Here is a 115343-nt window from a genome sequence, read left to right on the forward strand (position 1 = left end):
AAGGCCTGTTGGAGCGCACCATGATCTATGCCACCGACATCAACCCGCACTCGCTGGAAAAGGCCGAGCAGGGCATCTTCGCCCTCGACAACCTGCGCACCTACACACAGAACTACCAGCTCTCCGGCGGCAAGCGGGCGTTTTCCGACTATTACTCAGCGGCCTATGACCGCGTGCTGTTCGACAAGTCGTTGCGCGCCAACGTGACCTTCGCCGACCACAGCCTGGCCACCGACAGCGTGTTCGCCGAAACCCATCTGGTGTCGTGCCGCAACGTGCTTATCTATTTCAACCGCGACCTGCAGGACCGTGCCCTCGGTCTGTTCCACGAATCCCTCTGTCATCGCGGCTTTCTCGGCCTGGGCAGCAAGGAAAGCCTGGATTTCTCCGCCTACGCTCGGCACTTCGAAGCCGTGTCGCGCCCCGAGCGGATTTTTCGCAAGCGATGAGCAGCCAGCGGATCAACCTCCGCGGCCAGGTTCGTGCGCCGCTGCAGGCGCTGCTGATCGGTGCTTCTGCCGGCGGCGTGGAAGCCTTGCTCAGCCTGCTCGAAGACCTGCCGCCGGACTACCGGCTGCCGGTGGTGTGCCTGCTGCATCAGCCGGATCGCAACGACAGCCTGCTGGCAGACCTGCTCGCCCGGCGCCTACGGCTGCCGGTCAAGGAAGCCGAGGACAAGGAATACCTGCGCCGCGGCATGGTTTACGTGGCGCCCGCGGGTTACCACCTGTCCATCGAAACCGAGCGCAGCTTTTCCCTCAGTCGTGAGGAGCCGCGGCATTTCTCCCGGCCCTCGATCGACATCCTCTTCGAGTCTGCGGCCGATGCCTACGGCGAGCACCTGGCTGCTGCGCTGCTGACTGGCGCCAACGAGGATGGCGCTGCCGGCCTGCTGGTTGTTCAGCAGGCCGGTGGTCTGACACTGGTACAGGACCCGGCCGACGCGCTGGTGCCCACCATGCCGAATGCCGCGCTGGCGCTGCTCAAACCGGATTTTCTCCTCCCTATCAATGCCATGCGCCTGCTGCTGGCCGAACTGGATACCCTGCCATGCTGAGGAAGATTGAAGCCAAGGTGCTGATCGTCGACGACCTGCCGGAAAACCTGCTGGCACTGCGTTCGCTGATCCAGAGCGAGGATCGCACCGTGTTCCAGGCCAGCAGTGCCGATGAGGCCTTGTCGCTACTGCTCGAAAACGAATTCGCCCTGGCCATTCTCGACGTGAAGATGCCGGGCATGAACGGCTTCGAGTTGGCTGAGCTGATGCGTGGCACGGAGAAGACCAAGTACATTCCGATCATCTTCGTCAGCGCGGTCGGGCGCGACATGGACTATGCTTTTCGGGGTTACGAGAGCGGCGCGGTGGACTTCCTGCACAAGCCGCTGTCGCCCTTCGAGGTACGCAGCAAGGTGGCGATGTTCGTCGACCTCTACCGCCACCGTAAGGCGCTGAGCATGCAGCTGGAGGTGGTCGAGGCCGCGCGCCGCGAGCAGGAAGCGTTGCTTGCCGAGTTGCGTGAGACACAGGCCGAGCTGCAGAAGGCGGTGGAGATGCGCGACGTGTTCATGTCCATCGCCTCGCACGAGCTGCGTACGCCGCTCAACGGTCTGATCCTCGATGTGCAACTGCGCCGGCTGCGCCTGGAACAGGGGCGCATGGACGCCTTCACCGCCGACAAGCTACGGGAGATGGTCGCCCGCGACGAGCGGCAGATCCGCAGCCTGAGCCGCCTGATCGACGACATGCTGGATGTTTCGCGCATCCGTACCGGCAAGCTTTCCGTGCGCCCGGAACCGGGTGACCTCGGTGTGTTGGCCGGCAGCGTGGTAGAGAGCCTGGCTGCGCAGTACACCAATACCGGTACGCCTATCGACCTGCACGTGGAGGGGCCGGCCCCGGTGATGATGGACGAGTTCCGCATCGAGCAGGTTCTCGCCAACCTGCTGACTAACGCCTTGCGCTACGGTAGCGGCAAGCCGGTATCGGTACGGGTCGCGGCAGCGGGTGAGCAGGTTCGTGCCGAAGTACGCGATCAGGGCCTGGGTATCTCGGAAGAGGATCAGGCGCGCGTATTCGAGCAGTTCGAGCGGGTATCCGGTACCAGCGTCGCCCAAGGGCTTGGACTTGGCTTGTTCATCAGCGAGCAGATCGTCCAGGCCCACGGTGGCCGTATCGAGCTCAGCAGTCGCCTCGGCGAGGGCTCCTGCTTCAGTGTCGTGCTGCCGCGTCGTAGCTGATCGTGCAAATTGCACGTGTCGTAATTCATGCATCTTGCAAAGTGCATGAGGCAGGCAATTTTGAAAGTTAATAAGTCATTGATTTATAAGGATATTATTGGTGATTTGATGTTGGCATGAGCGCTGCAAAATCAGTCGTGTAAGCCACCGACTGACCTGCTGATGGAGAAGCGTCATGAACATCGTCCGAGTGAGCCTGTTTTGCGTCGCTGCATTGCTGGTCAACGGGGCTTACGCCAAAGATTTCAGTGGTTCGACTGGAGCCATTGCAAAAACGGCCGAGTTCACCCTCTCCAACTCGCCGGTGTGGGAATCTCGTGTCGCTGCGCAGCAGGACGGCTCAGCCGAACTGCCCGCCCAGCCCACCCGCGCTGTCGGGGCCATCGGTGACGATGCGCAGTGGCTGCGCATTTCTGACGATGGCGAGACCGGTACCGCCAACCGTGAACCCCGTCCTGCTAACAGCACCCCTCGCTGGGTGTTCTGACCGACAAGGAGTCCCGCCATGTCCAGAAGTGCCTTACTGTTGTTGATCATGACCCTGTCGAGCCTGGCCGCGCTGTGGCTGAGCCCAACTCTGCACGAGGGTGTCGCCCTGCTGCTCAAGGGTAGTAGCGTCGTCTTCGGTGCGGGCTTTCTGGTCGCGCTGATGGCCGGACGCCGCATCAAGTTCGACCCGGTGCTGCGCTGAAGCTGAACCGCACTGAGAAAACCAAAAACGCCGCGAAGACCGCGGCGTTTTTTATTGTGAGCGAATTGCCCGGTGTCTGCTCACCAGCCTCAGATCGGTAGGCTGAAATAGAAGTTGGCGCCTTCGCCCGGGCGGGAGTGAACGCCGATCTGGCCGCCGTGCAACTGCACGATCTCCCGCGCCAGCGCCAAGCCGAGACCAACGCCACCCTTGCGTCTGCCAACCTGAACGAAGGGCTCGAAGATACGAGCCTGCTGCTCGAAGGGGATGCCTTCGCCGCCATCCTGTACGCTGACGATCACCTGCTCGCCTTGGCGGCGTACCTGTAGCCGCACCTCATCACCCGGGTTGCTGTAGCGCAGGGCATTGTCGATCAGGTTGTCGATCAGTCGCTCCAGTTGTGCAGCATCGAGGCTCAGGCGCGGCAGCGGTTCGTGAACCTCGCAGACCAGTGTCACTTCACGCTCGGAGGTCTTCTCGACAAAGCGCTGCGGCGTCTGCCGGATCATCTCGGCCAGGTCGCAGGGACGGCGCTGCAGGGTCTGCATGCCGTTCTGGTAGCGCGAGAAATTCAGCAGATCGTCGATCAACTGCACCAGGCGATGCATTTCCTCGTCGACGGTGCGCATCAGCTCCTGCTCACGGCCACTCGGCGGCAGCGAGAGGCGCTCGCGTAGCAAGCTGAAGGCCATGTGCATGCCGGTGATCGGCGTGCGCAGCTCGTGCGAGGCACGCAGGATGAATTCGCTGCGCACACGTTCGAAGGCGCGTTGCTTGGTGACGTCGCGTAGCACCATCACGGCCCCTACGCTGCCACCTTCGCTCACCTGCACCGGTGTCAGCGCCCAGGCCAGCAGGCGGGTTTCACCAGCGCGCTCGATCTGCAGGTCGGCTGGCGGCTCGTGCAGCAGCTCGCCTGCCAACACCTGGCGCAGCGCCTCGTCGACGGCGTGGTCCGGCAGCAGCGGCCCGATCGGTTGACCGAGGATATCGGCCTGCCAGGACAGCTGGCGCAGCGCCACGGGGTTGGCGTGCTCGATACGGCCCTGCTCGTCGAGGATGACCAGGCCATCGTCGATGCTGTCGAGCACGGCTTTCAGGCGGCCTTCGCTGCTGAGCAACTGGTTGAGGTTGCTCGAATGGTACTCGCGCAGTGCCTCGGTCATCAGGCCGAAGCGACGGCTCAGCACTGCCAGTTCCACCACGGGCGAGACCGGCAGCACCACATCGTATTTGCCCTGGCCGATCTGGTCGGCGGCGCGCACCAGCATGTCGATGGGCGCGCCGAAACGGCGGGCGATGCCATGGGCGGTGAGCACTCCGATCGCCAGCACTGCCAGGCCCGTCAGCACCAGCAGCCCGGCGATCAATCGCGAACGTTCGGCGGCTTTGCGCTCAGCGGCGATCACCCAGGCGACGACCTGGTCCTGCTGTTCCAGCAGATGGTTGCGCAGGTGCTGGAAGGCGTCGGTGAAAGGTTTGTAGTTGGCCAGGTTGTGCGGCGTCTGACCTGCCGGGGTGCCCTCGCTCGCCATTCTTTCCATCTCGTCATAAAGCGCTGATGCCTGTTCCAGTGCACTTGCGTACTCCTGGCCAAGGTTGGCCTGAAAGCCCTCGTCGAAGGCGGCGCGGAATGACTGGCGGATGGCTTCCAGGCGTTGTGCGTCGGGCTGTTGGTCGATCAGCACCATCAGCTCGTCGCCCAGGTGCTGACGCAGCTTCTGACCGATTCGCACGGCATCGAAGCCGCGCTGGATCAGGTCGCTCTGGCTGTGTGACATCTGCGTGACGCTGAACAGGCCGAGCAGCAGGCCCAGCAGGGCCACGGTGATCAGCGCCGAAATGCTGAGAAACAGGCGCGTGCGAAGCTTCATCGACAGCTTCATGGTGGTCCCATGGTTAGAGGTTGTACTGCTTGCGTTTGCGATAGAGGGTCGAGGTATCGATACCCAGTGTCTTGGCCGCCATGTCGAGGGTGCTGCTGCTGGCCAATACCGCAGCGATGTGGGCCTTCTCCAGCTCCTCGAGGCTCATCGGTGCGCCGACCCGCACGGTGCTGGTTGGTGCTTCGTTGCTGCCACCGAGGCCGAGGTGGGCAATCTCCACGGTCTCGCTCTGGCAGATGATGCTGGCACGCTCGATGACGTTGCGCAGTTCGCGGATATTGCCTGGCCAGCGATAGGCCTGCAGAGCCGCTGCCGCTTCGGGGCTGAAGGCGCAGGCCGGACGGCCGTAGTCGCTGACGAAACGGGCGAGAAAGCGTTCGGCCAGGGACATCACGTCTTCGTGGCGTTCGCGCAGTGGCGGCAGCTTGAGGGTGATGACGTTGAGGCGGTAGAGCAGGTCTTCGCGGAAACGCCCCTCACGGACCATTTCGTCGAGATCCAGGTTGGTGGCGGCGACGATGCGTACATCGGCGCGGCGCGTGACCGGGTCGCCGACGCGCTCGTATTCCTTGTCCTGGATGAAGCGCAGCAGCTTGGGTTGCAGCGTCAGCGGGAAGTCGCCGATCTCGTCGAGGAACAGGGTACCGCCATCGGCCTGGCTGACGCGGCCCTGGGTGCTTTCGCTGGCGCCGGTGAAGGAGCCACGGGCATGGCCGAACAATTCGCTCTCCATCAGCTCGGCAGTCAGCGACGGGCAGTTGATGGTCACGCAGGTGCGCTTGGCGCGGCGGCTCCAGCCGTGAATGGCGCGGGCCAGCTCGCCCTTGCCGGTGCCGGACTCACCGAGGATGAGGATATTGGCGTCGGTGGCCGCAACCTGGCGCGCGGTTTCCAGGATCGACATCATCGCCGGGCTGTGTGAATCGAGCCCGTCCTTGACCTTGCGCACCTCGCCCTCCAGCGCTTCCAGGCGCGCGGCCAGGGTGCGCACTTCCAGCTGCTTGGCGGCCGCCAGGCGCAGTTGATCGGGAGTGCAGGGTTTGACCAGATAATCGGCGGCGCCGGCCTGGATGGCGTCGACCGCTGTGTCCACGGCCGAGTGGGCAGTGACGATCACCACGCGCATCCACGGCGCCTGGATGCGCATCTGCGCCAGCAGGTCGAGACCGTTGTCCTCGCCCAGGCGCAGGTCGAGGAAGCACAGGTCAAACACCTGTCGATGCAACAGCGCTTCGGCTTGCGCCGCGCTGCTGGCCCCGGCGACGTCATAGCCTTCATCTTCAAGGCAGTAGCGGAAGGTACGCAGGATTGCCGCTTCGTCATCCACCAGCAGAATGCGCCCGCTGGTTTGCTCTGCAACTGCCATGTATGTGCTCCGTCTTGCTGGTCGATGCAGCTTAGTCAGGTAAAAACCGTGCAAGTTGCACGGCCTGAATGCGCAGATACTGCACCCTGCATGCAGGCAGGGTGCCTTTACTGTGTTTAAGTTATTGTTTTACATGGTATTTATGTTCTTTCATGGCTGGCATGGGGCTTGCCATATTCCTCGTATCGTCTCACGAACAGGAGTGAACTCATGCCCCCGTTCAAACCCTTGATGCTGGCCGCCAGCACTGCTTTGCTGCTCGGCCTGACTCCATTGGCCAGCCAGGCTGCCGAGGGCGCGCTGGCTTCGCAGCTCGAAGCTGCGCGCCAGGAAGGCTCGATCTGGACTGCCTTCGCGCTCAACCGCCATCTCAACCCGTTCAAGCTCAAGATCGACGTGGAGGATGGCGTGGCCACCCTCGGTGGCAAGGTCGAGAACGACGTGCAGAAGGAGCTGGCCGAGCAGGTGGCGCTGAGCATAGAGGGCATCGACTCGGTGAACAATCGCATCGAAGTCGGCAGCGATGCCGTCGAGGGCAACCCGCCGGGGATGGTGCAGCGTCTCGAGGACGCCAGCCTCGCCGCCACGGTCAAGTCCAAGCTGCTGTGGAACAGCAACACCCGTGGCCTGGACATTCAGGTCAAGAGCGAGACCGGCAACATCACCCTGAGTGGTCACGCACAGACGCCCGCGGCCAAGGAGTTGGCGGGGCAACTGGCAGCCAATACCGATGGTGTGCGCGAGGTGTTCAACCACCTCAGCATCAGCACTGCCGACAGCAGTAGCAGCGAAGTGCAAACCACCCTCGACGAAGCGCGCGAGAACATCAGCGACAGCTGGATCACCAGTAAGGTCAAGGCCAGCTTTCTCTACAGCCGTAACCTGGACGCCATGAACATTTCGGTGAACACCGACGACGGTCTCGTCAGCCTGCGCGGCAGTGTGCTGAGCAGCGCCGAGAAGCGCCTGGCGGTCGAGATCGCCCGCAACATTCGCGGCGTGCGTGGCGTCGATGCAGATGCCCTGCGTATCAACAGTTGAACCCCTTCACCCCTCCGGCCACTGTCGTGGCCGATATCTGCAAGTCCCATAGCCAAGGAGAGAATCCATGAGCAGCAAGACCGCACAACTCAATGAACTGATCGAGATTACCCGCGACGGCAAGCGCTTCTACGAGCATGCCCACGATGAGGTCAAGGATATCCGCCTGCAGGCGCTGTTCCGTGACATGGTGCGTGCCAAGACTCAGGTGATCGATGCGCTGAGCGTCAAGGTCGCCGCCAACCAGAGCGAGCCGGCGTCTGGCGGCACCATGCTGGGCAAGCTGCGCCAGTTCTACGCCGACACCCGCGCGACCCTGGCCAAGGATGAAGATGCCACCTATGTGGCACAGCTGGAGGAAGCAGAGGACCGTATTCTGCATGCCTTCGAAGATGCGCTGGAAAGCGCGGACAATGATGTCCGTGCCCTGTTGGCCGTGGAGATGCCTAAGGTGCGGGCTTGCCACGACCGTATGCGGGCGCTGAAGCAGAATATGCAGTAATCACTGCGACGCTGTTACGAGCCCCTGCACGCACTGCGTGTGGGGGCTTTTTTTGTTGGGCAGATCGGATTGGTAAGTTTGTGCGCGTATCGCTTACTGGCTTAGCACTATCCGTTACCGCGTGCGCTGAGCGTTTGGGTTGCGCCCCTTACGGGCGCCACACCTTTCTTGCTTGCCCAAGAAAGGTGTGCCAAAGAAGGGCACCCCGACATCCGGGTTTCGCTGCGCGAAACTTCCCTCGCTCCGGTGCCGCTCCGGGGGCCGGCTTACATGGGCCATCCCTGGCCCATTAAGCCTCTCGCCGCATCCATGCGGCTCGCTCCCCTACGCAACACCTCCACTCGGCCTCCTGAAGGGGACCGGGTCGCGAGCTTGCGAAATCTTTGGAAGATCAAAGTCGGTAGCGTTTGGCTTTTGCTCTTGAAGCGCGATCTCACAGACGACGCCCAAGTCCCCTTCAGGAGGCTGAGTGAAATCGCCGCGTAAGGGGTTGAGCGACATGGATGTCGCGAGAGCCACGATGGGCCAGGGATGGCCCTTCGTGGCGGGCCCCTGGAGTGGTGATGTAGCGAGGGAACCCAGGCGCAGCCGGGGCCGGATGGTGGGGTGCCCTTCTCTTTGGTTACTTTCTCTTAGGCAAGCAAGAGAAAGTGACTCGCCCGTAAGGGGCGAAACCTAAACGTTCAGACGACGCGCTAACGGATAGTGCCAGCACCGAAAGCACACACTTATTTGCCAGTCCGGTATCACTCACACTTCCCCAAACCATCCGAAGTACTTTCTCTCTGCCGCAACCGAAACTCGTCGACGTTCATTTAACTGTCACATTCGTTTCATAGAGTGTTCACGTGGCCTGCAGATACTTGGGCCCGTTCCATCCAACACTATCCTGCTAGGAGCAAGGCATGAAACTGAAGCGTTTGATGGCGGCCCTGACTTTCGCCGCCGCTGGCGTAAGCGCCGTATCTGCTGTAGCCGCCGTCGACCCGGCTCTGCCGACCTATGAAAAGACTTCCGGTGTATCGGGCAACCTGTCCAGCGTCGGTTCCGACTCGCTGGCCAACCTGATGACCCTGTGGGCAGAAGAGTTCAAGAAGAACTACCCCAACGTCAACATCCAGATCCAGGCCGCTGGTTCCTCCACTGCGCCACCTGCGCTGACCGAAGGTACCGCCAACATGGGGCCGATGAGCCGTCCGATGAAGGACAGCGAGATCCAGGCCTTCGAAGAGAAGTACGGCTACAAGCCGACCGCCGTTCCGGTTGCCATCGACGCCCTGGCCGTGTTCGTACACAAGGATAACCCGATCAAGTCGCTGTCGATCGAGCAGGTCGATGCGATTTTCTCCAGCACCCGTCTGTGCGGTGGCGACAAGGACATCAAGACCTGGGGTGACCTCGGTCTGACCGGCGAGTGGGCTGGCAAGCCGCTGCAACTGTTCGGTCGTAACTCGGTATCCGGCACCTACGGCTACTTCAAGGAAGAAGCCCTGTGCAAAGGCGACTTCAAGTCCAACGTCAACGAGCAGCCGGGTTCGGCTTCGGTTGTCCAGTCGATCTCCAGCACCCTGAACGCCATCGGTTACTCGGGCATCGGCTACAAGACCTCCAGCGTCCGCGCCGTGCCGCTGTCGAAGAAGGGCGGTGAAGCCTTCGAGGCGTCGGAAGAGAACGCTCTGGCTGGCAAGTTCCCGCTGGCTCGCTTCTTCTACGTCTACGTCAACAAGGCGCCGAACCAGCCGCTGAGCCCGCTGGATGCCGAGTTCATCAAGCTGGTGCTGTCCAAGCAGGGCCAGGAAGTCGTGATGAAGGATGGTTACATCCCGCTGCCGTCCAAGGTCGCCGATAAAGCGATGAAGGACCTGGGTCTGTAAGGCTTCCAGCCTGATGGCCTGGCTCTAGCTAGCGAGGCCATTCGACGAACCCGCCACCCCATGGGTGGCGGGCTTTGTCATGTCAGTAGACTGTAATCTTTCTGTCATACAAGCCCGCTAAATTGACAAGCCTGGGCAGCCGTATGCGCTGCAATCAAGCCCGCGCAGAGACTTCTCGCATGAATGACTTGGCAAACGAATCCATGAACCGTTCGCAGAACCCTCTAGGGATCGACTTCAACACGCCCGCCCTGCAACGCAAGCGCCGTCTGCGCGCGTTGAAGGACCGCATGGCGCGTTGGTACGTCTCCATCGGTGGTCTGGCGGTGCTCGGTGCCATCACCCTTATCTTCTTCTACCTCGCCCATGTCGTGCTGCCCATGTTCCAGGGCGCCGAGCTCGAGTCGCGCAAGGCTCAGCAACCGGCCTGGCTGGCCGAGGCCCAGGCGCCATTGCTTCTCGCCGTGGAAGAGCAGAACCAGGTCGCCATGCGCCTGGATACTTCCGGCGCCGTGCAGTTCTTCGAGCTCAAGAGTGGCGAAGCCCTGCAGCGCCTGCAATTGCCACTGCCGCAAGGCGTCAGCGTCGCCTCCGTCGGTCAGGATCAGCCGGGTACGCGCCGCGTGGTCCTGGGCCTGTCCAACGGCCAGGCGCTGATCATTCAGCACAGTTACAAGATCACCTACCCGGATAACGTACGGGCCATCGCGCCGCAGATCGAATACCCCTACGGTGAAGCACCGATCGAGGTCGATCCGCAGGGGCGTCCGCTCGAGCACATCGCCGTCAATCTCAACAGCGGCACGCTGATGCTGGCTGGCTCCACGGGCAACGAGCTGCACCTGATCAGCCTCGCTCGCGAAGAGAACCTGTTCACCGGCGAGGTGAGTGTCAGCGAGGAGCGCATCAACCTGCCGCAGATCGGCGAGCCGATCAGTCAGCTGATTCTCGACCCGCGGCAGATGTGGCTGTATGTGTTCAACGGCGATTCCAGTGCCGACGTTTTCGATCTGCGCAAACGTGGCCTCAATGGCCGCTACGAACTGCTCAAGGGCGGTTCCAATCGCGTGACCAGCGCCACCAGTCTGCTCGGTGGCATCTCGATCATGATCGGCGACGCTAAGGGTGGCATCCAGCAGTGGTTCATGGTGCGCGACCAGGATGGCAAGTCCACCTTCCAGTCGATCCGCAGCTTCCAGCTCGGCGACAGCGCAATCACCCAGATCCTTCCCGAAGAGCGCCGCAAAGGCTTCATGGCCCTGGATGCCGACGGGCGCCTGGGCATCTTCCACAGCACCGCGCACCGCACCCTGCTCAAGGAGCAGGTCGCCAAAGGCAGCGCCATCGCCGCCCTGTCGCCGCGTGCCAGTCGTGTGCTGGTCGAGTCGGACGGCAAGCTGCAGCGCTTCGTGGTGGATAACCCGCACCCGGAAATTTCCTGGAGCTCGCTGTGGGGCAAGGTCTGGTACGAAAGCTACCCGGAGCCTGACTACGTCTGGCAGTCCACTTCCGCCAACACCGACTTCGAAGCCAAGCTGAGCCTGTCGCCGCTGGCCTTCGGTACCCTCAAGGCGGCGTTCTACGCCATGCTCCTGGCTGCGCCGCTGGCCGTGGCTGCAGCGATCTACACCGCCTACTTCATGGCGCCGCGCATGCGCACCAAGGTCAAGCCGGTGATCGAGCTGATGGAGGCGCTGCCGACGGTGATTCTCGGCTTCTTTGCCGGTCTGTTCCTCGCGCCGTTTCTGGAGAACCACTTACCCGGCATCTTCAGCCTGTTGTTGCTGACGCCGGTAGGCATTCTGCTGTTCGGTTTCCTCTGGACCAAGCTGCCTGAGTCCATCCGCCATCGCGTTCCCGAGGGCTGGGAAGCGGCGCTGCTGATTCCGGTAGTGATTGCCGTGGGCTGGTTCTCCATCGGCATCAGTGGTCATCTGGAAAACTGGCTGTTCGGCGGCAACATGCGCCTGTGGCTGTCCAACGACCTGGGCATTCCCTTCGACCAGCGCAACGCCCTGGTGGTGGGCCTGGCGATGGGCTTCGCGGTGATCCCGAACATCTACTCCATCGCCGAAGACGCCGTGTTCAGTGTGCCCAAGAGCCTGACTTTCGGCTCCCTGGCCCTCGGTGCGACGCCCTGGCAGACCCTGACCCGCGTGGTGATTCTCACCGCCAGCCCGGGCATCTTCTCGGCGCTGATGATCGGCATGGGCCGCGCGGTGGGCGAGACCATGATCGTACTGATGGCCACCGGCAACACGCCGATCATGGACATGAATATCTTCGAAGGCATGCGCACCCTGGCGGCCAACGTCGCGGTGGAAATGCCCGAGTCTGAGGTTGGCGGCACTCACTACCGTGTGTTGTTCCTGGCCGCCATGGTGCTGCTGTTGTTCACCTTCGTCATGAACACCCTGGCCGAGCTGATTCGTCAGCGTCTGCGCACCAAGTATTCGTCGCTCTAAGGTTTTGGAAGGTATATGTCCGTGAAACAGAACAACCTGAAATCCTGGTACAAGAGCGGCGCTCCGGGCGTGTGGATGAGCGGTGGCGCGGTTGCCATCGCCATCATCATGACCCTTGGTCTGCTGGCGGTGATCGCCTCTCGTGGCCTGGGCCACTTCTGGCCGGCCGACATCCTCGAAGCCGACTACCAGGTGCCTGGTCAGGAAGCACGGGTGATGCTGGGTGAGGTGGTGCAGGTCGAGGAAGTGCCGCGTGCGCGTCTCGCGGCCGCAGGCCTGCCGGTCGCCGAAGAGGGCGGCGAATTCATGACCCGCGAGCTGATGAAAGTGGGTAACCGCGAGCTGTTCGGCGCCGACTTCACTTGGGTGGTCGGCGAGTGGCTGAGCAACCCGCGCAAGCCAGCGGGTATTACGGTGCTGGAGCGTCGCGAATGGGGCAACTTCTACGGCAACCTGGTCAACGTCAAGGAAAGTGGCCAGGTGGTCGCTGAGGGCGATGCGGCCTGGGCTGCATTGCAGGAGCGCCTGGATCGCGTCGACGACCTGCACGCACAGCTGGTGCGTCTGGAGAAGAAGGACATCGGCCGTATCAACCATGGCCTGGAGCGCATTCGTCTGGAAGGCCGCAAGCTGCAGTTGCAGGACAAGCTGGACGCTGCTGCCCAGGCTGACATGGATGCCCGTCGCGATGCACTGAATGCCGAGTACAAGGTGCTCGAAGAGCGCATGGTGGCGCTGACCCAGCAGATCAATCGCGACAGCGTGACCCTGACAGCCAGCGATGGACGCCAGACCGAAATCGAACTGGGCAAAATCGTCCGCGCCTTCCGCCCGAACGCCATGGGCACGGTCGACAAGCTCGGTTTCTATGCCATGAAGCTGTGGGAATTCGTCAGCGCCGAGCCGCGTGAGGCCAATACTGAAGGCGGGATCTTCCCGGCCATCTTCGGCACCGTGCTGATGGTCATGCTGATGGCGGTGATCGTCACCCCGTTCGGCGTGATCGCTGCGGTGTACCTGCGTGAATACGCGCACCAGGGCGCACTGACCCGGGTGATCCGCATCGCGGTGAACAACCTGGCTGGTGTACCTTCGATCGTCTACGGCGTGTTCGGCCTGGGCTTCTTTGTCTACGTGCTGGGTGGTTCGATCGACCAGCTGTTCTTCCCCGAGTCCGCCCCGGCGCCGACCTTCGGCACCCCGGGCCTGATGTGGGCCTCGCTGACCCTGGCGATCCTCACCCTGCCGGTGGTCATCGTCGCCACCGAGGAGGGCCTGGCGCGGATTCCCCGTGCGGTGCGTGAAGGCTCGCTGGCGCTTGGCGCGACCAAGGCCGAGACGCTGTGGAAGGTGGTCATCCCGATGGCCAGCCCGGCGATGATGACCGGCCTGATCCTGGCCGTGGCACGTGCCGCTGGTGAGGTGGCGCCGCTGATGCTGGTGGGTGTGGTGAAACTGGCACCGACCCTGCCGCTCAACGGTAACTACCCTTACCTGCACCTGGATCAGAAGATCATGCACCTGGGCTTCCACATCTACGACGTCGGCTTCCAGAGCCCCAACGTCGAGGCCGCGCGTCCGCTGGTTTACGCCACTGCGCTGCTGCTAGTGATCGTTATCGCCCTGCTCAACCTGACTGCGGTCTATATCCGTAACCACCTGCGCGAGAAGTACAAGGCGCTGGATCACTAACGCAGCTACGAGTCGCGCACCGCCGGTGCGCAGCTTGCAGCTTGTAGCTACGAACGGAGTGAGTTTATGCAACACGAAACCCATACCCACGGTATCGATCTGGCCGCCCTCGGCCGTGACAAGCAGAGCCTGAGCCTGGCCAACGAGACCACGGCCATCGAAGTGCCGGGGCTGAACCTGTACTACGGCCAGAAGCAGGCGCTGTTCGACGTCAAGATGGATATCCCCAAGCAGCGCGTGACCGCCTTCATCGGCCCGTCCGGCTGCGGCAAGTCGACCCTGCTGCGTACTTTCAACCGCATGAATGACCTGGTCGACGGTTGCCGCGTGGAAGGTGAGATCAACATCGACGGGCGCAACATCTACCGCAAGGGCGAGGACGTGGCCGAGCTGCGTCGCCGCGTCGGCATGGTGTTCCAGAAGCCCAACCCCTTTCCCAAGAGCATCTACGAGAACGTGGTGTATGGCCTGCGTATCCAGGGCATCAACAGCAAGCGTGTGCTCGATGAGGCGGTGGAGTGGGCACTGAAGAGCGCGGCGCTGTGGGATGAGGTCAAGGACCGTCTGCACGACTCGGCCCTCGGCCTGTCCGGCGGTCAGCAACAGCGTCTGGTCATCGCTCGGACCGTGGCCGTGCAGCCGGAAGTGCTGCTGCTCGACGAACCCTGCTCGGCGCTCGACCCGATCTCCACGCTGAAGGTCGAAGAGCTGATCTACGAGCTCAAGAGCAAGTACACCATCGTCATCGTGACCCACAACATGCAGCAGGCGGCGCGTGTCTCCGACTACACCGCGTTCATGTACATGGGCAAGCTGATCGAGTTCGGTGATACCGACACCCTGTTCACCAACCCGGCCAAGAAGCAGACAGAAGACTACATCACCGGTCGCTATGGTTGATTTGACCCCGTAGGGTGCGCTGTGCGCACCGGTTGCAGCTGCCCTGTGGTGCGCACGGCGCACCCTACCCGGACTTTCGCGGAGCGAAACATGATCAACAAAGACAACCTTACCCAGCACATCTCCCAGCAGTTCAACGCCGAGCTGGAAGAGGTGCGCAGCCACCTGCTGGCCATGGGCGGCCTGGTGGAAAAGCAGGTCAACGACGCCGTCACCGCACTGATCGAGGCCGACTCCGGCCTGGCCCAGCAGGTGCGCGAGATCGACGACCAGATCAACCAGATGGAGCGCAACATTGACGAAGAATGCGTGCGCATTCTCGCCCGTCGCCAGCCGGCGGCCTCCGACCTGCGTCTGATCATCAGCATCTCCAAGTCGGTGATCGACCTCGAGCGCATCGGCGACGAGTCGACCAAGATCGCCAAGCGCGCCATCCAGCTGTGTGAGGAGGGCGAGTCGCCGCGTGGTTATGTCGAGGTTCGTCATATCGGTGATCAGGTGCGCAAGATGGTGCAGGAGGCACTGGACGCCTTCGCTCGCTTCGATGCCGACCTGGCCCTGTCGGTGGCGCAGTACGACAAGACCGTCGACCGCGAGTACAAGACCGCGCTGCGCGAACTGGTCACTTTCATGATGGAAGATCCGCGTTCGATCTCCCGCGTGCTCAACGTGATCTGGGCGCTGCGCTCGCTTGAGCGCATCGGCGATCATGCACGCAACATCGCCGAACTGGTGATCTATCTGGTGCGTGGCGCCGATGTGCGCCACATCGGCCTGACCCGTATGCGTGAAGAGGTCGAGGGCAAGTCCAGGGACTGACGCCTGCTGCGTGCTGACGGCCCGGGAAATCCCGGGCCGTTTCGTTTGCGCGATTTGTTGCACGTCCGACGTTTTCCGTTGGCCTTAGGCCATTGGCCATGACTATGCTTACTGCCATTCGTACAGGAGTGGCCGATGAGCAAAGTCAGTGTGCTGGTGGTGGATGACGCGACCTTTATCCGTGATCTGGTCAAGAAAGGGCTGCGCGATAATTTCCCCGGCGTACAGATCGAGGAAGCGATCAACGGCCGCAAGGCCCAGCAGATGTTGAGCCGTCAGGTGGTCGACCTGATCCTCTGTGACTGGGAAATGCCGGAGATGTCCGGCCTCGAGCTGCTGACCTGGTGCCGCGAGCAGGACAACCTGAAAACCACGCCCTTCATCATGGTCACCAGCCGCGGTGACAAGGAGAACGTGGTGCAGGCGATCCAGGCCGGTGTTTCCGACTACATCGGCAAGCCCTTCTCCAACGAACAGCTGGTGACCAAGGTGAAGAAGGCGCTGAGCCGCGCCGGCAAGCTGCAGGCTCTGGCCGCCAGCGCGCCGCCGAAGATGCTCAGCAGCGGCGGCTTTGCCAATGATTCGCTGGCCGCGCTCACCGGTGGCAAGGCTGAGGTGGTCAAACCCAGTGCTCCGGTGCCGGCTGCGGGCCAGGCTGAGCCGAGCGCAGCACCAGCGCCGGCAGCCCCGAGCAAGTCGCCAGCCGGTCGTGGCCAGGGTCAGCTGCGTTTGCCGGCGGGTAGCATGGCTTGTGTGATCAAGGCGCTGAGCCTCAAGGAGGCACTGCTAGTGGTCAAACGCACCGAACAACTGCCGCAGGTGCTGGAGAGTGCAGTGCTCGACCTAGAGCAGGGCGAAGCAGCGGAAACCGCTCGGCTCAATGGCTACCTGCACGCGGTGGTGGCATTCGAACCCAAGCCCGACAGCGAATGGCTGCAACTGACTTTCCGATTCGTCGACCGTGACCCGCAAAAACTCGATTACCTGTCGCGGCTGATCGCCCGCGGCACTGCGCAGAAGCATTTCAGCCCCGGCGCATAGCTGCATGCAATCCGCTGCGCTGTGCCGACCAATGGCGGTGAGCCGTTTCACAGCCTGACGGTCGGTGTATCGCGCGCTCCGTGCTGCGCTGCTAGTCTTGCTAACCCGGATATCAAAAAGCCATAAGATCCGACTCGTTATGCTAGGGCGTCTAATTATTCTCTGCAGTCTGCTGGTCTGTTGCAGCCAGGCCGCTGCGCTGACCATCTATAAGTACGTCGACAAGAACGGCGTAGTCACCTATAGCGATCAGGCTGCGCCTGGCGCGCAGGTGTTCGTGTTCAACGATCGCATGGTCGAGCGCCTGGACAATCAGGTGAAACTGGAAACCAAGAAGCACGAAGCCGGTGAAACCCTGCTGATTCGCAATGACCTGTATGCCCCGGTGGAAATCGAACTGAAGCTGGAGCAGGTACAGAACGCCATCGGCGCGCCGGACAAACCCATTCGCTGGGTGTTGCCAGCGCGCAGCAATATCCGCCTCGCCACCCTCACCGCGCAGGATGCATCGAAACCGCTGCGCTACACACCCAGGTTGCGCTACGCCCTCGGTGACCCGCGTCTGCAGCCGAGCATCCATCGCTATCCGCTGCCCTGGCGTGGCGGTCCGTTCCGTCAGACCCAGGGCGCCAACGGCACCTACAGCCACTTCACTGCCAAGGGTCGCTATGCAGTGGATATCGCCATGCCTGAAGGCACGCCCATCGTCGCTGCACGCGCTGGCATGGTGGTGAAGACCGAGAACCAGCAGAGCGGCCGTGGCAACAACCCGGCCGGCAACTTCGTGCGCATTCTGCATGACGACGGCACCATGGGTGTTTACCTGCACCTGATGAAGGGTTCGGTCGGTGTGCGTGAAGGCCAGCGGGTAGAAACCGGCAGCCTGTTGGCGCGCTCCGGCAACACCGGCAACAGCACCGGCCCGCACCTGCACTTCGTGGTGCAGCGCAATGTGGGGCTGGCGGTCGAGTCCATTCCCTTCAACTTCCGTCAGCCGGTCAACAGCCTGCCGAATTTCGCCGTCGGCGGCGAATAGTCTGGCGGCAGAATATCAAGCAAAAAACGGCGACCCGAGGGTCGCCGTTTTGTGAAACCAGGCGTGATCAGCCGATCTCGATCATCTCGAAATCCATCTTGCCGACGCCGCAGTCAGGGCATAGCCAGTCTTCCGGCACGTCTTCCCAGCGGGTGCCGGGAGCGATGCCGTCATCCGGCCAGCCCTGGCTCTCGTCGTAAATCAGTCCACAGACCACGCATTGCCACTTTTTCATAAAATCCTCAGACCAATCTCACGGTGTTGCGCGACGCAAGCTACCGCAATTGCACTGACGCGCCAAGCGGGCTGACGGCAATCGCCGCCAGCCAGGGACCAACCAAAGTCGGGCCGCGCAGTGCACGGCCCGTCATCACTCAGCGAGCGGCCATCAGCGGGTCGGTCAGCGCCATGCCATACATCGTCACCAGCGCGATCACGCCGGCTGCAGCGAGGTAGTAGAGCGTCGGCAGGATGGTCTTGCGCAGGGTGATGCCTTCGCGCCCGAGCAGACCGACGGTCGCCGAAGCCGCCACCACGTTGTGAATGGCGATCATGTTGCCCGCCGCCGCACCGACCGACTGCACAGCGACCATCATCGCCCCGGACACGCCGATCAGCTCGGCAGCGTTGAGCTGGAACTGCGACAGCATCAGGTTGGACACGGTGTTGGAACCGGCGATGAAGGCGCCCAGTGCGCCCACGGCCGGGGCGAAGAACGGATACACGCCACCAACGCTGTCGGCCACCAGTTGCGCCATGGCCACCGGCATCGACACCAGGTCGCTGCCATTGACCCCGGAGTTGATCAGGATACGCACCATGGGGATGGTGAAGATCAGCACGAAGCCCGCACCGAGCAGGGTCTTGCTCGACTCGCCCACCGCCGCCTTCAGTTCGGAGAAGCGCATGCGATGGAGGAAGAAGGTGATCAGCACCACCATGCACAGGATGCCACCCGGCAGGTACAGCGGTTCGATGGTGCCGGACACGCCGGTCTCACCGAGGATGTCCTTCCAGCCGAAGGTAAAGCTCATCAGTGCCGCTTTCACCTCGGGGAAGGTGCGCGAGATCACCAGGAACACCGCCAGCAGCAGGTAGGGCGCCCACGCCATGGGCACCGAAATCGGCGTCTTGCCGGCCACCTCTTCCAGTTTCATTTCGATTTTGCCCATCCAGTCGGACGGCCAGTCTTTCGGGTCAGCGAAGTCCCAGGTTTCCTTCGGCAGCAGGAAGCCGGCCTTGGCGGCCGGTACCACGATGGCCAGGCCGACCAGGGCGCCGATCATCGAGGGGAATTCCGGGCCGAGGAACACGCCGGCTGCCATGTACGGCAGGGAGAAGGCGAAGGCGGTGAAGATGGCGAACGGCGCGACGGCCAGGCCTTCCTTCCAGCTCTGATTCTTGCCGAAGAAGCGCGTCATGATCATCACCATGATCAGCGGCATCAGCAGGCCGATCAGGCCGTGGGTGATGGCCACCCGCGAATAGATCAGGTGGAAGAAGGCTTCCCAGCTACTACCCGTGGCAACCAGTTGCTCGGTGATGCCGGTTCTGTCCAGGCCCGAACCGACACCCACCAGGATTGGCGTACCCACTGCGCCGAAAGATACCGGCGTCGATTGCACCATCATGCCCAGCACCACCGCGGCCAGCGCCGGGAAGCCCAGGGCGACCAGCAACGGCGCGGCCACGGCAGCCGGGGTGCCGAAACCGGAGGCGCCCTCGATGAAGCAGCCGAACAGCCAGGCTACGATCAGCGCCTGCACGCGGCGATCCGGACTGATGTTGGAGAAGCCCCGGCGAATAGCCGCGATGCCGCCGGAGTGCTTGAGGGTGTTCAGCAGCAGGATCGCGCCGAAGATGATCCACAGGATCGCGGCCGTGAGTATCAGCCCCTGCAGGCTGGAGGCGATGACCCGGTTGAGGGACATGTCCCAGGCCAGCAGGCCGATCAGGGCGGTGAGGACGAATACCAGCGGCATCGCGTACTTGGCCGGCCAGCGAAAGCCGATCAGCAGTACACCCGCCAGCACCAGTGGCACGAAGGCCAGGATGGAGAGCAATGTTTGACTCATGGGTTGGTTCCTTCTTTTTCTTGTGAACCACAGTTTTCCGGGGATACCCGGCGCCACGCATCTGGAAGGGCCGGGCACCACGGCACCGGCCTTTCCGCGAGCCGCGACGGCAGGGATCACCCATCGTCGCGCTCATGCTCGAAAGCCCCGACGGTCAGAAACCGTCAGGGCTTGCTACTGCTCCGTGGAGGCGTCAAGAGCCATCCACGGTTGTTAACCCCCTTGTGTAGGAGCCCCGCCCCGGGGCGAAGCTTTTCTCCAGCTTCGCGGCGGGGCGCCGCTCCTACATGATAGGTGAGATGTTCAGACCTCCTCTTTGAAGCGCAAACGCCAAGCATGCAGCAGCGGCTCGGTGTAACCGGACGGCTGCTCGCGGCCCTTGAACACCAGGTCACTGGCGGCGCGGAAGGCGTGGGATTGTTCGAAGTTCGGCGCCATCTGGCGGTAGGCCGGGTCGCCGGCATTCTGCCCGTCGACTACCTGTGCCATGCGCTGCAGCGTCTCGCGCACCTGGGCCTCGTTGACCACGCCGTGGTGCAGCCAGTTGGCGATGTGCTGGGCGGAGATACGCAGGGTGGCGCGGTCTTCCATCAGGCCGACGTTGTGGATCTCCGGCACCTTGGAGCAGCCGACGCCCTGCTCGACCCAGCGCACCACGTAACCGAGGATGCCCTGGCAGTTGTTGTCCAGCTCCTGCTGGATATCGCTGGCGCTCCATGGGCGGTCGGCACTGACCGGCACGCTGAGCAGATCGTTCAGCAGGCTGTCGCGCTGGCTGGCCAGGTCGATCAGTTCCAGCTCGCTCTGCACCGCCTGCACGTCGATCTGGTGATAGTGCAGGGCATGCAGCACGGCGGCGGTTGGCGACGGTACCCAGGCGGTATTGGCGCCGGCTTTCGGGTGGCCGATCTTCTGCTCGAGCATGGCTGCCATCAGGTCCGGCATGGCCCACATGCCCTTGCCGATCTGCGCCTTGCCGCGCAGCCCGCAAGCCAGGCCGACCAGCACGTTGTTGCGCTCGTAGGCCTGGATCCAGGCGCTGGATTTCATGTCGCCCTTGCGTAGCATCGCGCCAGCTTCCATGGCGGTATGCATCTCGTCGCCAGTGCGATCGAGGAAGCCGGTGTTGATGAAGGCCACGCGCGCGCTGGCTGCCTCGATGCAGGCCTTGAGGTTGACGCTGGTACGCCGTTCCTCGTCCATGATGCCCATCTTCAGGGCGTTCGCGGGCATGCCCAGCAGCTGTTCGACGCGACCGAACAGCTCGTTGGCGAAGGCCACTTCGAACGGCCCGTGCATCTTCGGTTTGACGATATACACGCTACCGGTGCGCGAGTTGCCGCGACGCTTGAGGTCATGCAGGGCGATCAGGCTGGTCACCACGGCATCGAGGATGCCCTCGGGAATTTCCAAGCCTTCACCGTCGAGGATCGCCGGGTTGCTCATAAGGTGGCCGACGTTGCGGATGAACAGCAATGAACGACCATGCAGGGTCAGTTCACTGCCATCGGCGGCGGTATAGACACGATCCGTATTGAGCCGGCGGGTGATGCGCTTGCCGCCCTTTTCCAGTTCCTCGGCCAGGTCACCCTTCATCAGGCCCAGCCAGTTGCGGTAGACCACCACCTTGTCGGCGGCGTCGACGGCAGCCACGGAGTCCTCGCAGTCCATGATGGTCGACAGCGCCGCTTCCATCAGCACGTCTTTCACGCCCGCGGCGTCGGTGCTGCCGATGGGGCTGCTGGCGTCGATCTGGATCTCGAAGTGCAGGCCGTTGTTCTTCAGCAGCACGGCGCTCGGCGTGGCTGCGTCACCCTGGAAGCCGATGAACTTCTCCGGCTGCGCCAGGGAGGTCTGTGCACCGCCGCTCAGGGTCACCTGTAGCTGGCCGGCGACCACGGCATAGGCACTGGCATCGGCGTGCGAGCCCTTGGCCAGCGGCGCAGCCTGGTCGAGGAAGGCGCGGGCGAAGGCGATCACCTTGGCGCCGCGTACTTCGTTATAGCCGGGGCCTTTGCTGGCGCCGCCTTCTTCGCTGATCGCGTCGGTGCCATACAGGGCGTCGTACAGCGAGCCCCAGCGGGCGTTGGCGGCGTTCAGTGCGTAACGTGCATTCATCACCGGCACCACCAACTGCGGGCCGGCCTGGGTGGCGATCTCGCTGTCGACGTTGGCAGTGGTCGCCTTGACCTGCTCCGGCTGCGGCAGCAGATAGCCGATGGAGCCGAGGAAGGCGCGGTAGGCGTTCATGTCAGTGATCGGCCCGGGGTTGGCACGGTGCCAGTTATCCAGCTCGGTCTGCAGACGGTCACGCTCGGCCAGCAGCGCGCGGTTACGCGGGGCCAGGTCGTGTACCAGCGCGTCGAAACCGCTCCAGAAGGCCGCAGCCTCGACACCGCTACCGGGCAGCACTTCGCTTTCGATGAATTGCTTGAGCTCGGCGGCTACCTGCAGGCGCTGACATTGCACGCGTTCGGTCATCTTTCTGTTCTCCTGTTTGCATCCGCCCATGGTGGTGCGGGTCAATCAATGTTTTGTAGGGCCCCGCCCCGGGGCGAAGCTCTTAATGTTTTGTTCGCCGCGAGGCGCGGCTCCTACAGGTATCGCACCGTACGGCCCTCATCCGTCACTGCGTGCCACCTTCTCCCGGAGGGAGAAGGGCATCAGTTGGCGGCTGCGCCGCATGTTTAAAGGGCCGCAATACCCGCTTTGGCCACCTGCGCATCCTGTTCGGCCTTGACCCCGGATACACCGACGGCACCGACCACCTGGCCGTCCACCAGCACCGGCACGCCACCCTCCAATGAAGTAATCAGCGGTGCGCTGAGGAAGGCACTGCGGCCGCCGTTGACCATGTCTTCGTAGCCCTTGGTTTCGCGGCGGCCGATGGCGGCGCTGCGCGCCTTCTCGGTGGCGATGTAGGCGCCGATCGGCGCGCAGCCGTCGAGGCGCTCCAAGGCCAGCGGATGACCGCCGTCATCGACTACGGCAATGGCCACAGCCCAGCCCTGTTGCTGCGCTTCGCTGCGGGCTGCCTGGAGGATCTGGCTGACTTCGCTTTGGCTGAGTACGGCTTTATGTTGCATGGCATACCTCGTGTTCTTGGTTTTCTCCCCTCTCTCATTCATGGGAGAGGGGCCGGGGGAGAGGGTTCAGGCTTCTACGCCATCGCTTCCTCGACGATTTCGATCCAGTGCCGCACCGGCGTACGCCCGGCGCCGTCCAGGTGGGTCTGGCAGCCGATATTGGCGGTGACGATGGCGTCCGGTTTGCCGCTTTCCAACGCGTTCAACTTGTTGTCGCGAAGCTGCCGCGACAGCTCGGGCTGGGTCAGCGAATAGGTGCCGGCCGAGCCGCAGCAGAGGTGGCCGTCCGGCACCGCTGTCAGCCCGAAACCGAGGCGCGTCAGCACGCCTTCCACCGCGCCGCCTAGCTTCTGCGCATGCTGCAGGGTGCAAGGGCAATGGAAGGCCAGGCGTTGTTCGGCACGTACCTGCAACTGTTCCAGCGCCTCGCCCTGCAGCACCTCGACCAGATCCTTGGCCAGGGCGCTGACCCGCGCTGCCTTGCTTGCATAAGCGGGGTCACCTGCGAGCAGGTGGCCATAGTCCTTGACGAAGGCACCACAGCCGCTGGCGGTCTGCACGATGGCTTCGGTGCCGGCTTCGATGGCTGGCCACCAGGCGTCGATGTTCTGCCGGGCGCGCTGCAACCCGGCTTCTTGAGCGTTGAGGTGATAGTCGACGGCGCCGCAGCAGCCGGCTTCGTGGATCGGCGTGACGCTGATGCCGAGGCGATCGAGCACGCGTGCGGTGGCGGCATTGGTGTTGGGCGACAGCCCCGGTTGCACACAGCCTTCGAGCATCAGCACGCGGCGTGCATGTTGCTCGGTCGGGCGTGGCTTGGCCGGGCGAATCTCGCGCGGCAGCTTGGCCTTGAGTGTGGCCGGCAGCAGCGGGCGCAGGGCCAGACCGGCCTGGGTCAGCGTCTTGAACAGCGCTGGTCGCGGTACCACGGCGCGCAGGCCCTGGCGCAACAGGCGTTCGTTCAGCGGTCGCGGCACAGCCTGTTCGACCACCTCACGGCCGATATCCAGCAGGTTGTGATACTGCACGCCGGACGGGCAGGTGGTTTCGCAGTTGCGGCAGGTCAGGCAGCGATCCAGATGCTGTTGGGTCTTGGCCGTGACTTCATTGCCTTCGAGCATCTGCTTGATCAGGTAGATGCGCCCGCGTGGGCCGTCCAGCTCGTCGCCGAGCAGCTGGTAGGTCGGGCAGGTGGCGTTGCAGAAGCCGCAGTGCACGCAGGAGCGCAGGATGCGTTCGGCTTCTTCGGCGCGCGGTAGGCGTTTGGCCTGTTCACTCAAATTGGTCTGCACGTCTTATACCTCGGCGTACATGCGGCCAGGGTTGAAAATACCCTGGGGGTCGAGCTGGTTCTTCAACTGGCGCTGGTAGCGCAGCAGCGGTGCAGCCAGCGGCTGGAAAGGTTGCGCCTGGCCGGCGGCGAAGCAGGTGGCGTGGCCGCCGAGCTTGGCCGTCACACGCTGGATCAGCTCGCCGTCGGCGTCGGTCTTCAGCCATCGCTGCGCGCCGCCCCAATCGATCATCTGGCGACCGGGCAGGTCGAGCAGACCGCTGTTGGCCGGCAGCGACAGGCGCCATAGCGTGCCGCTGGCGCTGAAGAACGGCAGGCGCTGTTCGCGTAGCTCATGCCAGTAAGCGTTGTCGATCTCTTCGCCACCCAGGCGCTGGCGCGCGGCCAGCACCGAGCCCTCGCCACCTTCCAGGCGCAGGTGCAGCGCAGCACCGTCGTGGCTGGCGGCGCTGATCGGCAGCGGCTGCTGGCCCCATTCGGCGAGCTTGTTGAGGGCCTGCAGGGCTTCCACTTCCAGACGCAGGCTGAGCACCTGGCGCGGCTTGGGCAGGACCTTGAGCGAAACTTCGGCGAGCAGGCCGAGGCAGCCGAAGCTGCCGGCCATCAGGCGCGACAGGTCGTAGCCGGCGACGTTTTTCATCACCTCGCCGCCAAAGCGCAACAGCTTGCCCTGACCGGTGATCACACGGGTGCCAAGCACCTGATCGCGCACCGAACCGGCCCAGGGCCGACGCGGGCCGGACAGCCCGGCGGCAACCATGCCGCCGAGGGTGGCGCCATCGCCCAGGTGCGGCGGTTCGCATGGCAGCATCTGGTTGTTGGCCTCAAGCGCCGCCTCGATCTCGGTGAGCGGCGTACCGGCGCGGGCGGTGAGCACCAGCTCGGTGGGGTCGTAACTGACGATACCGCGATGCTGGCGGGTATCCAGTACTTCGCCAGTGGTGGCGCGGCCCAGATGCGCCTTGCTGCCGCTGCCCTGAATGCGCAGCGGGATGGCGCTGTTCAGCGCGTGGTTGACCTGTTCCAGCAGCGCGGCGCTGGCATCGAAATCATGCGCCATCAGAAACGCTCCAGTTCCGGGAAGGGCAGTTGGCCGTGATGCACATGCATGGCGCCGAACTCGGCGCAGCGGTGCAGGGTGGGGATGTTCTTACCCGGATTGAGCAGGCCGCTGGGGTCGAACGCCGCCTTCACCGCGTGGAACAGGGTGATCTCGTCGCTGTTGAACTGCGCGCACATCTGGTTGATCTTCTCGCGGCCAACGCCGTGCTCGCCGGTGATGCTGCCGCCGACCTTGACGCACAGTTCGAGGATCTTGCCGCCGATGGCCTCGGCGCGCTCCAGCTCGCCCGGCACGTTGGCATCGAACAGGATCAAGGGGTGCATGTTGCCGTCGCCGGCGTGGAACACGTTGGCCACGCGCAGGCCGTACTCCTCGGACAGCTCAGCGATGCCACGCAGCACGCCCGGCAGCTCGCGGCGCGGGATGGTGCCGTCCATGCAGTAGTAATCCGGCGAGATGCGCCCGACTGCGGGGAAGGCGTTCTTGCGCCCTGCCCAGAATTTCACCCGCTCGGCCTCGTCGCGAGCGAGGCGTACTTCGGTGGCGCCGGCTTTCTCCAGCACCTCACGAACGCGCTCGCAGTCGTCGGCGACGTCGGCCTCCACGCCGTCGAGCTCGCAGAGCAGGATGGCTTCGGCCTCCACCGGGTAGCCGGCGTGGATGAAATCTTCGGCGGCGCGAATGGCCAGGTTATCCATCATCTCCAGGCCGCCGGGGATGATGCCGGCGGCGATGATGTCACCGACCGCGCGGCCGGCCTTTTCCACTGAGTCGAAAGCCGCCAGCAGCACCTTGGCCACCTGCGGCTTGGGCAGCAGCTTGACCGTCACCTCGGTGACGATGCCGAGCATGCCTTCGGAGCCGGTGAACAGCGCCAGCAGGTCGAAACCCGGCGCGTCCAGGGCGTCGCTGCCGAGGGTCATGAACTCGCCTTCGACGGTGAGGATGTCGACCTTGAGCAGGTTGTGCACGGTCAGGCCGTACTTCAGGCAATGCACACCGCCAGCGTTCTCGGCGACGTTGCCGCCGATGGAGCAGGCGATCTGCGAAGACGGATCAGGGGCGTAATACAGGTCGAACGGCGCAGCGGCCTGGGAGATCGCCAGGTTGCGCACGCCGGGCTGCACCCGGGCGAAGCGCCCTTCGCGGTTGATCTCGAGAATCTGGTTGAAGCGCGCCATCACCAGCAGGATGCCCTTTTCCAGCGGCAGCGCGCCGCCGGACAGGCCGGTGCCGGCGCCGCGTGCTACCACCGGTACGCCACGGGCGTGGCAGAGCTTGAGCAACTGCTGCACCTGCTCGATGTGCTCGGGCAGTACTACCAGCATGGGCGTGGTGCGATAGGCGGAAAGCCCGTCGCACTCATAGGGTTTGAGGTCTTCCTGGGTGTGCAGGATGTCGAGATCGGGCAGGCTCTGGCGCAACTCGGCCAGTAGGGCGGTCTTGTCGACCGCGGGTAGCGCGCCGTCGACGCGCTCGTCGTACAGAATGCTCATGGCAGGCTCAATCTTGGACGTTGTTGTTATTGGCGGTCATGCTGCGACCTTGGCTGCATGTTTAGGCTGCCTGCTTTTTTACGTCCATTCTCTTTGCCGCTGGTAGGACCAGTTTCTTTCGTCACGCTTTCGCCATGGATTGGCCTAAGGTCTCATACACTGTGGCTTGCCTGCCGGAAGGTGCGCGATCTAAGGTGGCCCTTAAAAATTGGTACGACCAGTGCTGTGGAGGTGGCGAATGGACGGGCAACAGGGTGTCGCACGGCGGCAGGTAAGCGATGTGGTGGCCGAACGCATCGAGCGGCTGATCGTCGACGGCGTGCTCAAGGTAGGGCAGCCACTGCCGTCCGAACGACGCCTGTGCGAGAAGCTGGGCATCTCCCGCTCGGCCTTGCGTGAAGGGCTCAAGGTATTGCGTGGTCGCGGCATCATCGACACCGCGCAGGGGCGTGATTCACGGGTGGCCAAGCTCAGCGGCGAGCGCGATGCCAGCCCGCTGATGCACCTGTTCAACTCGCAACCACGCACCCTGTATGACCTGCTGGAGGTGCGCGGCCTGCTCGAAGGCGAGTCGGCGCGTTTGGCGGCGCTGCGTGGCACCGAGGCGGACTTCGTCCTGCTGACCCGGCGTTACGAAGAGATGCTGGCGGCCCATGCGCAGGAAAATCCGGTCGACCCGCGTGAGCATGCGCGCCTCGACCATGCCTTCCACCTGGCCATCTGCGAGGCCTCGCACAACCCGGTGCTGGTGCACACCCTGCAGTCGCTCACCGACCTGATGCTCAGCACCGTGTTCGCCTCGGTGAACAACCTCTATCACCGCCCGGCGCAGAAACGACAGATCGACCGCCAGCATTCGCGCCTGTACCACGCGGTGATCGAACGCCTGCCGGAGCAGGCCCAGCGCGCCGCGCGCGATCACATCAACAGCATTCGCGACAACCTGCAGGAGATCGAGCAGGAAGAGCAGCGCCTGGTACGCGCGACCATGCGTTTGGAGGGCTGGGCATGAGTTCCGCCCGTCTGCCTTTTCCCTCAACGTTTTTAGATGTGGCAGCGACCAGTCGTCTGCTTCATGACTGGTCGCACAGAATGATGGCGTTTTAACAGCTATCATCGCGCCCTTTCCGCAGCATCCGGGCCGTGCGCTCGTCGAAACTGCCCCCCCGCATTCCAATAAAAACCCCGCATTCAAGGGTTCACCCATCACTGCCGGCGCTCGTCTGCGGTGCATTGCCTCGTCCTCGAATTGGAGTACCGACGTGTTGAAGAAGTACCTGTCTGTCATTCTGCTCGCCTGCACCGCGCTGGTGAGCATGCCCAGCCTGGCGCAGTTGAGCGATTCCGAAGCCATGAACATGGCCGGTCTGCAGCGCTCGCTGACCCAGCGCATGGCCAAGAACTACCTGATGCTCGGTGCCGACGTGCGTGTAGATGTGGCCCAGCGTCAGCTCAAGGAAACCATCGAACGTTTCGATTCCAGCCAGAAGGCCCTGGCCGGTTACGCACCCACTGCCGAGATCAAGGCCGCGCTGGCCAAGGTCGACGCCACCTGGGCTGTTCATCGCCAGCAGGTCGACGCCAAGCCGGATCACGCCAAGGCCGCGGAAATGCTCGCCACCAGCGAGGAGCTGCTGCAGCAGACGCAGCACGTCAGTGACCTGATGGGTCAGCACCTGGGGGCCATGGGCGCCTCCGTGCATCACACCGGCTGGGCGCGCGTGCAAACCCAGCGCATCGCCATGCTTTACATGGCCAAATCATGGCATGTGCAGGCGCCGGACCTGGATGCCAAGCTGGATACGGCCGTGAGCGACTTCGAAACCATCCTCAAGGAGCTGGAAGCCCGCGGTACGCCGAACGAGGAAATCGCCAACGCCCAGCGCCGTGCCCGTGCCCACTGGGGCTTCACCCTCAAGGGCATCGACCTGCATGCCAGTCAGGACTTCGTGCCGACCGTGATCACCGTCAGTACCGACTCGCTGTTCCGCCAGCTCAACGAGCTGACCCGCCTCTACGCCGGCCTGCAAGCCAAAGAGGCCTGATAGCCATTCGCCAGGTCGTCACCTTACTGACCCGCTTTTGCGCTATAACCAAGCGAAAGTCGGGCAGAGGTGACGGGCATGAGCGAAGCAACTGATCAGGCGGTCTACAAGACTTTGCTGGAGTCCACCCGGGCGATTCCCTGGAAGATCGACTGGAAGAGCATGACCTTTGCCTATATCGGCCCGCAGATCGAAAGTCTGCTGGGCTGGTCGCAGGCCAGCTGGGTCAGCGCCGAGGACTGGGCGACGCGCATGCATCCGGATGATCGCGAGAAAGTGGTGGAATTCTGCATCTCGCAATCGCAGAACGGCGTCGATCACGAAGCCGACTACCGCGCACTGACCGCCGCCGGTGATTACGTGTGGATTCGCGACGTGGTGCACGTGGTGCGCGACGACAACGGCGAGGTGGACTCGCTGATCGGCTTCATGTTCGACATCAGCGAGCGCAAGAAGACCGAGGAACAGCTGCTGACCCTGCAGAAGCAGCTGGAGGAGTACTCCTACAAGGACGGCCTTACCGGCGTGGCCAACCGGCGCATGTTCGACAGCGTGCTGGCCACCGAATGGGCCAATGCCCAGCGCACTCAGCAGCCGCTGTCGCTGATCCTGCTGGATATCGATCACTTCAAGCAGTTCAACGACCATTACGGGCATATCCAGGGCGACGACTGCCTGAAAAGCGTCGGCCAGGCGCTGAGCCGCGCGGCCAGCCGGCCACGGGATTTTGTCGGCCGCTTCGGTGGCGAGGAGTTCGTGCTGGTGCTGCCGGAGACCGATGAAGCCGCCGCCCGCCATATCGCCGAGCGCTGCCGCCAGCAGGTACGCCAGCAGCGCATTGCCCACGAACGCTCGTCGGTGTCGTCGCTGCTCACCATCAGCCTCGGCGTGGGCACCATCGTGCCGGGCGCCCATGATCGACCGCTGGATTTCCTCAATAGCGTCGACAAGTTGCTCTACCAGGCCAAGCAACGCGGTCGTGACCGCTTGGAAGTGGCCAAGGCGCCCGCTCGTTCGACGTTGGATGGTGCCGCTGACGCCCGCGCTTGAGCAATCGTTAACCTGAGCGTAACGATAGCGCTGGCTGCTTGATTGATGACCCTAGGGTCACGCTCCTAATGTGCCTCCACGACAGCGGAACTCGTGGAGTCTTCAATGACAACAACAATATCCCCACCGCCGCAGTGGTCGCGTCGTCGCGCTGAAAAAGCTCGGCGACTCGATCAGGTGCGCAACCTCGCCGATGGCGTGGTCCTGCCCAGCGACAAGATCGTCGCGGCCCTCGAAGCTTTGATCGCCCCCGGCGATCGCGTGGTGCTCGAAGGCAACAACCAGAAGCAGGCGGACTTCCTCTCCCGCTCGCTGGCCAAGGCCGACCCCGGGCGCCTGCACGACCTGCACATGATCATGCCCAGTGTCAGCCGCGCCGAGCATCTCGATCTGTTCGAGCGCGGCATCGCCCGCAAGCTCGACTTCTCCTTCGCCGGGCCGCAGAGCCTGCGCATCGGCCAACTGCTCGAAGACGGGCAGATGGAAGTCGGCGCCATCCACACCTACATCGAACTGTATTCGCGCCTGCTGGTGGACCTGATCCCCAACGTCGCGCTGGTCGCCGGCTTCCAGGCCGACCGCCACGGCAACATCTACAACGGCCCGAGCACCGAGGACACTCCGGCGCTGGTCGAACCCACCGCCTTCTCCGACGGCATCGTGATCTTCCAGGTCAACGAGATCGTCGACGAGCTGCCGCGCGTGGACATCCCCGCTTCTTGGGTCGACTTCGTGGTGGTGGCCGACAAGCCCTTCTATATCGAGCCGCTGTTCACCCGCGATCCGCGCCACATCACGTCCGTGCACGTGCTGATGGCGATGATGGCGATTCGCGGTATCTACGAAAAACACAACGTGCAGTCGCTCAATCATGGCATTGGCTTCAACACCGCCGCCATCGAGCTGATCCTGCCGACCTACGGCGAGTCGCTGGGGCTGAAGGGCAAGATCTGCCGCAACTGGACGCTCAACCCGCACCCGACGCTGATCCCGGCCATCGAAACTGGCTGGGTGGAAAGCGTGCACTGCTTCGGCACCGAGCTGGGCATGGAAGGCTATATCGCCCAGCGCCCGGATGTGTTCTTCACCGGCCGCGACGGCTCTATGCGCTCCAACCGCATGATGTGCCAGCTGGCCGGGCAGTACGCGGTCGACCTGTTTATCGGCGCCACCCTGCAAGTGGACGGCGATGGCCATTCCTCCACCGTCACCCGTGGCCGCCTGGCCGGTTTCGGCGGTGCGCCGAATATGGGTCATGACCCGCGCGGTCGGCGTCATTCGACGCCCGCCTGGCTGGACATGCGCCCAGGCGACAGCGAAGCGCCGCTGCTCGAGCGCGGCAAGAAGCTGGTGGTACAGATGGTCGAGACCTTCCAGGAGGGCGGCAAACCCACCTTCGTCGAGCAGCTCGATGCGGTAGAGATGGCGAAGAAGGTCGGCATGCCGCTGGCGCCGATCATGATCTATGGCGACGACGTCACCCACCTGCTCACTGAGGAAGGCATCGCCTACCTGTACAAGGCGCGCACTGTGGAAGAGCGCCAGGCGATGATCGCCGCGGTCGCCGGCGTCACCTCCATCGGCCTGCGTCATGACCCGAAAGACACCGCGCGCATGCGCCGTGAAGGGCTGATCGCCCTGCCCGAAGACCTCGGCATTCGCCGCACCGATGCCAGCCGCGAACTGCTCGCAGCCAAGAGCATCGCCGAACTGGTCGAGTGGTCGGGCGGCCTGTACAACCCGCCCGCCAAATTCAGGAGCTGGTGATGAATGCACTGACTGCAATTCAGCCACAGCTTTCTTTAGGCGATTGGCTGGCGGACCTAGCGGTGGATGCGCTGATCGACGAGGCCGACCTGTCGCCCAAGCCTGGCCTGGTCGACCGACGCGGCAGTGGCGCGCACACCGATCTGCACCTGGGTCTGATGCACGCCTCGGCGCTGGCCCTGTGGCCAAGCTTCAAGGCCATGGCCGAGGCCGCGCAACAACGCGGTGCCATCGACCAGGCACTGCGTGAGGACGTTGGCCGCATCGGTCGCGAAGGTGAGGTGGAGATGCTGCGCGTCACTGGTGGCGTCAACACCCATCGCGGCGCGATCTGGGCGTTGGGTCTGCTCAGTGCCGCTGCCGCACTCGAACCCTGCGAGTTGGCACCAGAACAGGTCGCGGTGCGCGCCGCACGCCTTGCCCTGCTCAATGACCGCGCCGCGCCCGTCACTGGCGACAGCCATGGCGCGCAGGTTTGCCGTCTGTACGGCGTGCATGGTGCCCGCGAGGAAGCGCAGCTGGGCTTCCCTGCGGTGATCCAGCAGGCGCTGCCGCAATTGGCGCAAAGCCGCGCCGCCGGGGCTGGGGAGCAGAACGCTCGCCTGGATGCGCTGCTGGCGATCATGACCCAGCTGGCTGACACCTGCGTGCTGTATCGCGCCGGCATGGCCGGGCTGACGTGCATGCAAAGCGGCGCCCGCGCAGTGCTCGCCGCCGGTGGTTGCGCCAGCCTCGATGGTCGCCGTCTGCTGCGTGACCTCGAACGCGACATGCTGCGCCTACGTGCCTCGCCTGGCGGCGCTGCCGATCTGCTTGCCGCCACCCTGTTCCTCGACCGCCTGCAGCATGGCCTGCCGGCGCAGCTTGGGAGTCTGTGAAATGGAAACCCTGTCTTTTCAATTCCCCGCCGGGCAACCGGCCAAGGGCCGCGCGCTGGTGGGCTGCGTTGGCTCCGGCGACCTGGAAGTGCTGCTCGAACCCGGCCAGGCCGGCACCCTGGCCATCCAAGTGGTGACCTCGGTGAACGGCAGCGCACCGCGCTGGCAGCTCTTGTTCGAACGCATGTTCCGCGAGCAGCAGCTGCCCGCGCTGAACATCGCCATTCATGATTTTGGCGCCACGCCCGGCGTGGTGCGCCTACGCCTGGAGCAAGGCCTGGAGGAACTGAACCATGGCTGAGCAAAACATTGCGCGCCTGCTGGCGCAGCGCAGCTTCACTGAACTCGGTGCCCGCGGGCGAGCTCGCGCACTGCTCGATGCCGGCAGCTTCCGCGAGCTGCTCGATCCGTTCGCCCGGCTGATGTCGCCCTGGCTGCCCAAGCAGGGCATCGTGCCGCAGGCCGATGACGGCGTGGTGGTGGCCAAGGGCCTGATCGACGGCCAGCCTGCGGTGGTGATCGCCATCGAGGGTGCCTTCCAGGGTGGCAGCCTCGGCGAAGTGGGTGGCGCGAATATCGCCGGTGCCTTGGAGCTGGCGGCTGAAGACAATAAGGCCGGTACGCCGACCCGCGCCGTGCTGCTGCTGGAGACCGGTGGCGTGCGCCTGCAGGAAGCCAACCTGGGCCTGGCGGCAATCGCCGAGATCCAGGCTGCCATCGTCGAGCTGCGTCAGTATCAGCCGGTGATCGGCCTGGTCGCCGGCCCGGTCGGCTGCTTCGGCGGCATGTCCATCGCTGCCGGACTATGCAGCTACCTGCTGGTCACCCGCGAGGCGCGCCTGGGGCTCAACGGCCCGCAAGTGATCGAACAGGAAGCCGGGCTGGATGAATACGACTCGCGCGACCGTCCCTTCGTCTGGAGCCTGACCGGCGGCGAGCAGCGTCACGCCAGCGGTCTGGTGGATGGCTATGTAGCCGATGATGTCGACGCCATTCGCAGCGAGCTGCATGGGCTGTTCGCCAAGGGCAAACCGACGCAGGAGCGCAGCCGTCGTCACGCCTGGTTCCTTGAACGCCTGCGCGCTGTCGACACCGCCGTCCAGGCCGATGCCGCTGCCGTACGCAGCGCCTACCAGGGAGCATGAACATGACAACTGCACAGGAACAACGCGGCCTGCACTGGTTCCAGGCCCTGGCCGGCGCCGCCCAGCAGCAACCAGGTTTGCCTGCCTCGCTGCGGGTGGCCGATGGCGAATTGGCTGGCCAGGCAGTGCGCTATCTGGCGGTGATCGCCGATGCCAACAATCCATTCCCCCGCGCCCGCAACGGCGAAGTCGGCCTGCTCGAAGGCTGGGGTTTGGCACAGGCGGTCGATGAGGCCATCGAGGCTGACCGCGATAACCCGCACAAGCGCGCACTGATCGCCATCGTCGACGTGCCGAGCCAGGCTTATGGTCGCCGCGAGGAAGCCTATGGCATTCATCAGGCGCTGGCCGGCGCGGTGGACGCCTATGCCCGAGCTCGCCTGGCCGGGCATGCGGTGATCGGTCTGCTGGTCGGCAAGGCCATGTCCGGCGCCTTCCTCGCCCACGGCTACCAGGCCAACCGCCTGATCGCCCTGCGCGACGCTGGGGTGATGGTGCACGCCATGGGCAAGGCGGCGGCCGCGCGCATCACCCTGCGCAGCGTCGACGAACTGGAGGCCCTGGCCGCCAGCGTGCCGCCGATGGCCTATGACCTGGATAGCTACGCCTCGCTCGGCCTGCTGTCTGAGGTGCTCGACGTGGAGCAGGTGACGCAGCCATCGGCTGCCGACCTGGCCCGCGTGCAGGACGCCCTGAACCGTGCCCTGAGCGATATCGCCGCCAGCCCGCGTGACCTGCGCAACCGCCTGGGCGCCACCAACCGCGCGGCTTCCAGTCAGGTGCGTGAGGCCTTGCGCGCGCAGTGGTGAGCAGGTCGCGCACGGCCACCGTAGGGTGCGCCGTGCGCACCATTAATCGAAACGGTGCGCATGGCGCACCCTACAGAGAACGCATCAATGCACCCCACACCCCGTCCACATGATCTGCTTTGGGGCCTGCGCCCCGAGCACCTGCCACAGGAGGCGCCGGCCTGGGCTCGTGCCGCCCTGGGCGGGCATGTGCCGGTGGTGGTGCGCCGTGCGCCGGCTGACGCCGGCTGGGTCGCGGTCGGTATCCGTGGCATGGCGCGTGAACAGCGGCATGCCGCCTGGATGCGCGTGAGCGAGATACGTCGTCTGGTCAGCCCGCAGGCGGTGGCGCGGGCGGGCCGCTGGCGTAGCCACGCTCAGCCGCAGTGGCCGGCGTTGCGCGCGTTGAGCCAGCTGGCGCCGCATCTCGATGCCCTTTGCCTGGCCTGGGGCGTGACCGGTAGCCTGGGCTTCGAGTTGGCCAGCGGCATCACTGCCGTGCATCCAGACAGCGATCTCGATCTGTCGCTGCGTGCGCCGCACCACCTGCAGCGCGAATGGGCACGCACGCTTTGCCGCCTGCTGGACGAGGCCCCCGGGCGTATCGACCTGCAGCTGGAAACCCCATACGGCGCTGTGGCGCTACGTGAATGGGCCGGCGAGGCGCCGCGCGTGTTGCTGAAAACCCAGGACGGCCCGCTGCTGGTACGTGATCCGTGGCAGTTACAGCAGGTGGCGGCGTGAGCACGCTCTGGGCCTTCCCCGGCCAGGGCGCGCAGCAGCCCGGCATGCTCCAGGCATTGCCCGCCTTGCCGGTGGTGCAGGCTTCTATCGAGCAGGCCAGCGCTGCGCTGGGCGAGGACGTACGCCTGCTGGATTCGGCCGAAGCCTTGCACAGCACGCGTGCCGTGCAGCTCTGCCTGTTGATTGCCGGTGTCGCCACCGCGCGCCTGCTCGGCGAGCGTGGGCATCGTCCGGACTATGTCGCCGGGCTGTCCATCGGCGCCTATGCCGCCGCTGTGGTGGCCGGCGCGCTGGATTTCGCCGATGCCCTACGCCTGGTCGCCCTGCGTGGCGAACTGATGCAGCGCGCCTACCCCAGTGGCTACGGCATGACCGCCATTCTCGGCCTCGACCAGGGCAGCATCGAACGCCTGCTGGCCGAAGCCGAAGGCCCGGTGTACCTGGGCAATATCAACGCCGAAACCCAACTGGTGATCGCCGGCAGCGATGCCGCCATGGCCGCAGTGGCCGAGCGTGCTCGCGCCCTCGGCGCCGGTATGGCCAAACGCCTGGCCATGAGCGTGCCGTCGCACTGCGAACTGCTCGATGCAACGGCTCGGGAGTTGGCCTCGGCATTCGCCAAGGTCGAGCTGCGTACACCGCAGGTGCGCGACCTGAGCAGCAGCTCGGCGCGCCTGATCCGTGATCCCGAAACCTTGCGCGACGACCTGGCTTACAACATGAGCCGCGTCGTCGACTGGCAGGCCACGCTCGTCACCGCCTATGAACGCGGCGTGCGCCTGCACCTGGAACTGCCACCCGGCGGCGTGCTGACCGGGCTCGCCCGGCGTGTCTTCGACGCCGGCCAGGCAATCGCCTTCGAGGGCGCACGTCTGGATACACTCGACGCCATGTTGCGTCAGGAGGTAAGCCGCGACCGCTGAGCCGTAGCGTTTACCGAAGCACAAAAAACAACAACTTCGATACGAAGCGAGGACAACAACAATGATCATCTACGGTGTCGCCTTCCTGGCGTTCTGCACCCTGGCAGGCATCTTCATCGGTGAACTGCTAGGCAAACTCATCGGCGTGCCCGCCAACGTTGGCGGTGTCGGTATCGCCATGATCCTGCTGATCTTCCTGGGCAGTTACCTGAAAAACCGCGGTCTGTTCACCGGCAAGTCGGAACAGGGCGTGGAGTTCTGGAGCGCCATCTACATTCCCATCGTGGTCGCCATGGCCGCTCAGCAGAACGTCTACGGTGCCCTCAAAGGCGGCCCGATGGCGATTCTCGCTGGCACAGCCGCTGTTGCTATCGGTTTTGCGCTGGTCCCCGCACTGAGCCGCATCGGGCAAAAGCAGCCTGAAACCGACGCTGCCCCCTCCCTGAACAAAGCGCCACGGTGACTGCCATGTACGAATCTTTGATGAAGGTCATTACCGGCTACGGCCTGCTCAGCGGCTTCGCCATCATCGGCATCACCATGTGGGTGTCGTACTGGATTTCCGACAAATTCACCAAGGGCCGCCTGCATGGTTCGGCTATCGCCATCCTGCTCGGCCTGCTGCTGTCCTATATCGGCGGTGCCTACACCGGCGGCCAGAAAGGCCTGGTGGATATTCCGCTGTTCGCCGGTATCGGTCTGCTCGGTGGTGCGATGCTGCGTGACTTCGCCATCGTCGCCACCGGTTTCGGCGTCAGTGTCGAGGAACTCAAGCGTGCCGGTTTCGCCGGGGTGCTGGCGCTGTTCGTCGGCGTCTTCGCCTCCTTCGTCGCGGGTGTCGGGGTGGCCATGGCCTTTGGTTACACCGATGTGGTCAGCCTGACCACCATCGGCACCGGCGCGGTGACTTACATCGTTGGCCCGGTCACCGGCGCGGCCATCGGCGCCAGCTCCGACGTGATGGCCCTGTCGATTGCCGCCGGCCTGATCAAGGCGATTCTGGTGATGGTGGCGACGCCCTTCATCGCGCCCTATATCGGCCTGAACAACCCGCGCAGCGCGGTGATCTTCGGCGGCCTGATGGGCACCTCCAGTGGTGTGGCCGGTGGCCTGGCAGCAACCGATCCAAAATTGGTGCCATACGGTTGCCTGACAGCGGCGTTCTACACCGCACTGGGCTGCCTGCTCGGCCCATCGCTGCTCTACTTTCTGATGCGAGGCCTTCTAGGCTGACCTTTGCCCGCCGCCATGGCGGGCTTTTTATTCGGGCTGAATGTGCTGCCCTGTGGGAGGCGCTTCAGTGGCGACGCTTGCGCCTACGACTGCCTGCTATACATCCGGCACTCGGCGAGCAGCGCCAGCAGGTTCGGGTCGCGTTCCTTGGCCTTGAGAAAGACCACGCCGATATGCTGTTGCAGGTGGTACTTGGCCTGCAGCGGGATCAGCTTCACCCGGTTCTCGTAAACCGCAGCCACGCGCCCCGGCAGCGACGCCGGAGCTGACCATGCTGAGCAGGGTGAAGATGTCCTTCACCTGCATCGCCACCTTGGGCTCGAAGCCGGCCTGCTGGAACACCCGCTCGCCATCGCGGAAGGTGGCGTAGCCCTGGGTCAGCGTGATGAAGGTCGAGTCGCGCAGATCGGCCAGGTCCACCTCGGCGTGATCGGCGAAGGGCGAGTCGTTCGGTGCGGCGAGGAAAATGTCGTCGGAGAACAGCGCCAGCTGCTCGCAATCCGGATCGCTGACGCTGTCGTCGAGGGCGATCAGGATGGCGTCAAGCTCCATGTTCTTCAGCTTGTACAGCAGGTCGACGTTGGAGCCGAGCACCAGGTCTAAGTTCAGCTCGCTGCGCCGCAGCTTCAGGCCCATGATCAGTTGCGGCACGGTTTTCACCGTCAGCGAGTAAAGCGCACCGAGCTTGAAGCGCTCGGCGCCGAAGCCCGCCGCCTCGCGGGTAAGGCGCACCATCTCCTGGGCGTCCTGGATCAGCTTCTGGGCTTTCTCTTCCAGCACATAGGCACTCTCCAGCGGAATCAGGTTGCGCCCCTCGTGCTTGAACAGCGGGCAGCTCAGCGCGCTTTCCAGCGAATGGATGGCGCGGTGCACACTGACGTTGCTGGTCTGCAGCTCGCTGGCGGCACGCGCGAGGTTGCCGCTGCGCATGAAGGCGAGAAAGACCTCCAGCTTCTTCAGGGTCAGTTCTTCATCGATCAGCATGGGCCTGTCCTTTTCCAGCGATAGGCGATTGCGCCGCATATCGAGGAATGAGCGGTGCCGTGGGCCTGCGACTTTGGTGGTGTGTGAGCCGGCTTGGTCAGTAGGAACGCCGGCTGACCATGGCGCCTGGACTGTGCTTTAGTGCAAGCGATTTCGACTCTCTTCACCCGTCCAAGGAACCTGCTCATGCAACTGATCTACGCTGCTGCCTCACCCTTCGCGCGCAAGGTTCGCGTGCTGGCTGCGGAAACCGGCCTGCTGGAACGAATCGAACTGCTTGATACCGCCGTGCTGCCAACCACGCTCAACGAACGGGTCAACGCCCTCAACCCGTTGGGCAAGATTCCGGTGCTGCTCACTGATGACGGCGAGGCGTTGTACGACAGTCGGGTGATCTGCGAATACCTCGACACTCTGCATCAGGGTGCGAAGTTGCTGCCGAGCGGTGCATCGCGCTGGCAGGTGCTGCGCCTGGCCGCCCTGGCCGACGGTCTGATGGACGCGGCCTTGCTGGCGCGCTACGAGCGTGGCGTGCGCCCAGCCGAGCTGCAATGGCCGGCCTGGCTCGACGGCCAGTTGGGTAAGGTGCAGCGTGCGCTAGTGGAACAGGAGCGCCAGGTCGACCTACTGCAGGGGCCGCTCGACCTGGCACAGATTGGCGCTGCCTGCGCCCTGGGCTACTTGGACTTCCGTTTCGCCGATCTCGACTGGCGCGCCGCTTATCCTGGCCTGGCGGCATTCCAGCAAGTCTTTTCCCAGCGTCCCTCGATGCAAAGCAGTGCGCCGGTGTAGGCGTTTTGGTAATGCCGTGGCCATATATTGTCGCATTACGCTGTAATAAAAATTGAATGGTCGTTTTTTTGGCGTATTTCCAGTTGGAGTAATGCCATTAAGCTGTTATTTTGGCGATGATGTTGCGCTTCAATTCGCCATTTATTTGGCTTTTATTTGTAATATAACCGCTAGTCTGGATTTTTTATCGGAAAAATTGACATTTTTCTGGGCGGGCTGATTCAATGCCGATGCAGATAAGTGTAACGATTAAGTTCAAGGTCCTGAACCTGATTAGAATGTAATCATTTGACCGGGGGGGACGCCTCGCCAGATTTTTCTACTAGGGCGTAGGCGCATGAAGCGCTTTTTCCAGTTCAGTGGGTTGATCAGTTGAAATTCTCAAAGGGAATAGCCGGGCTTTTCAGCCTGGCTGTTGCGTTTTTCGCTAGTACAGCACTTGCCCAGCCCTCCAGCGTGGCTTTCTGGTACGCCGACGAGCCGCCGCTGCCAGAGCTTTCGCAGTTCGAGTGGGTGGTCGTCGAGCCCGGGCATGTTTCCCCTTCCGATCTCACCTACCTCAAGGCCCAGGGTAGTACCGTTTTCGCTTACCTGTCGGTCGGTGAGTACGATGGCGACCTCACTGCCGCTGGTTTGCAGGGCGCTGCCAGCACCATCAGAAACATCGCCTGGAACAGCCAGGTCATGGATCTCGATGCATCCGCCTGGGGCGACTATCTCCTTGGCCGAGCCAGTGCTCTGAAAGAGCAAGGTTACGACGGCGTTTTTCTCGATACGCTGGACAGCTTCCATCTCCAACCCAAAGCTTTTCAGGAGCCGCAGCGCCTGGCGCTGAAAAGTCTTCTGCAGCAGATGCATCGCCGCGAGCCCGAACTCAAGCTGTTCTTCAATCGCGGCTTCGATGTTCTGCCTGAGCTGCCGGGCGTGGCTTCTGCCGTAGCCGTAGAGTCCCTTTATGCAGGGTGGGACGCTGCAGGTGGCGGTTATCGCCAGGTGCCGCAAAGTGATCGCGACTGGTTGCTGCCACACCTCGATGACGCGCGGTCAAAAGGCATCCCGGTCGTGGCGATCGAATACCTGCCCCCAGAGCAGCGCAAGGAGTCACGCGAACTTGCTGCTCGCCTGGTTCATGAGGGTTTCATTCCTTACGTCACATCGCCTGAATTGAATGCATTGGGGATGAGTTCCATCGAGGTCCAGCCCCGTCGTATCGGTCTGGTCTATGATCCTCGGGAAGGCGAGGTCGAGGATAACCCTGGCCATATCTATCTTGGTGGGTTGCTCGAGTACCTGGGCTATCGCGTCGACTACTGGCCTGCCGACGCCTCGCTGCCGCAGCGTTCGCTCAAGGGGGTGCATGCTGGCGTCGTGGTCTGGATGACCAGTGGCGCCCCGGAGAAGCGCGACATCTTCGAGGATTGGCTGAACAAACGGCTCGATGAGCAGGTACCGCTGGCTTTCTTTTCCGGTCTGCCGCTGGACAATGACAGCCTGCTCAGTCGTCTTGGTATTCGCACCCTGTCGCAGCCAATTGCCGATGACGCCGTATTGGAATCGCATGATGCGGCGCTGGTCGGTGGGTTCGAGGCGCCCATGCGCTTGCGTACCCGGGAGCTGCCCGCGTTGACGGTTACCAATCCTGACGTGACCCAGGCCGCTGTGGCCCTGCGTAGTGGTGAGAGGCGCTTTGTACCTGTCGCTACGGGCAGTTGGGGCGGATACGTGCTGACTCCCTATGTATTCGAGGAAGGGCTGGATCACCGTCGCTGGATCGTCGACCCCTTCGCTTTCCTCCAGCGCGCCTTTGCCTTGCCTTCCATCCCCAGACCCGACACGACGACGGAAAACGGTCGACGTATCGCCACCGTTCACCTCGATGGTGATGGTTTCGTTTCGCGCGCTGAAGTAACCGGTACGCCTTACTCCGGTACCCAGGTACTGGATGATTTCATTACCCCCTATCCGTTGCTGACTTCGGTGTCGGTGATCGAAGGCGAGGTCGGCCCCAAGGGCATGTATCCGCACCTGGCTCGTGAGCTGGAGCCGATCGCCCGCAAGATCTTTGCCGATCCCAAGGTCGAGGTCGCCAGCCATACCTTCAGTCACCCGTTCTTCTGGCAGCCGGAGAAGTCATCGCAACGTGAAGACTTCGAGGCGCAGTACGGCTACATGATGGCCATTCCGGGCTACAAGACGCTGGACATGCAGCGCGAGGTCGTGGGCGCGCGTGACTACATCAACCAGCGCCTGACCACGCCTGAGAAGCCGGTGAAGATGATCTTCTGGTCGGGTGATGCCATGCCCAGTGCCGAGACGCTCAAGCTGGCGTATGACAGCGGTCTGCCCAACGTCAATGGCGGCAATACGGTTCTGACCAATGCCTACCCTTCGCTGACCGGCCTCTATCCTTTGATTCGTCCGACCTACGGAGGCCTGCACTTCTACGCGCCGGTAATCAACGAGAACGTCTACACGAATCTATGGACAGGTCCCTACTACGGTTTCCGTGGTGTACAGGAAACCTTCGCGTTGACCGACAGCCCGCGTCGCCTGCGAGGCTTTCACCTGTATTACCACTTCTACTCGGGGACCAAGGAGGCCTCCATTCGGGTGATGAAGCAGACCTATCAGGCCATGGTCGACAGCCAGCCGCTATCGCTGTGGATGAGCGATTACATCAAGCGGGTAGAGGGCCTCTACCGAGCGAGCCTGGCCAAACGTAGCGATGGCGCGTGGTTGGTCAGGGGGCTCATGGGGATGCGCACGCTGCGTCTCGACCCGGCTCTGGGCTGGCCAGACCTGTCGCGCTCCGAGGGCGTTGCGGGCGTGCGAGATCTGCCGCAGGGGCGGTACGTGCACCTCAGTGGATCTGAGGCCGTGCTGGCGCTGCGCGAAACGCGTGATCCGCGTCCGTCTCTGGAGGAGGCCAACATCCCGCTGACTGCCTGGCGTTACAACGATGATAGAAACGTCACGTTTTCCTTCGAGGGAGAGTTTCCGCTGACGTTCAGCGTTCGCTCGGACAGGGCGTGTCAGGTTCAGGTGGGGAGCAGTCGCTTTCAGGCGAAGGCTGACAAGGGTATCTGGCACTTCGAGTTGCCAATGAAGCGGGTGAGAGATGGAAAGCTTATCTGCAACTAATAAACGTGAGCGCCAGACGCGCCTGCTCAACCCATGGATGATCGTGCTTGTCGCGCTCTTCGTGATTGCGCTGCTGGCCCTGTCCTACAAGAGCGAGGATGTATTCCTTCCGGCCGCCGATTCGGCGCCTGATGCTGTGGCCATCAGCTATACCGAGCTGCTGATCAAGGCACACCCCGAGGATGACCAACTGCGGCTGAGGCTGATCGATCAGTTGATTCAGGTCGGTGACTTCAAGCGTGCCCGCGAGTACCTCGAACAGCTGCAAGGCCGCCTTTCGGCCATTACCCCATTCTATGTGGTGATGCTGGATATCCTCAGGGCTCAGGCCGATCCGGACGGTATCAGCGACGCGCGGCGTGCGCAGCTGATCGATGAACTGCGGGCGCTGAACATCGCTGACCTGGATAACTCCATGCTGGAGCGCACTGCGCGTTATGCGCTGGAGATCGGTGGTCTGGATGTGGCCGTGAAATCCTACAAGGCGCTTGCCGAGCGTGATGCCGAGCGACGCACCCACTGGCTGGGCGAGGCTGCCCTGTGGAGCCTGGCGAACAATGACCAAAGTGGAGCTGCGCAACTCTACTTGCAACTAGCTGCTGCAGAGCCGGATGCGCAAAAGCGAGTCGAACACTTGCGTGAGGCATTCAACGCTTTGCGTGCTGCAGACCACTCTGCGCAGGCCGCGGAACTGCTGGCTGAGCATCTTGGTGAGCTGGATGCAGAGCAGGAATCGCTAGATTGGCTTGCCGAAGGTGTGGACGCAGCACAGGCGGCGCAGCGCTTCGATCTTGCCGAGACCTTCGTTCAGCACTGGTTGAACCTGAAGTCCGATGATCATCGGGCACTCAATGCCGATTTCCGCCTCAGTCTGGCATCCGGTGCCATCGAGCGTGCCTGGCAGCTCGGGCCGCAACTGCTGGCGCAGGCTCCCGATGACTTCGAGTTGATGGCTGAACTGGCACGCCTGGCTGAGTGGACCGGGCATACCCAGCAGGCATTGAATTACTGGGTACAGATGCTGGCTCATCAGGAAGACCCGGTCATGCGTGAGCGTGTCTGGCGCTACGCATTGCAGTTGTTCGATTTTGATCAGGTGGTCAGTACGCTCTCGGCCATCGACCGTCAGCGGCAGATGACGGATCAGGAAGTGGACACGCTGGTATACAGCCATGAGGTCCGCGGCACTCCTGAAGACGCAGAGTCCTGGCTGCGGGCTTATCTGCAGCGCTACCCCAATCATCTGTTTGCCCGCAAGCGCCTGCGCATGCTGCTGGAGAACACCCAGCAGCTCGACAAGGAGGCTGAGCTCTGGGCCAGCATGGCTGAGCACACGAGCCTGAGCACCGAAGATCGTATCCGCTGGGCCAAGGTGCATTGGAACCTCTTTCAGGCGGATCAGGCCTGGGCGGTACTGACCGCGGTGGATGCGGGCAAGGTGGATGATCCCGAATACTGGCAACTGCGCGCTGACCTTGCCTGGAAGCTCGAGCGCGATGCCGATGTTCGCGCGGCATATGAGCGGCTGGTCAGCCTCGACGTGCCGTTGGGCCGGGATGATGAAGATCGACTGATAAGGATCTACTGGGACAAAGAGCCGCGCCGTGCCCTGCAGGTCCTTGTTGAAAGTTGGCGGCGCACCGGCAGGGTGGCGCGGCTGACAGTGGCATTGCAACTGGCCGAGATCTTGCGTGACTGGGATACGCTCAGAGCACTTCTGGCTGAAGCGGAGCAGTCGCCGGCGGGCCGTAGCAGTTCGCAGTACTGGCTCGCCCGTGCTGCGCTCGCCGCCCAGGATGGGCAGTACGAACAGGCCAAAGCGTTCTACAAGCAGGCTCTGGCCCAGTTCCCGGAAGACAACCTGGTACGTCAGCGCATGCTCTGGTTCTACATCGACAATGCTCAGCGCGATGTCCTTGCAGCGCTGCTGCCGCAATGGCGCTCACGGGCTGTGGCTGACAGTCGTCTGTGGTTGCCCTATGCGACCGGCCATATGATGCTCAACAACACTCGCGAGGCCTTGCTCTGGTTCCGTCAGCACCTCAAGTCCAATCCATCTGATCGTTTGGCGCTGGCTGCTTACGCCGATGCTGCCGAGGCTGCTGGTTATGCCGACCTGGCCTGGCGCCTGCGTCGCCAATTGCTCAAGGATATGGACCGTTCGCGCATCATCGCTACACCCGAAGGTTATGCCATGTATCTGCGCCTGCTCGCCGGTAGCCAGGGCTCGCTGGTTTCGCTAGCGCAGGCCAGGCAGTTGTGGAACGGCGAGCAGGCGACGTTGCAACTCTGGTTCGAACATTTCCTCGAGCGGCTGGACGCGGGCAACCAGGCGGCGCTCAAGGACGACTGGCTGGCGTGGGGTGCTGCGCGTGGCCTTGAGCCAGGTAACTACGATCAGATTCAGCAGGCGCTACGCAGCGATAACCGTGAGCAGATGCAGCGTCTTCTGCAGCGCGGCGGCCTGGACGTGGCACATCAGGTCGAGGTTCTCGCTCGCCTTGGGCATGACGGCGAGGCATTGGCCACCGCGCTCAGCGCCCAGGGCGACGAGCAACCGGTATCCATTCGCCAGCAACTGCTCTATCAGACCACCGGCATGCTGGAGCGCTCACCGCAGGGTATTCAGCTGGGGTGGCAGAAGATGGACTTCGGCGACTTGGATATCTCCGGACCTCGCTTGCGCGTCGCGCGCAATCTGGGCGACGACTGGTATGCCGATCTGCAGCTCGACCAGGTGCGCTATGACAGCGCCAATCTGGACAGCGCGGTGATGGGTAATGAGCGCAATCTCAAGTTGGATACCCGTCGAGAGCTTTCCGATGGCGATCTGAGTCTGTACCTCGACAGTAGTCTGCGCGATGACGATGACCGCCATGGCCTGGGGCTTGAGCGGACCTGGCGTCTGAGTTCGCGAGATGAGCTGGGCATCGCCGTGGATTGGCACCGGCAGGCCGATGACACCGGGCTATTGCGCGCCCTGGGTATGCGTGACGGCCTGGGCCTGAGAGGTCAGCACGGCTTTCCGCGCATGACCAGCTGAGCTGGTCGATCACGCACAGCCGCTACAGTTCGAGAAGCGGCGATGCGCTCGGCACTGGCAATGGCGTATCCGTCGAGTGGGGGCACATGCTGTTCTTCGACGATCCTTCCTGGCTGCTGCGTACCGGCCTCGATTACCAGAAGAACAGTGTCGAGAGCGAGGTTCCCAGTGAGCTTCTGAGCGCCAACGGAGGCGCCTACATACCCTTCGATACCACGCCGGGGGCGACGATCCTGGGCGAGGAGCTCATGCAGGATCGTTACGGCCAGGTGTACGTCGCCAGCACCTGGCGCCGAGGCTTCCCCGGCGCACTGAATAGAACCCGTCCACAGTTCACCTGGATGGTCGACACCATTGCCGGCTGGCAGTGGACGGAAAAGCAGTTCAACTACGGCATCAACCTGGGGGTTGGCGTCGAGTTGTTCGGTGATGACGAGTTGGCTGTGACCCTCGGCTATCAATCCGCTCCCCGTGGTGGAGAGGGTGATGCCGGCGGGTCCATGGGTATTACCTACAGCACCCGTTTTGGGCGCTAAGCAAGGATTCTCAAAGGAGGAATGACGATGCAAATCATCCGTTGCCTGACCCTGGTGGTCATTGCAGCACTCGCGACCGGGTGCTCGAGCTTCACCCGCGAAAGTGGTCAGACGCTGCCGCGCAACGCTGCCTGGGGCGTCGCGCCACTGGTCAACTACGCCCAGACTCCGCAGGCCGGTGAGCGCGCAGAGCAGATCCTGATCAGCATCCTGGCCGAAGAGGGCGTGCGTCCGCTGATGTATCCTCAGGCGCCGCGTCAGGACCTGTTGCTGCAGGACGACCGTGAGCGCCAGATCAAGGCGCTCGACTGGGCGCGCCAACAGCGTCTGGCTTACGTGATCACCGGTAGCGTCGAGGAGTGGCAGTACAAGAATGGCCTCGATGGCGAACCCGCCGTGGGCGTCAGCCTGCAGGTGCTGGAGCCGGCGACCGGCCGCGTGGTTTGGAGCTCGAGCGGCGCCCGTGCGGGTTGGTCGCGCGAGAGTCTGGCGGGGGCGGCGCAGAAGGTGCTGCGTGAGCTGGTCGGTAACCTCGACTTCGAGTAATGACGATGCAGTCTGCTCACAAGGATTTCATTCTTGCGCCGAGGGCCAGTGGTCGTGTTTCCTGGTGGGAAACCTGTCTGCTGAGCCTCCTCGCCCTAGGTTTCGGCTACTGGCTATCGCCGGACGATCCCCTGCTCGTGGTGGCGTCGTTCCCCTGGATGATTCTCGTACCGATACTGCTCGGCGTTCGTTACGGATTCCTGCAAGGGCTATTCAGTGCGGTGTTGTTCATCGCAGCGCTTTTCGTATTTCGGCTGGTTGGTCGCGAAATCTATGTGGATATCCCGGCCTCCTTCATCGTGGGGATGCTGCTGTGCAGCATGTTGGTAGGCGAGTTCCGTGATATCTGGGAGCGCCGTCTCGAGCGCCTCAGCTTGGCCAACGAGTACCGCCAGCTGCGGCTCGACGAGTTCACTCGCTCTCATCACATCCTACGCATTTCCCATGATCGTCTGGAGCAGCGTGTAGCGGGCAACGACCAGAGTCTGCGCAGCTCCCTGCTTAGCCTGCGCGAACAACTGCGGGCCTTGCCGGGTGATCGTGACGCGCTCAAGACCCTGGCCGACACGGTCATCTCGCTGCTTGCACAATACGGTTCGCTGCGGGTTGCAGGGCTCTATCGGGTCATGGACAACGAGCAGGTCGAGCTGCAGCCCTTGCCACGCTTGGCGAGATGGGGGCGCTGAACAGCAACGATGTGCTCCTGCGCCAGTGTCTGCATCGTGGAGAGCTGGTCAGTGTCCGTTCCGAGGTACTGGAGCGTGGCGAGGGTGGCCGTCATTCCGCGTTGCAGGCCTGTGTGCCGCTGATCGACACCGAAGACCGCATCCTGGCCGTTCTGGCGATTCAGCAGATGCCGTTCTTCATGTTCCACGAGCGCAGCTTCAGCCTGCTGGCGATTCTGGCCGGACATATCGCCGATCTGCTGATGAGCGATCCCCAAGCGTTGCAACTGCCGGACGCCGACGCCCAGCACTACTCGCAACTGCTCAAGCGCTCGCTCAGCGACGCACGGGACCACGATCTGCCGGCCAGCCTGTTTGCATTCGAGCTCTCCGAGGAAAACGGCGAAGAGATTCAGCGTCTCCTGGAGGGCAGCCAGCGCGGCCTCGACGTACAGCTTAAGGCGATCAACGGACGCGGCCGTCGCCTAGTGCTGGTGCTGCTGCCGCTGACCTCGGGTGAGGGTTCGCTGGGTTATCTGGTGCGTTTGCGGCAGCTGTTCGCCGAGCGTTTTGGCCAGGGCCGAGAGCTGGAGTCCTTGGGTGTACAGACGCATCAGTTCCTGTTCGAGGGTGGTGACGAGCGTGATGCGTTGAGACATTTCCTCTTCAATGAGTGCGCATTGAATGATCAGCAAGTGGCTGTTTAGCGGCGCCGCGCTGCTTGAGATCGGGAGTTGGGCCAGTGCGGTCAGCGATCTTCCCGTGCATCAGGCCGCGTTGCTCTACGCTTCCGCGCATGGCCTGGGCAGCGCCATGCTGGCTGCCGGCATCTGGCTGTTGCTGCCGCGTCGCTATCGCTACCCTTTTCCCTGGAGCCCGCTGTTCATTTTCAGCGTCTCGTTCTTCATCCCCCTGATCGGCATGATCGGTGTGGCGCTGGCACTTTTTCCCGCGCTCTACCTGCCGCGCAAGCGCAAGGTGCAGCCCTGGGAGGCCACCGCAGTTCCCAACCTGCCTTTCAAGCCTCGCGAGCGCAAGCAGGAGTTGATGTTCAGCGATGGTGGCCTGCAGGACGTGCTGCGTCATGCACGTGACCCCGATCAGCGCTTGACGGCGATCTTCGCGACACGCCGCATGCGCAGCAAGGAAGCCATTCCGATTCTGAAACTGGCGCTGCGTGATCCGTCCGATGACGTGCGTCTGCTCGCCTACTCGATGCTCGATCAACGTGAAAGCCGAATCAATCAGCGTATCGAGCACGCTTTGGCAGACATGGAAAACGTCAGCACAGACCGCAAGTTCGCCCTGCATGCGCAGCTGGCGCGTTGGTACTGGGAGCTTGCCTATGTCGGGCTGGTCCAGGGCAGTGTTCTTGATCATGTGCTGCAGCAGGCCTGGGGGCACGTTACGTCTGCTCTGGTGGGCAACGCGAGTGGTGAGCTGCACCTGCTTGCCGGGCGTATCGCCATGGAGCAGGGCAATCTAGATGAGGCAATGGCGCAGTTTGATCTATCTGCCCATACGGGTATGGATGCGGTGCAGTTGGCACCGTATCGGGCCGAAATCGCGTTTCTGCGTCAGCGCTATGAAGAAATTCCGCAAATGCTGGCGACGATGCCGGCCGAGCTGTTGCAACGTCCCCCCTTCGCGGCATTGGCTAGATACTGGTTATGAGTGAGAAATCCGTTGTGTCCGACGTGCAGAGCGTCGACGTCTGCCTGTTGCTCGAAGGAACCTGGCCCTACGTGCGCGGGGGCGTGTCGAGCTGGATCAACCAGCTGATCCTGGGGCTGCCTGAACTGACCTTCTCGGTGTTGTTCATCGGTGGTCAGAAGGAGGCCTACGGCAAGCGCCACTACGCCATCCCCGATAACGTGGTGCACATTCAGGAGCACTTTCTCGAAGACGCCTGGAGTGCAATTCCCACCACCAGTACCCGTTCGAGTGCCGAGCTGGCCGAGCTGATGGTCGACGTGCATCGCTTTCTGCACAGTCCGGACGAGCCCAGCGAGGCGAAGGGTAACGCCTTCGTGGATACCCTGGCAGCGGGCCGCATTGGACGTGAAGCCTTTTTGCAGAGTCGAGCCAGCTGGGATGCCATCGTCGACGGCTATACCCAGCACTGCGCCGATCCGTCATTCGTCAATTACTTCTGGACACTGCGCTCCATGCAGGCGCCGCTGTTCATGCTGGCGGAAGTCTCCAGAACGCTGCCGCGCGCGCGCATGTTGCACTCCATCTCCACGGGGTATGCCGGCCTTCTGGGCAGCGTTCTGCGGCGTCGGTGGGACTGTTATTACCTGCTCAGCGAGCACGGCATCTACACCAAGGAACGCAAGATCGATCTGGCTCAAGCGGCCTGGATCGCCGAAAGCCCCGACGAGCGCCTGAGCACCGGCCTCGATGCGGAGGTTAGCTATATCCGCAGGTTGTGGATCCGCTTCTTCGAGCGTATTGGGCTGATCACCTACCGATCTGCACACTCCATCATCGCGCTGTACGAAGGTAACAGGCGGCGTCAGGTTCTCGATGGCGCTCCCGAGGAGCGTACTCGGGTGATCCCCAATGGCATCGACCTGGCCAGTTGGGATCAGGCGCTGCTCAGTCGGCCCGAGGGCGTGCCGCCGGTGGCGGGGCTGGTCGGGCGTGTGGTACCGATCAAGGACGTCAAAACCTTCATCCGCGCGATTCGTGGCGTGGTCAGCGTCATGCCCGAAGCCGAAGGCTGGATCGTCGGGCCGGAGGAAGAGGATCCGGATTACGCCGCCGAGTGCCACAGCCTGGTAACCAGTCTGGGGCTGCAGGACAAGGTGCGTTTTCTTGGCTTCCGCCAGGTGCGCGAAGTCGTGCCGCAACTGGGCGTCATGGTCCTGACCTCGATCAGTGAGGCGCAGCCGCTGGTGGTGCTCGAAGCCTGGGCCGCCGGAACGCCGGTGGTGACCAGTGATGTCGGCTCGTGCCGCGAGCTGGTCGAAGGCTCCACACCGGAGGATCGCCAGCTCGGCACAGCGGGGGAGGTGGTGGCCATCGCCGACCCTCAGGCCACCTCGCGCGCCATTCTCTCGCTGTTGCGCAACCCGGAGCGCTGGAAGGCTGCCCAGGCCGTTGGCCTTGAGCGTGTGCGGCGTTACTACACCGAAGAACTGATGCTCGCGCGTTATCGTGAGCTGTATCGCGAAGGCACGGAGAGCGCGTAATGGCGGGTATTGGCTTTGAACTGAGAAAGATCCTGTCCAAGGACTCCTACACCTCGACGATGCGCGCCTACCTGTATGCCGGCCTGATCAGCTCCGGCCCTTGGGTGTTGTCGATCATCAGCGTGATGCTCATCGGCGTACTGAGCCTGGGGGCGGTGCTGCCGGAAACGCTGATCGGTCAATTCCTGGTTACGGTGACCTACCTGATGGCCTCGTCGCTGATCCTCACCGGCGGGCTGCAGCTGTTCTTTACCCGCTTCGTCTCCGACCGGCTGTTCGAGAAACGCCTGGACCTGATCCTGCCCAACCTGGTGGGCATACTGCTGCTGGTGACGATCGTTTCGGGGCTGCTGGCGATCTGTGTGCTGGGCCTGCTGTTCGATCAGTCGTTTTCCTATCGCCTGCTGGTGATGGCCAACTTCGTGGTGCTGTGCAACCTGTGGCTGGTGATCATCTTCCTGTCCGGGATGAAGGCTTACAACCGCATTATCGGGGTGATGTTCCTCGGCTACTCGCTAATGGTCGCCTCGGCCTATCTGCTGCGATTTCTCAATATCGACGGCCTGTTGCTGGGCCTGCTGATCGGTCACTCCAGCCTGCTGTTCATCTTTCTCTTCGATATCCTTCGCGAGTACCCGGCCGAGCGCCTGGTCGCGTTCGATTTCCTCAGGCGTCGCCAGGTGTTCGGCAGCCTGCTGCTGACGGGGCTGTGCTACAACCTGGGCATCTGGATCGACAAGTTCATCTTCTGGTTCAACCCTTCGACTTCCGAAGCCGTGATCGGCCCGTTGCGGGCATCGATCCTTTATGACCTACCGATCTTCCTTGCCTACCTGTCGATCATCCCCGGCATGGCGGTGTTCCTGGTACGCATCGAAACCGACTTCGCCGAGTGGTACGAGCGGGTCTATGACGCGATTCGCGGCGGGGAAACCCTGCAGCACATCGGCTGGCTCAAGGAGCAGATGATTCTGGCGATTCGCCAGGGTCTGATGGAAATCTGCAAGGTCCAGGGGCTGACTCTGGTTCTGCTGTTTCTGCTCGCGCCGCAGTTGTTGTCCTGGCTGGGTATCTCGCACTACTACCTGCCGCTGTTCTACATCGACGTAATCGGCGTGAGCATTCAGGTGGTGTTCATGGCCTTGCTCAACGTTTTCTTCTATCTGGACAAGCGTGCCATCGTCCTCGAACTCTGCGTTCTCTTCGTCCTGGCAAACGGTGCGCTGACCCTGTTCAGCCAGATGCTTGGCCCGACATTCTTCGGCTATGGCTTCACCCTGTCGCTGCTGCTGTGCGTGCTCCTGGGGTTGTATCGTCTCAATGAGGCGCTGGACGATCTCGAGTTCGAAACTTTCATGCTTAGCCGCTGACGGCGGCTGGGTATGGCTTTGCGCCTGAGCCGGCGGCGCAAGCCCCCGTTTGATCATGGCGCAGTGCGTACTGCTACTCCTGGTGGTCCGCCGGCCATACACGCCCGTGGCGACTGGCGCAGTAGTCAATTGACTGAGTGATCCCTATTCATACCTGATCTGCAGACTGAGCAGATTCAAGCACAGAGCCAGCGCCTTGCTGGCCAGCTCCGTCGTCTGCTGCGCCTGCCGCTCTTCTACGTGATGAACGCGATCACCTGTTCTAACGGCCCGTCGCAAATTCCGAGAAAGATTTTCAACTTAAGCCCGGCTTATGCGTTCGTATGGGAGGACAAATGGATAAGTTGTCACTTATCATACGTCCTACAACTGCGCAGGCGGTTGTGGATCCCGGCACCGCAGCCGGGCCTCATTCATTGTCCCGATGGCGCCTTGCCCGCCATTCACTGACAGGAGAACGCCATGCTGAGTCTGACTGGCCACAATTACATCGGCGGTGAGCGCCGCGCCGCCGGCACCGTCGTGCACAAGAGCCTCGACGCCAGCAGCGGTGAAGCGCTGCCGTACACTTTCATCCAGGCCACGCCGGAAGAAGTCGACGCTGCTGCCCAGGCTGCCGCCGCCGCTTACCCGATTTACCGCAACCTGTCGGCCGAGCGCCGCGCCGAGTTCCTCGACGCCATCGCTGACGAACTCGATGCCCTCGGTGATGAGTTTGTCGCCCTGGTCACTCGCGAAACCGCGCTGCCTGCCGGCCGCATCCAGGGCGAACGTGGTCGTACAAGTGGCCAGATGCGCCTGTTCGCCAAGGTGCTGCGCCGCGGTGACTTCTACGGCGCGCGTATCGACCGCGCCCTGCCAGATCGCCAGCCGCTGCCGCGCCCGGATCTGCGTCAGTACCAGATCGGTGTTGGCCCGGTTGCCGTGTTCGGCGCCAGCAACTTCCCGCTGGCCTTCTCCACCGCTGGTGGCGATACCGCCTCTGCTCTGGCTGCCGGTTGCCCGGTGGTGTTCAAGGCGCACAGCGGGCACATGGCCACCGCTGAGTGCGTGGCTGATGCGATCATCCGCGCCGCCGAGAAAACCGGCATGCCGAAAGGCGTGTTCAACATGATCTTCGGTTCCGGTGTCGGCGAAGCGCTGGTCAAGCACCCGGCCATCCAGGCCGTCGGCTTCACCGGTTCGCTGAAAGGCGGCCGTGCCCTGTGCGACCTGGCCGCTGCCCGTCCGCAGCCGATCCCGGTGTTCGCCGAGATGTCCAGCGTCAACCCGGTGGTCATCCTGCCGGGCGCCCTGCAGGCCCGTGGCGCCACCATCGCCAAGGATCTGGCTGCCTCCGTGGTGCTGGGTTGCGGTCAGTTCTGCACCAACCCGGGCCTGGTCATCGGTATCCGTGATGCCGAGTTCAATGACTTCGTCGCTGGCCTGGCCGATGCCATTGCCGCTCAACCGGCGCAGACCATGCTCAACGCCGGCACCCTGCGCAGCTACGTGGGTGGCTTGGCCCAGCTCAACGCCCATGCCAAGGTCACTCACCTGGCCGGTAACGAGCAGTCCGGCAACCAGGCGCAGCCGCAGCTGTTCAAGGCTGACGTGAGCATGCTGCTCGAAGGCGATCACCTGCTGCAGGAAGAAGTCTTCGGCCCGACCACCATCGTTGTCGAAGTGGCCGATCGTGACGAGCTGACCCGCGCGCTGCAAAGCATGCACGGCCAGCTGACCGCGACCCTGATTGCCGAGCGTGACGACCTGCTGGCCTTCCGCGACCTGCTGCCGCTGTTGGAAGTCAAAGCTGGCCGCGTGCTGCTCAACGGCTACCCGACCGGCGTCGAAGTGTCCGACACCATGGTTCACGGCGGCCCGTACCCGGCGACCTCCGATGCCCGTGGCACCTCGGTCGGCACCCTGGCGATCAACCGCTTCCTGCGCCCGGTCTGCTACCAGAACTACCCGGACGAGGTACTGCCGGAGGCGCTGCAGAACGCCAACCCGCTGGGTATCCAGCGTCTGGTTGACGGCGTGCACACCCGTGATGCCCTGAGCTGATCCGAACGCTGCAACGAACAATGCCGCACCCTTGAGGGTGCGGCATTGTTGTTGTGCGCCCAGCATGGGCGCACAACGAAAAAGGCCCCAGGTTTTCACCTGGGGCCTTTCATGATCTGGCGCACTCGGCGGGATTCGAACCCACGACCCCTCCTTCGGAGGGCGGTACTCTATCCAGCTGAGCTACTGGTGCGTATGTGTTGCGGCGGTCTATTTGACCAGGGTTCTACCCCATTTCCACGGACGGCTTGAAAAGGGCTGAAAACTTCAGATCTTGCCGGGCGACTCTACGACGCATACGTGGGTTATGAAACCGCTCGATGTAATCGAATAAATCCGCCCGGGCCTCATCGCGAGTCCGATACGACTGGTGAGCAACACGCTCCCGTTTGAGCTGACCGAAGAAGCCCTCACAGGCGGCGTTGTCGCCGCAATGACCGACGGCACTCATGCTGCAGATCAGCGTGTTGCGATTCAAAAAGCGCTGATAGTCCGCACTGGTGAATTGGCTACCGCGATCCGAATGCAGGATCACTGACCAGTCACCTTGGCGCTGCCAGATCGCCATCTCCACCGCTCGAATCACCATCAGCCGATCTTGGCGGTGGTGCATCGACCAACCGATCACCAGCTTGCTGTACAAGTCGAGCACCACGCATAGGAAGAGTTTGCCTTCCAGTGTGGCTATTTCCGTGATGTCCGTGACCCACTTGCGCTCCGGCTCCTGCGCAGTGAAATCGCGCTCCAGCAGATTTTTCACACCTGCTGGACGGCCGCTGGCGGCTCTTCCAAACCCACGCCTCTTCCGGCGTGGCCAGCCTTGAATTCGCTCAGCCGCTATCAGGCGAGCAACGCGGTTCAGGCTCACAGTTTCGCCCTCGTCGAGCAGATCCTCGTGCATACGTGGCGCTCCGATCACACCACGACTGTCCTCGTGAATCTCTCGAATGCGCTTCACCAAGCGCGCATTCTCTCGAGCGCGGGGGCTTGGATCACGATCCTGCCAGGCGTAATAGCCACTGGCAGAAACCTTAAGGCAACGGCACATCAGGCGTACCGGGTACTCGTTGCGGCAGCGCTGGATCACCGTGTACCGCTCGATGACTCCCTGGCAAAGTACGCTGCCGCGTCTCTTAAAAAATCACGTTCCTTGGTCACTCGGGCCAGCTCGCGCTTGAGGCGGGCAAGCTCCTCATCCCGCGGACTTCCCGTTCCTGGGAAGGCTTTCTCCATACCCGGTTGTGCTTCCCGAACCCAGCGGTTTAGCAAGCTCGGGGCCACTCCAATCTCTTGGGCAATTTGGCGGCAACTGGTCTCTGAACGACGAGCCAGTTCAACGGCTTCCCGCTTGAATTCGGGACTGTATTTCTTGCGTTTCATGAACACTCCTTCTGCTCAATATGAGCTTACTCGAAAGTGTCCGTGTTAACGGGGTAGAACCCCGTGGAATACGATAATCTGGAAATAAAGACGATCTAAGATCGCCCTGGCTCAGGCTTCAAACACCGAGATCTTTCTGAAGCAGAGCGCGGCTCAGCTGAGATCTGATCATGCCAAATATTTGGTTCATCGCATTTTCCCGGGGAAGGCGGCCTTGATTTTCAGGAAGAAGTAATCGACGTCCCTGAAGCCATAGGCCATGCGCTTGATCACCTTGATCCGGTTGTTTACCCCCTCCAGCAGGCTGGTGTGCATGTGGAATCGCGCACTGGCGAGGATGCCCCGAGCATAACGCTGGAGGTTGCGGGCAAAGCGTTGTAGCGGCGCCAGGTCGCTTTCCTGAGCATGCCTAAGCCAAGTTCGCCAGCGCCTCCAGCCCTCCCGTACGCTGGGCGCGTACCAGACCTCCTTCAGTGCATCCTTGAGTACATAGACCGTAGCCAGTGGCTGGTTGGCCGCCAGCAATTCCTGCAGCCGAACAGCATGATCCTCCTTCAGGTTGTCTCGATTGCGCAGCAGCAGCCAACGGCTTTGCTTGACTACTTGGCGAGCGGGCTTGTCATGACGCAAGGCATTGGCCTGGTCTACCCGGATACGGTCGATTACATCGCGCCCGTAGCGGGCGACCACGTGGAACAGGTCGTACACGACTTCCGCCTGTGGACAGTGCTGCTTTACTTCCAAGTCGAAGACCGTGTTCATGTCCATCGCTACAGCCTCGATCTGTTGGCAGTGTTTGCCGAGCTGCTCGAAGAAGGGGCGTATGGCTTTCGGCTGTTGCCCAGGCCAACCCACAGAACACGGGTACGCTCGGCATCCATGATCACCGTCGCGTAACGATGGCCTTTGTGCAGGGCAAACTCGTCCATCACCAGGCGGCGCACATCGCCTGGCTCGAAGGTGCCAAATGCGGCCTGGAGACGCCGCTTGTCCAGCGTCTTGATGGTGTGCCAGTGCAGCCCGGTGAGCTGGCTGACATGGCTGATGGTTAGCAGCTGCAGCAGGCTTTCGATCCAGGTGCACAGCCGGCGGGTCATCCGTGAGGCCGGGGCCAGCCAGGAAATGTGCTCGGTCACTCGCCCACACGTCAGGCAATCCACTCGGCGTACAGGGAGTCGCAACTGGACGCGCTGATCGAACAGATCCCGGTCACGAACGAGGCGAATGCGTCGGTCATGGATCAGAGGGCAGGGCTGCTGACAGCGTCCACAGCATGGAAGCTCGGCTGCTCGGGGCTCAAGAGTCAGCGTGAGGGTTTTTTCGGCGGAATGGCTGCAGGCTACGACGTCGTAGCCTGGCCAGAAGGCAGCAAGATCAATAGGATGCACGGCGACAGCAGGGACAGGTGAAGGGTGTGTTTGGCGACTGCCAATTTACCTGCTTCCCTGTCTGTCAATCCGCTCTTCCCCACGATCCCGCGAAGAACCAAATATTTCGGTCTCGCGCTCGAAGGCAAGCTCACAAGCGAGGAGCTTTTCCTCGCCGCCACTCTTTATCGCTGACCAACGAGAACACTCTCGCTGAATCTACGCCTGTCCTGTCCCTTCGAGAGCGAAGTAAAGCGCGTACAAGAGATATGCATGCAGTGCAGGCAGCGCGTTATTGATTCTGTTGGCTCTTTCTTGGTTGGTCATTATTGTTCCCCCGCAACCCAAGAGTGCGCAGGCTACCAAATTTAGCGATGCTTTTCTGGTGGAAGACTCTGCCCTCGCGGGGGCCAATGCCGTGCAACATGAGTCGAGATTAATACCGCAGCTAGCTCACTTGTCCTTGGCTTTTATCTCGGCGGAGACTTTTCCAAACGACTCCCAATGGCCAACCAGCTCATCCACGCGATCAGGAATGCGCGGTGACTTACTGAGCACTAGGCAGCGGGTCGTGCCCACATACTCCTCAAGGAGGTAGAGCGTATCTCCGACGTCGACGCCCATCTCTTGCAGAACGTCGTCGGGTAGGCGAATAGCACCGTCGCCGTCCCAGTCCTCAATCACTACATGATTCCGCATCTCGACCTCAGGCAGCGGCTGAATGAAGCGTCCGCAGGGGGAGGCAACGGCGAGCCGATGCCAACGAAGTCCCGTGGCGCAGGTCGACAGAATAGCAAAAAGCTCTCGGGCTCAGAGCGTTGTAACGACGCCCCCCTCACCTCAGCCGCAGCTTCTGACATTTGAACTCGCTCCGAGCCTGCCAGGCACCATCGCCCTTAATGGGCAGGAAATCCCGCAATACCACCGGGGAAATTCACTATCCCCATGCCGCACCCAGCTAATCCACCAGCAGCTCACTGATAGGTCATCGAGACTTCGCTCTATAGCCACCGTGGTTGCACTGGATTGCCGCTGCATGCCAATGTCAGTCCCGCAAAAACCACTGAGCTGCCACATACGCTCACAGGGATCTCTTCGCCGAACTAGCCAAATACACCCTCGTGACGACAGAACCCTCCACCGAATCGCCAATATCTAGCATGCGCCCCCGGAATAAATCGTTAAACCTCGACTGGCCTGGCCTTTCACTCACTCTATTCAAATGACACCGCCCCTGCGGACCATTAAACGGAGCCCAAACCGTTCAAGGCCCAGGTTGTTCAGGAGTGCCTGCAACCTGGTGCGACCGTCTCCAGCGTGGCCATACGCCATGGCATCAACGCCAACGTCATTCGCAAGTGGCTACCGCTTTATCGGGATCAACTGCCAGCGGCGTTGCCGGCGTTCGTTCCTGCGAGGGTTACGCCCAAACGACCAGCTGAAGCAGCGGTGATTATCGAGCTACCGCTGGGCGCGCAATCGGTCACGGTGAAATGGCCAGCCTCCGATCCTGAAGGTTGCGCCCGCTTTGTCCGTGGGCTCGCCCAGTGATCCGCGTGGATAGTATCTGGCTCGCCACCGAACCCATGGATATGCGTGCGGGTACTGAAACCGCGTTGGCCCGCGTGGTGGCTGTATTCGGTGCGGCGAAGCCGCACTGCGCCTATCTCTTCGCCAATCGCCGCGCCAACCGCATGAAAGTGCTGGTGCATGACGGCGTGGGTATCTGGCTCGCCGCACGGCGCTTGCACCAGGGCAAGTTTCATTGGCCAGGCATCCGGCACGGCTCGGAAGTCGAACTCGACACCGAGCAACTTCAGGCTTTGGTGCTGGGTCTACCCCCCCATACCCCCCCCTGCGCAGCAACGCAGCGCGCCTAGGCGCTGGCTTGTGCGTCAATAAGTACCGACGCAGCACTGACGCACTGACGCACTGACGCAGGAATATGACTGGGTGGCTAGCGCTGGAGCTGAACTCGACAGATCCCTGATCGTGCCTGCGCTATAGACCAGCCCCGGCCAGCCTGTACCGAGCAGGTGCCGAGGCATGGGATCCGTTTCGCGGCAGAGTGGCAATTTACGTCGAGTACGGTTGAGGCAGATTGAGTTTTGACCGGAGAATCGAGGGGGCTCGGGGAGCTGGTCAAATTGCCGGAAATGTAACCCCGGTGTAACCCCGGGGTATAAACAAAAAGGCTATGTCTGAGTTAACTGTTGCATATCCCTATACCCCAACGCCTCTTTCAAGCAAATCAATGGGTTGAGCTGTGTTTTGTAGCGCTCAAGCAGGCGGCGCCAGCCCAGATAGTTCGTTAGGTACTTGGTGGCCACACCATGAAAAGGAATCATCCAGCTCTTGAGTCGGCTGTCGTAGGCATTCACGTTCTGGATGTGGAAAGCACCATCAACCCGTCGATTCTGGCTCGGGTTAATCGGTCGGTGAGTGATGCCTTCAACCTTGGCGAAATGGGCGTAGACACCTGCGCTGTCAGTACAGAGAATCGCATCCGCGTCTATCAGCGGGCGTAGCCGCTCCCCTATGTGCTGTGCATCCAGCTTTTCCAACTTGAAGTCTGCCTGCTGACCACTGCGATCTCTTACCACCAGCACAGGAATTTGCTCGGCAGACAGTCCGCGTCGTTTGGCGCTGCCATCGCGCCGACGAGGCGGTCGAGGCAGTTCGCGTTGCCCCTTGAAGGACTCCAGTGGGCTGGCGTCGCCTGCTTGAGCGCTACAAAACACAGCTCAACCCATTGATTTTCCATCGAAAGGTTAAAACCACCGGCTTTCAGCCGGTGAGCTTTAGCGCCACCATGCGGGGCTGGAGGGCAAGCGCATGGATTACAGATACGGCAGTCATACGGTCTACCAGATCGAGTATCACTTTGTTTGGGTGACTAAGTACCGATACAAGGTGCTCAGCGGTGAGGTTGCTGAGCGAGTGCGAGAGCTGGTGAGACAGACGTGCGAAGCATTTGAAATTCTGATTGTGAAAGGTGTGGTGAGCAAGGATCACGTGCATATTCTGGTGAGCAGTCCGCCGAATTTGGCGCCGAGTGAGATCATGAGGCGGATCAAGGGGCGTACGGCGAGCAAGCTTTTCGAGGAGTTTCCCCATCTGAAAAAGCGCTATTGGGGGCAGCATTTTTGGGCTCGCGGGTACTTTTGCGCGACGGTTGGGTAGATGACGGAAGAGATGATCAAGCAGTATCTGGAGCATCATTTTGAGCCGAGCCCGAACGATAATTTCAGGATGGAGCCTGACTGATCCGACGCGTCGTTCAGTCGACGCGTATCCGGACTTTCAGTCCGTAAGTCACTAACCCACCGACTTCAGTCGGTGGTTGTTGAGTTGCTTGAAAGAGGCGTTGGGGTATAGGGATATGCAACAGTTAACTCAGACATAGCCTTGTTTAACCGATCGGAGCAATCAGAACGGCCAATCGCTGCCGGCCTCGTTGGCCGCGGTGCGCAACGCCGCCAGCACATCCTCCGGCAGCTCCAGCCCCTGCTCGAAGGCCTTGGCCCGGCGCGCGATACCGGCATGACCCGGCATACGCACCGGGCTCTGCGCCACGCGCGGGCGGCTTTCCAGACAGGCCGCGACGAAGTGATCCATCTCTGCTTTCAGCTCATCGACGCCACCGAAGAACGCTGGGTCGAAGGTCAGCACGGTCACCGCAGCGCCCCATTGCTTGACCCCGTCCTTGCGCCCGAAACCGCCCAAACCGGCAGTCAGCGCCTCGACCATGGTGCCAAGGGCGAAGCCCTTGTGGCCGAACTCCAGGCTGCCCAGTGGCAAGATCGCGCCCGGCGGCGTGCTGAAGTAGGCCGCTGTGTCGCGGGTCGGCTGGCCATCCTGGCCGATCAGCGCGGCATGTTCCAGCTTGCCGCCGGCCTGGTGGGTCTTGTTCAACAGGCCATTGGTGATGGTCGACATGCTGACGTCGATGAGGATCGGCTTCTCGCCGGTGGGAATGCCGATGCCCAAGGGGTTGGGCGTGTACACCGGGTCGAGGCCGCCATGCGGTGCCACCGAGGCCACGGCCGGGTCGGAAGTGAGTACCAGCGGAATCAGGTTCTGCTCGGTGTAGCGCTGCAGGTAGGCCGCCAGGCAGGCGATATGGTGCGAGCGACGGATGGTCGCCACACCGATACCGAAGGTGCGGGCGGCTTGGGCGGTGAAGTCCAGTGCTTGCTCGACGCAGTAGGGGCCGAGCAGGTAGTCAGCGTCGTAGAGCCGCGCTGCCGGCGTCTGGCGCATGATCTGCAGGCTGTCGGCGTTACCTTTGGCCTGGCCGCTGCGCAAATCCTTGAGGTAGCCCTGGGCCAGTTTCACACCGTGGGTGTGATGACCGAGCAGGTCACCTTCGACCAGTACACGGCTGACCACGCTGGCGACCTCGGGGCTTACGTCAGCGCCGAGAAAGAGTTGCTGGATGAAATGTTCCAGTTGTTCAGGGGCGATGCGGCTCATTCGATAGCTTCCTTGGACGAGGGCAGGGCGCGTGGGTAGCGCATGCGCCAGTACTTGGCGAGCAACGGGAACAGGGCCACCAGCAGTACGAGCGAGGCCAGGCCGATGCTGATCGGGCGCTCGACGAAGGCCAGCAGATTGCCGTTGGCCTTGATCATCGAGGTCATGAAATTGCTTTCCAGAATATTGCCCAGCACCAGACCCAGGATCGCCGGGGCGATGGGGAAGTCGGCGCTGGCGATCAGGTAGGCGACCACGCCGCAGATCAACATGATCCACACGTCGGTGATGCTGTTGTTGATGGCAAAGGCGCCGACGATGCAGAAGCACAGGATGATCGGCATCAGCACACGGGTTGGCGTGATGGCAAAGACGTGGGCGCTGCGAATCGCCAGGTAGCCGATGGGGATCAGGATCAGGTTGGCGACGAAGAATGCGGTGAACAGACCGTAGGCCATGGCGCTGTTGTCCATGAAGATGGTCGGGCCGGGGTTCATGCCCTTCATGTACAGCACGCCGATCACGATGGCGGTGATCGAGTCGCCTGGAATGCCGAACACCAGAGCAGGCACCCAGGCACCCGCTACCGCAGCGTTGTTCGCCGAGCCGGCGTCGACCAGACCCTCGATATGACCTTTGCCATAGGCTTCGGGTGTCTTCGAGCGTTTCTTGCTGACGGCGTAGCAGATCCAGGCGGCGATGTCCGCGCCGGCACCCGGCAGTGCGCCGATGAAGGCGCCCAGGCTGCTGCCGCGGATCACGTTCTTCCAGTAGCGCTTGAGGTGCATCGGCACCAGGCCGAAGACGCTGCCGCTCTGGGGGGCGATGTCCTGGGCCGAGCCGTTGTCATTGGCCTTGTCCCTCGGTTGAGCGTAGAGCTTCATGACCTCGTACATGGCGAAGAAGCCGATCATCACCGGAATGAAGTTGATCCCGGCCATCAGGTCCGGCACGTCGAAGGTGAAGCGCGGCGCACCGGTGACCAGGTCCAGGCCGACGGTGGCCAGCAGCAATCCGACCAGCAGTGACAGGAATCCCTTGATCGCCGAACCGGTGGAGATGAACACCGCGCTGCCGAGGCCAAGCACGGCCAGCCAGAAGTATTCGAAGGAGCTGAAATTCAGCGCGAACTCGGCCAGCGAAGGCGCAATCATCACCAGCACCAGGGTGCCGGTCAGACCGCCGATCACCGAGCAGGTGACGTTTACCCCCAATGCTTCGCGGGCACGACCCATACGCCCGAGCGCGGCCGAGTCGGCGACGTAGGCCGCTGATGCCGGTGTGCCGGGGATGTTCAGGTAGGTGCCGGGGATGTCGCCGGCGAAGATCGCCATGGCCGCAGTGGTGATGATCGCGGCGATGGCGGCAGTGGGCTCCATGGCGAAGGTGATGGGCACCAGCAACGCAACGGCCATGGTGGCCGAAAGGCCTGGAATGGCGCCGACGAAAACGCCGAACAGCGCTGCAATGATGATCACAAACAGCGTCTGGAAATTGAAAACGAGCAAGATGCCGTCGAGTAGTTCGTTCATGCGTGTTTCCTCAGAAACCCAGAGGGCCGACGGGCAAAGGGACCTTGAGCAGGTGGCCGAAGGACAGGCTGATCACCGCCGTGGCCAGCGCAGCGATGACGATGGCGGGCAGTACGCGAACACCGCGTTGCACAAGCAGCACCAGCATGATCAGCAGCATCATCGTGGCCGCGCCCAGCACGTCGCTGAGGTAGATGTAGGCCACCACCAGGATGCCCGGCAGAATCACCGCGAAGCTGGGCAGGGGCAGGCGGGGTGTGCTTTGGTCCGGCCCACTGGCGCGCAGCTGGCGCAGGGCGCTGATGCTTAGCAGCAGACCGCCTACGGTCATGCCGATGGCAATCAGGGAAGGAAACAGGTCGGCCCCGTACTGCATGCCCGGTACGGCGGGGAACTCACGCGCGAGCAGCCATACGGTGATGCCAAGGGCGATGAAAATGATGCCGAACAGAAGGTCTTTCATGGTGCGTTCTCGAACTGCTGGAACAAAAGCATGCGACGCCCCGACGGGGCGTCGCATCGGATGAAGTCACTTCTTCATGCCGATCTTTTCGATGATGCCGCCCATGTACGCGTTGTTGTCGACCAGGAATTTCTTGAAGTCCTCGCCCTTGTGCCATTCGACGCCGAAACCCTGGCGCTTCATGAAGTCCTGGTAGAACTCGCTGTTGTAGGCCTTCTCCAGGGCGTCCTCGAGCTTGGCCACCACGGCCGGGTCCATGCCTTTGGGGCCGGCGACACCGCGCCACTCACCCAGCGAGTAGTCGCTGCCGATGCTCTCCTTGATCGTCGGGATATCTGGGAAGGCCGGGTTGCGCTCGGGGGAGAGAATCGCCAGGCCCTTGGCCTTGCCGGCTTCGATCATCGAGCGGGCTTCGGGTACTGAGGACGGGACGAGTTCGATGCTGCCAGCGGCCAGTTCGACCATGGCCGGAGCCGCGCCCTGGCTGGGAATCCAGGTGACCTTGTTGGGCTCGATGCCGCGATCCATCAGCAGGCCGGCGAAGGCCACATGCCAGATGCCGCCCAGGCCGGTACCGGAAGCCTTGAAGGTACCCTTCGGCTTGTCGGCGATGTCCTTCAGGAGCTCTTCGACGTTGCTGTACGGCGCATCGGCGCTGACCTGTACGCCCGGGTAGTCGTAGTTGGTCATGGCCAGGGGCGTGAAGTCCTCGTGGGTGATCTTGGTCAGCCCCTGCCAGTGCATCATGTTCAGCTCACCGGTCACGAATCCCAGGGTGTAGCCGTCGGGTTTGGCGCTGGCCATTACCGTGTGGCCCACCACGCTGCCACCGCCGGGACGGTTGACCACGTTGATGGTGACGCCCAACTCCTTCTCCAGCGCCGTGGCGATACCGCGTGCGGCAGAGTCGCTGCCGCCACCGGCGGCCCACGGCACGATCAGCTGGATGGGTTTGTTCGGGTATTCGGCCATGGCTGCCACTGGGGCGCCTAGAAGGGAAAAGCCGAGGGCGAGGCTGAGCGGGCGAAGCAGAGTGCTTAGCTTGATCATGAAAGGTCACCTATTGAAGTTATTTTGAGTGAGGTGCAGCTAGGTTCCGCTTGAACGAGTCGGCCAGGCAGATGGCACGGCGTGGAATCAAAGCCAGGCCGAAACTAGGCAACTCTGGTGGAGGTGTCTAATGAGGCTTTCTCATCGAATCATAACTAGGGGTTATTCGCTGATGATTCGTCGCGAATGGCTGCCCGCAATGCCTCTATGAAGTCGCGGACTGCGGAGGATATGGGCTCGTCCTTGCGCAGCAGCACACCGTAGGCCAGTGGCGGCGGCGCCAGGTTTGTCTGTACCTGTTTCAGGCTGCCGTCGAGCAGGTTCTGTCGCACCACGGCTTCTGGCAGCAGGGCCAGGGTGTCGCTGTTGCACAGCAGTTTCAGCGTGGTTTGCACGGAGGTGGTTTCGATGCTGTTCGCTGGCGGGTTGACCCCGGCGTCGCTGAACGACTGCTCCAGCGATTGACGCAGCGGGGTGTTGAGTGGGTAGAGCACCCAGGGCCATTCGGTCAGTTGCGCCGGGCTGACGCGTTGCCGCGCGCAGAGCGGGTGTTCGGGGCGGGCGATGAGCAGGAAGGGTTCTTCGGCCAGCGCGGTGAAATCGAAGCGCTGGCGCTGCGGATGATCGGTGAAGCGCCCGACCACCAGGTCCAGCTGCTTGTGCTCCAGCAACTTGAGCAGATGGTCACTGGTGTCCTCCAGCAGTTCGATGGTCAGCAGCGGGCGCCTGCCTTTCAGGCGCAACAGGGTTTCAGGCAGGGCGTGGGCAGTGGCGGCGAAGATGGCGCCCACCTTGAGGTAGCCATGGCCGCCCTGGCGCAGGCTTTCCAGGCGATAGCTGAAGGTCTGGCAATCATTCAGGGCGCGCTGTGCATAGGCGATCACTTCCGCGCCCAGCTCGGTTGCCGGCAGTTCGCGGTTGAGACGTTCGAACAGGGTGAAGCCGAACTGGTTCTCGATGTCGCGCAGCATCTTGCTCACCGCAGGCTGGCTCAGCCCCAGCTGCTGGGCGCTGCTGTGCATGTTGCCGGTGCGGGCCAGGCTGTCGATCAAGGCCAGGTGGCGATAGCGCAGCCAGTTGTGAAGCGTCGGGAGATTGCCGGTTTGGCTCATGACGGATGTGCTCAGAAAGACTCGATAACCGGATCATATCGCGTACTGACTAATAGTCATTGGTGGTTATCGCGATTGGGGGGATAAGGTCGGCCGGCCTGACTGCACCACTGGGTGCCCCTGCAGGCATCCCCTTCGCATAACAAGACGGACACTGCCATGTCACATGCTCTCAGCCTTTCGACCAGTAACACTTTGCCATCCGACGGCCTGCGCGGAACCCTCGTCGGCCGGGCCTGGCTGCCCGGAGAGCACGCGGGGCCTGCGCCTATCCTGCTGCGTGAAGATGGCGTCTACGATCTTTCCACTCTCGCGCCGACCCTCAGCGGGCTGTTCGAGCGCGAGCAGTTGTTGGCCAGTCTGGCGAGCGTTGGCGGCAGCCCGTTGTGCAGCGTCGAGGCATTGCTGTGCAACAGCGGTGCTGATTTCAATCCACAGCTGCCCAGCCTGCTGGCGCCGGCCGATCTGCAAGTGCTCAAGGCTGCCGGCGTCACCTTCGCGTCCAGCATGGTCGAGCGTGTGATTGAGGAGCGCGCCGGTGGTGACGCCAGCCTGGCCGAAGGTGTGCGAGCCAAGGTCAGGCAGGTACTGGGCGACGATTTCGCCAGCATCAAGCCGGGCTCGGAGAAGGCCCAGCAGGTCAAGGCGCTATTGCAGGAACAGGGCCTGTGGTCGCAGTACCTGGAAGTCGGCATCGGCCCGGATGCCGAGATTTTCACCAAGGCACCGGTACTGGCTGCCGTTGGCAGCGGGGCGGAGATCGGCATTCATCCCGGCTCGGTGTGGAACAATCCGGAGCCGGAGGTCGTGCTGGCCGTCAACAGCCGGGGCGAGGTGCTGGGTGCAACCCTGGGCAACGACGTCAACCTGCGGGATTTCGAAGGCCGCAGTGCCCTGTTGCTGAGCAAGGCCAAGGACAACAATGCCTCATGCGCCATCGGCCCGTTCATCCGCCTGTTCGACGATACCTTCAGCCTCGATGATGTGCGCAACACGGTGGTTCGCCTGCGCGTCGAGGGCACTGACGGCTATGTGCTAGAAGGCACCAGCTCCATGGACAAGATCAGCCGCGATCCGCTGGATCTGGTCGGCCAGGCGCTCAACCGCAATCACCAGTATCCGGATGGCTTCCTGTTGTTTCTCGGCACCCTGTTCGCGCCGACCGAGGATCGTGATGCGCCGGGTGGCGGCTTCACCCACAAGCTCGCCGATCGGGTGATCATCAGCAGTGAGCAACTGGGCGCCCTGCACAACAGCGTCAACCACAGCGACAAGGCGCCGGTCTGGCAATTCGGTCTCAACGCGCTGATCAACAACCTGGCGGCACGCGGCCTGGTCTGATGCTCAGGTGTTGCCCTGCGCCGGTGTGAGCTGCTCGATGAACAGGCGGCTGATCGAAGACAGGCTGACACCGCGCCGGGTGATCAGCTGATACGGCTCGCTGCGGCTCTTCAGTTGCAGCGGCAGGATGCAGGTCATGCCGAAACCGGTGCAGAAGCGCGCCACGTCTGTCGACAGCAGGGCGACCAGTTCCGGGTTCTTCTGCAGCAGCGACAGGGTGGTGAAGGCCGAGGTGGTTTCCAGCAGGTGCAACGGGAAGCGTAGCCCCGCCTGCTGGAATTCCCGCTCCAGTGAAAGGCGCATCGGCATGTTGGCCGAGTAGACCACCCAGCGGCTGTCAGCCAGCTCGGCCAGTTCCAGTTGCGCGCGGCCGGCCAGCGGATGATCACGGTTGGCGACCACGGCCAGGGTTTCGTCACGCACGTCGACGCAGTCGTATTGCTCCGGCTGGCGGCTGATGCTGGTACGACAGATCGCCAAATCCAGACGACCCTGGTCGAGCAGGCTGAGCAGGCGCGCACTGGTGTCTTCGACGATTTCCACTGAAAGATCCGGGTGCTCCTCCAGCAGCCGGGTCAGCGCATCCGTCATGAACGGCACTGCGCCCATGATCACGCCGACCGACAGCCGTCCGCCGTGGCCCTGGAGAATACCCAGCATTTCCTCGCGCAGATGGGTCAGGTCGGTCTGGATCAGCTTGGCATAGCGAATTGCGCAATGCCCCAGCTCGTTGGCCTCCAGGCCGCGGTTGGTGCGTACGAAAAGCGGCGCGCCCAGCGTGGTCTCTATTTCCTGCAGCGCCTTGGTTGCCCCGGGTTGGCTGATCGAGACCAGTTCCGCGGCTTTGATCAACGAGCCCTGCTCGCCAAGGGCGATCAGTAGACGCAGTTGGCGGAAGCGCAGGCGGGAAAAAATGGAGGACACCGATGGCAGCATATATAGCTTTCCCTTATAGCAGTATCAGCGCCTCTCATTAGTCAGGGGCGCCTCTATCTCATAGTTTGTCAGGGTGGCAAGGCTATCCGTGAGAGTGTCCGAGTGATCTTACTCGACGTTTTCCGCTGCCTGCTAATACAAAAAACAAAGCAGAGGCTTCCCATGGCACTTATTAACTACCTCACCCAAGTCCAGTTCGGCTACGACGCCCTCGGCCAGTTGGCTGCCGAGTGTCAGCGCATTGGTATCACTCGGCCCTTTATCGTCACCGATACCGGGGTGCGTGCTGCAGGTATCGTCGACAAGGTGCTGGCGCAACTGGCCGAGCCTGCCGTTGCCGAGGTATTCGACCAGACGCCGCCGAACCCGAATGAAGGTGTGGTGCGTGCTGCGGCTGCGCGTTATCGCGATGGCGGCTTCGACGGCATCATCGCGGTCGGTGGCGGTTCTTCCATCGACCTGGCCAAGGGTGTTGCCGTATGCGGCACCCATGAAGGCCCGCTGAAGCAGTTCGCCGTCATCGAAGGTGGGCTGACCCGCATCACCGCCGCCACCGCGCCGGTAATCGCCATCCCCACCACCGCCGGCACCGGCAGCGAAGTCGGTCGTGGCGCCATCCTGATTCTCGATGATGGGCGCAAGGTCGGTGTCATCTCGCCCTACCTGATCCCGCGTTCGGCGATCTGCGATCCCGAACTGACCCTCGGCTTGCCGGCGCAACTGACCGCTGCCACGGGCATGGATGCCATCGCCCACTGCCTGGAAACCTTCATGGCGCCGGCGTTCAACCCACCCGCCGACGGCATCGCCCTGGATGGTTTGTGGCGCGCCTGGCGGCACATCGAGCGTGCAACCCGTACCCCCGGAGATCGCGAGGCGCGGCTGAACATGATGAGCGCCTCGATGCAGGGCGCCCTGGCCTTCCAGAAGGGCCTGGGTTGCGTGCACAGCCTCAGCCACTCCCTCGGTGGCATCAACCCGAGGCTGCACCATGGCACCCTCAACGCGGTATTCCTGCCGGCGGTGATCGCCTTCAACGCGCAGTCCGATTCGGTACGCGACGAGCAGAAGCTGCAGCGCATCGCGCAGGCCATGGGCTTGGGTAGCACCGAGGAAATCATTCCGGCAATCCGCGAGATGAATCGTCGCCTCGGCATGCCGGCGGGTCTGGCAGAGATGGGCGTGGATGAGTCGATGTTCCCGGCGATCATCGAAGGGGCGCTGGCCGACCATAGCCACAAGACCAACCCGCGTCTGGCGAGTGCTGAGGACTACGCCGAGTTGCTGCGCCAGTCCATGTGAGGGGCGGTCTATGCGCCTTCGTAGAGGGCGTCCTGCTCGCTGCGCAGGTGTTCCAGCAGCAGACTCGCCAGTGGTGACAGGCTGCTGCCGCGGCGATGGATGATCGAGCATGGCTCGTTGCGCGACTGCAGTTCCAGCGGCAGTCGACGCAGCAGGCCGAAGCCTTCGCTGGAGCAGGCGATGGAGTAGGGCATCACCGCCACCAGCTGTGGGTCCTCCTGCAGCAGGCTGAGCATGGTGAAGGTCGACGAGGTTTCCAGCGGGTAGCGGGGAAACTCCAGGCCGGCCTCGCCGAATTCGCGCTCCAGCACCGTGCGCATCGGCGTGCCGGTGGGGTAGACCACCCAGCTGCAGTCGCGCAGATCGGCCAGGCTCAGCGCGGGGTTGCCCTGTTGCCGATGCTGCGGGGCGGCCACCAGCGTCAGGCGCTCGGCGTGCAGGCTCAGACACTCGTAGGCGTCCGGATGCTGGCTGCCACTGGTGCGGGCGATGGCCAGATCCAGGCGGCCTTCATCGAGCAGCTTGAGCAGTCGCGGGCTGATCTCCTCGACGATCTGCACGGAAATATCCGGCTGCGCCTGGCGCAGCCGGGTGAGGGCGCGCAGGACCAGCGGCACCGAGCCGGCGATGGTGCCCACTGCCAGGTGACCACCATGGCCCTGGAGGATGCCCTGCATCTCGTCGTGCAGGTGTGCCAGGTCGTTGTGGATAAGGCGCGCGTAGCGGATCACGCAGCGGCCCATGTCATTGGCCTGCAGGCCCTGGGCCGTGCGTATGAACAGGGGCGTGCCGAAGGTGGTTTCGATCTCGTGCAGCGCCTTGGTCGCACCCGGCTGGCTGATGGCGATGCGCTCGGCGGCACGGTGCAGGGTGCCCAGCTCGTCGAGGGCGATCAGCAGACGCAACTGGCGAATACGCAGGCGTGAAACGATGTAGTTCAGTGGCTGCAACATAGGGGGATGACGAAAAGTTATCACCTAATCAGAAGCTTTCATTAGGCAGCACTGCGGGCAATTTTTAAAGTGCTGGCCAAGCAACGCCGCAGGGTCGGCGCAAGAACAACCGGACAAGAACAACAGGAGCACAGCGATGCGGTTGATTCAGTTTGAGAACGAACAGGGCCAGCGCCAGGTCGGCGTCGTCGGTGACTCACGCATCAGCGTGGTCAAGGGCGTCAGCAGCACTCGTGAGCTGGCGCTGCAGGCGATCCGTAACGGTCACGGCCTGATCGCCGAGATCGAGCGTTTGGGCGTCGAACAGGGCCCGGTCTACGCCGAGTTGATCGAGCAGAAGCGTCTGCTGGCTCCGCTGGATCACAGCGATCCGGCTCACTGCCTGATCTCCGGTACCGGTCTGACCCATCTGGGTAGCGCCTCCACGCGCGACAAGATGCACCAGCAGGTGGAAGCGCAGCAGGCCGAAGGCAAGCTCACCGACACCATGCAGATGTTCCAGTGGGGCATGGCCGGCGGTCGCCCGGCTGCAGGCAGCGAAGGCGCACAGCCGGAGTGGTTCTACAAGGGGGACGGCAGCATCGTGGTTCGCCCCGGTGAGGACTTCCCGGTGCCGGACTTCGCCGAAGACTTCGGTGAGGAGCCCGAGCTGACAGGCCTCTACGTGATTGGCGACGATGGCCAGCCCTATCGCATCGGCTTCGCGCTGGGCAACGAGTTCTCCGATCACGTGGTCGAGCGCAAGAACTACCTGTACCTGGCTCACTCGAAGCTGCGCTTCTGCTCCTTCGGCCCGGAAATGCTGATCGGCGAGCTGCCGCGTCACCTGTCCGGTATCAGCCGCATCCGTCGTGGCGACCAGGTGCTGTGGGAGAAGGAGTTCCTCTCCGGCGAGGACAACATGTGCCACAGCCTGGAGAACCTCGAGTACCACCACTTCAAGTATCGCCAGTTCCTGCGTCCGGGTGACGTGCACGTGCACTTCTTCGGCACTGCGACCCTGTCGTTCGCCGACGGCATCAAGGCGCAACCTGGGGATACCTTCGAAGTCAGCCTGGATGCGCTGGGCGAGCCGCTGCGCAACGGGATCAGCGTGCATGCGCCAGCGGTGAAGGTCGGCGGTGTACGTCAGCTGTAAGGATCTGCCAGGCCCGGCAGCACTGCTGTCGGGTCGAAATTCCGCTCGGCGGATTCGGATTGCGCCCTCACAAGGGGACGAATGCCGAAGTTATCACTTATCATACGTCTGACAACTGTATAGCCAGTTGCCAATCCCTGGCCCAAAAAGCCGGGGCCTCATTCATTTTCATTGTCCCTGGCGGCGACCCCGTCGCCCCACCTGACAGGAGAACGCCATGCTGAGTCTGACTGGCCACAATTACATTGGCGGTGAGCGCCGCGCTGCCGGCACCGTCGTGCACAAGAGCCTCGACGCCAGCAGCGGTGAAGCGCTGCCCTACACCTTCATCCAGGCCACAGCCGAAGAAGTCGACGCTGCTGCCCAGGCTGCCGCCGCCGCTTACCCGATTTACCGCAACCTCTCGGCCGAGCGCCGCGCCGAGTTCCTCGACGCCATCGCTGACGAACTCGATGCCCTCGGTGATGAATTCGTCGCTCTGGTCACCCGCGAAACCGCACTGCCGGCGGCCCGTATCCAGGGCGAACGTGGTCGTACAAGTGGCCAGATGCGTCTGTTCGCCAAGGTGCTGCGTCGTGGTGACTTCTACGGTGCGCGCATCGACCGCGCCCTGCCGGATCGCCAGCCGCTACCGCGTCCGGATCTGCGTCAGTACCAGATCGGTGTTGGCCCGGTTGCCGTGTTCGGTGCCAGCAACTTCCCGCTGGCCTTCTCCACCGCGGGTGGCGATACCGCCTCTGCGCTGGCTGCCGGTTGCCCGGTGGTGTTCAAGGCGCACAGCGGCCACATGGCCACCGCTGAGTGCGTGGCCGACGCAGTGATTCGCGCCGCCGAGAAAACCGGCATGCCCAAGGGCGTGTTCAACATGATCTTCGGTGGCGGCGTCGGCGAGATCCTGGTCAAGCACCCGGCCATCCAGGCTGTCGGCTTCACCGGTTCGCTGAAAGGCGGCCGCGCCCTGTGTGATATGGCCGCTGCCCGTCCACAGCCGATTCCGGTATTCGCCGAGATGTCCAGCGTCAACCCGGTGATCGTCCTGCCGGGCGCCCTGAAAGCGCGTGGTGCCACTGTCGCCAAGGAGCTGGCGGGCTCCGTGGTACTGGGCTGCGGTCAGTTCTGCACCAATCCTGGCCTGATCATCGGCATTCGCAGCGCCGAGTTCAGCGAGTTCGTCGCCGGCCTGGCCGATGCCATCGGCGCACAACCGGCACAGACCATGCTCAACGCCGGCACCCTGCGCAGCTACGCCAACGGTGTGGCGCAGCTCAAAGGCCATGCAAAAGTCAGCCACCTGGCGGGCAACGAGCAGGCCGGCAACCAGGCGCAACCGCAACTGTTCAAGGCTGACGTGAGCATGCTGCTCGAAGGCGACCATCTGCTGCAGGAAGAAGTCTTCGGTCCGACCAGCATCGTCGTCGAAGTGGCCGACAGCGCCGAGCTGACCCGTGCCCTGCAGAGCATGCACGGCCAGCTGACCGCGACCCTGATCGCCGAGCGTGCAGACCTGAGCGCCTTCCGCGACTTGCTGCCGCTGCTGGAAGTCAAAGCCGGTCGTGTGCTGCTCAATGGCTACCCGACTGGCGTTGAAGTCTGCGACGCCATGGTGCATGGCGGCCCGTACCCGGCGACTTCCGACGCTCGCGGCACTTCGGTCGGTACCCTGGCGATCCACCGCTTCCTGCGTCCGGTCTGCTACCAGAACTACCCGGACGAGGTACTGCCGGAGGCGCTGCAGAACGCCAACCCGCTGGGTATCCAGCGTCTGGTTGACGGTGTGCACACCCGTGATGCCCTGAGCTGAGTCTTTCAGCTCGACCCCATGATGCTGCGCCCGTCCCGGCGCAGCGTTATCCCTCGCGGTGCTTTGGCACCGCTTTTTTTAACCTGTCGAAGAGAACAACAAGATATGACACCTACTTTCTGCCGTACCCCACTGTTTGCCGCCTGTAGCCTGGTCAGCGCCATCGCTGCTCTACCTTTTGGCAATGTCCACGCCGCCGGCTTCGTCGAAGATGCCAAGGTCACCCTCGGCCTGCGCAACTACTACTTCAACCGCAATTACCTCAACGGCACCGACCCGCGAATTCAGGGCGAACTCCAGGGCCAGGCCGAAGGCTGGACGCAGAGCTTCATCCTCGATGCCCGCTCCGGCTACACCCAAGGCACCGTCGGCTTCGGCCTCGACGTGCTGGGCCTGTACAGCATCAAGCTGGACGGCAACCGTGGCGCCGCCAATACCCAGCTGATGCCGATCCACGATGACGGCCAGGCGGCTGATCAGTTCGGCCGTACTGCTGTGGCCGCCAAAGCCAAGCTCTCCAAGACCGAACTGAAGGTCGGCGAGTGGTTCGCCGTGCTGCCGATGCTGCGTGCCGACGACGGCCGCTCGCTGCCGCAAACCTTCCAGGGCGCACAGCTGACGTCCAACGAGATCGATGGCCTGACCCTGTACGGCGGCCAGTTCTGGAAGAACAGCCAGCGTAACGATGCCAGCCGCGAAGAGATGGCGTTCAACTCGGGCACTCCCTTTGGTCTCGTCGAGGGCGATGACTTCAACTTCGCCGGTGGTGAGTACCGTTTCAACGGCAACAACACCATGGTCGGCGCCTGGCATGCCCGCCTGGAAAACGTCTATCAGCAGAGCTACGTGCAACTGACCCACAGCCAGCAGGTTGGTGACTGGGTACTCGGTGCCAACCTGGGTTACGTCACCGGCAAGGAAGAAGGCTCGGCCAAGGCCGGCAACCTGGACAACAAGGTCTATCAGGGGGCGTTCACTGCCAAGACCGGCAACAACACCTTCATGGTTGCTTACCAGAAGCTCAGCGGTGATACCAAGTTCATGCGTGTCGACGGCACCAGCGGCGGCACTCTGGTCAACGACGGTTTCACCAACAGCTATGACAACCCGGAAGAGCGCTCCTGGCAGGTTCGCCATGACTACAACTTCGCCGGCCTCGGCATCCCCGGTCTGACCCTGATGAACCGTTACGTCAGCGGCGATAACATCAAGACCGCCAACCGTGACAACGCCGAAGAGTGGGGCCGCGAATCCGAGCTGGCCTACACCATCCAGGAAGGCACGCTGAAGAACCTGAGCATCCGCTGGCGCAACTCCGACGTGCGCCGCGACGTGGGCCAGGATCTGCACGAGAACCGTCTGATCATCAACTACCCGCTGTCGATCCTGTAAGACGAGCGCAGGGCGAGCAACCGCTCGCCCTGCGCTCACTCCCTCGTTCAACGCGCTGCCTGCGTCTTCTCCACCGCCTGAATGATCACCTTGGCTACATCGCTTGGGCGCGACTGCTGCGGTACGTGGCTGGCTGCGATCTCGGTGGTCTGCGCGCCGATCTTCTTGGTGAAGTCGCGTTGCATCTGCGGCACGATCATGCGGTCATCGCTGGCGACGAGGTACCAGGACGGCTTCTGCTTCCAGGCCGCGACGCTGGTGCGCTCATCGAACGCTGCCGCGCGTATCGGGCCTTGCGTGGTGGTCATCACCGCCGTCTGCGCGGCTGGCAGGTCCTGGGCGAAGTCGGCGGCCATGCCCTGCGGTGTCAGGTAGAGGAAGCCATTCTTGTCCGCAGCGATCTGGCTCGAACCCGGCGCGGTGGGGTAACCAGGCGCTGACCAAGCTCTTCCTGGAGACCCGTCCGGAAACCACGCCGAAACTGATTGGCGATGTGGTCGAGCAGATCGACAAAATCGTGAAAGTCACTCGTTTTGAAGGCTGGCAGAACTCCAACAGCGGCCCGCGTGAAATCCAGAAGGCTCTGATGCTGACCCTGGCGCAGTTTGGTTTGAGCAAGGACAAAAGTCTGTTTGAAAAGGCTTATGCCTATATTGAAGGTCATTACTGACCCAGCATGTAGCCAGCTGCAAGCTTACGCAGATAAACGAAAAGGCTCTGTCTGAGTTAGCTGTTGCATATCCCTATACCCCAACGCCTCTTTCAAGCAAATCAATGGGTTGAGCTGTGTTTTGTAGCGCTCAAGCAGGCGGCGCCAGCCCAGATAGTTCTTTAGGTACTTGGTGGCTACACCATGAAAAGGAATCATCCAGCTCTTGAGTCGGCTGTCGTAGGCATTCACGTTCTGGATGTGGAAAGCACCATCAACCCGTCGATTCTGGCTCGGGTTAATCGGTCGGTGAGTGATGCCTTCAACCTTGGCGAAATGGGCGTAGACACCTGCGCTGTCAGTACAGAGAATCGCATCCGCGTCTATCAGCGGGCGTAGCCGCTCCCCTATGTGCTGTGCATCCAGCTTTTCCAACTTGAAGTCTGCCTGCTGACCACTGCGATCTCTTACCACCAGCACAGGGATTTGCTCGGCAGACAGTCCGCGTCGTTTGGCGCTGCCACCGCGCCGACGAGGCGGTCGAGGCAGTTCGCGTTGCCCCTTGAAGGACTCCAGGAAGAAGGTTTCATCTGCTTCAACAATGCCTGACGCGTGCTGGGCCTGGTGATCGGCAATCCGCGAAAGAAACCTATGTCGCCACAGGAAAGCTGTGTTTTTGCTGACGCCACAATGAACGGCGGCCTTGCGCACGCTCAGGCTCTGGGTCAGTGCGTCCGCATAGTCTTGCCAGAGATGGCGCTTTCTCAGTCGCGCCATTGGGGGGCCTGTCAGGGCATTGCTGGTTTTACCGCAAACCTTGCAGCGGTATCGCGGCAAGTCACCACTGGAAGCCCAGGGGCGCAGTTCCCGCGATTGACAATGCGGGCAATGACTTGGGGCCTTGATTGCGTCCTGCGAGTGCCTGGCAGCTGGCAAGAGCTTGGATCTCAACTGGTCGCGTTGCTCTGGGTTGAGGCTGGAGAGCTGTGCCATCCACCGCGAAAACTGAACCGCTTTCATGATAGATCCCTCATGCTGGGAAAGATCACGATTCAGTTTAGACCACTGCAACAGCTAACTCAGACAGAGCCTAAAAAATAGCCGGGAGCCATTTTCAACGTGGCGTGCGAAGCCCCCGAAAGGGTGGCTACCAAGGATGGCAGGTCATAAAAAGCTGCCTCGCACCTGAAGATTCGTGGGTGGGTGCGAGGCAGTTGGAAAACTAGCGACGAATGGCTTCGGCCAAGCCGCGCCATACGGGATCGTGGATCAGATCGGGTGTCAGTTCCTCCAGGCTGCGGCAGCCCAGCAGCCCCAGGGAACGGTCCATCTCGCTACGCAGGATCTCGATCGCGTGACTGGCCCCCGGGCCTTTGCCCGCGGCCAGGCCATACAGACCCGCACGCCCCAGGAACACCCCATCGGCGCCCAACAGGCGGGCCTTGAGAATGTCCGTGCCGCGGCGGAAGCCACCATCTAGGAATACGCTGACACGCCCCTTGAGCTGCCGCGCGATGAGCGGCAGCACCTCCATGGCCGACACTGCGCCATCGAGCTGGCGACCGCCATGATTGGACAGCACCACGCCATCGACGCCGTACTTGAGTGCATGGGGCGCATCGTCCGGATGCATCAGGCCCTTGATGATGAGTTTTCCGGGCCACAGGTCGCGCAACCAGGCGATGTCCTGCCAGCTCAGGGTGGCGTCCAGCTCCTGGCCGATGGCACTGGCCGCGCCTTTCACCGAGTCTTGTCCTGGCTTCAACAGATTGCCCAGGTTCTTGAAGCGCGGCACGCCATGAGGTACCAGCACATCCCAGACCCAGCCAGGATGGGCCGCGACGTCCAAGGTATTGCGCAGGTCGAGCTTCAGCGGCCGGCGGTAGTTGCGCCGATCCCATTCACGATTGCCAAGAATCGCACTGTCGGTGGTGACCACTATGGCCTCCAATTCCAGTGCCTTGCAGCGGGTCACCAGATCGGCAACGTGCTGGCGGGTGCGGTACAGGTAAATTTGCATCCAGGCACGCACCCCGTCGATGGCAGCGATCTCTTCGATGGCGACGGTGGAAGCATTGCTCAGCACGAAGGGAATACCGGCACGGGTGGCCGCCTGGGCCAGGTGCCAATCACCACGATCGGTCAGCAGGCCGTTGAAACCAGTCGGGCCGATCAAACAAGGCATGCTCGATGGACGATCGAAGAAATGACACCCCAGATCGCGCTGGCCAACATCGACCAGTGTGCGCGGCTGCAGGGTGATGCCCTCGAATACGCTGCGGTTACGCCTGAGCGTCACCTCATCGTCGGCGCCGCCCTCGACATACTCGAAGGAAAAGTTCGGCAACCGGCGACGAGCCATCTCGCGCAACTCGTCAATATTCTGCGCACGGCGAAAATCGCGCCCTGGGTACAGGCGTCGTTGCATATTCAAACCTCATCTCGTTCAGGTACGGGGCGACAGGCGCCGCCCAATGTTTAACGCTGCCAGGCCACCACGTTCTGGCGCTGCTCACCCAGGCCACTGATGCTCAGGCGCATGCGGTCGCCGGGCTTGAGGAACTGCGGCGGCTGCATGCCCGCGCCGACGCCCGGAGGCGTGCCGGTGCAGATCACGTCACCCGGGTTGAGCGTCATGAACTGGCTGATGTAGCTGACGATCTCGTCGATGGAGAAGATCATCGTGCGAGTGTTGCCCTGCTGACGCAGCTCGCCGTTGACGCTCAGGCGCAGGTCCAGGTTGCGCAGGTCGGTGATTTCATCCGCTGTCACCAACCAGGGACCGATGGGAGCGAAGGTGTCGCAGCCTTTCCCCTTGTCCCAGGTGCCGCCCCTTTCGAGCTGATAGGCACGCTCGGACACGTCGTTGACGATGCAGTAGCCGGCGACATGCTCCAGCGCCTGCTCGCGCTCGACGTACTGCGCCTTGCGCCCGATGACGATGCCCAGCTCCACTTCCCAGTCGGTCTTTTCCGAGCCACGCGGAATAATCACGGCGTCGTTGGGACCACAGATGGCGCTGGTAGCCTTCATGAACAGCACCGGCTCACTGGGCACCGGCAGGTTGGATTCCTTGGCGTGGTCGGCGTAGTTCAGCCCGACGCAGATCAGCTTGCCGATGTTGGCGATGGGCGTACCGATGCGCACGCCATCCTCGACTCGCGGCAAGCTGAGTGGGTCGAGTGCGCGCAGTTCGTCGAGCGCCTTGCGCTCCAGTGTCCGCGGGTTGATGTCGAGCACGTGCTGGCTCAGGTCACGCAGGCTGCCATCGGCCGCGACCAGAGCCGGTTTTTCCTGGCCCGACGGGCCGTAACGCAGCAGTTTCATACCTTGTCCTCCTGACGGGCGCTGACCCGTACACCATTGATTTCGCCCAGCACGTCGAACAGGCGCGGCACGTACTTGTCGCCGTGGCCGAGCACCTTGGCCAGCATGAAGGTCTGGTACACCGCGTCGGAAACGATGCCGGTGGTCGGCGTCAGCTTGGTCAGCTCGGTGTAATAGCGCATGTCCTTCTCGCAGTTGGCCAGGGCGAACTGCTGCCCGGAGTCATCGCCGTGCAGGACGTAGGGGATGATCCGCTCGAAGGTGCGGCTGTAGCCGCCGCTCATGCTGCAGATCTCGGCGAATGCGGCCAGGTCGATGCCATTCTTCGCCGCCGTGCAGAACGCCTCGGCGAGGATGGTGGCGTTGCCCTGAGAGATGAAGTTGTGGATCACCTTGGCCTTGTGGCCCGAGCCCAGCGGGCCGAGGTGATGGATGGTCTCGGAGAAGCACTCGAGCACCGGACGCACTTTGTCGAGCACCTCGGCATCGCCTCCGGCGAGCACGTTGAGGCGCCCGGCCTGGGCATCCTTGGGCGTGCGATTGACCGGCGCGTCGAGGTAGTGACCGCCCTGTGCGGCGACCTGCGCCGCCACCTCCGCGGTGCGATTCGGGTCGCCCGTGCTGCAGTCGACCACGATCTGCCCCGGACGCAGACCGGCCAGCACGCCCTGCTCGCCAGCCAGGGTGCGACTGACTTCGGCCGTGCCCGGCAGGCACAGCAGCACCACGTCGACGGCGCGGGTCAGCTCGGCGGCATTGGCGAACTCGCGGGCGCCCTTGCTGACCAGATCCTCGACCGGCTGACGGTTGCGGTGCGCCGTGACTCCGAGGCTGAAGCCCTTGTTCTGGATGTTGCTGGCCATGGCATGGCCCATCAACCCGAGGCCGATGAACCCAACATTGATAGCGGTCATGAGACCCCACCTTGCATGTAGCGCCTGTGCCCGGCACCAGCCGTGCCGAGCACAGGCGTAAAGGGTTACTGGGCGTTGCGGACCTTGGCGATCTCGGCATTCATTTCCGCCATCAGCTCTGGGCCATATTCGGCCACCAGCTTCTCGACGGTCGGACGCACCACTTCACGCATGCGCTCGATTTCTGCCGGGGCGACTTCGTTGATCTGCATACCATGCTTGGCCAGTGCTTCAAGGGAGCTCACCGCCATGTCGCGGGATACCTTGCGCTCGTAAGCCTGGGCTTCCAGGGACGCGCTGCGAACCAGCTCACGCTCGGTTTCGTTGAGCTTGTCCCAGGTACGCTTGCTGAAGATTACGACCAGCGGGTCGTAGAAGTGGCCGGTCAGCGACAGGTACTTCTGCACTTCATAGAACTTCGAGGCCTCGATGGCCGCCAGCGGGTTTTCCTGGCCGTCGACGGTGCGGGTTTCCATCGCCGTGTACAGCTCGGTGTACGACAGCGGCACCACGTTGGCGCCCAAGGCCCTGAACGACTCGATGGCGGAGGGAATCTGCATCAGGCGCAGCTTCAGGCCCTTGATGTCTTCCACTGTCTGCACCGGACGCCTGCTGTTGGTGACATGGCGGAAACCGTGATCCCAGTAGCCCAGGCCGATCAGGCCATGCGGCTCCAGCTTGGTCAGCAGGCTCTGCCCGACCGAGCTGTCGAGTACCGCGTCGACTTCGGCAGAGTTCTTGAAGAGGAACGGCATACCGTAAAGACCGAAGCTCTTCTCAATGCCCGTGAGCAGGCCGGGGGTCACCATGGTCATGTCGACGGTGCCGCCCTGCACAGAGGAAATCACCTGCGCATCGCCACCCAGGGTACCGCTGGCGAACACCATCACCTTCATCTTGCCGTCGCTCTTCTCCTTGAGGATCTCGGCGAACTTGTTCGCCCCCAGCCCGTGCGGGTGATCCTTGGCCATGACGAAGGCGACCTTGAAGTTGTGGCGGTTGATTTCCTCGGCGTGTACGGCAGCGCTCAACAGCATGGCAGACGAGCACAGCAGTGCGGTCAGGGCTTTGGGAATGAATTTCATGACTACGTCCTCTTGTTTTTATGACGGCTTGATAGGCAGAAAGATGGGCAGAAGCCCGCCTGCACCGGTCGCCAGAGGCGGCCCGGTGCAGGGTGATAGGTCATCAGTACAACCACTGCGCCGGTACCAGCAGTAGCTGCGGGAAGAGCAGTAGCAGGCCAATGATCAGCAGCTCGGCCAGCAGGAACGGCAGCACACCGCGCGCCGTGGCCAGGAAGTCGATCTTGGAAACCCCGGCGACCACGTTGAGCACCAGACCGACCGGTGGCGTGATCAGGCCAATCGCACAGGTCATGACGAAGATCACGCCGAAGTAAATCGGGTCGATGCCCGCTTCCACCGCCACCGGCATCATCACCGGCGCCAGGATCAGGATGATCGGCGACATATCCATGGCCATGCCGATCAGCACGATGATCGCCACGATCAGCAGCATCAGCAGGCGCGGGCTGTCCATCAGCGGTTCCAGCGCCGCGACCACCGAGCTTGGCAGGTCGGCGACGGTGATCATCCAGGCCGCGACCATCGCCGAGGCCACCAGGAACATCACCATCGCAGTGGTCAGCACCGACGACAGCAGAACCTGATACATGCTCTTCCAGGTCAACTCACGGTAGATCACCAGCGACACGAACAGCGCATACACCGCCGCGACCACCCCGGCCTCGGTCGGGGTGAAGATGCCGGCACGCAGACCGACCAGAATGATCACCGGCAACAGCAGCGCCCAGACGCCTTCATAGAACGCCTTGAGCACTTCCTTGAACGGCGCACGCGGGCGGGTGATCAGCGTCTCGCGGTTGGAAACCAGGTACCAGGCAACGCACAGCGACAGGCCCATCATCAGACCCGGAGCGATGCCGGCGAGGAACAGCTTGGTGATCGACACGTTGGCGGCAACGCCGAACAGAATCAGGCCAATCGACGGCGGCAGCACCGGCGCGATGATCCCGGAGGCGGCGACCAGGCCAGCCGAAGTGGCGCGGTCATGGCCGACCTTGACCATCATCGGTACCAGTAGCGCAGCAAGCGCGGCGGCATCGGCAGCGGCCGAGCCGGACAGGCTGGCCAACACACAGGCGGCCAGGATGGTCACGTAACCCAGGCCACCCTTGATGTGGCCAACCAGGGCAACGGCCATGGTAACGATCCGCTTGGACAAACCACCGGCATTCATCAGCTCGCCGGCCAGCATGAAGAACGGCACCGCCATCAGCGGAAAGCTGTCAGCACCATTGATCAGTCCTTGTGCCACGATCTGCGCGTCGAACAGATCGAGGTGATACATCATGGCCAGCGCGCAGAGGATCAGCGCATAGGAAATCGGTACGCCAATCGCCATGGCGCCCAGCAGGGAAAACACGAAAATCGCGATGATGATCATCACACCACTCCGTTCTTATTATGTGGCGCGCCCACCCGTGGCAGGCGCAGGCCAGCGGGCGTACTACTGATGGATCTCGGCGGAAATGTCCGGGCGATGGATTTCGCCGCCGACGGCCAACCGTGCGATCTCGTAGAGATGAATGAGGCAGGCCGACAGGCCGAAGAACACGCCCGTGGCATAGAACATCCCCATCGACCAGCCGGTGACGGGTGACGGCATGTTCCAGTTGATCTCGACCTGCTGCCAGCTGCCCCAGAAGAACAGCCCCGAGCACGCCAGCATGAGCAACTGCGAGAGGATCAGGCAGCCACGCTCGCCCCAGCTCGGCAAGGCACGCAAGGCAAGGTCGACGCCCATGTGGCCACGCTCGCGCAGCAGAATCACCGCGCCGATGAAGGTCAGCCAGACGAAGGCCCAGCGTGAAACCTCTTCGGACACCAGGATGCTTTCGTTGAAGGCATAACGCAGCACGACGTTGCCGAACACCAGCACCACCATGGTCACCAGGCAGATGATGCCCAGCACCTTGAGCAGGGTGAAGTAACCCTCGATGAGTTTATGCATGGCGCGCGCCCCAGAGGTAGGCGGCAGGGGCGGATGAACAGGGAAGCGGCTGGGCGCCGACGCGCCCCGAGCGATGGGAACGATCCATCAGGTAGGCCTCACATTGTTGTTTTTGTGTGCTGTCGAGCAGCTGTGTGACGCTGACACTAACACCAGAAATTATTGCGTGCAATGTTCATTTTTGTCAGTATCGTCAGCAGTCGATCACAACAACAATGAGAACGAGCCATGCAACTCATCACCAATAGCCCGACCGTGGTTATCCTCAGCGACATCGATTCCGTGGCCGTCGCACGCCGCGCCCTGGCTCGCGGCAGTCGTGTCGAGAGCCTTGGCCTAGAGGCCCAGGACGACATCCCCGCCGGGCACAAGATTGCCCGCCGCGCCATCGCCGCCGGCGAGGCCGTGCTCAAGTACGGCCAGGTCATCGGCACCGCCAGCCAGGACATTGCCGCCGGCGCCCACGTGCACACACACAACGTGTCGATGCCGCAAAGCCACGCCAGCAGTGAACTGCCACCGACCATCGAACGCACGCCAGTGCTGCCGCCGGAACAACGCCGCCGCTTCATGGGCTATCGCCGCCCGGACGGCCGCGTCGGCACGCGCAACTACATCGGCATTCTGTCGACAGTGAACTGCTCAGCGACCGTGTCACGCGCGGTGGCCGCGCACTTCAACGGCTCGGAGCTGCTCAAGCGCTACAACATCGATGGCGTGGTGGCGCTGACCCACGGCAGCGGCTGCGCGATCAACACCGAGTCGGAAGGCTTCAAGTTCCTCGAGCGCAGCATCTGGGGTTACGCCTGCAACCCCAACATCGCCGGCGCGCTGGTGATCGGCCTGGGCTGCGAGACCAACCAGATTTCCTCGCTGATGAAGCGCTACAACATCAGCGAAGGGCCGAACTTCCGCGTCTTCAACATCCAGAACGCTGGCGGCACCCGTGCCAGCATCCAGCGCGCCATCGAGCAGGTGACCGATATGCTCGAGGCCATCGGCCGCCTGGAACGCACCTCGGAAAGCGTCGAGCACATCATGGTCGGCATGCAGTGCGGCGGCTCGGACGGCTACTCCGGCATCACCGCCAACCCGGCGCTGGGCTACGCCGCCGACCTGCTAGCCCAGCACGGTGGTACCGCGATTCTCAGCGAAACGCCGGAAATCTACGGCGCCGAGCACCTGTTGATCGCCCGAGCGATCAGTCATGAAGTCGGCCAGAAACTGCTCGACCGCCTGAGCTGGTGGGAGGAGTACACGCGCATCAACGGCGCCGAGCTGAACAACAACCCCTCGCCCGGCAACAAGGCCGGCGGCCTCACCACCATCCTGGAAAAATCCCTGGGCGCTGCGGCCAAGGGCGGTACCAGCTCGCTCAACGGCGTGTATGAGTGGGGTGAACCGATCACCGAGCGCGGCTTCGTGTTCATGGACAGCCCCGGCTACGATCCGGTGTCGGTGACCGGCCAGGTGGCCTCCGGCGCCAACATGATCTGCTTCACCACCGGGCGCGGTTCGGTGTCCGGCTTCAAGCCCGCACCGTGCATCAAGCTGGCGACCAACACCGAGATGTATCGCAAGCTGGAAGAGGACATGGACATCAACTGCGGCGGTATCGTCGACGGCGAACTGAGCATCGCCGAAGCCGGGCAGAAGATCTTCGACATCATCATCGAGATCGCCTCGGGCGAGCCGTCCAAGAGCGAGCTGTACAACTACGGTGACAACGAGTTCGTGCCGTGGCAGGTGGGTGCGATCACCTGACCGCCCCTCAGTCCTGCAACTCCAGGTAGGGCACGGCCGCGATGCGGTTGTGCTCGCGGAAGTACGCCACGCGTTGCTTGACCTTGCGCTCGGCGGTAACCAGGTGCTCCTCCATGCTCCGCGCCGCCAGGTCGGCCCGCCCGGCGTGCAGATTCTCGAAGATGCTTAGGTGCTCACGGAAGAAGGGTTCTTCATCGGGGAAGTAGCTCTTGTCCAGCAGGATGTGCTTACCCGACAGCAGCAACGAGTGGGTACGCCGCAGGATCTGCAACATCTGCCGGTTGGGGCAGCAGCCGAGCGTTTCGATGTGCAGGTCGCTTTCCAGATCGTCGAACTGGCGACTGTCCATGTCTGGGTAGAGCGCCATGGCCTGGTGCAGACGCTCGATGTACCCCTCGATCCGCTCGGGCTTGATGAACTCCGCTGCGCGCACCAGCACATAGGGCTCCAGGCGCCGACGCACTTCGTACAGTTCAGCCAAACGCGCCTCGTCCCACTGCCCGAGCTGCCAACGGGAGCGCTCGTCGCGCTCGACCAACCCCATCAGCGAAAAGCGCGTGAGCACCTGGCTGGAGACCGTGCGGCTAATGGCGTAATGGCGGGACAGTTCGAGCTCGTTGATGCGATAGGTACCGAACAGCGACTGGTGCAGCAAGTCACGTTCGATCTGATCGTAGACGGACTTCCAGGTTTCCGTCTTGCGCGGAGCCTGAGCGCGATCATCCGTCAGTTTGAAATCGCTCGCCTCCAGCTTGCGCCGCAGCACCTTGCCAGGCTGCGCCCCGACCAGATAACCACGGCCGTCGAACTTGCAGACCAGACCTGCCTGATGCAGGTTGAGCAGCGCCTGGCGCACGGGTGACCGACTGACGCCGAAAAGCTCCGCCAAGGGTCCCTCCAGCAACAAGGTGCCGGCTTTCAGTCGCTTGCTCTTGATGCTCGTCGCGATGATTTCGAATAGCTGATCGTTGAGGTGCTTTTTCATCATTATTGTTTTCGAATTGGTCACCTTGTCGGTGTTACGGGCACTCGTCTTGCAGCTCCACGGGTATGCGCGCAGTCTAATTATCACTTTGCACGCAATGTACCTTAACACCGCCCTCCCATGGCCGGAAAAGACCACTGGAGTGTAATGGCTTGTCCCGGTCGTGAGCGAAACCTCATAGCAGAAAGGATCACGAGGTAAGCAAAAAATCAGGAAGTCGCTCCGCCATCACCATGCATCAATCGGTACTGATTGGGCAAATACCGAACCAGCGTACGCAGGCCTTGTGGAAACTGCTCTGATCGCGAAAGCCCAGTTGCGCCGAAATGTACTTGAGGCTGCGCGTGGTATTGCGCAGAAAGCTCGCAGCCTGTCGTTGACGTGCCTGGTCGAGCAGCAAGGTGAAGTTCGCCTCGTCACGCACCAGACCATGCTGCAGGCTGCGCCGACTCATGCCGAGCTGGTCGGCCACGTTGCTCAGGCCGGGGCTGATGCACTGGCTCAACCCCTTCATCAAAGATTCGTACATGGCAATCACCGTGGCGCTTTGGTCAGGGACGTACCTGAACAGGATCTACCGCACAGCCTGACCGAGCTGCTAGATCTGCTGCGAATGCAGATGCAACTGCGCCTGCCCCAGATACTGGTGAATTTCGCTTGCCGCCAAGCGTTCGTCTCCCAATCGATACGCCCGTCAAGCTGGGGCGACATATTCGGTCATATCGATCTGGAAGACCCCGCCGGGGCCTATGGGGATAACCAACGCTCGGATACCGCCACTGATAGCCCCGATGTACCCGAATGGCTGCTGGATCTCTGTCAACGGATCCGGGCAGGCCAGCCGGTTGAAACACCACTGCAGGCCGAGACCCACGCAGAGCTTGCCGATCTCGTCCAAGGCTGGACCGCATTCATGCTTAATGGAGCATCAGCATACGGCCACGACATCGGGCACACAGGCCGAGCACATGCCCAAGAGCCATCGCGAGCACGCCGAGTGGACGCCACAACGGCTGATCCGCTGGGCTGAGCAGACCGGGCCGAACACGGCCGGCGTGATCAGCCACATCCTCGAACGGCGCATCCACCCGACTCACGGCTACCGGGCCTGCCTGGGCATCCTGCGCCTGGGCAAGACCCATGGCGAAGTGCGCTTGGAGCTGGCCTGCCGACGCGCCCTCAGCCTCGGCGCGTGCAGCTACAAGAGCCTCGAATCGATCCTGCGCCAGGGGCTGGAAAACCTGCCGCTGGCCCTGCAGCACCTGCCCCTGCTGCCGGACGACCACGCCAACCTGCGCGGCCCCGGCTACTACCACTGACCCCAAGGAATCCCACCATGCTGCCCCATCCGACCTTGGACAAACTCCAGACCCTGCGCCTGACCGGCATGCTCAAGGCACTCGCCGAGCAACTGAAAACCCCCGACATCGACAGCCTGAGCTTCGAAGAACGCCTCGGCCTGTTGGTCGACCGCGAACTGACCGAACGCGACGACAAGCGCCTCAGCAGCCGCCTGCGTCAGGCCCGGCTCAAGCACAGCGCCTGCCTCGAAGACATCGACTACCGCAGCCCGCGCGGGCTGGACAAAGCGCTGATCCTGCAACTGGGTAGCTGCCAGTGGCTGCGCGACGGGCTCAACCTGATTATCAACGGGCCCACCGGCGTGGGTAAAACCTGGCTGGCCTGCGCCCTGGCACACCAGGCCTGCCGGGACGGCTACAGCGTGCGCTACCTGCGTCTGCCGCGCCTGTTGGAAGAGTTGGGCTTGGCCCATGGCGACGGGCGCTTCGCCAAGCTGATGAGCAGCTACGCCAAGACCGACCTGCTGATCCTCGACGACTGGGGCCTGGCCCCGTTCACCGTTGAACAGCGCCGCGACATGCTGGAGCTACTGGACGACCGCTACGGCCAGCGCTCGACCATCGCGACCAGCCAAATGCCAGTGGACAACTGGCACGAACTGATCGGTGATCCGACTCTGGCCGACGCCATCCTCGACCGCCTGGTGCACAACGCCTACCGGATCAATCTGAAGGGGGAATCGATGCGCCGGAAGGCGAAGACATTGACGGCGCCGAGCGCCTCAGACTAACAATGCAACCCCTGCGTCGCTGCGCTCCGAATGCCTGTCCGAATGGCCGTGGAACAGGTGTCCGGATCAGCGTGGGCTGAGTGTCCGAATGGCGTGGAATCCGCACCCAGCACGCGTCAGGCATTGTTGAAACAGATGAAACCTTCTTCCTGGAGTCCTTCAAGGGGCAACGCGAACTGCCTCGACCGCCTCGTCGGCGCGGTGGCAGCGCCAAACGACGCGGACTGTCTGCCGAGCAAATTCCTGTGCTGGTGGTAAGAGATCGCAGTGGTCAGCAGGCAGACTTCAAGTTGGAAAAGCTGGATGCACAGCACATAGGGGAGCGGCTACGCCCGCTGATAGACGCGGATGCGATTCTCTGTACTGACAGCGCAGGTGTCTACGCCCATTTCGCCAAGGTTGAAGGCATCACTCACCGACCGATTAACCCGAGCCAGAATCGACGGGTTGATGGTGCTTTCCACATCCAGAACGTGAATGCCTAACCATGAGCATTGGTTTCTTTGTGGGTCAGAGCGCTAGTTGTATTCATTGGAAAGCTCCTTGTTGTTGTCATGTGCTTACTGCACAAAAATCAGGCGCTCAGCAGCTTCCTCGCGATCATTTCCCCGATGGGGATGGCGGAGGTAGCGGCAGGCGAAGGGGCATTGCAGACATGTAGCATTCGGGCGGTTTGCAGAAATAGGAAGTCGTGAACGAGCGTGCCATCGCGCATCACTGCTTGGGCGCGGATGCCTGCTTCACAAGGTTGCAAGTCTTCAATGGTCAGCGACGGACAGTACTTCCGGCATTGCTCCAGGTAGCCTTTTTTGAAGATAGAGTTCCTCATCTCTTTCAGGCCGGATCCCAAGTTGGCTCTGATCGTTCTCCAAAAGCCGGGGAAGCCTGCGAACGTAGTGACGTCGCGAATGTTCACGGAATATTTTTCGTACCCCTCTCTGGAAAAACCCAGAACAGCATTAGGGCCAACGGTGACGCCGCCGTCAGCCATCCGCGTAAGGTGAATACCTAGAAAAGGAAGATCAGGGTCTGGCACGGGGTAGATCAGGTGATTGACAATGTCATTCTTGCTTGCTGGCAGGCGATAGTACTCACCGCGAAACGGTACGATCTGGTGGTCGATTTTCAGTCCTGCGAGTAATGCAAGTCGGTCAGACTGCAAGCCCGCGCATACGATTAGCTTCGATGCTGTCCAGCTACTGCGTTCGGAGCTGACATTGACGTGAAGGGGTGTCTCTTGGATCGACATGATCGTATGACCCAAGTGGATTTCTCCTCCCGCAGCAGTGATGGCATTGGCCATGCCTCTGCAAACTTGGCGATAGTCGACTATGCCCGTACTCGGGACAAATAGACCGCCCAGACCAACGATGTTCGGCTCGCGTTCCCGCAGTTGGCGTGCGTTAAGTCGCTCAACCTCCAGCTGGTTCAGACGTGACCGTTCCTCAAGCGCGTCCAGGCGAGCCAGCTCAACGGCATCTGTGGCGACGAGAAGTTTTCCGCATGTCTCGTAATGTATGTCGTGCGCTTCGCAAAACTCTTTGGTCGCTTGCGCACCGAGTTTGCAAAGCATTGATTTGAGACTGCCTGGGGCGTAATAAACACCGGCGTGTATTACCCCGCTGTTATGCCCTGTCTGATGCCGTGCAAGCTCATTTTCTTTTTCAACCAGTACCAGTGATGACGCCGGCCGAGCTTTTAGCAATTCCAGCGCGGTTGCCAAACCAACGATGCCGCCCCCGATCACGCAATAGTCGTATGTCACATCTACATCCATTATCAGGTTGTCAGACAAATAAAATTATAAATCAGGTTGTCAGACCTACGTACCCACAGCTTGGCGCGCCTGCGCTTGGCTTATCCCAGCTTGATCCCGAACCGCAAGGCAGCAGACTCTAAATGCGCGCGCGCGCAATCTGCAGCGGCCTGGGAGTCCCCCGCCTCAATCGCTTGATACATCATTGTGTGTTCATTGCTGGCAGGGCGCGCGCCACCCGGAAGCCGCGCGGAGTTTTGCCATGCTATAAGCCTACCCTGAGCAAGCTGCCCGCCTAAGAAATCATGGAAAGCCATGAAATAATCGTTTTTACAAGCGGCGACTATGGCTTGGTGAAAGTCGACATCAGCCGCAGACGACTTGGTAAAGTCGTTAGGGTGCTCTTGCATCACCTCAAGCGCGTTGCGCATCTTCAATAGATCACCCGCGTTCCGACGAGCCGCGGCAACGCTTGCTGCCTGAATTTCGATCCACAATCGCATTTCGAACAATTGGGCCAGGTCAGTTGCCCCCCTTGATGTGCCAGGCAAGCGAAACACAGTACCGGTCGGGGTTCTCGAGATGAAAGAGCCGTTCCCTCGCTGGCTCACAAGAATGCCGTCCGCCTTTAACTGGGAAACTGCCTCTCGCACAACCGATCGACTAACATTCAGCTGTTCAGAAAGCTGATGCTCAGTGGGGAGTCTTGAGTCTGCTGACAAGCGGCCCGAGCTAATTTCGGCGCGGATAGCAGCCACTACGCGATCTACAAGGGAATCTGGGCGGACAAGTTGGATCATAGAATCATCGTCTGATTGTCAGACAAATATGATTGCATTGTGAACCAGAAACCGCAAGTGCCATTCGCCTTTCTGCATTTCTCCCGCCATACCGTTTCTCTAATAGATTTCAGCTCGTGAGCGGACCACCAGTGATGACCTGCCATGAACTAGTCTCGCGCAAGTCCATTCGGAGGTCGCGGTAGGGATGGCAGTTACCTGCCACCCCCCGCACAGATCCGTACGTGCGGAACTACCGCATACGGCTCCTGCCTCAGGTTCGTGACGCGAAGCGTTCCTCCGGATAGGGATGTGCAGTTCTGGGCTTCGGTATGTAGATGTCTGCGAGACGACCAAAGCGTGACCACTGGAGTCGGTTACGCTGGCTGCGCCGCTTGAGAGCTTGCCGCCATAGGCGGCAGACAGCTGCCCGAAAACCGTCAAGGCGGAGCAGGTTGCCCGGCACCGCGTGGCAGCGGAGCCATACCGCGCAGCAGGCGCATCACGCGGGCCGATAGGTTGTCGTACAGCGCGTAGTTCGAGCTGCACACCTCCAGCCCGTTCTCCAGGACGTGATGGCGCACCTGGAAGAATGGTTCGCCCATCTTGATGCCCAGCGCTTTGGCTTCATTGCTGCGGCTCACCACACAGCCATCGTTGTTGCTGAGCACCACGACCGGCAGGCCGTGTAGCTCGGGCCGAAAGAGGCGTTCGCAGCTGACATAGAAGTTATTGCAATCGACCAGGGCGTACATGGCCACCTCAGCGCCGGCGCAGCGCATGCAGGTTATGGGTCACTAGGCGGTGCAGAGATAGATCTATTGCGCGCGCGCATCGCGGATTGGGTTCGGGAGTTTGATAAACGGCGCCTGAAAGCCGAGCAATACCAACGCTTGGCCAAGGGGCTTGGACTCGCGGATGAGTTATCGGCCGCTGCGCTCGAAGAAAATCAGCAGCAGATCGCGGCACGCCTGGAAATACTGGCCCAGCAAACTACAGGCGCGCGCCAGAAAGCGTTCGACGCAGGTCTCGTCCAGCAAGAGCTCAATGGCTGCCTGCAGAGCTTACAGCAGGAGCGTGCTGAGGTTGAGAGGCGGCCAGGCTCGAACCTGCCCGGGAATTTTCATGCTTTTCGAAGCGATCTGGCACAGGCGCTTGGTGTCGATGAGTCGGCCCTGCCTTTCGTTGCCGAGCTGGTGCAGGTCAAGCCCGAGGAGCTGGCCTGGCGGGGTGCCATCGAACGGGCAATCGGTAGCCACCGGCTGCGTATCCTAGTGCCGCAGAGTTCATCCCAGGCCGCACTGCGTTGGGTGAACCAACGGCACAACCGCTTGCATGTGCGCTTGTTGGAGGTCAAGGAGCCGTCGTCGCGCCCTGTGTTCTTCGACGATGGTTTTACCCGCAAACTGACCTTCAAGGAGCATCCGTACCGAGAAGCTGTGAAGGCTCTACTGGCGGATAATGACCGCCACTGCGTCGAAAGCCCGGAGCAATTGCGTCATACCCCTTACGCCATGACAGCTCAGGGGCTGATGTCGGGCAAAGAACGCTTCTTCGACAAGCAGGATCAGAAGCGCCTGGATGAAGACTGGCTGACCGGCTTCGACAACCGCGATCGTCTGGCCTTCCTGACTGAGCAGATTCGCGAGGTCAATGAACAGCTCGTGCCCGCCAAACTGGCCCTGGATGCTGCCCAGGGCGATGTCGGTCAGTTGGAGAGTCAAGCTTCGCTGCTGCAACGCGTCGAAGAACTGCAGTTCGAGGAGATTGATCGGCCGGGCGCCGAGCGCCAGCTGGCGTCACTGCGTGCTCAGATGGACACCTTGACGCGCCCCGATTCTGACCTTGCCATGATCAAGGCCGAGCTGGATGAAGCTGAGGACCTGCAGGAGTCGCTGGATCAACAGCTGCAACAACGGATCAAGCAGTGCGTTCAGTTGAAAACTCAGTTTGATCAGGCCGCATCCGCTACCCGTAGGGCCTATCACGGTGCCGAGAAGGGGCTGAGCGACACGCAGCGTGAACTGGCGCAAATGCATTTCCCGACCCTGACGGCAGATGACCTCGACGATATTGTCGAGCTGGAACGCAAGCATACGCGTGAGCTTCAAGGGCAGCTCAAAACGCTCAGCGAGAAACTGGGCGACCAGAAAACAGAGCTTGCCAAACGTATGTCCGACGCCCTGAAGGTAGACACCGGGGCGCTTGCCGAGGTCGGGCGAGAACTGGTGGATGTACCCAGGTATCTGGAGCGTCTCCGTGTGCTGACCGAGGAAGCCCTGCCTGAGAAACTCAAGCGCTTCCTGGAATACCTCAATCGCTCCTCGGATGACGGCGTCACCCAGCTGCTCAGCTATATCGACCATGAGGTCTCGATGATCGAGGAGCGCCTGGATGACCTGAACAGTACGATGCAGCGTGTCGACTTTCAGCCCGGACGCTATCTGCGCCTGGTGGCGAAAAAGGTCATCCATGAAAGCCTGCGCACCTTGCAACAGGCTCAGCGCCAACTGAACTCGGCGCGCTTCATCGATGATGAAGGCGAGAGCCATTACAAGGCATTGCAGGCGCTCGTTGGCCTGCTCAAGGATGCCTGCGAACACAGCAGGAATCAGGGCGCCAAGGCGCTTCTGGATCCACGCTTCCGCCTGGAGTTCGCGGTATCGGTGATCGATCGGGAAGGCAATAATCTCATCGAAACCCGGACAGGTTCTCAGGGCGGCAGCGGTGGAGAGAAGGAAATCATCGCCTCCTATGTACTGACCGCTTCCCTGAGCTATGCGCTCTGTCCCGATGGCAGCAGCCGGCCGTTGTTCGGCACCATCGTGCTCGACGAGGCGTTCTCGCGCAGCTCCCATGCGGTTGCCGGTCGTATCATCGCGGCGCTGAGGGAATTCGGCCTGCACGCTGTTTTCATCACGCCCAACAAAGAAATGCGCCTGCTGCGCCACCATACGCGTTCGGCCGTCGTCGTTCACCGGCGCGGCGTGGAATCCAGTTTGGTTTCTCTGAGCTGGGAAGCTTTGGATGAGCATCATCAACAGCGCATCAAGGCCATGCATGAAGTCGCCCACTGACATCGGTCGCAGCTTGGCCAGGCAATGGCATCGCTCCAGTGTTCGGTTGGAGCGCTTGCTCAATCCCGGCAGCTGGCCGCAATGCTTCAACATCGGTAAGCCTTCGGCACGAGTCTTCGCTGAAAACATCCATGCGGTGCTCCAGCATGTGGAGAACTGGCGGAGCGTGAAAGTGGGGAAGGTCGACTGGGAGTCAGTCAGCTATCGAGCTGGGCTGGCCCCAATTTCCTTGCCGATGCGCTGGCACTTGCGTAGTCCCTCCGAATGGATTGCCGCGGCCAATGATCCAACGGTCAGCCGGGAGTACGCTCAACTCGAATATCTGGTCGAGCAGGTAGACAGTGCCTTTCATGCGCTGCTCGTGGCTCAACGCAGCCTGTGGTTGACGAAGCCGTCTGAAGAAGTCGTCGCCACGGCGCAACTCGCCACCCGCTTGTCGCCAGGCTGTGCCCGAGGCCGTCCACTGCGCCTGCTTGCCGAGCACGGCGTAGACACCAAATTTTTCGAGCGTAACGCCAGCTTGCTGACCCGGCTCCTCGACGAGCGTTTCGAAGGCGCGGCGTCCGAGCAAGGCCTGACGACTTTTCTGGATGCCTTTGAAGAAAGCAGCCACTGGGTTCTGGTCGTTCCCCTTCAGCCTGAGCTGTTGCCCTTCAAGCGGCTCAGACTCACCACTGCGGAACTGGCCGAAACCCCACTTCCCGGTTCGCGATTGCTCGTGGTGGAAAATGAGCAATGCATTCACTTGCTGCCTGAGAAATTACCGGACACCCTGGCTGTGCTGGGCTCAGGACTCGATTTGCAGTGGTTGGCGTCTGCGCAACTGACCGGGAAACAGATCGCATACTGGGGCGACATGGATACCTGGGGCCTGCTGATGCTTGGGCGAGCGAGGCTCCATCAACCAGCAGTCGAAGCACTATTGATGGAGCAAGAGCTGTTTGAACAGCACTCACCGGTGAGCGCAGTCGTCGAGCCGACCAAAGCTCAGGAGTCGGCCCCACCTGGTTTGCTGGCTGACGAAGCGGACTTCTATCGGTATCTGCTGGTGCAAGAACGAGGACGTCTTGAGCAGGAGTACCTGCCAAAGAAACAAGTTGAGCGCGCTATCGAGCAGTGGGCTCGAAAGATCCCTGTATAGAGCGGCTGGCGGTGGGCTCAATAGCCCTGTAATCCTGAGACCGCCTACCCTTAAACCACAGTCTTCAGATATGCCTTCTCTGACATTTCCAACGTTGATCGCTTTAGGCGGCCGGTTTTCAGCGTTAGTCTGCAACGAGTCTTTCCACCTCGTAGACGATCTCAGCTGCGGTGCAGCCCAGGGGGTTAGCTAGCTTGATCAGGGTGGTGATCGTTGGCTGGTTGATGCCCCGTTCCATCAGGCTGACGTAGTTACGCTGCAATTCCGCCTCATGGGCCAATTGCTCCTGGGTGAATCCTGCTTCGACACGCCGTCTGCGCAGGACCTTTCCGAACGCCAATCCGACTTCCACAGATGACTCCCCAAAAGGGAGGACTATCTGGGCGGCGTCATCTCTGGTCTTCACAGTATATTGTGAATTTGGTAAAACGTGACCTCATGGCATGGCGTCGCCCCAGCGAATTGCAGGGCTGCCTTCCTACATGCCGTCTTCGTCATCGGCTGTAATTCAGTGCAAACGATTAATTGCCGATAAGTAAGCAGTTAAATAGAAGGATGTTAAAAGTATATGAGGACTATTGGCATAGCTGCTTTCGTGTCATTTGCACTGCTTTTGCAGTCAGGAGCCTTCGCTGGCGAAACTGGAGTCCAGCAACTTGTTAAAAGATGCGAGGCTGCTTCCAAGGCGCACGGATCCTCACCTGCACTCTGTTCGTGCACGTTGGAAAGAATGCAGGAGTATGGGTTCTCTGATTCGGAGATCGTTAATTTTTCTCGGCGAGACTTCAAGCCAAAGGATCTACATGAAACTGAACGCCATATGGACTACAGTATTAAGATTCGATTAATAGCAGGGCAGTGCGGCTGATTAGCTTTTTCACGGTCGTCAGTCTAGTCGTACGTCATTTATTATGCGATTTACCGTAAAGGATTTTATGCGGAACTTCTCTAGGTTCATTTCATTAGCTCTTGCTAGCTCCATTCTTGCTGGTTGCGGCAGCGAGGATTTCACAGGTGCATATCGTTATAAAATACCTGGTGGCGAGAGGGCAATGGTTCTCAACGTTCACGGTGATGAGGCCGAGATATTTGGAGAGGATGTGAGAGACGGTCGCATCAAGCCGCTGGTCAAAATGAAAGTTTCAGTAAAAGATAAAAAGCTTCTCCTTGACGATGTTAATAGTTCCGAGCGCTTGGCCCTCACGCGAAATGTAGATGAACAAAGTGTCGATTGTCTCAACTGCAAGGTGCTTGGCATCAATGACGCAGCGGTTTGGAAATATGACCCTCAAGGGCCCTATGACGTAGAGCGGATGCTGAAAGACCAAGCACTTAAGGATGAAGAAGCATTAAATGCCGAACTGCTCAAGATGCAGGAGCAAATTTATGAGCAGGCCAAGCGAGACGAAGAAGCAACCAAACTAGGTCCATATGAAGGGGATTGGGTTTATCAAAGGACATCGAAACAAGATCCCCTGATCATCATGACTATCTGGCGCAAGAGCCATATTAAACGCTGGTCGTTTCGATTTGAATCCATGGACCGTATCGGGCAAGAAGTACCAGGGTTTGAGGTCTCAGATGTTGGATTGAAGGTGAAAGTCGGCTCCGAGACTCTCCTATACAGCCTCAGCCCAGATAAGCAGATACTGACCTGCACGAACTGCAATAGATCTGAGCGCTGGGTCAAAGCTGACCCCAAGAAAGACCTCAGCGATCGCCATTACGCTAGACAGATGGCTGGCAATCCATAGTCCCTCCTGGGGCTCCCCTGTACGTTGGTGACCCGTAGTGGCGATGAACATTGTGGGTGCTCATCGCTGTCCCCTCCACTACGAGCAGCGGAGCAAGGACGCGTCATTCAGCCATGCTCACGCTATTCCCAAGTGGCCAGGCCAGATTTTACGGCAGTAGGACGGCTGCGTCGGAAATCCATAAATTTTTCATCCTCATTTCCCAATCTGGGAGCTGACGAAATTTGCGGCATCTGCGTTAGCGCAGCGGAACATCGAGTTACCGTGTCTCTTAAGTAATCGGGAGCGCACGCTGATGAGATGGTTTTTCGTGGTGATGCTTTGCGGTGGTGCTGGCCTCTTGCTAAGCGCCCAATATCAAATTCCGCAATGGTTTCTTTGGCTCCTGCTGGCGCTGGGAACCACGATGTGGGGCCTGGCCAAGTGGATGGAACAACAGGAGGCCGAGACGGAGCGCGATCATGATCGCAGGTGCTGATCAGGATTGGGCCGTATGGGACTCCCAATGGCCGCAGCGCTGAACTACGCGCTGTATGGTGGACGATGGTGAGCCAGCTATCCGGGACTTTGAGTTCATGACCAGGAGATAACGAGATTGACTCTTCCTTATGAAAGAACACGCGCCATCGTCAAAACAGAGGAGTTCCTGCGTGAGCTCTCCCATCATTCGGGGCTACCGCAGGATATCCGCAGCTATGCGAAAAGCCTGCTCAGGCACTATCCATCTGCCGACCAGATTTTCTCGCTGGGGCGCCTTGAGGAATGTCTGGTAAACGAAGCGCTTGAAGATGAATACCGACGGCGGGTGATCGCCTTCCACCAGCCGCTGCTCTGCTCGTCGCTGGAGTCGACTCGCTAGCGATGTCCCTCCCAGATTTTGAACTGCCGGTGTCTCACCTCGTCGCGCAGAGGCTGAAGCATCTGCGCAAGGGGAGGCTTTTCAGCATCAGGTGTCTTGCAGAGCTTGGTTCGAGCTCGGCCATCTCCAAGGCAGTCGCCCAACTGGTTCGTCGCGGTGAGCTTGAGCGTGTGTACCGTGGCATCTACATGCGGCCGAAATACAGCCAATACACCGGCCGGGTTCGTCGTCCTGGGCCTTTGGACTTGGTGAATCTGATTGCCAGGCAGAACCGTTGGAAACTGCAGATCCATGGCGCTGATGCCGTGAGACGTTTCGGGCTGAGTACACAGATGCCGGTCATCCCGATCTATTACACGAGCGGCTCCAGTCGATCTCTATTTGTGGGGAAAGCCGAGATCAGGCTCGTGCATGCCGCCCCAATGCTGATGCAGCATGCAGGGACCAGGGTGGGGGTGGCCATCAGCGCACTGTTTTATCTCGGCAAAGGTGGTACTACTCCGGAACATGTTGCTGTAATCAAAAAAGCTCTCAGCCCCGAAGACCTGAGCAAATTAGTGGCCTGCAGAATGCCGAAATGGATGCGCGCAGCGCTGGAGACAACATGAGCCGGTAAGAAGCAGCCAGACACTCCGTTTGGCTGCCTATCCCTCTATCAGTGTCGGACCTGCATCTATTGCTGGCTGCCCTTCTCCATATTTATCCGCGCCCTGCGTATAAAGCTCACCGACACATTGAACCGACGCGCAAGCTCTGCATCAGAAACGCGCCTGAACTCCGATGCAATTTCGGGGGTTATTTCTGGCAGCGGTCGTTTGTAAGACTTTATTCCAAGCTCCTTGCGCTTTTTCTTGACCGGGAAATTGCTGACGCCGAGCCGGTCAGCAACCTCTGTGTCCGGCATTCTTCCTAGCAGTGCTATTGCCTCGCTGGTCCAAATGTCCTCGAGAGGCTTGAAGCGCTCTCGAATTGTCTTTGGCTCTGGGATCTTAAGCTCTGCTCTGGCTTGTTCGATACGTTTGATGGAAACACCGAATCCTTTCGCAAGTCGATGATTGGTTTCCATCGCCAGTCGCGTAACCAGCGCCGCGGGAAGCTCGGCCCTTCCGGGGAAGAACTTTGGAATGTCGCTGGAATGGCGGAAGCGCCGAACAGTGCTGGCGCCGATACCAAAACGCCTGGCCACTTCACGATCGCTCATTTCCCCTGCGTATGATTTCCAGTCACTCATTGTGCTCGCTCCTAATCCGAGGCTGGTCTCGCTCGATTTGCATACGGCCTTGTATTAAGAGTGCCCCTTGAAATACCCCTGATTACCAGATCGCATTGACATAGCTTTCGGTTCCAAGTCCTGCCAAGGAAACAGCGCTAATAATGAAATTGCTTGCGGGACGGCGGAGGACATTCCGCGCATGCGCGGAATTTCTCAAGGGTGGACGGGGGTAGAGAGGGCTCAGGAAATAGGCCACCAAGCCGTCCGTTTCAGTTGGTGTGTGGTCAGCCGAAGGGCATTGATGCTCAGGGATGGTGTGCAACGAGTTGCTCTACCTCGTCGATGATTTCTGCTGCCGTGTAGCCCAAGGGTTTAGCCAGCTTGAGCAAGGTGGTGATGGTTGGTTGGCTGGTTGATGCCCCGTTTGGTCAAGAAACCCGTCCTGGCTGAATTCGTCGCTCAGGCTTCCATCGCGCCAGGGTGGTTTCCCGGTCAGAACATGAGAATTTTCCGCGCATGCGCGGAATCAGTAGATGCGGCTATTGGCATAGAGTGGGTATTTCACGCCATCCGGCCGAACCCAAACTCACGTGTCCATCAATTCACCCCTCAAACAGGGTACTAACGCCTCGCATTGTCTAGTAGTTCCCACACTAGCGAGAGGCGTCATGCTGACGATCAAATTAGGCGACATCCACGGAATTCATCCCGATTTTTCTCGTGTCGAGTGCGAGCTGGATCTGGCCCCGATAGGCCTTCCTGATCCAGCTCTGATACCCAAGGCGTTGGCCACTCGGATCAATGAGGTTTACCCATTGGTGATCTGTGGCCCAGATGCACTGTGTATCGGCCAGACGACGCTATATCGATGGCTCAAGGCGCACACGGATCCCGAAACACCAGTGCGCTGTATTGAGTGGCCGAAGGGGCGAATCAAGCAGTTTGCCTACCAACTCGTGCTGATTGAGCGCTTGGTTGCACCTGCCCTGGCTCAGATTACGCGGCAACAGGTACGAGATTTATACGCCAACATCGGATCTGCAAAGGAGCAGTGGCCTCACGAATATCGAAGTCACGCCCACCTAGCTCGGCTGGTCGGGGTAAAACCGCTCAAGGGCTCTGAGGGTGAGAAATGAGCAAGCGCGAAATCCTGTTGAGGCTCGCCTCTGAACAGGGACAGTCTCCCTGGATCGTCAGTGAAATTCTCAATTTGCTAGGTTCTCACCCCGAACTAATTGACCTGCCACGTGCGATTGATCAGCTCGTACGAGTGCTCCGCACATGCAGTGTTGGTGTGCCGATTGGTCTAGAAAACTCTGATGACATCGTTTTACATGAGGCCTGCGAATGGCTTATCTCCCTATCCCGCCAACCCAACATCCGAGTGCTTTTGGGCGAGCAGTTTTGGCTGGGGAACAACAGGTCGGCAAGGAATCCTGTCCACCAGCGCGGTGTAAAAATTTTTGGATTTCCCTATGCCTCTTTTCTGCACATATTCAGAGACTACGAAAATGCTCAGGACTACGAGCGACTGCTCGCGCAGTTGCTCATTGCATCTCATAAAACAGGCACCGATCGCCTGATCAGTCAGCGCTACGAGGTTTACAAAGTGCTCGGCAACTTATGCGAACAGCGAAACTTCTTCATCCCACCTGAGTTAAAGGTCTGGGACACCACCGAGAAGTTTGTGGTGAGCTGTAGAGGATTTTTGCCTGGAAAGTCGAGATCAGAGAATGCCGAGAGTTTTGCTGCAATCGCCCGATTTGTCCGTTACTGCAACGGCGAGTCGCCACGTGTGGGTGGCGGCGGAGGCGGACATAGAGGCCAGCGTAAGGAGCAGAGTCGACCAGAACTGATCAACTTCATAACAGAGGATCCCCGGGGATTTGTGCTGGGTGATCCCGATGATCCTGACCAGCTACCTGGTCACTACGACATCCTAGTGGGGCATACAGACACCGTTGATAGTGATCTGGCACCCGGTGAGATCAGCCCATCAACTGAGATTTGGGTGCTCGATGATGATGGTTGCGAGCGTCCGTATGTTGCTGATCTCCTAGGCCAACAAAATGTTGAGGCGCATATAGTACGAAGCAGACAGTTCCTGCCATTTTCGTACAACCAGCTCACCTTGGTGGAGTTGCGGAATTTGTTGTTTGGCGCCAGCGACCTATTCCACTCGTGTCTGCAAGAACTGTCCTGCACAAAAGACCCAGCTCGGATCCAGCTCCGAATGGAGGCGATTGTTGCTCTGCATATCAGCCTGTGGCTGGGGCAGTCGATGACGCAGGTCGTCCAGTTATCCGTCGTTGATGATGAAACAGATGACGCCGATGGTCTGGCATTGATCCTAGGGGATTCGGCGCTGTTCAGTATGGTCGTCAGGCGCCCAGACCTGGCTGGCGACGATCGTTGGCAGGCCTCTTCTGGTGTCCGACTATCGTTGCTGCGAATTCTATTGCCCGATCTCGCTGGTAGTGCCCAGTTGGTAAAGCAGCTGCTCAAGGCATTTCCTCACTCTGCCAACCAGGTATTCACTTATCAAACTGAGCAGCTGGACGCCGAGATCAAAGCACTCCTGCTGGAATTGGGTGAAGACGACCGACGCTATACGCGAACCAAACTGCGCAGTTATTTGTTTCACCAAATAGTCACTGACACTCAGGACGTAGCAGCGGCATCCATGCTGTCAGGCGTTGAAATCCCCTCGGCGCAAACCCCGCGCTATTATCTGCAGCTCGATGCCAACCACCTCCGCAACATTTATACGACCTCACTGGTGCGAGTGCTGACGCAGGTTTATGCATGTGCTGGTCTGGCGTATGAACCTGCCGGCCTCAATCCTGATCAAGAGGGCGGGCTGGGAGCAACTCACTGCCTGCTGCCCGAAACCATTGCGTACAATGTAAGTGCAATGGCCGCGGTTTTGCGGAAGAAAGCGAAGGGGCGTCTCAGCGATATGCTCGCTTGGCACAACTGTTACACCCTATGGTCAGTGCAGATGTTTTCGCTGATTACAGCCTGTAGGGCGATCCGCAACCCTCTGATGCTCATCGACGAGTTTGATTCTGTGTTGGGTATGGGCGCGCTGTCAGACAAGGATGCCGATGATCGTCATATGAGTCGGCTGATTTGCATGCCTCCGATGTTGAGGCGGCAAATAACAAATTACATCGAGCACTGCGCATCTATCAGTAGGCAATTGATCGGCTATCTGTCACGGGATGATGATCGCGATAGATGGTCACGAGGTTTTTTCCTGTGGATTAGTCCGACTGGAATACGTCGTGCTGAAATTGCCCCGGACACAATTGTTCAACAGATGGTGCAGGTAGCCGGTTATACCGGCCATCGAGTCAATAGTTACCGGAAGTTCCTACGTACGGAGCTCACTGAGCGGGGCTGCCCTCCCGAGGCTCTGACTGCGCTCATGGGGCACTGGCTAAGGGGCGAAGAGCCGCAAGACGCCTATTCGTCGTTCTGCCCAGCGGCATATGCCAATGTTCTCGATGAATGGATTACCCCGCTACTGCGGGAACTTGGCTGGTCAGCCCTGAGCAGCCAGTGGGTGACCGAATGAACCTGCCCCGCCTAAACGATCAGCAGAGCAGTGTCATATGGTCGGCTCGGCTTCATGAGCCGGAATGGATGCCTGAGATGCGGGCACTTCTGAAATCGAAGGCTGCGGAGTCAGGCACAGCGTTCGGAAGATGGCTACTGAGTGAAAGTGGCATATCCGGGATTTCGAAGGCGCACGTACGTGAATTTGAGGCGTGGCTCGGCACGAATCACACGCTGCGTAACGTATTGCGTAGCATCACCCAACGAATCAGAGATCAAATTCCAGGGTTCCCGTTAGCGCGAATTGCTATTGCCATCAAGCGGGCAGCGAACCCAATCAATCCGGACGTCTACACCGCCGAGAGAATTCAACGCAGCGGCCAACTGGTCCAAGCTCTGCAACAGGGCCTGAAAATGGATCTAGACGCGCTGAGTAGAGAAGAGCGTATCGGTCTACTGCTGCTGAGCGCAGCCTACAGCGGCGGATTGCTGGATGTGGCTCAGCTGAATGCCATGCTCGGTTTATCTCTGGACAGCATTGAGTGGGTGGCGGGAATTCCTGAAATACGTCTGCCTCTATCGATTCGAGGCAATGCCGTCGCTGAGTTTCGACAGTGGTTCCCTGATCCGGCAACGCTGGCGCTGTTGATACGCTGCGCGGATGATGTTCATAAAAGCATCGACAAACTTAAGCGTAGAAATGGGCACATACGCTGCGTGGGCTCATTTCTGAGGAGGACTGGATTTTCTGCACAGGATCAGCCACAGAGCCTGACTGAATTGCTGGATCTTTTACGGATGCAAATGCAATTACGTCTGCCACAAATGCTGGTGAACTTTGCCTGCCGACAAGAGTTTGTTGCTCAGTCCCTGCGCCCGTCATGCTGGGGCAACATCTTCGACCAAGTAGAGCTAGTGGATCCGCCGGGCACATATGACTATGAATCCGTTTCGGATAAGCCTGAGGATAGCCCTGACCCGCCCGCATGGTTGCTAGAAATACGCGCCCGGGTTAGCGATGATCTGCCAATCGAAGCTCCATTGCTGGCAGAGTCCCTGGGCGAGCTTCCCCGGCTAATACAGAGCTGGGTTGCCTACATGCTGCGTGGGGCGTCAGCATACGGCCATGGTGACGGTCTCGGACGCAAAACCATAGATCGATACACACGCGCTCTTGGCGCAGCACTGGCGTCGCAGTTAGATGGCATAAGTATTTTTGAGCTCGAAATTGACGCGCTGGAAATCGTGTATGAATCCTCACTGGATACTCAGGCCACAGATAGCAAACGGCGCACCCTGGCCAAAGCCATCCACGAATTTCACACGTTCCTGCAGCGCCGATACAGTTACCCGCCTATCAGCCCTTACTCACTGCTAGGCATCGGTAAAGGCGTGACCCGCGTTGACGCCCGGATTATCAGCGAGGATCAGTACCAATTGGTTCTGCAGGCGCTTGGCACCTGCGGGCTGGAGCTGCGTACACCACGCCTAGTCACAGCAGCGAGGCTGGTATTGATACTTGGGTTTCGGTTGGGATTACGGCGTAACGAGGCTTTAAAGCTGCGCCTATGCGATTTTCACTTACCCGAATATTCGACAAAGGAAGCAGCACGTATTCAGGCACGCCAGCCGAACATGCGTAGGCTCTCGAGTGATGAACAAGCCGAGCTAGAACTGCCCGTCGATCTGCTTATTCGCCCCCACGCACAGCGCGGGTTGAAAACACAGAATGCCGTTCGACGCTTGGCGCTGCGCGAGCTGCTGGAGCCGGATGAGCTAAAGATGCTGATCGACTGGTATCGGGAGCGGCAATCCGAGGAGCAACAAAGTCCAACTTCGGAATTCCTTTTCTGCATCCCGCAGCTAAAAACTCAGTGGATCAGCGAAAGCTGCCTGTTCCCGGCCTTGCATAACTGCATGCGGGCAGTCACTGGCTCAGAGTTCATGCACTACCATCACCTGCGCCATTCCTGTGCCACGTGGCTTCTGCTCAAGCTCATGGGAGCAAATAATGAGCTTTCACCAGAGCTGATTTTTCGAAACCTACCCCTAACCACGCGCTGGCTCAGGGATGACCTCAGGTTGCGTAAAGCATTGTTGCCTCTGGAGGGACCTACCCGGAAAATCGTCCATATCGTCAGTGCCATCCTTGGTCATGGCAGCCCAAAAACTACGCTGCTGCACTACATCCATAGCCTGCCGCAGGTCATGGCCATGATGTGGCAATGGAATCCCCAGAACTGGATATTCAACGCCGCAAATGTCGCCCAGATAGGCGGCGTCAGCCAGCCCACCAAAAAAGCTGAGCCCGTTGACAGCATTTCGGTTGAGTGCGGCGTGCTACTCGACATCATCGGTCGTATAGCCCCACTGAAAGAGCTCAAGCGTACTCGGAAGAAGGCGTGTCCAGGCCAGGCTCAACAGGTGGAGCAGAACTGGGCGATCGGACGAATTCAGGCAATCGAGTCGATGCTCGCCTATGCCTCATATGCCGAACAGACAGGTCGAGAGGTCAATCTCGACTGGGTCGAGTTTTCTGCTGAGGAGCGCGAAATGATGCTGGAGCGGGCACGCTATATCCGCGGCATGCATCAGCGTCCTGGAACAAACGACCCAAGGCCGAAACATAGGCTGCAACCAGCACTTCATACAGACGCCCCATCATGTCTGTCGCTGCTGCCCTCGCCTCCGAGACATGGCGGACGGGAGGCCGTGACCGAATACGCACAGCGCATGTATGAGCTGCTCGAAGGCCCTGACAGTGAACGCGCCCAACGCGTGATTGATGATTTTGTTGAGCGCTGCTGGAAGACGGAAACCACGCTGCGATTCCAGCGCGACCGTGACGAGGAACATGCTCAGGACTATCTGTGGTTTCTCAGTGTTATAGGTGTTCCGGCTCGGTCTATAGAGCTGATCGTCTACGACACCAACAAGCCGAAGACAACCAAGTCTTACTGGCGTCAACAACTCGGAAACACTCGCCGCCCGTTCATTCAGCACGCGCCTGAGAACAACGATGTAGCGAATCTACATTTGGGTATAAGGGCGAAGCTTGAGTTAAAGGATCAGGCTAAGGAGAACCATCACTCCGGCGCGGCCTTGCGCTACCTGATGTTGATGGCTTCCATTGACTGGCATTTCCGCGCCTGACCCAGTCCGGAGGGCTTTCAGCCCTCCGGATCATCCTGCAGTTCCAGCAAATCGCCCACCTGGCAGTTCAGGTACTGGCAGATTATTTCCAGATCCTTGAGCTCCACCCTCTGTGCGGTCTCGTGATAGAGCCGTGTAAGGGTTCCGCGGTTGATCCCCGTGTCCCTGACCACTTCACTGATCTTCAGTTTCCGCTCGCCCAGTAAGCGAGACAAATGGCACTTGACCATCTAAACCCCCAAAAATGATCTACAGAAGATCATTTTGTCCTTGCAACGCTCAAAATGAGCGTTATATTGATCTGTAGGAGGTCATTATGAGCACTCACAAGCTCATAAGAATCCACTGTCGATCAATTTAGCAGAGAGGGCATATCCATGTCTCACACATACCTGACTACCGAAGAGCTGGCCACGCGCATGAAGTACGACGCGCGCACCATCCGTAATCGCTTGAAAGATTCAGTCCTGCTCGAAGGGATTCACTACTTCCGTCCCTTTGGCGGCCGCAAGATCCTTTTCATCTGGGAAGCCGTCGAAGAAGACATGCAAAAATTCTCGCGGGCTTCTGGGCTGGTTCCGATGGCTGGCGGAGGTATCTGCCATGGGTAAGGTTCGCGCCCGCGCTGACAACGAGAAGTTGTTCTTCGACTTCACTTATCTGGACAAACGCTGCCGTGAGCAGACCACGCTGCCTGATACGCCTGCTAACCGGAAAAAACTGGAGAAGATCCTTGAGCGCATAGAGGCGGAAATCACCCTCGGCTGCTTCGACTACGCCACTTACTTCCCTCAAAGCAGCAAAGTGCAAGAGATCAATCGGCTGCAGGCTGGCTGTGCATTGCTGAAAACACCACTGTTCAGGGATTTTGCCGAACTGTGGTTTGAGGAGATGAGGGTCGAGTGGCGTGATACGCACGCCAAAACCGTACGCCTTACTCTCGATAAGCATTTGCTGCCTGAGTTCGGCAAAAAAGAGGTCAGCGCCATCACCAAAGCAGAACTTCTGTCATTCCGCTCGGCACTCGGCAAAGTCCCCGGGCAGAAAGGTCAGAGTCTGACAGCGACGCGAATCAACCACATCATGACGCCATTGCGCATGATCCTTAGTGAGGCAGCTGACCGCTTCGAGTTTACCTCGCCATATCTCAACATCAAATCACTGAAAGTCCCCAAGACAGACGTGGAACCCTTCACCTTGGATGAGGTGCTGCAGATCCTCAGCACAGTGCGTGAGGACTTCCGCAACTACTACACCGTGCGCTTTTTCACAGGCATGCGCACAGCCGAAGTTGATGGTCTGCAATGGAAGTATGTCGACTTTCAGCGGCGGCAGATTCTGATCCGTGAAACCTGGGTGGGCGGCAAGCTCGATTACACCAAGAACGACGGCTCACAGCGTGAAATCGACATGTCCGAGCCGGTCTACCAGGCGCTCCTCGGCCAGCGGGAGAAAACCGGCAGCGGACAGTTCGTCTTCTGCACCCGCGAAGGTACGCCGCACGCATACCGCAACATCAACGACCGGGTTTGGTACCCCCTGCTGCGGCACCTGGGGTTGCGGCGGCGGCGTCCCTACCAAACCCGTCATACAGCCGCGACCCTCTGGCTGGCGGCTGGTGAAAACCCGGAGTGGATCGCCAGGCAGATGGGACACACCACCACCGAGATGCTGTTCCGTGTCTATTCGCGCTATGTCCCCAACCTTACCCGGCGTGATGGCAGCGCCTTCGACAACCTGATTAAAGCCAATCTCAAGGCCTGAGGAGTTCCACCATGAAACTGATCAAACGTGACAACGTGACTCCTCGGCATCCATCAATGGAGGCTCGCGAGCATAAGTACCTCAAGCATCTGGCTTCAGCCATGAGTCACTACCTCGAGAACCCCCATGGCACTGAGCTTGTTTGCATCCTGGGCTCTGGCTACGAGAAGGATAACCGGCATGCCCTCGAAACCTGGGTCGCCTACCACCGCAACGAAGTTTTCGAAAAACGCCTGGAGGGGCGTAGCCCGCTGGATTACCTGATCGAGAAGCTTGAGAGCCTGTTGGGTAACTGAGTTCGAAGGGGCCGAAAGGCCCCTTTGCTGTATTTGCTGCCAAACAAACAGCGATTGCACCGCCAGTGCGGCTGCATTGGTTAAGATGCGATCCTTAGCTTGCACTGGGGGCGCTACAGCCACCCTGGCAGCGCTGCCAGCCAGCGCGTTGATTTGGGAGTATTTGCAGTTGAACCACGCGGTCCACAACAAACTGGTTTCGTTTATCTGGTCGATTGCCGACGACTGCCTGCGCGACGTGTATGTGCGCGGCAAATACCGCGACGTCATCCTGCCCATGGTGGTGCTGCGCCGCCTGGATGCCCTGCTGGAGCCGAGCAAGGCCAAGGTGATGGACGAGCTGACCTTTCAGCAACGCGAAATGAGCCAGACCGAACTGGACGACAACGCCCTGCGCGCGGCCGCCGGCTATGTGTTCTATAACACCAGCAAGTGGACGCTCAGCCAGCTGCAAAAGACGGCCACCAATAACCAGCAAATCCTCCTAAGCAACGTCGAGGAATACCTCGACGGCTTTAGCGATAACGTCAAAGACATCATCCGCCGCTTCAACCTCAAGGCGCAGATGCGCCATATGGCCAGCAAGGACGTGCTGCTCGACGTGTTGGAAAAGTTCACCTCGCCCACCATCAACCTCACCCCACACGACAGCGAAGACCCGCAAGGCAACCGCCTGCCGGCCCTGAGCAACCTGGGCATGGGTTATGTATTCGAAGAGCTGATCCGCAAGTTCAACGAGGAGAACAACGAGGAAGCCGGTGAGCACTTCACCCCGCGCGAAGTGATCGAACTGATGACCCACCTGGTCTTCGACCCGATCAAAGACCGCTTGCCCCCGGTCATGACCATCTATGACCCGGCCTGCGGCAGCGGCGGCATGCTCACCGAGTCGCAAAACTTTATTGAAGAGAAATACCCGGACCCGACCACCCAGCGCGATATCCACCTGTACGGCAAGGAAATCAACGACGAGACCTATGCCATCTGCAAGTCGGACATGATGATCAAGGGCAACAACCCCGCCCACATCCGCCCCGGCTCCACCCTCTCGGTAGACGAATTTGCCGGCAGCCGCTTCGACTTTATGCTGTCCAACCCGCCCTACGGTAAAAGCTGGGCCAGCGAGCAGAAGTTCATCAAAGACGGCGGCGATGTGATCGACCCGCGCTTCAAGGTCAGCCTCGCGGACTACTGGGGCAACCTGGAGATGCAGGACGCCACCCCGCGCTCCAGCGACGGCCAGCTGCTGTTCCTGATGGAAATGGTCAGCAAGATGAAGGCCCCTGGGGAAAGCGGCCTCGGCTCGCGCATTGCCTCGGTGCACAACGGCTCCAGCCTGTTTACCGGTGACGCCGGCGGCGGCGAGAGCAATATCCGCCGCCACCTGATCGAGAACGACCTGCTCGACGCCATCATCCAGCTGCCCAACAACCTGTTCTACAACACCGGTATCACCACCTATATCTGGCTGCTCTCCAGCAACAAGCCGGCGCAGCGCCGCGGCAAGGTGCAACTGATCGACGCCAGCCTGCTGTACCGCAAGCTGCGCAAAAACCTTGGCAACAAGAACTGCGAATTCGCCCCCGAGCATATCGAGCTGATCACCCAGACCTACCTCGACCTCGCCAGCATCGACCGCCCGGCCGGTGGCGACGGCATCGCCGCCCAGGTGTTCGATAACCGCGACTTCGGCTACCACAAGGTCAGCATCGAACGGCCGGACCGGCGCAAGGCGCAGTTCAGCGCCGAGCGCATCGAAACCCTGCGCTTCGACAAGGCCCTGCGCGAACCCATGCAGTGGGTCTACCAGCAGTGGGGCGAGGCGGTGTATCAGGATGCAACCCTAGCCCAGCACGAGAAGGCCATTCTCGCCTGGTGCGAAGAGCAGGGCCTGGAGCTCAACGCCAAGCAGCGTAAAAAGCTGCTGAGCCTGGAAACCTGGGCCAAGCAGTCGCTGCTGGTCACCGTGGCCAACTACCTGATGCAGGCCATTGGCCAAGAGGAATACGACGACTTCAATCTGTTCAGCAAGATGGTCGATAAGGTGCTTAAGCAACTGGGCAAGGAGGCCGGCATCAAGCTCGGTGCCAGCGAGCGCAATCAGGTGCTCAACGCCGTAAGTTGGTACGACGAAAACGCCGCCAAGGTCATCCGCAAGGTGGAGAAATTCGACCGCGCCGAGTTGGCTGCCCTGCTTGAGAGGCTGGCTTGCAGCGTGGCCGACCTGCCCGACTTTGGTTACTACCCCAACGGTAAGGCTGGCGAATTTATTACCTACGAATCCAACAGCGACCTGCGCGACAGCGAAAGCATCCCGCTGGCCGATGCCATCCACCGCTTCTTCAAGGCCGAAGTGCAGCCCCATGTGGCAGAAGCCTGGATCAATCTGGAGTCGGTGAAGATCGGCTACGAGATCAGCTTTAACAAATACTTCTATAAGCACCAGCCGCTGCGCAGTATGGACGAGGTAGCGCGGGAGATTGTGGCGCTGGAACAGCAGGCGGAGGGGTTGATTGCGGAGATTTTGGGTGTTTCCCTTAATGAATTGCTAGGAGCTGAACATGCCTGATCAGTCTCCACTACCGTTGAAGCAGCAAAAGTCCCCATCAACGGGATGGGAGTGGTTTGGAGCAGTCCCTAAAAACTGGATCCAGCTCCCCTTGTGCGCAATAGCTAGAATCAAATCCATTGCCAATCAGAAAGATGAGGACTTGCTATCTGTCTATCTTGAGTTGGGTGTTGTTAAGTTTGATGACATCGATGAAAAGCGCACAAATGCAACAAGCGCAGATTTATCAAGCTATCAACTTGTAGAAGTTGGCGATTTTGTTCTGAATAACCAGCAGGCTTGGCGAGGTTCTGTTGGCGTCTCGAAATTCAGAGGAATCGTCAGTCCTGCATATTTAGTATTTGAACTAGATAAAAGGTTAGATTTTCGATTTGCCAACTATCTGTTCAGAGATTGCTCGATGGTTAGCCAGTATTTAATCAGCTCCAAGGGAGTTGGCACCATTCAGCGCAATCTCTACTGGGCGCACCTCAAACGCGCAGTCGTCTATCTGCCCCCTGTCTCTGAGCAAGTCGCGATAGCTGATTTTCTCGATGGCAGAACAATGCAAATTGACCTGGCAGTCCAGATTAAGGAGCGCCAGATAGAACTGCTTAAAGAGCGCAAGCAGATTCTGATCCAGCAGGCTGTAACCCGCGGCCTTGATCCTGATGCACCTATGCGGGATTCCGGTATCGAATGGATTGGCGAAATTCCGGCGCATTGGGAAACAGTTAGGCTTAAGTATCTTTTCAAAGAAATCAATGAGCGAACCAAAACGGGTGAAGAAACTTTACTGTCCTTGAGAATGGAGCTTGGGCTTGTGCCCCATGACGACGTATCGGATAAGGCAATTTCCAATGAGAGCCTAGTAGATTACAAACTGGTTCGTCCTGGTCAGATGGTTATGAATCGTATGAGGGCGGCAATCGGGATATTTGGTGTTTCCTCTCGATTCGGTTTGGTGAGCCCTGACTACGCTGTTTTTGATATTAAAGAGCGCGCCAATTCATCCTTTTTTCTCAGGCTGTTTAAGCTTCCTTTGCTAGGTACTCAGTTTCGCCTTGGTTCAAAAGGATTAGGCACTGGCTCTTCAGGGTTTATGCGGCTCTACACTGAAAACTTTGGAGATATAAAGGTTGCTGTTCCTCCTTTGGGTGAGCAGTTAGAAATCCTGAAATTCATAGACTCGACTTCGGAGCGACTCGATAACACCTGCGCAGTGTTTGAACAACAAATCACCAAACTTAAAGAATACAAAGCCACCCTGATCAATAGCGCCGTCACCGGCAAGATCAAGGTGCCAGGCGTGGTGGAGCCTGCCGAGATTCAGGAACGGGAGTTCGCCTGATGAGCGTGGAGCGCGACCTGAGTTATCTGCAATCGCTGCTGCGGGAGCTGTGCGCGCTGCCGCAGGAAACCGAGTGGGTGGAGTTCAAGCAGAGCAACGATGACGCGCCGCTGATTGGCGAATATATCTCGGCGCTGGCCAATGCCGCCGCCCTGCTCGGCAAGCAGTATGGCTACCTGGTCTGGGGTATCGACAATGCCAGCCATGCGGTGACCGGCACGGCCTTCAAGCCCTCGACCACCCGTTACAAACAGCAGGAGCTGGAAAGCTGGTTGCTGCAGAAAACCGCACCGAAGATTCACTTTCGCTTTTTCGAGTTTGCCGCCGCTGACGGCCAGCCGGTGGTGATTCTGGAAGTCCAGGCGGCCAGCCATACCCCGGTGCAGTTCGATGGCGTGGAATATATCCGCGTCGGTTCCTACAAGAAGAAGCTGCGCGAGTTTCCGGAAAAGGAGCGGGCGCTCTGGCGCGTGTTCGACCGCGTGCCCTTCGAACAGCAACTGGCCGCGCAGAACCTCGGTGTCGATCAGGTACTCAAGTTGCTCGACTACCCGGCCTACTTCGACCTGACTCACCAGCCCCTGCCGGAAGGGCGCGAGGCGATTCTCGCCGCGCTGGCGGCAGACCGTATGATCCAGCGCAGCGACAGCGGGCAATGGCATATCAGCAACCTGGGCGCGATTCTGTTCGCCAAGCGCCTGCAGGACTTCCCCGCCCTGGGGCGCAAGGCCGTGCGCCTGATCCATTACAAGGGCAACGGCAAGCTGGAAACCCTGCGCGAACTCACCGGCAACAAGGGTTATGCCCTGGGCTTCGAGGGGCTGATCGACACCCTGAAAACCCTGCTGCCGGCCAACGAGGAGATCGGCAAGGCCTTCCGCCAGGACGTGCCGATGTACCCGGAACTGGCCCTGCGTGAGCTGGTAGCCAACGCCATCATCCACCAGGACTTCAACCTGAGCGGCACCGGGCCGATGATCGAGCTGTTCGAGCGGCGCATGGAGATCACTAACCCCGGCGTGCCGCTGGTCGACCCGCAGCGTTTTCTCGACAGCCCGCCGCGCAGCCGCAACGAGGTGCTGGCTTCTTTTATGCGTCGTATCGGCATCTGCGAAGAGCGCGGCAGCGGCATCGACAAGGTGATCGCCCAGACCGAGCTGTATCAGCTGCCGGCACCGATCTTCGAGCAGACCGACGAGCACACCCGCGTGGTGCTGTTCGCCCACAAGGACTACCGGGACATGGAGCAGGAAGACCGCGTGCGCGCCTGCTACCAGCATTGCTGTCTGAAATACGTAAACCGCGAGCCGATGAACAACACCTCGCTGCGCGAGCGTTTCCAGATTGAGGAAGGTAATAGCGCCATGGCCAGCCGAATCATCAAGCAGACCATCGAGGCCGGGCTGATCCGTCTCTACGACCCCAATGCCAATCGCAAGACCTATCGCTATGTACCGAGTTGGGCCTGATCTCATTTGACGGTCATTTGACTGGCCCGCCCTTAGCCGCGGGTCAATCAGGGTAAAGGCCCCGTTTCAGGCGCTTGCCGGCGCGCCGCTCATTTGCCGGCCATTTGACTGAGACGGCCAGTGGCGTCGGGTAAGCTGCTAAAAACCCGTAGATTCAAGGTGTTGGAATTAATGCTCATTTGACTGAACAACGCATGCTAGACGAATAAGCCGAGCCGTTAGACATTCAGCAGCGTGTTAGCCCGCTCGGCTCATGGCGATGATGTCAGGCAAATCAATAGGTTAGTGGTGATTCAGGTGGGTGACGACGAATGTCTAGCCCCCCTTTGGCTGGATAGCTTTAGACATTTCTAGACATTCGTACTGCGCGCCGGGCTCGCCTGGCAGCGACACGAAGGGTCAGGCATAAGGAAGCCGGCATGGTAAGCAAGACCAACGAACAGGCGCTGGAAGCGAGTATCGAGAAATACCTGACCGGCACCTGCCTGGAGGAGTTGGCGGCGATTCGCGACAGCGCCGCGCAGGTGTCTGCAGGCCCCAACCACGGCTATCAACTAGGTCGCGCCTCGGATTTCAATGCCCGCTATGCCGTGGATAGCCGTTGCTTGTGGCAGTTTCTTGAGGCCAGCCAGGGCGATGAGCTGGAGCGCCTCAAGCAGCGCTATGACGATTGGGATTTGCGCATCCTCGAACGCTTCGACCGGCTGGCGAAGAAGTACGGCGTGCTGCACCTGCTTAAGCGCGGCCTGGCAATCGACGATGTGCACCTCAACCTGATGTACCCCGCGCCGCTGGCCAGCAGTTCGGCGCGGGTCAAACAGCAGTTTGCGGCGAATATCTTTAGCAGCACCCGTCAGGTGCGTTACTCCCTGAGTAACCCGCTGGAAGAGATCGACCTGGTGCTGTTTATCAATGGCTTGCCCTTCGCCACGCTAGAGCTGAAGAACCCCTGGACCGGCCAGAACGCCCGCTATCACGGACAAAAGCAGTACAAGCAGGACCGCGACACAGGCCAGCCGCTGCTGCAATTTGGTCGCTGCCTGGTGCATATGACGGTGGACACCGACGAGGTCTACATGACCACCAAGTTGGCCGGTGCCGCGACCTTCTTCCTGCCCTTCAACAAGGGCCATAACCATGGGGCCGGCAACCCGCCCAACCCGGCCGGGCACAAGAGCGCCTACCTGTGGCAGGAGGTTTTCAGCCGCGAAAGTGTGGCCAACATCATCCAGCATTTTGTGCGCCTGGATGGCAGCAGCAAAACGCCACTGGCCAAGCGCACGCTGTTCTTCCCGCGTTATCACCAGCTGGATGTGGTGCGCCGTCTGGTGGCCCATGCCAGCCAGCACGGCGTGGGGCAGCGCTACCTGATCCAGCACTCGGCCGGCTCGGGCAAGTCCAACTCCATCACCTGGGCGGCCTATCAGCTGATCGAAACCTACCCGGCTTCACTGACGGTTGCTGGCGCGCGTGGTCTGGATGTACCGCTGTTCGACTCGGTGATTGTGGTGACCGACCGCCGCCTGCTGGACAAGCAGTTGCGCGAGAACCTGCGCGAGTTCTCCGAGGTGAAAAACATCATCGCCCCGGCGTTGAAGTCCTCCGACCTCCAGCAGGCGCTGGAGCAGGGCAAAAAGATCATCATCACCACCATCCAGAAATTCCCGGTGATCGTCGATGGCATCGACGACATGGCCGGTAAACGCTTTGCCGTGATCATCGACGAGGCGCACAGCTCGCAGGATGGCAGCAGCCACGGCACGATGAACAAGGTGATGGGTGGTGACGAGCAGGACGATACGCAGGAGAAGATCCTCAGCGCGATCAAGAACAGCAAGATGCGCGGCAATGCCTCGTACTTCGCCTTCACTGCCACGCCGAAGAACAGCACGTTGGAAAAGTTCGGTGAGCAGCAGGCCGATGGCCGCTTCGCGCCCTTCCACCTGTACTCGATGAAACAGGCCATTGAGGAGGGCTTTATCCTCGATGTGCTGGCCAACTACACCACTTACCGCAGCTACTACGAGATTCAGAAGTCCATCGAGGACAACCCGCTGTTCGACACGTTGAAGGCGCAGAAGAAACTGCGCGCCTATGTCGAACGCGACCAGCAGACCATTGATGTCAAAGCTGAGGTGATGCTGGAGCATTTTATCGAGCAGGTGGTGACGCCGAAAAAGCTCAAGGGCCAAGCCAAGGGCATGGTCATCACCCAGAACATCGAAGCCGCCATCCGTTATCACAAGGCCATCAGCCGTTTGCTGGCGGCGCGCGGCAACCCGTTCAAGGTGCTGATCGCCTTCTCCGGGGAGAAACTGGTTGATGGCATCGAGTACACCGAAGCGGGCATCAACGGCTTTGCCGAAGCGGATACGCGGGACAAGTTCGACACCGATGAGTACCGCCTGTTGGTGGTGGCCAACAAGTACCTGACTGGCTTCGATCAGCCCAAGCTGTGTGCCATGTACGTGGACAAGAAGCTGCAGTACGTACTCGCCGTGCAGGCGCTGTCGCGCCTCAATCGCGCCGCGCCGAAGTGGGGCAAGAAGACCGAAGACCTATTCGTTCTGGACTTCTTCAATCAGGTGGAGGACATCAAAGCCTCCTTCGACCCGTTCTACACGGCCACCAGCCTGTCCGGCGCAACGGACATCAATGTGCTGCACGAACTCAAGGACCAACTCGACGAGGTCGGCGTCTATGAATGGCCGGAAGTGGAGGCATTCGCCACGCAGTACTTCGACAACGTCGATGCCGAACAGCTGGCGGTGCTGATCGATATCGCCGTTGAGCGCTTCGACGTGGAACTGGAGTTGGAGGATGAGGCCAAGGTCGATTTCAAGATCAAGGCCAAGCAGTTCGTGAAGATCTACGGGCAGATGGCTTCGATCATGCCGTACGAGATTGTGGCCTGGGAAAAACTGTTCTGGTTCCTCAAGTTCCTGATCCCGAAACTCAAGGTCAAAGACAAAGACGCCGACGAAATCGACGCGCTGCTCAACTCGGTTGACCTGGCGTCCTATGGGCTGGAACGGGTCAAGCTGAACCACAGCATTGCCTTGGATGACGCAGAAACCGAGCTGGACCCCGCCAACCCAAACCCCCGCGGGGTACATGGCGGCGAGCGGGAAAAAGACCCGCTGGACCAGATCATCCAGAGCTTCAACGAGCGCTGGTTCCAGGGTTGGGGCGTGACCACGGAAGAAAAGCGCGTGAAGTTCCTGAGCATTCTCAAGGGTATTCAGGAACACCCAGACTTTGAGCCGAAGTATCAGAAAAGTCAGGACGAAGATCACCGCGCACTGGCGTTCGAGAAGATATTTGAAGAAGTGATGCTGATACGCCGGCGTCAGGATCTGGAGCTTTACCGGCTGGTGGCCAGTGATGCGGCGCTCAAGTCGTCGTTGCAGCAGAGCATGAGGGGCATGCTGGGCTGAGATAGCTGCCGGGCTAGGTGCGTTTTTCTGCGCATGCGGCCTGTATGGCTAGTACTCAGCGCAACGCGCGGGACATACATCGTGCGCAGCGATAAGGCACGGTTTAGGCACAGAATTGGCACAGCCCGAAAATCAGCCTAAAACGAGCCGTTCGGGCAGTACTCATTGGCCGCTTCAAACGCAGTTGATTTAATTTCAGAGTTTCTTTGGGAGGTGGGGCGAGCTGAAGATTCGGTCTTCTAAAAAAGATCGATAAATCAATGAGATATGGCGCACCAGGCGGGATTCGAACCCACGACCCCCGCCTTCGGAGGGCGGTACTCTATCCAGCTGAGCTACTGGTGCGTATGTGTTGCGGCGGTCTATTTGACCATTAGCTAACACCCTTCTCAACTCGACGAGTATTGCCTTCGGAGGGCAGTACTCTATCCTGCTGAGCTACGAGTGAGTTGCGGGGCGCAATCATACGCATCTCGGCGGTTAGCGTCCATTCTGCATGGGCGTGCATTATTCAGAACGCGCTTTACACTTTTGAGCCGTTTCAAAGGCTGTTTTGGAAGTTTTTGTCATTATTTTGCGGTTTTTGCCTTGCCGCCTATTGCCCTTTACCCCGCCCGATCCTAGGATTCGTTTGAGATTTCAAACGGCGTGTTCGGTCATTCTGAACCCTCGCACGTTCAACGGCTCTGAATCCATTACCAGGCCCCGCACGGCTCATGT

At 61.0% G+C, this 115343-nt stretch carries 93 protein-coding genes, 2 tRNA genes and 10 pseudogenes (1 of these 105 cut by a window edge); 65 read left to right on the forward strand and 40 right to left on the reverse strand.

The window, feature by feature from the left end; translation table 11 throughout:
- The 5 genes from ACNFCJ_RS00280 to ACNFCJ_RS00300 all read left to right on the forward strand — a co-directional run.
- A protein-coding gene (locus tag ACNFCJ_RS00280; RefSeq protein ID WP_416769137.1) for a CheR family methyltransferase crosses the window boundary here: on the forward strand, positions 1–449 show its 3' portion. 361 nt of this gene lie to the left of the window's left edge; the window shows 449 of its 810 coding nt (coding positions 362–810); its start codon lies beyond the left edge, outside the window; the stop codon is at positions 447–449.
- Positions 446–1057 carry a chemotaxis protein CheB gene (locus ACNFCJ_RS00285; RefSeq protein WP_143504961.1) on the forward strand — a complete coding sequence of 204 codons (612 nt, stop codon included), beginning with the start codon at positions 446–448 and terminating at the stop codon, positions 1055–1057. Before ACNFCJ_RS00280 ends, ACNFCJ_RS00285 begins: the two co-directional genes overlap by 4 nt.
- Positions 1051–2238, forward strand: coding sequence for an ATP-binding protein (locus tag ACNFCJ_RS00290; RefSeq protein ID WP_416769139.1), 1188 nt, complete (start codon positions 1051–1053; stop codon positions 2236–2238). The genes ACNFCJ_RS00285 and ACNFCJ_RS00290 overlap by 7 nt, the downstream gene beginning before the upstream one ends.
- A 175-nt stretch (positions 2239–2413) precedes the next feature.
- Positions 2414–2725: a hypothetical protein gene (locus ACNFCJ_RS00295; RefSeq protein ID WP_416769141.1), complete on the forward strand. Its 312-nt coding sequence runs from the start codon at positions 2414–2416 to the stop codon at positions 2723–2725.
- A gap of 18 nt (positions 2726–2743) precedes the next feature.
- Positions 2744–2929 (forward strand): PA3371 family protein, encoded by a 186-nt coding sequence (locus tag ACNFCJ_RS00300; protein ID WP_416769142.1) that lies wholly within the window; start codon positions 2744–2746, stop codon positions 2927–2929.
- Positions 2930–3018: 89 nt separating this feature from the next.
- Here the strand turns inward: ACNFCJ_RS00300 and ACNFCJ_RS00305 are convergent, their stop codons facing one another.
- Together ACNFCJ_RS00305 and algB are read right to left on the reverse strand one after the other, a co-directional pair.
- A complete protein-coding gene (locus ACNFCJ_RS00305) occupies positions 3019–4815 on the reverse strand; it encodes an ATP-binding protein (RefSeq protein ID WP_256834015.1) in 1797 nt (598 codons plus the stop codon).
- Between the two features lie 13 nt (positions 4816–4828).
- Positions 4829–6181, reverse strand: coding sequence for a sigma-54-dependent response regulator transcription factor AlgB (gene algB, locus ACNFCJ_RS00310; RefSeq protein WP_106734710.1), 1353 nt, complete (start codon positions 6179–6181; stop codon positions 4829–4831).
- Between the two features lie 210 nt (positions 6182–6391).
- Here algB and ACNFCJ_RS00315 point away from each other — a divergent pair, with 210 nt between their 5' ends.
- From ACNFCJ_RS00315 to ACNFCJ_RS00355, 9 genes are all read left to right on the forward strand, one after another.
- Positions 6392–7222, forward strand: coding sequence for a BON domain-containing protein (locus ACNFCJ_RS00315; RefSeq protein ID WP_106734709.1), 831 nt, complete (start codon positions 6392–6394; stop codon positions 7220–7222).
- Positions 7223–7289: 67 nt separating this feature from the next.
- The gene (locus ACNFCJ_RS00320) at positions 7290–7724 is read left to right on the forward strand and encodes a ferritin-like domain-containing protein (protein WP_416769144.1); all 435 of its coding nucleotides are present in this window, start codon (positions 7290–7292) and stop codon (positions 7722–7724) included.
- A gap of 905 nt (positions 7725–8629) precedes the next feature.
- On the forward strand, positions 8630–9598 hold the full coding sequence (locus ACNFCJ_RS00325; protein ID WP_017676440.1) for a PstS family phosphate ABC transporter substrate-binding protein: 969 nt from the start codon (positions 8630–8632) through the stop codon (positions 9596–9598).
- Positions 9599–9777: 179 nt separating this feature from the next.
- Positions 9778–12063, forward strand: coding sequence for an ABC transporter permease subunit (locus tag ACNFCJ_RS00330; protein ID WP_416769146.1), 2286 nt, complete (start codon positions 9778–9780; stop codon positions 12061–12063).
- A 15-nt stretch (positions 12064–12078) separates the two neighbouring features.
- Positions 12079–13755 (forward strand): phosphate ABC transporter permease PstA, encoded by a 1677-nt coding sequence (pstA, locus tag ACNFCJ_RS00335; RefSeq protein WP_416769147.1) that lies wholly within the window; start codon positions 12079–12081, stop codon positions 13753–13755.
- Positions 13756–13821: 66 nt separating this feature from the next.
- The gene (pstB, locus tag ACNFCJ_RS00340; protein WP_021487569.1) at positions 13822–14655 is read left to right on the forward strand and encodes a phosphate ABC transporter ATP-binding protein PstB; all 834 of its coding nucleotides are present in this window, start codon (positions 13822–13824) and stop codon (positions 14653–14655) included.
- A gap of 90 nt (positions 14656–14745) precedes the next feature.
- Positions 14746–15474 (forward strand): phosphate signaling complex protein PhoU, encoded by a 729-nt coding sequence (gene phoU / locus ACNFCJ_RS00345; RefSeq protein ID WP_416769149.1) that lies wholly within the window; start codon positions 14746–14748, stop codon positions 15472–15474.
- Positions 15475–15609: 135 nt separating this feature from the next.
- On the forward strand, positions 15610–16515 hold the full coding sequence (locus ACNFCJ_RS00350; protein ID WP_143507216.1) for a response regulator: 906 nt from the start codon (positions 15610–15612) through the stop codon (positions 16513–16515).
- A 139-nt stretch (positions 16516–16654) separates the two neighbouring features.
- Positions 16655–17551, forward strand: coding sequence for a peptidoglycan DD-metalloendopeptidase family protein (locus tag ACNFCJ_RS00355; RefSeq protein WP_416769150.1), 897 nt, complete (start codon positions 16655–16657; stop codon positions 17549–17551).
- A 67-nt stretch (positions 17552–17618) separates the two neighbouring features.
- On the opposite strand, the gene ACNFCJ_RS00360 is transcribed toward ACNFCJ_RS00355, so the two are convergent.
- The 7 genes from ACNFCJ_RS00360 to glcD form a co-directional block, all read right to left on the reverse strand.
- Entirely contained in the window at positions 17619–17786 is a 168-nt protein-coding gene (locus ACNFCJ_RS00360; protein WP_003242223.1) for a rubredoxin, read from the reverse strand.
- 139 nt (positions 17787–17925) lie between these two features.
- Positions 17926–19626, reverse strand: a complete 1701-nt coding sequence (locus tag ACNFCJ_RS00365) for an L-lactate permease (RefSeq protein ID WP_416769151.1) — start codon at positions 19624–19626, stop codon at positions 17926–17928.
- Between the two features lie 303 nt (positions 19627–19929).
- Complete coding sequence (locus tag ACNFCJ_RS00370) at positions 19930–22107, reverse strand: malate synthase G (protein ID WP_416769153.1); 2178 nt, start codon at positions 22105–22107, stop codon at positions 19930–19932.
- Positions 22108–22313: 206 nt separating this feature from the next.
- A complete protein-coding gene (locus ACNFCJ_RS00375; RefSeq protein ID WP_106734700.1) occupies positions 22314–22712 on the reverse strand; it encodes a heme-binding protein in 399 nt (132 codons plus the stop codon).
- Between the two features lie 74 nt (positions 22713–22786).
- Positions 22787–24004: a glycolate oxidase subunit GlcF gene (glcF, locus tag ACNFCJ_RS00380; protein ID WP_416769155.1), complete on the reverse strand. Its 1218-nt coding sequence runs from the start codon at positions 24002–24004 to the stop codon at positions 22787–22789.
- Positions 24005–24007: 3 nt separating this feature from the next.
- Positions 24008–25063, reverse strand: coding sequence for a glycolate oxidase subunit GlcE (gene glcE, locus ACNFCJ_RS00385; protein ID WP_416769157.1), 1056 nt, complete (start codon positions 25061–25063; stop codon positions 24008–24010).
- The gene (gene glcD / locus ACNFCJ_RS00390; protein ID WP_416769159.1) at positions 25063–26562 is read right to left on the reverse strand and encodes a glycolate oxidase subunit GlcD; all 1500 of its coding nucleotides are present in this window, start codon (positions 26560–26562) and stop codon (positions 25063–25065) included. The genes glcE and glcD overlap by 1 nt, the downstream gene beginning before the upstream one ends.
- A 238-nt stretch (positions 26563–26800) precedes the next feature.
- Between glcD and glcC the strand changes: the two genes are divergently transcribed.
- The 12 genes from glcC (at position 26801) to madM (ending at position 37135) form a co-directional block, all read left to right on the forward strand.
- Positions 26801–27574 (forward strand): transcriptional regulator GlcC, encoded by a 774-nt coding sequence (gene glcC, locus ACNFCJ_RS00395; protein WP_072423634.1) that lies wholly within the window; start codon positions 26801–26803, stop codon positions 27572–27574.
- 250 nt (positions 27575–27824) lie between these two features.
- Complete coding sequence (locus ACNFCJ_RS00400; protein ID WP_416769161.1) at positions 27825–28607, forward strand: type IV pili methyl-accepting chemotaxis transducer N-terminal domain-containing protein; 783 nt, start codon at positions 27825–27827, stop codon at positions 28605–28607.
- A gap of 78 nt (positions 28608–28685) precedes the next feature.
- Positions 28686–29657 carry a diguanylate cyclase domain-containing protein gene (locus ACNFCJ_RS00405; RefSeq protein WP_416769162.1) on the forward strand — a complete coding sequence of 324 codons (972 nt, stop codon included), beginning with the start codon at positions 28686–28688 and terminating at the stop codon, positions 29655–29657.
- A gap of 105 nt (positions 29658–29762) precedes the next feature.
- Entirely contained in the window at positions 29763–31424 is a 1662-nt protein-coding gene (mdcA, locus tag ACNFCJ_RS00410; RefSeq protein WP_416769164.1) for a malonate decarboxylase subunit alpha, read from the forward strand.
- Positions 31424–32302 carry a triphosphoribosyl-dephospho-CoA synthase gene (locus ACNFCJ_RS00415; protein WP_416769165.1) on the forward strand — a complete coding sequence of 293 codons (879 nt, stop codon included), beginning with the start codon at positions 31424–31426 and terminating at the stop codon, positions 32300–32302. The genes mdcA and ACNFCJ_RS00415 overlap by 1 nt, the downstream gene beginning before the upstream one ends.
- Before the next feature lies 1 nt (position 32303).
- A complete protein-coding gene (locus ACNFCJ_RS00420; RefSeq protein WP_037005700.1) occupies positions 32304–32603 on the forward strand; it encodes a malonate decarboxylase subunit delta in 300 nt (99 codons plus the stop codon).
- Positions 32596–33447: a biotin-independent malonate decarboxylase subunit beta gene (locus ACNFCJ_RS00425; protein WP_416769167.1), complete on the forward strand. Its 852-nt coding sequence runs from the start codon at positions 32596–32598 to the stop codon at positions 33445–33447. The genes ACNFCJ_RS00420 and ACNFCJ_RS00425 overlap by 8 nt, the downstream gene beginning before the upstream one ends.
- A gap of 2 nt (positions 33448–33449) precedes the next feature.
- A complete protein-coding gene (gene mdcE, locus ACNFCJ_RS00430; protein ID WP_416769169.1) occupies positions 33450–34256 on the forward strand; it encodes a biotin-independent malonate decarboxylase subunit gamma in 807 nt (268 codons plus the stop codon).
- Between the two features lie 87 nt (positions 34257–34343).
- Complete coding sequence (locus tag ACNFCJ_RS00435; RefSeq protein ID WP_416769170.1) at positions 34344–34979, forward strand: malonate decarboxylase holo-ACP synthase; 636 nt, start codon at positions 34344–34346, stop codon at positions 34977–34979.
- Positions 34976–35902, forward strand: a complete 927-nt coding sequence (gene mdcH, locus ACNFCJ_RS00440) for a malonate decarboxylase subunit epsilon (protein WP_416769171.1) — start codon at positions 34976–34978, stop codon at positions 35900–35902. Before ACNFCJ_RS00435 ends, mdcH begins: the two co-directional genes overlap by 4 nt.
- Before the next feature lie 61 nt (positions 35903–35963).
- Positions 35964–36365 (forward strand): malonate transporter subunit MadL, encoded by a 402-nt coding sequence (gene madL / locus ACNFCJ_RS00445; protein WP_416769172.1) that lies wholly within the window; start codon positions 35964–35966, stop codon positions 36363–36365.
- Positions 36366–36370: 5 nt separating this feature from the next.
- Complete coding sequence (gene madM, locus ACNFCJ_RS00450) at positions 36371–37135, forward strand: malonate transporter subunit MadM (RefSeq protein ID WP_026088523.1); 765 nt, start codon at positions 36371–36373, stop codon at positions 37133–37135.
- A gap of 83 nt (positions 37136–37218) precedes the next feature.
- Here the strand turns inward: madM and ACNFCJ_RS00455 are convergent.
- A pseudogene (locus ACNFCJ_RS00455) lies at positions 37219–38119 on the reverse strand (LysR family transcriptional regulator).
- Positions 38120–38305: 186 nt separating this feature from the next.
- Here ACNFCJ_RS00455 and ACNFCJ_RS00460 point away from each other — a divergent pair.
- The 10 genes and pseudogenes from ACNFCJ_RS00460 to ACNFCJ_RS00505 all read left to right on the forward strand — a co-directional run bounded on the left by ACNFCJ_RS00460 (position 38306) and on the right by ACNFCJ_RS00505 (position 53455).
- Positions 38306–38911 carry a glutathione S-transferase gene (locus tag ACNFCJ_RS00460; protein WP_416769173.1) on the forward strand — a complete coding sequence of 202 codons (606 nt, stop codon included), beginning with the start codon at positions 38306–38308 and terminating at the stop codon, positions 38909–38911.
- A 372-nt stretch (positions 38912–39283) separates the two neighbouring features.
- A complete protein-coding gene (locus ACNFCJ_RS00465; RefSeq protein WP_416769175.1) occupies positions 39284–42052 on the forward strand; it encodes a bifunctional glycoside hydrolase 114/ polysaccharide deacetylase family protein in 2769 nt (922 codons plus the stop codon).
- Entirely contained in the window at positions 42030–45095 is a 3066-nt protein-coding gene (locus ACNFCJ_RS00470; protein ID WP_416769177.1) for a tetratricopeptide repeat protein, read from the forward strand. Before ACNFCJ_RS00465 ends, ACNFCJ_RS00470 begins: the two co-directional genes overlap by 23 nt.
- A gap of 86 nt (positions 45096–45181) precedes the next feature.
- A complete protein-coding gene (locus ACNFCJ_RS00475) occupies positions 45182–45631 on the forward strand; it encodes a hypothetical protein (RefSeq protein ID WP_416769178.1) in 450 nt (149 codons plus the stop codon).
- Between the two features lie 27 nt (positions 45632–45658).
- Entirely contained in the window at positions 45659–46177 is a 519-nt protein-coding gene (locus tag ACNFCJ_RS00480; protein WP_416769179.1) for a penicillin-binding protein activator LpoB, read from the forward strand.
- Positions 46178–46182: 5 nt separating this feature from the next.
- Positions 46183–47549, forward strand: a pseudogene (locus tag ACNFCJ_RS00485) (PelD GGDEF domain-containing protein).
- Positions 47527–48516, forward strand: coding sequence for a HEAT repeat domain-containing protein (locus ACNFCJ_RS00490; protein ID WP_416769181.1), 990 nt, complete (start codon positions 47527–47529; stop codon positions 48514–48516). Before ACNFCJ_RS00485 ends, ACNFCJ_RS00490 begins: the two are co-directional and overlap by 23 nt.
- The gene (gene pelF / locus ACNFCJ_RS00495; protein WP_416769182.1) at positions 48513–50039 is read left to right on the forward strand and encodes a GT4 family glycosyltransferase PelF; all 1527 of its coding nucleotides are present in this window, start codon (positions 48513–48515) and stop codon (positions 50037–50039) included. The genes ACNFCJ_RS00490 and pelF overlap by 4 nt, the downstream gene beginning before the upstream one ends.
- On the forward strand, positions 50039–51409 hold the full coding sequence (pelG, locus tag ACNFCJ_RS00500; RefSeq protein ID WP_416769183.1) for an exopolysaccharide Pel transporter PelG: 1371 nt from the start codon (positions 50039–50041) through the stop codon (positions 51407–51409). Before pelF ends, pelG begins: the two co-directional genes overlap by 1 nt.
- Before the next feature lie 462 nt (positions 51410–51871).
- The gene (locus ACNFCJ_RS00505) at positions 51872–53455 is read left to right on the forward strand and encodes an aldehyde dehydrogenase (NADP(+)) (RefSeq protein ID WP_416769185.1); all 1584 of its coding nucleotides are present in this window, start codon (positions 51872–51874) and stop codon (positions 53453–53455) included.
- Between the two features lie 117 nt (positions 53456–53572).
- Here the strand turns inward: ACNFCJ_RS00505 and ACNFCJ_RS00510 are convergent.
- The 4 genes and pseudogenes from ACNFCJ_RS00510 to ACNFCJ_RS00525 all read right to left on the reverse strand — a co-directional run bounded on the left by ACNFCJ_RS00510 (position 53573) and on the right by ACNFCJ_RS00525 (position 56901).
- Positions 53573–53648, reverse strand: a tRNA-Arg gene (locus tag ACNFCJ_RS00510).
- 33 nt (positions 53649–53681) lie between these two features.
- A protein-coding gene (locus tag ACNFCJ_RS00515) for an IS3 family transposase (protein ID WP_416769187.1) occupies positions 53682–54835 on the reverse strand; the annotation gives its coding sequence in 2 pieces (ribosomal slippage) (positions 53682–54589 and positions 54589–54835; 1155 coding nt in all).
- Between the two features lie 186 nt (positions 54836–55021).
- Positions 55022–56223: pseudogene (locus ACNFCJ_RS00520) on the reverse strand (ISL3 family transposase).
- Between the two features lie 432 nt (positions 56224–56655).
- On the reverse strand, positions 56656–56901 hold the full coding sequence (locus ACNFCJ_RS00525; protein ID WP_416769189.1) for an AbrB/MazE/SpoVT family DNA-binding domain-containing protein: 246 nt from the start codon (positions 56899–56901) through the stop codon (positions 56656–56658).
- A 570-nt stretch (positions 56902–57471) separates the two neighbouring features.
- Between ACNFCJ_RS00525 and tnpA (ACNFCJ_RS00530) the strand changes: the two are divergent.
- Both tnpA (ACNFCJ_RS00530) and tnpB read left to right on the forward strand, forming a co-directional pair.
- Positions 57472–57753, forward strand: a pseudogene (gene tnpA, locus ACNFCJ_RS00530) (IS66-like element accessory protein TnpA); the annotation flags it as partial.
- 5 nt (positions 57754–57758) lie between these two features.
- Entirely contained in the window at positions 57759–58082 is a 324-nt protein-coding gene (gene tnpB, locus ACNFCJ_RS00535) for an IS66 family insertion sequence element accessory protein TnpB (protein ID WP_397498023.1), read from the forward strand.
- A 315-nt stretch (positions 58083–58397) separates the two neighbouring features.
- Here the strand turns inward: tnpB and ACNFCJ_RS00540 are convergent.
- A pseudogene (locus tag ACNFCJ_RS00540) lies at positions 58398–58910 on the reverse strand (IS1595-like element ISAchd1 family transposase); the annotation flags it as partial.
- Positions 58911–59037: 127 nt separating this feature from the next.
- On the opposite strand from ACNFCJ_RS00540, the pseudogene tnpA (ACNFCJ_RS00545) reads away from it, so the two are divergent.
- A pseudogene (tnpA, locus tag ACNFCJ_RS00545) lies at positions 59038–59469 on the forward strand (IS200/IS605 family transposase).
- 162 nt (positions 59470–59631) lie between these two features.
- On the opposite strand, the gene ACNFCJ_RS00550 reads toward tnpA (ACNFCJ_RS00545), so the two are convergent.
- The 5 genes from ACNFCJ_RS00550 to ACNFCJ_RS00570 form a co-directional block, all read right to left on the reverse strand.
- Positions 59632–60678, reverse strand: coding sequence for an Ldh family oxidoreductase (locus ACNFCJ_RS00550; protein WP_416769191.1), 1047 nt, complete (start codon positions 60676–60678; stop codon positions 59632–59634).
- Complete coding sequence (locus tag ACNFCJ_RS00555) at positions 60675–62210, reverse strand: tripartite tricarboxylate transporter permease (protein ID WP_416769193.1); 1536 nt, start codon at positions 62208–62210, stop codon at positions 60675–60677. Before ACNFCJ_RS00555 ends, ACNFCJ_RS00550 begins: the two co-directional genes overlap by 4 nt.
- Positions 62211–62220: 10 nt before the next feature.
- On the reverse strand, positions 62221–62673 hold the full coding sequence (locus ACNFCJ_RS00560) for a tripartite tricarboxylate transporter TctB family protein (protein WP_013713421.1): 453 nt from the start codon (positions 62671–62673) through the stop codon (positions 62221–62223).
- Positions 62674–62739: 66 nt separating this feature from the next.
- Positions 62740–63723 (reverse strand): tripartite tricarboxylate transporter substrate binding protein, encoded by a 984-nt coding sequence (locus tag ACNFCJ_RS00565; protein ID WP_013713422.1) that lies wholly within the window; start codon positions 63721–63723, stop codon positions 62740–62742.
- Positions 63724–63878: 155 nt separating this feature from the next.
- Complete coding sequence (locus ACNFCJ_RS00570; protein WP_013713423.1) at positions 63879–64835, reverse strand: LysR family transcriptional regulator; 957 nt, start codon at positions 64833–64835, stop codon at positions 63879–63881.
- A 159-nt stretch (positions 64836–64994) separates the two neighbouring features.
- On the opposite strand from ACNFCJ_RS00570, the gene ACNFCJ_RS00575 reads away from it, so the two are divergent.
- On the forward strand, positions 64995–66176 hold the full coding sequence (locus ACNFCJ_RS00575; protein WP_397498190.1) for a fumarylacetoacetate hydrolase family protein: 1182 nt from the start codon (positions 64995–64997) through the stop codon (positions 66174–66176).
- Positions 66177–66179: 3 nt separating this feature from the next.
- Here the strand turns inward: ACNFCJ_RS00575 and ACNFCJ_RS00580 are convergent, their stop codons facing one another.
- On the reverse strand, positions 66180–67112 hold the full coding sequence (locus ACNFCJ_RS00580; RefSeq protein ID WP_416769197.1) for a LysR family transcriptional regulator: 933 nt from the start codon (positions 67110–67112) through the stop codon (positions 66180–66182).
- 162 nt (positions 67113–67274) lie between these two features.
- On the opposite strand from ACNFCJ_RS00580, the gene ACNFCJ_RS00585 reads away from it, so the two are divergent.
- On the forward strand, positions 67275–68414 hold the full coding sequence (locus ACNFCJ_RS00585) for an iron-containing alcohol dehydrogenase (protein WP_397498018.1): 1140 nt from the start codon (positions 67275–67277) through the stop codon (positions 68412–68414).
- Positions 68415–68422: 8 nt separating this feature from the next.
- On the opposite strand, the gene ACNFCJ_RS00590 is transcribed toward ACNFCJ_RS00585, so the two are convergent.
- Positions 68423–69367, reverse strand: coding sequence for a LysR family transcriptional regulator (locus tag ACNFCJ_RS00590; RefSeq protein ID WP_416769198.1), 945 nt, complete (start codon positions 69365–69367; stop codon positions 68423–68425).
- A gap of 136 nt (positions 69368–69503) precedes the next feature.
- Between ACNFCJ_RS00590 and araD1 the strand changes: the two genes are divergently transcribed.
- The 3 genes from araD1 to ACNFCJ_RS00605 all read left to right on the forward strand — a co-directional run bounded on the left by araD1 (position 69504) and on the right by ACNFCJ_RS00605 (position 73698).
- On the forward strand, positions 69504–70505 hold the full coding sequence (gene araD1 / locus ACNFCJ_RS00595; protein ID WP_317527424.1) for an AraD1 family protein: 1002 nt from the start codon (positions 69504–69506) through the stop codon (positions 70503–70505).
- A gap of 217 nt (positions 70506–70722) precedes the next feature.
- Positions 70723–72306: an aldehyde dehydrogenase (NADP(+)) gene (locus ACNFCJ_RS00600; RefSeq protein ID WP_397498017.1), complete on the forward strand. Its 1584-nt coding sequence runs from the start codon at positions 70723–70725 to the stop codon at positions 72304–72306.
- A gap of 105 nt (positions 72307–72411) precedes the next feature.
- Positions 72412–73698, forward strand: a complete 1287-nt coding sequence (locus tag ACNFCJ_RS00605; protein ID WP_397498016.1) for an OprD family porin — start codon at positions 72412–72414, stop codon at positions 73696–73698.
- 47 nt (positions 73699–73745) lie between these two features.
- On the opposite strand, the pseudogene ACNFCJ_RS00610 reads toward ACNFCJ_RS00605, so the two are convergent.
- Positions 73746–74129, reverse strand: a pseudogene (locus ACNFCJ_RS00610) (alpha/beta hydrolase); the annotation flags it as partial.
- Here ACNFCJ_RS00610 and ACNFCJ_RS00615 point away from each other — a divergent pair.
- Positions 74063–74368: a hypothetical protein gene (locus tag ACNFCJ_RS00615; RefSeq protein WP_317527421.1), complete on the forward strand. Its 306-nt coding sequence runs from the start codon at positions 74063–74065 to the stop codon at positions 74366–74368. The pseudogene ACNFCJ_RS00610 and the gene ACNFCJ_RS00615 sit on opposite strands and share 67 nt — an antisense overlap.
- Before the next feature lie 24 nt (positions 74369–74392).
- Here ACNFCJ_RS00615 and ACNFCJ_RS00620 read toward each other — a convergent pair whose 3' ends face one another.
- The 7 genes from ACNFCJ_RS00620 to ACNFCJ_RS00650 all read right to left on the reverse strand — a co-directional run bounded on the left by ACNFCJ_RS00620 (position 74393) and on the right by ACNFCJ_RS00650 (position 81624).
- Entirely contained in the window at positions 74393–75367 is a 975-nt protein-coding gene (locus tag ACNFCJ_RS00620) for an IS1595-like element ISAchd1 family transposase (RefSeq protein WP_416769200.1), read from the reverse strand.
- Between the two features lie 202 nt (positions 75368–75569).
- Positions 75570–76775, reverse strand: coding sequence for an alpha-hydroxy acid oxidase (locus ACNFCJ_RS00625; RefSeq protein WP_416769202.1), 1206 nt, complete (start codon positions 76773–76775; stop codon positions 75570–75572).
- Between the two features lie 50 nt (positions 76776–76825).
- Positions 76826–77674 (reverse strand): fumarylacetoacetate hydrolase family protein, encoded by an 849-nt coding sequence (locus ACNFCJ_RS00630; RefSeq protein ID WP_397498013.1) that lies wholly within the window; start codon positions 77672–77674, stop codon positions 76826–76828.
- On the reverse strand, positions 77671–78588 hold the full coding sequence (locus tag ACNFCJ_RS00635) for an NAD(P)-dependent oxidoreductase (protein ID WP_397498012.1): 918 nt from the start codon (positions 78586–78588) through the stop codon (positions 77671–77673). The genes ACNFCJ_RS00630 and ACNFCJ_RS00635 overlap by 4 nt, the downstream gene beginning before the upstream one ends.
- 65 nt (positions 78589–78653) lie before the next feature.
- Entirely contained in the window at positions 78654–79673 is a 1020-nt protein-coding gene (locus ACNFCJ_RS00640; RefSeq protein WP_397498011.1) for a TRAP transporter substrate-binding protein, read from the reverse strand.
- A gap of 103 nt (positions 79674–79776) precedes the next feature.
- Positions 79777–81054 (reverse strand): TRAP transporter large permease subunit, encoded by a 1278-nt coding sequence (locus tag ACNFCJ_RS00645; RefSeq protein WP_416769575.1) that lies wholly within the window; start codon positions 81052–81054, stop codon positions 79777–79779.
- A gap of 66 nt (positions 81055–81120) precedes the next feature.
- On the reverse strand, positions 81121–81624 hold the full coding sequence (locus ACNFCJ_RS00650) for a TRAP transporter small permease (protein ID WP_181563449.1): 504 nt from the start codon (positions 81622–81624) through the stop codon (positions 81121–81123).
- Positions 81625–81852: 228 nt separating this feature from the next.
- Here ACNFCJ_RS00650 and ACNFCJ_RS00655 point away from each other — a divergent pair, with 228 nt between their 5' ends.
- The gene (locus ACNFCJ_RS00655; RefSeq protein WP_416769204.1) at positions 81853–83388 is read left to right on the forward strand and encodes a UxaA family hydrolase; all 1536 of its coding nucleotides are present in this window, start codon (positions 81853–81855) and stop codon (positions 83386–83388) included.
- 7 nt (positions 83389–83395) lie between these two features.
- On the opposite strand, the gene ACNFCJ_RS00660 is transcribed toward ACNFCJ_RS00655, so the two are convergent.
- The 3 genes from ACNFCJ_RS00660 to ACNFCJ_RS00670 form a co-directional block, all read right to left on the reverse strand.
- Complete coding sequence (locus ACNFCJ_RS00660; RefSeq protein WP_397498008.1) at positions 83396–84376, reverse strand: GntR family transcriptional regulator; 981 nt, start codon at positions 84374–84376, stop codon at positions 83396–83398.
- 235 nt (positions 84377–84611) lie between these two features.
- Entirely contained in the window at positions 84612–84902 is a 291-nt protein-coding gene (locus ACNFCJ_RS00665) for a helix-turn-helix domain-containing protein (protein WP_416769205.1), read from the reverse strand.
- A 165-nt stretch (positions 84903–85067) separates the two neighbouring features.
- The gene (locus ACNFCJ_RS00670; protein ID WP_416769206.1) at positions 85068–85271 is read right to left on the reverse strand and encodes a hypothetical protein; all 204 of its coding nucleotides are present in this window, start codon (positions 85269–85271) and stop codon (positions 85068–85070) included.
- Positions 85272–85326: 55 nt separating this feature from the next.
- On the opposite strand from ACNFCJ_RS00670, the pseudogene ACNFCJ_RS00675 reads away from it, so the two are divergent.
- The 3 genes and pseudogenes from ACNFCJ_RS00675 to ACNFCJ_RS00685 all read left to right on the forward strand — a co-directional run.
- Positions 85327–85692, forward strand: a pseudogene (locus ACNFCJ_RS00675) (IS21 family transposase); the annotation flags it as partial.
- 17 nt (positions 85693–85709) lie between these two features.
- On the forward strand, positions 85710–86465 hold the full coding sequence (gene istB, locus ACNFCJ_RS00680) for an IS21-like element helper ATPase IstB (protein WP_317527411.1): 756 nt from the start codon (positions 85710–85712) through the stop codon (positions 86463–86465).
- Positions 86466–86566: 101 nt separating this feature from the next.
- Positions 86567–86947 (forward strand): annotated as a pseudogene (locus ACNFCJ_RS00685) (IS1595 family transposase); the annotation flags it as partial.
- A 92-nt stretch (positions 86948–87039) separates the two neighbouring features.
- Here the strand turns inward: ACNFCJ_RS00685 and lhgO are convergent.
- The 3 genes from lhgO to ACNFCJ_RS00700 all read right to left on the reverse strand — a co-directional run bounded on the left by lhgO (position 87040) and on the right by ACNFCJ_RS00700 (position 89755).
- Complete coding sequence (gene lhgO / locus ACNFCJ_RS00690) at positions 87040–88230, reverse strand: L-2-hydroxyglutarate oxidase (RefSeq protein ID WP_397498006.1); 1191 nt, start codon at positions 88228–88230, stop codon at positions 87040–87042.
- 92 nt (positions 88231–88322) lie between these two features.
- Positions 88323–89021, reverse strand: a complete 699-nt coding sequence (locus tag ACNFCJ_RS00695) for a FadR/GntR family transcriptional regulator (RefSeq protein ID WP_397498005.1) — start codon at positions 89019–89021, stop codon at positions 88323–88325.
- Positions 89022–89440: 419 nt separating this feature from the next.
- Positions 89441–89755: a hypothetical protein gene (locus ACNFCJ_RS00700; RefSeq protein ID WP_416769207.1), complete on the reverse strand. Its 315-nt coding sequence runs from the start codon at positions 89753–89755 to the stop codon at positions 89441–89443.
- 33 nt (positions 89756–89788) lie between these two features.
- On the opposite strand from ACNFCJ_RS00700, the pseudogene ACNFCJ_RS00705 reads away from it, so the two are divergent.
- Positions 89789–92077: pseudogene (locus tag ACNFCJ_RS00705) on the forward strand (ATP-binding protein); the annotation flags it as partial.
- Entirely contained in the window at positions 92028–93218 is a 1191-nt protein-coding gene (locus tag ACNFCJ_RS00710) for a Wadjet anti-phage system protein JetD domain-containing protein (protein ID WP_416769209.1), read from the forward strand. The pseudogene ACNFCJ_RS00705 and the gene ACNFCJ_RS00710, both read left to right, overlap by 50 nt.
- 124 nt (positions 93219–93342) lie before the next feature.
- Here the strand turns inward: ACNFCJ_RS00710 and ACNFCJ_RS00715 are convergent, their stop codons facing one another.
- Entirely contained in the window at positions 93343–93558 is a 216-nt protein-coding gene (locus tag ACNFCJ_RS00715; RefSeq protein WP_416769211.1) for a helix-turn-helix domain-containing protein, read from the reverse strand.
- A 595-nt stretch (positions 93559–94153) separates the two neighbouring features.
- Between ACNFCJ_RS00715 and ACNFCJ_RS00720 the strand changes: the two genes are divergently transcribed.
- The 4 genes from ACNFCJ_RS00720 (at position 94154) to ACNFCJ_RS00735 (ending at position 96439) form a co-directional block, all read left to right on the forward strand.
- Entirely contained in the window at positions 94154–94972 is an 819-nt protein-coding gene (locus tag ACNFCJ_RS00720; RefSeq protein ID WP_416769212.1) for a hypothetical protein, read from the forward strand.
- 295 nt (positions 94973–95267) lie between these two features.
- Complete coding sequence (locus ACNFCJ_RS00725; RefSeq protein WP_023123777.1) at positions 95268–95450, forward strand: hypothetical protein; 183 nt, start codon at positions 95268–95270, stop codon at positions 95448–95450.
- A 117-nt stretch (positions 95451–95567) separates the two neighbouring features.
- A complete protein-coding gene (locus ACNFCJ_RS00730) occupies positions 95568–95831 on the forward strand; it encodes a BPSL0761 family protein (protein WP_023123778.1) in 264 nt (87 codons plus the stop codon).
- Positions 95832–95833: 2 nt separating this feature from the next.
- Positions 95834–96439 carry a DUF6088 family protein gene (locus ACNFCJ_RS00735; protein WP_096219678.1) on the forward strand — a complete coding sequence of 202 codons (606 nt, stop codon included), beginning with the start codon at positions 95834–95836 and terminating at the stop codon, positions 96437–96439.
- 65 nt (positions 96440–96504) lie between these two features.
- On the opposite strand, the gene ACNFCJ_RS00740 is transcribed toward ACNFCJ_RS00735, so the two are convergent.
- On the reverse strand, positions 96505–97062 hold the full coding sequence (locus ACNFCJ_RS00740) for a hypothetical protein (protein ID WP_416769214.1): 558 nt from the start codon (positions 97060–97062) through the stop codon (positions 96505–96507).
- A 650-nt stretch (positions 97063–97712) separates the two neighbouring features.
- Here ACNFCJ_RS00740 and ACNFCJ_RS00745 point away from each other — a divergent pair.
- The 3 genes from ACNFCJ_RS00745 (at position 97713) to ACNFCJ_RS00755 (ending at position 103758) form a co-directional block, all read left to right on the forward strand.
- Entirely contained in the window at positions 97713–98180 is a 468-nt protein-coding gene (locus ACNFCJ_RS00745) for a hypothetical protein (RefSeq protein ID WP_416769215.1), read from the forward strand.
- On the forward strand, positions 98177–100624 hold the full coding sequence (locus ACNFCJ_RS00750) for a hypothetical protein (RefSeq protein WP_416769216.1): 2448 nt from the start codon (positions 98177–98179) through the stop codon (positions 100622–100624). Before ACNFCJ_RS00745 ends, ACNFCJ_RS00750 begins: the two co-directional genes overlap by 4 nt.
- Positions 100625–100692: 68 nt before the next feature.
- A complete protein-coding gene (locus ACNFCJ_RS00755) occupies positions 100693–103758 on the forward strand; it encodes a hypothetical protein (RefSeq protein ID WP_416769577.1) in 3066 nt (1021 codons plus the stop codon).
- Positions 103759–103775: 17 nt separating this feature from the next.
- Here the strand turns inward: ACNFCJ_RS00755 and ACNFCJ_RS00760 are convergent, their stop codons facing one another.
- Positions 103776–103988 (reverse strand): helix-turn-helix domain-containing protein, encoded by a 213-nt coding sequence (locus tag ACNFCJ_RS00760; protein ID WP_106735025.1) that lies wholly within the window; start codon positions 103986–103988, stop codon positions 103776–103778.
- Between the two features lie 147 nt (positions 103989–104135).
- Here ACNFCJ_RS00760 and ACNFCJ_RS00765 point away from each other — a divergent pair, with 147 nt between their 5' ends.
- The 7 genes from ACNFCJ_RS00765 to ACNFCJ_RS00795 all read left to right on the forward strand — a co-directional run bounded on the left by ACNFCJ_RS00765 (position 104136) and on the right by ACNFCJ_RS00795 (position 114623).
- Positions 104136–104369: a hypothetical protein gene (locus ACNFCJ_RS00765; RefSeq protein ID WP_003292744.1), complete on the forward strand. Its 234-nt coding sequence runs from the start codon at positions 104136–104138 to the stop codon at positions 104367–104369.
- Complete coding sequence (locus ACNFCJ_RS00770; RefSeq protein WP_416769217.1) at positions 104362–105522, forward strand: Arm DNA-binding domain-containing protein; 1161 nt, start codon at positions 104362–104364, stop codon at positions 105520–105522. The genes ACNFCJ_RS00765 and ACNFCJ_RS00770 overlap by 8 nt, the downstream gene beginning before the upstream one ends.
- An 11-nt stretch (positions 105523–105533) precedes the next feature.
- Positions 105534–105818, forward strand: a complete 285-nt coding sequence (locus ACNFCJ_RS00775) for a hypothetical protein (RefSeq protein WP_416769218.1) — start codon at positions 105534–105536, stop codon at positions 105816–105818.
- Between the two features lie 169 nt (positions 105819–105987).
- On the forward strand, positions 105988–108387 hold the full coding sequence (locus ACNFCJ_RS00780; RefSeq protein ID WP_416769220.1) for a type I restriction-modification system subunit M: 2400 nt from the start codon (positions 105988–105990) through the stop codon (positions 108385–108387).
- Positions 108380–109717 (forward strand): restriction endonuclease subunit S, encoded by a 1338-nt coding sequence (locus ACNFCJ_RS00785; RefSeq protein WP_416769222.1) that lies wholly within the window; start codon positions 108380–108382, stop codon positions 109715–109717. Before ACNFCJ_RS00780 ends, ACNFCJ_RS00785 begins: the two co-directional genes overlap by 8 nt.
- Positions 109717–111186, forward strand: coding sequence for an ATP-binding protein (locus ACNFCJ_RS00790; protein WP_416769223.1), 1470 nt, complete (start codon positions 109717–109719; stop codon positions 111184–111186). The genes ACNFCJ_RS00785 and ACNFCJ_RS00790 overlap by 1 nt, the downstream gene beginning before the upstream one ends.
- Before the next feature lie 419 nt (positions 111187–111605).
- Complete coding sequence (locus ACNFCJ_RS00795; protein ID WP_416769224.1) at positions 111606–114623, forward strand: type I restriction endonuclease subunit R; 3018 nt, start codon at positions 111606–111608, stop codon at positions 114621–114623.
- A 268-nt stretch (positions 114624–114891) separates the two neighbouring features.
- On the opposite strand, the gene ACNFCJ_RS00800 is transcribed toward ACNFCJ_RS00795, so the two are convergent.
- Positions 114892–114968: transfer RNA gene (locus tag ACNFCJ_RS00800), tRNA-Arg, on the reverse strand.
- Positions 114969–115343 lie beyond the last annotated feature (375 nt).

Source organism: Pseudomonas sp. NY15364 (assembly GCF_048068235.1).
Lineage (GTDB): Bacteria > Pseudomonadota > Gammaproteobacteria > Pseudomonadales > Pseudomonadaceae > Aquipseudomonas > Aquipseudomonas mendocina_D.

What these genes read in the sequence shown, in the direction of transcription:
- ACNFCJ_RS00285 (WP_143504961.1), top strand. Translation starts at nt 446, where the DNA reads ATGAGCAGCCAGCGGATCAACCTCCGCGGCCAGGTTCGTGCGCCGCTG.
- ACNFCJ_RS00290 (WP_416769139.1), top strand. Translation starts at nt 1,051, where the DNA reads ATGCTGAGGAAGATTGAAGCCAAGGTGCTGATCGTCGACGACCTGCCG.
- ACNFCJ_RS00295 (WP_416769141.1), top strand. Translation starts at nt 2,414, where the DNA reads ATGAACATCGTCCGAGTGAGCCTGTTTTGCGTCGCTGCATTGCTGGTC.
- ACNFCJ_RS00300 (WP_416769142.1), top strand. Translation starts at nt 2,744, where the DNA reads ATGTCCAGAAGTGCCTTACTGTTGTTGATCATGACCCTGTCGAGCCTG.
- ACNFCJ_RS00305 (WP_256834015.1), bottom strand. Translation starts at nt 4,815, where the DNA reads ATGAAGCTGTCGATGAAGCTTCGCACGCGCCTGTTTCTCAGCATTTCG.
- algB (WP_106734710.1), bottom strand. Translation starts at nt 6,181, where the DNA reads ATGGCAGTTGCAGAGCAAACCAGCGGGCGCATTCTGCTGGTGGATGAC.
- ACNFCJ_RS00315 (WP_106734709.1), top strand. Translation starts at nt 6,392, where the DNA reads ATGCCCCCGTTCAAACCCTTGATGCTGGCCGCCAGCACTGCTTTGCTG.
- ACNFCJ_RS00320 (WP_416769144.1), top strand. Translation starts at nt 7,290, where the DNA reads ATGAGCAGCAAGACCGCACAACTCAATGAACTGATCGAGATTACCCGC.
- ACNFCJ_RS00325 (WP_017676440.1), top strand. Translation starts at nt 8,630, where the DNA reads ATGAAACTGAAGCGTTTGATGGCGGCCCTGACTTTCGCCGCCGCTGGC.
- ACNFCJ_RS00330 (WP_416769146.1), top strand. Translation starts at nt 9,778, where the DNA reads ATGAATGACTTGGCAAACGAATCCATGAACCGTTCGCAGAACCCTCTA.
- pstA (WP_416769147.1), top strand. Translation starts at nt 12,079, where the DNA reads ATGTCCGTGAAACAGAACAACCTGAAATCCTGGTACAAGAGCGGCGCT.
- pstB (WP_021487569.1), top strand. Translation starts at nt 13,822, where the DNA reads ATGCAACACGAAACCCATACCCACGGTATCGATCTGGCCGCCCTCGGC.
- phoU (WP_416769149.1), top strand. Translation starts at nt 14,746, where the DNA reads ATGATCAACAAAGACAACCTTACCCAGCACATCTCCCAGCAGTTCAAC.
- ACNFCJ_RS00350 (WP_143507216.1), top strand. Translation starts at nt 15,610, where the DNA reads ATGAGCAAAGTCAGTGTGCTGGTGGTGGATGACGCGACCTTTATCCGT.
- ACNFCJ_RS00355 (WP_416769150.1), top strand. Translation starts at nt 16,655, where the DNA reads ATGCTAGGGCGTCTAATTATTCTCTGCAGTCTGCTGGTCTGTTGCAGC.
- ACNFCJ_RS00360 (WP_003242223.1), bottom strand. Translation starts at nt 17,786, where the DNA reads ATGAAAAAGTGGCAATGCGTGGTCTGTGGACTGATTTACGACGAGAGC.
- ACNFCJ_RS00365 (WP_416769151.1), bottom strand. Translation starts at nt 19,626, where the DNA reads ATGAGTCAAACATTGCTCTCCATCCTGGCCTTCGTGCCACTGGTGCTG.
- ACNFCJ_RS00370 (WP_416769153.1), bottom strand. Translation starts at nt 22,107, where the DNA reads ATGACCGAACGCGTGCAATGTCAGCGCCTGCAGGTAGCCGCCGAGCTC.
- ACNFCJ_RS00375 (WP_106734700.1), bottom strand. Translation starts at nt 22,712, where the DNA reads ATGCAACATAAAGCCGTACTCAGCCAAAGCGAAGTCAGCCAGATCCTC.
- glcE (WP_416769157.1), bottom strand. Translation starts at nt 25,063, where the DNA reads ATGGCGCATGATTTCGATGCCAGCGCCGCGCTGCTGGAACAGGTCAAC.
- glcD (WP_416769159.1), bottom strand. Translation starts at nt 26,562, where the DNA reads ATGAGCATTCTGTACGACGAGCGCGTCGACGGCGCGCTACCCGCGGTC.
- glcC (WP_072423634.1), top strand. Translation starts at nt 26,801, where the DNA reads ATGGACGGGCAACAGGGTGTCGCACGGCGGCAGGTAAGCGATGTGGTG.
- ACNFCJ_RS00405 (WP_416769162.1), top strand. Translation starts at nt 28,686, where the DNA reads ATGAGCGAAGCAACTGATCAGGCGGTCTACAAGACTTTGCTGGAGTCC.
- mdcA (WP_416769164.1), top strand. Translation starts at nt 29,763, where the DNA reads ATGACAACAACAATATCCCCACCGCCGCAGTGGTCGCGTCGTCGCGCT.
- ACNFCJ_RS00415 (WP_416769165.1), top strand. Translation starts at nt 31,424, where the DNA reads ATGAATGCACTGACTGCAATTCAGCCACAGCTTTCTTTAGGCGATTGG.
- ACNFCJ_RS00420 (WP_037005700.1), top strand. Translation starts at nt 32,304, where the DNA reads ATGGAAACCCTGTCTTTTCAATTCCCCGCCGGGCAACCGGCCAAGGGC.
- ACNFCJ_RS00425 (WP_416769167.1), top strand. Translation starts at nt 32,596, where the DNA reads ATGGCTGAGCAAAACATTGCGCGCCTGCTGGCGCAGCGCAGCTTCACT.
- mdcE (WP_416769169.1), top strand. Translation starts at nt 33,450, where the DNA reads ATGACAACTGCACAGGAACAACGCGGCCTGCACTGGTTCCAGGCCCTG.
- ACNFCJ_RS00435 (WP_416769170.1), top strand. Translation starts at nt 34,344, where the DNA reads ATGCACCCCACACCCCGTCCACATGATCTGCTTTGGGGCCTGCGCCCC.
- madL (WP_416769172.1), top strand. Translation starts at nt 35,964, where the DNA reads ATGATCATCTACGGTGTCGCCTTCCTGGCGTTCTGCACCCTGGCAGGC.
- madM (WP_026088523.1), top strand. Translation starts at nt 36,371, where the DNA reads ATGTACGAATCTTTGATGAAGGTCATTACCGGCTACGGCCTGCTCAGC.
- ACNFCJ_RS00460 (WP_416769173.1), top strand. Translation starts at nt 38,306, where the DNA reads ATGCAACTGATCTACGCTGCTGCCTCACCCTTCGCGCGCAAGGTTCGC.
- ACNFCJ_RS00470 (WP_416769177.1), top strand. Translation starts at nt 42,030, where the DNA reads ATGGAAAGCTTATCTGCAACTAATAAACGTGAGCGCCAGACGCGCCTG.
- ACNFCJ_RS00475 (WP_416769178.1), top strand. Translation starts at nt 45,182, where the DNA reads ATGCTGTTCTTCGACGATCCTTCCTGGCTGCTGCGTACCGGCCTCGAT.
- ACNFCJ_RS00480 (WP_416769179.1), top strand. Translation starts at nt 45,659, where the DNA reads ATGCAAATCATCCGTTGCCTGACCCTGGTGGTCATTGCAGCACTCGCG.
- ACNFCJ_RS00490 (WP_416769181.1), top strand. Translation starts at nt 47,527, where the DNA reads ATGATCAGCAAGTGGCTGTTTAGCGGCGCCGCGCTGCTTGAGATCGGG.
- pelF (WP_416769182.1), top strand. Translation starts at nt 48,513, where the DNA reads ATGAGTGAGAAATCCGTTGTGTCCGACGTGCAGAGCGTCGACGTCTGC.
- pelG (WP_416769183.1), top strand. Translation starts at nt 50,039, where the DNA reads ATGGCGGGTATTGGCTTTGAACTGAGAAAGATCCTGTCCAAGGACTCC.
- ACNFCJ_RS00505 (WP_416769185.1), top strand. Translation starts at nt 51,872, where the DNA reads ATGCTGAGTCTGACTGGCCACAATTACATCGGCGGTGAGCGCCGCGCC.
- ACNFCJ_RS00525 (WP_416769189.1), bottom strand. Translation starts at nt 56,901, where the DNA reads ATGCGGAATCATGTAGTGATTGAGGACTGGGACGGCGACGGTGCTATT.
- ACNFCJ_RS00550 (WP_416769191.1), bottom strand. Translation starts at nt 60,678, where the DNA reads ATGAGCCGCATCGCCCCTGAACAACTGGAACATTTCATCCAGCAACTC.
- ACNFCJ_RS00555 (WP_416769193.1), bottom strand. Translation starts at nt 62,210, where the DNA reads ATGAACGAACTACTCGACGGCATCTTGCTCGTTTTCAATTTCCAGACG.
- ACNFCJ_RS00560 (WP_013713421.1), bottom strand. Translation starts at nt 62,673, where the DNA reads ATGAAAGACCTTCTGTTCGGCATCATTTTCATCGCCCTTGGCATCACC.
- ACNFCJ_RS00565 (WP_013713422.1), bottom strand. Translation starts at nt 63,723, where the DNA reads ATGATCAAGCTAAGCACTCTGCTTCGCCCGCTCAGCCTCGCCCTCGGC.
- ACNFCJ_RS00570 (WP_013713423.1), bottom strand. Translation starts at nt 64,835, where the DNA reads ATGAGCCAAACCGGCAATCTCCCGACGCTTCACAACTGGCTGCGCTAT.
- ACNFCJ_RS00575 (WP_397498190.1), top strand. Translation starts at nt 64,995, where the DNA reads ATGTCACATGCTCTCAGCCTTTCGACCAGTAACACTTTGCCATCCGAC.
- ACNFCJ_RS00580 (WP_416769197.1), bottom strand. Translation starts at nt 67,112, where the DNA reads ATGCTGCCATCGGTGTCCTCCATTTTTTCCCGCCTGCGCTTCCGCCAA.
- ACNFCJ_RS00585 (WP_397498018.1), top strand. Translation starts at nt 67,275, where the DNA reads ATGGCACTTATTAACTACCTCACCCAAGTCCAGTTCGGCTACGACGCC.
- ACNFCJ_RS00590 (WP_416769198.1), bottom strand. Translation starts at nt 69,367, where the DNA reads ATGTTGCAGCCACTGAACTACATCGTTTCACGCCTGCGTATTCGCCAG.
- araD1 (WP_317527424.1), top strand. Translation starts at nt 69,504, where the DNA reads ATGCGGTTGATTCAGTTTGAGAACGAACAGGGCCAGCGCCAGGTCGGC.
- ACNFCJ_RS00600 (WP_397498017.1), top strand. Translation starts at nt 70,723, where the DNA reads ATGCTGAGTCTGACTGGCCACAATTACATTGGCGGTGAGCGCCGCGCT.
- ACNFCJ_RS00605 (WP_397498016.1), top strand. Translation starts at nt 72,412, where the DNA reads ATGACACCTACTTTCTGCCGTACCCCACTGTTTGCCGCCTGTAGCCTG.
- ACNFCJ_RS00620 (WP_416769200.1), bottom strand. Translation starts at nt 75,367, where the DNA reads ATGAAAGCGGTTCAGTTTTCGCGGTGGATGGCACAGCTCTCCAGCCTC.
- ACNFCJ_RS00625 (WP_416769202.1), bottom strand. Translation starts at nt 76,775, where the DNA reads ATGCAACGACGCCTGTACCCAGGGCGCGATTTTCGCCGTGCGCAGAAT.
- ACNFCJ_RS00630 (WP_397498013.1), bottom strand. Translation starts at nt 77,674, where the DNA reads ATGAAACTGCTGCGTTACGGCCCGTCGGGCCAGGAAAAACCGGCTCTG.
- ACNFCJ_RS00635 (WP_397498012.1), bottom strand. Translation starts at nt 78,588, where the DNA reads ATGACCGCTATCAATGTTGGGTTCATCGGCCTCGGGTTGATGGGCCAT.
- ACNFCJ_RS00640 (WP_397498011.1), bottom strand. Translation starts at nt 79,673, where the DNA reads ATGAAATTCATTCCCAAAGCCCTGACCGCACTGCTGTGCTCGTCTGCC.
- ACNFCJ_RS00650 (WP_181563449.1), bottom strand. Translation starts at nt 81,624, where the DNA reads ATGCATAAACTCATCGAGGGTTACTTCACCCTGCTCAAGGTGCTGGGC.
- ACNFCJ_RS00655 (WP_416769204.1), top strand. Translation starts at nt 81,853, where the DNA reads ATGCAACTCATCACCAATAGCCCGACCGTGGTTATCCTCAGCGACATC.
- ACNFCJ_RS00660 (WP_397498008.1), bottom strand. Translation starts at nt 84,376, where the DNA reads ATGATGAAAAAGCACCTCAACGATCAGCTATTCGAAATCATCGCGACG.
- ACNFCJ_RS00665 (WP_416769205.1), bottom strand. Translation starts at nt 84,902, where the DNA reads ATGTACGAATCTTTGATGAAGGGGTTGAGCCAGTGCATCAGCCCCGGC.
- istB (WP_317527411.1), top strand. Translation starts at nt 85,710, where the DNA reads ATGCTGCCCCATCCGACCTTGGACAAACTCCAGACCCTGCGCCTGACC.
- ACNFCJ_RS00695 (WP_397498005.1), bottom strand. Translation starts at nt 89,021, where the DNA reads ATGATCCAACTTGTCCGCCCAGATTCCCTTGTAGATCGCGTAGTGGCT.
- ACNFCJ_RS00700 (WP_416769207.1), bottom strand. Translation starts at nt 89,755, where the DNA reads ATGTACGCCCTGGTCGATTGCAATAACTTCTATGTCAGCTGCGAACGC.
- ACNFCJ_RS00710 (WP_416769209.1), top strand. Translation starts at nt 92,028, where the DNA reads ATGAGCATCATCAACAGCGCATCAAGGCCATGCATGAAGTCGCCCACT.
- ACNFCJ_RS00720 (WP_416769212.1), top strand. Translation starts at nt 94,154, where the DNA reads ATGCGGAACTTCTCTAGGTTCATTTCATTAGCTCTTGCTAGCTCCATT.
- ACNFCJ_RS00725 (WP_023123777.1), top strand. Translation starts at nt 95,268, where the DNA reads ATGAGATGGTTTTTCGTGGTGATGCTTTGCGGTGGTGCTGGCCTCTTG.
- ACNFCJ_RS00735 (WP_096219678.1), top strand. Translation starts at nt 95,834, where the DNA reads ATGTCCCTCCCAGATTTTGAACTGCCGGTGTCTCACCTCGTCGCGCAG.
- ACNFCJ_RS00740 (WP_416769214.1), bottom strand. Translation starts at nt 97,062, where the DNA reads ATGAGTGACTGGAAATCATACGCAGGGGAAATGAGCGATCGTGAAGTG.
- ACNFCJ_RS00745 (WP_416769215.1), top strand. Translation starts at nt 97,713, where the DNA reads ATGCTGACGATCAAATTAGGCGACATCCACGGAATTCATCCCGATTTT.
- ACNFCJ_RS00750 (WP_416769216.1), top strand. Translation starts at nt 98,177, where the DNA reads ATGAGCAAGCGCGAAATCCTGTTGAGGCTCGCCTCTGAACAGGGACAG.
- ACNFCJ_RS00755 (WP_416769577.1), top strand. Translation starts at nt 100,693, where the DNA reads ATGCCTGAGATGCGGGCACTTCTGAAATCGAAGGCTGCGGAGTCAGGC.
- ACNFCJ_RS00760 (WP_106735025.1), bottom strand. Translation starts at nt 103,988, where the DNA reads ATGGTCAAGTGCCATTTGTCTCGCTTACTGGGCGAGCGGAAACTGAAG.
- ACNFCJ_RS00765 (WP_003292744.1), top strand. Translation starts at nt 104,136, where the DNA reads ATGTCTCACACATACCTGACTACCGAAGAGCTGGCCACGCGCATGAAG.
- ACNFCJ_RS00770 (WP_416769217.1), top strand. Translation starts at nt 104,362, where the DNA reads ATGGGTAAGGTTCGCGCCCGCGCTGACAACGAGAAGTTGTTCTTCGAC.
- ACNFCJ_RS00775 (WP_416769218.1), top strand. Translation starts at nt 105,534, where the DNA reads ATGAAACTGATCAAACGTGACAACGTGACTCCTCGGCATCCATCAATG.
- ACNFCJ_RS00785 (WP_416769222.1), top strand. Translation starts at nt 108,380, where the DNA reads ATGCCTGATCAGTCTCCACTACCGTTGAAGCAGCAAAAGTCCCCATCA.
- ACNFCJ_RS00790 (WP_416769223.1), top strand. Translation starts at nt 109,717, where the DNA reads ATGAGCGTGGAGCGCGACCTGAGTTATCTGCAATCGCTGCTGCGGGAG.
- ACNFCJ_RS00795 (WP_416769224.1), top strand. Translation starts at nt 111,606, where the DNA reads ATGGTAAGCAAGACCAACGAACAGGCGCTGGAAGCGAGTATCGAGAAA.